Consider the following 115343-nt stretch of genomic DNA (forward strand, 5'->3'; position numbering starts at 1 on the left):
AAAGGTGTATAATATGCTGTACCTGGACGGAAAATCCGGGATTACGATGGCGAAGCGGTTTAGCGTAACCGCCGTCACCCGCGATCGGGAATACGACCTGACGATGGGCAATCCGAAATCGAAAGTTTTGTGGTTTACGGCTAACGACAACGGTGAAGCTGAGGTCGTTACAATTAATCTGACGGCGCAGAGCACGGCCAAAATCAAACAATTCGATTATAATTTTGCGGAAGTCGGCATTAAAAACCGGTCGGCCCAGGGCAACATTCTCACCAAATATCCGGTGCGGAAAGTGAGTCTGAAGTCGGGTGGCGTTTCGACCCTCGGCGGTGTGGACATCTGGTACGACGAACACCTCGGCCGGTTGAATCGCGACGAGCGAGGAAGATACTTGGGTAACTTCGACAATGGTGCGAGCATTCTGGTCGTATATAAAGATGGGCAGTATGAACTGACCAATTACAACCTGACCAATCGGTACGAGCCTTCCGAAATTGCCTCGCTGGAGAAGTTTAGCGGAGAGCAGATCGTGTCGGCGGTTTATTACGAAAACAACCAGAAGGCGCATTACATCAAGCGGTTTAAAGTTGAAACCACGACGCAGGACAAGAAATTTAGCTTCATCGGTGATACGAAAGGGTCAAAACTGCTGGCCGTTACGACCGACCGATTGCCCCGCTTCGAAATTGTTCACCAGATGAAAGACAAGGGTCCACTCGAAAAAATGGTGCTGGAACCCGAAGGTTTTATCGACGTACGCGGTTGGAAAGCGTTGGGTGCAAAATTGCCGTTTGCCAAAGTGAAAGAGGTCAAATTGTTACCACCCCGCCGGAATAATGAACGGGACATGGTGGGAAATATAACTTTAAACCCTAACTTAATCGTTGTAGAACCGGAAACCGACGAACAGCTGGATGAAACAACCGATTCGGAAGAGCAGGGAAACGAGCAACCGGCGAAACAACTAGGACTGTTTTCATGACATGAACCCGATGTCGTATACGACCCGCCAAGAATCTGGAAATTACAAAGGAACACGTGCCCCGGTTCGGGTGTCGCGAATGAAGCGTCTCATCAAAGGCATCATTGTCGCTGGGTTCGTGGGCGTTACGGTCGTGCTCCTTTGTAATTTCTGGGTGGTGTACAGCACCCGGAGTCAGGTGTATTTCGACATGGATTCACTGCCCTCCAACGAAGTTGGCCTGGTTCTGGGCACGAGTAAGTCGGTAAAAAGCGGCAACGAAAATCTGTTTTTCCGCTACCGGATGGAAGCCACAGCCCGGCTTTGGAAAGTCGGCAAAATCAAGCACATCATTCTGAGCGGCAATAACGACTCCGAATATTACAACGAACCTTCCGACATGAAGAAAGCCCTGCTCCGGCTGGGCATTCCCGAAGCCGATATGACGCTGGATTACGCCGGTTACCGGACGTTCGATTCGGTGGTTCGCTGCAAACAGGTTTTCAATCAGGATAAGATCACGATTATCTCCCAAAATTTTCACAACGCCCGCGCCCTCTACATTGGCAACCACCAGGGCATGTCGGCCATCGCCTTTGCTGCCCAGGACATTCCGGGCGGTTATTCCTTTCGGACGCTAATCCGCGAATACCTGGCCCGGCCGCTGGCGGTTCTGGATGTTTACATTGTGCATCCCCAGCCCGAAATGGAAAACAAGGAAATCAAGTAATCCGAGTCTGCCCTCATTTCTCTTAAAATCGTCCGAAATCGTGAGTTGTTCGTGGAATTGCACCGGTTATTTATTTCCGCTGTAAAAACCGCTCCTGCCTTTCTATTTTTGGCGTGTCGATCAGCTGTCGTTCGGTATTAAAAACAGCAAGCCATGAAATTCGTCTCGCTACTTCTTTCCATTTTTGGCTTGGGTGCCCTTTTTTCCTGCAAAAAAACCGGATATGAAACGAAGAACGGTTTGGTCTATTTCAAAGACACTGCGGTTCGGGAAGCTGATCCCAACTCATTCGAGACGCTGAATACCGTTTTTGGCAAAGACGCAAAGAATGCCTACTACCGGGGCGTCGTACTGGAAGCAGAGGCTGGTAGCTTTGTCGCACTGGATGAGCATTACGCCAAAGATAAATCAACGGTTTTCTATTGCGATAATGCGTTGAATGGACAGACTTATTTCACAACCCGCAACAACGTAATCCGAAAAATTGCCGGAGCCGATGCCGCTTCGTTCGAGCGATTGGAATACAATTATTCGAAGGATAAATCGCGTTGTTATTCCGACGGAATTGCATTTCCGGTGCAGGATGTGGCTACCTTCCAGCCCCTGAAAGGTGATTATGCAAAAGATAAACGAGTTGGTTATTTCCGATTAACCAGCATCCCGAATAGTGATGGAAACTCATTTGAACCGCTCTCCGGCACCTTTTCTAAAGATCGAAACCACGTTTTTTATTCGTGGGTAAATTAAGACGATTCGAGTAAAGTAAACCGTCCGGTTACGCAGGTAATTTCCGAAGCCGATCCCGTTTCGTTCAAGGTTATAGATGGCGACTATTCAAAAGACAATACTTTTATTACAAAACCGGTGTGGTGAAATCAGCCGACCCGAACACAGTTCATTTCGTAAAACCGTATTACTTCAATTACATTTCGGACACGACTAACCTATTTTATCAGGACAGGCAATTAATCGGCGCAGATCATGAAACCTTCGAAATTCTCAATGACGACTACGCACGGGATGAACGAACCGTTTACTTTAAGGATAAACCGCTTCCCACCGGAGATGCAGGGTCATTTGCCGTCCTGAGTGGAGGCTATGCAAAAGATCAGAACCAGGTTTATTATTTAGGAAATGTGCTAAAAAAAGCCGATCCGGCAACGTTTAAAATCGTTGAAAATGTGTACGAACAGGATGCAGCCGACGCCCACAACACTTTCTACAATGGGAAACACACATCCAAAATAAATAAAAATCAGTGACCTCCCTTGTCTTATTTCTTCTTTTCATGTCCAAATTTGACTTTATAAAGAATGGTGCAGCCAACCAGCACCGATTAAGTTTTCGTTAAATTGCTTTGGCGGTTCACTCCCCCGATTCGTCGGTTCACACGCATCCGTTTGTGGTTCGGTGCAATTGGAAGTAAATTGCATTCAGTACCGTCATCAAAGCCAGCGTTACGCTATGACATTTGTCTACCACAAGCGGGTAAAGGAGGCAATGACCCCTTACTACAACCTCACTTTTGCTCAGGAAAATCTTCGGCGCGAAAAACAACGGGCGGGCCTGCTGGCGAGTGTATTTCTGGTCGGGCTGGCGCTGGCACTTCTTTTTGCCGCTTACCTGCCCATTACGGTTTTTCCACAACTGGCCAAGCAGCAGGTCATGCGGATTGTGCTCATTTTTCTGGGCTTCATGGCCGTCTACGAACTGAACATCTGGAACATGCTGCGGATCTGGGCGCAGCGGGGAATGAAAATGCCGCAGGTGACTAAATACCTGAATGCGACCTTCGAAATCACTGCGCTGTCGCTGCTGATGTATCTGCTTTCGGACAAATTTGATCACCCGATCCTGGTGATGCTGTCGCCGTTTGCTACGATGTATTACTTTTTCATCATTCTTTCCACGCTGCGGCTTAACTTCTGGATTTCATTTTACACCGGTCTGATTGCCGGAGTCGAGTTTTTACTCCTGAGTCTGTACCTGGTCGAAGAACCCTCGTCCTTGGTCAATTCCATCAACCTATATCTGACGACATCCTTTGCCTACGCCGTCAAATCCGTCATATTTGTTCTCTGTGGGATTTGCGCCGGGTACGTTTCCCGACAAATTCAAAAAAGTATTCAAAGTTCCATAGAACGAAACGAGACTCAGAATCAGCTGATTACATTTTTCGGTCAGCAGGTTTCTCCCGAAATTGCCGATCTGATCATCAAGGAAAAAGGCATGCTCAAAAGCCAGCACATGAAAGTGAGCGTGCTGTTTCTGGACATTCGCAATTTTACCAAATACGCCGACAAACACACCGCCGACGATGTGGTGGCTTACCAGAATTCGTTTTTCCGCATCATTGTGGAAGTTGTCAACCGCCACGGTGGGATTGTCAACCAGTTTCTGGGCGACGGTTGCATGGTTACGTTTGGCGCGCCGGTTCCGCTGGAAAACCCGGCCGAAAATGCGGTAAAAGCCGGTTTGGAAATCATTACCGAAATCAAAAATGCCGTGCTGACAAACCAGATTATCCCGACCAGCGTGGGCATTGGCGTTCACGTGGGCGACGCCGTGATCGGAAACATTGGCACCGAAAGCCGCCAGCAGTTTTCCATTACCGGCAACGTTGTGATTCTGGCGGCCCGAATCGAGCAGCTCAACAAGGAGTATGGAACGAATATGTTGGTCTCGCAGGATGTAATTAACGAACTAACCGAATCGCCCGCCCTGTCGGAACTCCTGGGCGTAGTCGACGTTAAAGGCATGGAAGAAGGCGTTGAGCTGTACAAGCTCTCCTGAGTTCAGAACAGGAATCCAACCCGCAGCATCGGCAGTTTTTCTTCCTCCGAAATTGCGTACAAAAACGAGATCACGGCCTGTTTATATGGCGATAGCCAGACGCCCCCACCGTATCCGTGGTGCCAATGCGTCGAGTGCTCGCCCTTCTCCCAAACCCGCCCGACATCGTTGAAACCCAGCACGCCCAGATACGCCGGGAACAGGTAAGTTTTAATCGTCGCTACTTTCAGCCGAAGTTCGGTGTTGTTGTAGAGCATACTGCCTCCCGCAAACCGGGTCCGCCGAAAACCGCGCAGATTCGACAGTCCGCCCAGCGTATTGGCCTGAAAAAACTCATAATCCGAGAAATTAACGCCCCCACCGACGCGCGACGCAATCGTCAGCGTAGTCGGCAACCGAAGGCTGGCGTAGAAAGCCAGGTCCGATTGCAGACGGCTCAAATTCTTCGCGTAAGTTGAAATACCTTCGTAAAGCCGCAGCTCCGTTCGCCAGTAGGTGCCCCGCGTGGGAAGGATTTTGTCGTCGCGACTGTCGATCAGAAAACCGGCTTTCAGACCTGCGTACAACCGGCGGCTGAACAAGTTCTGGCCATCGGGCAGTTGGCTGGCAAAGTCGTTTACAAACCGCTTATCATTTTCTTCGATTTCGATGCTTTCCACCGCCGGGCCGTAATAAAGATTTAAATTGCCCACCTTATGCTGAATAAGGGCGCTGACAGAAATATTTTCAAACCGGGTCCGATAATAGGTAATGCCTTTTTTCTTGTCAAAAACCGTTGCATTGCCCAATCCGAAGAAGTTGGAAACAAAATTTGGTGCCTGCACATCGGCATCAATCCGCAGGTCTGCATTTCCAATCACATCTGTAAAAATGCCATCGTAATTGAAATTATAGGCTTGGGTTGCAAAGGCGTGGTTGACGACAAACCGATGTTGCTGGGCAAACGGTTCTTTCCGGAAACCGTGTTTGGTATACATAAAACCGCCCCCTAAAAACAGGCCGTCATCGGGATTATACTGAACCGAAATCTGCGGGAATAAAATATTGTATTTAAACGCTTTCCGGTCGTACGCATTGATTTTTGGATTTCCCGAAAGCCGCAAACGGGTTTCTGAATCGCCGTCCACCTTCGTTTTTTCCGAATCATAGACGACGTTTTTTTTGCGTAAACCCGAAACCGACGAACTGTCGATGATTCGGTCATGGCCTTTTCCCCCGATGATGCGCAGCAAAATACCTTTGTCCGAACTGCCACTGACGATAAATTCATCATCGCCCCCCATGCCGTACAGCCGCACTTCCTTGGTTTCATCGGGTTTAAAAATCCGCTGGTAGAGCCGCTCACCGGTTTCGCCTTCCTTTTTTAGTTTGGACACCGTCACCTTCATTTGCCCGTCCAATTCCCGGATGATCTCAAACCGTTCCCGTTTATCGCTGCCGGTCACGTCGACATCCAGTGCTAAAAACCGGTAGAGTGCGGCCGCGTATTGGGCCAGTTCGGCCCGGCGACTCTGTAGTTTGGCTTTGATCTCAGCCGCCGTCAGGTCATAAGCCGTATTCGGCAATTGTTTCAGTGCCTCGTCGATGACCGGATCGGTCAACTGTTTAGCAAGAGAATCGGCGGTTTTTATCCAATCCTCCAGCGACGGTTCCGTCAGAAAACTGCGATCAAAATACCGGGCGTTGAACGCCAGACCGGGTACGTCGCGAATCGAATTGCTAAATCCCTGAAACTTCGGCATCGCCCATTTGCGGCTAACAATTTTCGGAATAACGCCCCGGTTGACAAAAAAAGCCTGATCGCGGTCGCGCGGAATTGGCTTGAAAATCAACCCTTTATTGTTTTTAAAACTCGCCCAGCGCCACTGGTCATCGTGGCGATCCCAGTCGCCCAGCCAGATATCGAATAGACGCGCCCGTAAAACCGCCTGCTGATCGACCTGATTGTCGTTGTCATCCGCCAGTTTATCAAGCAATTTCAGGGTGCTGAAAATCTTTTTGGTACCGCCAAACTGCGAACTGTTTTCGTAATTGCCGTCGACCCGTTCTTCAAACAGCGCCAGGGAATGTGCAAAGGTCCGGCGATATGGCCCCAACAGCGAGTCGTCCGGCACAATCACCAGTTTCGGATTGGTGTGAAAAACACCGGCGGCTTCTGCCAGTGGCGGCACGACCAGTGCCGCAAACGGATGCGAAGCCGAAATCTGATCCTGCACCAGGTCGTTGACAAAACCGCTCCGTAACGCTTTCGGGATGGCATTTTCAGCGTATTTCTCGACCGAACGCAATACATATTCCTTTCCGTCTTTCCCGGCCATTCGCAGCGAAAACGTTTGCATACCACCCCCGCGCTGCAATGGCTTCAAACCACCGGCTTCCTGATTTAAATTCAAAATCGGCACCGAAACCGGACTCTGCCAGACATCCCGGTAGTTATCCCCCAACAACATCTTATGAAACGGTGAAGCCACATACTGCGCACTCGGGATTACATAAAGCGAGGTGGGCGGGGTTGCCGTTTCAGCCACCGGCGTTGGTTTAACCGGAAGCGTAAAACTGGTTTCAAACAGCAACTTACCCGATTCTGAACCGGTTTCAGGTGTAAAAAACCGGATGGTCGTTTTCCCGTCTTCGGTGAAATCCAATCTGGCAAATCCTTTGTTCGACGAGGCAAACAAGCTATTTCGCCCTTTTTTAACTGGAACGGACTTGGAACCGCTGCCGCTGGTTACATAATACGTTGAATCACGAAGGATCAATTGCTCATTGTGGTCGTGGCCGTTGACGTACACCACATTCCGGTATTTTTTGAGGAGCGAAACCATACCGTTTCGCATCAGCTTATATTTCGGATGCTGAATGTCCTGGATATTACCGATTAACGTTCGGTAAACCGGGTAAATAGAGCCGATAACCGGTAGTGGAATATACAACGAGGGGTTGATATCCGTCAGCGGAAAAAGGTGGTCTTTGAAGGTAAAATGACCGCCGTGTTCGCCGTGGCTGTACATGGGATGATGCCCGGCCAGCACCACTTTTTTATTCTGATTACGGGACAGAACGTCGTCGAGCAACAGTAAAAAAGAAGGTAAGTCTTTCGCTTCACAATCCGATTCTTCGCCCGGTTTGTCCCAGGGATGCAGCCACCACTGGGTATCGATTAAAACCAGCGTAATCTCCTCACTCAAAGCAATTTCGACAGGCCCCGGACAGCCATCTTTTGGAAAAAAAACATCATTCCTACCCAATTCAGCCGTTACAAAAGACGCCTGATTCCGGATGCGCTGCCAGCCTTCGCGCTTGCCCTGCTGCCAGTCGTGGTTCCCCGGAATCACAAAGGCTTTTCCCCGAAAACCGGCCAGAATCGACAGTTGCTCGCGCATCCGACGCTCGGCATCGGCGCGGTCGGCATGGGAGGAATCGGGCAAACCACGCGGGTAAATATTGTCGCCCAGGTAAATCAGGCTGCTGTTATTACCGGTTTTCAGCAACTGACTCTGAAGAGTTTTCAAAACGGCATCCCCCTGAGGCTGAGGTTCGCCGGCGTCGCCCAGCAGAAAAACCGTATACGGTTTTGACTGGCCGGTAACCAAATTGGGAAGTAGAAAAAGCAGAAATAAGGCCGTGTAGAGTAGCTTCATAAGCCTTATACAATTCAGCTTTACGGCTGGTTCGCAAACTCCAGAACATATCCCTCTTTTCCGGCCCCTTCGCTCGCAATGTATAGCGTTCCATCGGGTGAAAAACAGATGCCTTCGGGTTGGCGGAATAATTTCGGATCGAGCGGTTCGGTGGCAGCAATCTGGCCTTTGCGAGTGATGACGACGAGCATTTTCCCGACCGATGTCAGGAAATACAAGTCACCGGTTTTGGGGTGCACCGCTAGCCCGGATGGCTTGAATTTGTGAGCTTCAACCCCGGCAGCAGTCAGCACTTTATCCTTGATAACCATCCCTTTAAAGAGAACTTTGGTCTTGATATCGTACATGTAAACCACTTTCTCATCCTTCTTTCCGCCTTCCTTAACGGCCAGCATCAACCGGTTGGTCTGGGAATCATACGCCAGTCCTTCCAGCTCAATCTTGCCGGGGAAATCCATCGGAATCCGGGCGATTTCCTTGGAAAATGGCTTGAAATGGTACAGATCGCCGTTGCTTTTCAGGGTATAAATTTCGTCGTTCGCCCATTCGATTCCTTCGTAATCACCGAATCCGCCAAAAACCGAAGAATCGGCAATCTGTTCCTTTTTCAGGTCGTAGATATAAGCCACGGCTTTTTCGTCCTGCACGCATAGGAGCTGGTTTTCTTTGTAATACGACAAGCCCGATACTTCCTCCAGATCCGCTGGAAGCGTAAACCGGTGGGCGGGCGTTTTTAAATCGTACGGAAACGCAGTCGTTTCCGACTCCTGATTTCCTTTTTTGGAATTGCAGGCTCCTAAAAAACAGGCGATGATGAGGCTAGCAACTTGTATTCTTTTCATTCAATCCAATTTCTTTACTTCACTGGAAAATAGTACGCAGCAATGCCGAAAGCCAGAACGGAAGCCGCGAACCCAAACATAAATATTGTGTAAGAAAAGCGCAGCAGCTTGTATTTTTTACCAAGCACCTTACCCAAATAATAAATATCGCGGGTCATACTGCTGTATAAAAAATCGCTGTCGTTCATCATTTCCTTCATTCCCCACTCATAATCTTCGAGATCCATCTTGTGGAAATTCCCGAAGAACAACAGGTTGGCCTGTTTCTGGTGAATGTCTTCTTTCGAAAAACGACCTCCGCTGACATTGGGCCGGGTGGCTAAAATGGCGAAGATGGTTGCGGTTAAACAGCTGGCCGTTAGCATAACCGTCGGAATAACCAGTTGGGGCCACTCTTCCAGTTTTCGGATCAGAATACTGATAATCAGCGAAACGATGATGGTATTGACCGAAATCATGATGTTGGCCTTGTTATCGGCCATGGCACTGAGTTGAAAGTGGTTTTGGGAGGTCATCCGAAACATGGTTTCGATGCCCCGCTCCGGCCGCTTCGTTTTTTTTATTTCTTCTTCCGGCTTGTGGTTTTCCGGCGCTTTTCCGCTTTCTTCCTCCTCCAGTTCGGCCAGCTTACGGCGCGCTTTTTTCAGGTTTTTCTCCTTCAGGGGGGCCAAAACTTCTTTTCCGTACGCGGTAAAATAATGGTGTTTTTCCAGCAAGGCAATCGACCCCTGCATCCATTTTCGTTTGCCAATTTTTCCGAAGTTATTCTTCATTTCCTGCCGGAGAGATTCGCTCCGCTCGAAAAATGTATCGCTGCTTAAATGATACAGGTCGGCGTCGCACAATATTTCGGCGGTTTTGGTGTGCGGATTCTGCGGCATCTTCGTCGCCATGATGCAGTCAATAACCGCCTGGGTTCGTTCGGGGCCAATCGCAATTTCGTCCAAAAACGGTTTTGCCAATTCAACTCCAACAGCCTCATGTTCCTGGCAACTTTTTACATATCCGATATCGTGTAGCCAGGCAGCAATCAGCACATTTTCCAGTTCTTCGGAGTTAAGACCACCCTGTTTACCAAGCAATTCGGCGGCTTCAACAACTTCGCGAGTATGATGGATGTTATGATATTCCATACTGCTGGGCAACGTTCGAAGCAACGATTCGGCAAATTCCTGCGTACGGACAACAGACGAGATATCGGTGATCATGACAAAATTCAATTTTAACGGAAAAACGATGCAACCCTGCGTGACAAAAAATGGTATATATAGTCTAAGAGGTATTGCTATTCATTTCCAGAGCGACAAGTTATAGGATTATTTTGGTGATTCGTCTATACTTTTCGGCGATTCGTCGGCAAATGGCGGAATATCCTACTTTTTAGTAAACTCTGTTGACTACATTTGTGTTAACCCGGTACTATTCATACCACTGCATTAACGAATGAAGCACGTCTTACAAGAGCGGTTCAGTTTACTTTTTATTGTTCTGAATTTACTCTTTTTTCCGGTTTTTGCGCAAACCACTTACAAAATCAGTGGCCGCATCACCGACGCCGGAACGGGAGTAGGCATTCCATTCGCCAATGTGGCCATCAAAGGCAAAACCGTTGGAACTACTTCGGACGAAAACGGAATTTACAGCCTTACTTCAACGCAAACCGGCGACTCGCTTCTCGTTTCCAGTTTAGGTTACCAAACCCGCGCGTACCCGATTCAGGTGGTGGCTTCCCAAACCATCGACGTCGTTCTGACCTCAACGGCAACCAAGTTACAGGAAGTCAAAATATATGCCAAAGGGGGCGATCCTGCCTACCGAATCATCCGGGAAGCCATCCGCCGACGTGACCAGTTTGACCCCGACCAGCTTACCGCTTTTCAGTACGAAAGTTATTCAAAAGTAGAGGCTTACGTCAATAATTTTGCCAATCAGCGCAAGAAAGGTCGTGGGCCGGGTCCGGTCGGGCGGTTGTTGTCCAAGTTACCGGCAATTTACGACAGCCAGGGAAAACCGGCGGTTCCGGTGTTTGTTTCGGAAACCTTTTCGGAATATTACCAACGTGCCAACCCGCACAAAACCAAGGAAAAAATCCTGAAAAGCCGCGCTTCCGGCGTTGGTATTAGCGATGGGGGCGTTTCGGCCCAGCTAACCGGTTCCTCCTTTCAGCAATATAATTTTTACCGCAATTACATCAATCTATTACGCAAAGACCTGCCTTCGCCTTTGGGACAAGCCTGGCAAACGATCTATAAATTCCGCCTGATTGATACCGTTACCGTCGGTGGTGTGGTGTGTTTTCAGATCGATTTTGAGCCCAAACGGCCGACGGATCTGGCATTTTCCGGCACGACCTGGATCGATACGACCCGTTTCGGATTGTCGCAGATCGACGCTAAAATTGACCAGCGCGCCAATATCAATTTTGTGGATGAAATCCGGATCGAACAGGAATGGGAGAATGTGGGTGACAGTACGCAGACCACGGCGGCCGGTGTTCGTCTACCGGTTTTGACCCAGTTGCTAATCGACACGGATGAGCCAACTCCGAATGCTCCGGGGGCGCTGGTTCGGCTGTATGTTGCGGCCCGAAACGTCAAAGTAAACCAGCCCCAGGAAGCCAAATTTTACGAACCGCCCCTCGAACTGGCTGAAAATTACAGTGAAAAATCACCGGCTTTCTGGCAGAACATTCGCCCCGAAGGACTGAGCCAGGATGAGTTACGCGCATTCACGATCGTGGATTCGGTGCGGAATGTGCCATTTATGAAGTTTCTGGGTGAAGTGGTTAACCTGACGATGGTGGGCTATTATCCCATTGGAAACATTCACCTGGATGCAGGCCCGCTGCTGAACAGCTACGCCTTTAACAACGTAGAAGGGCATCGGCTGCATTTGGGATTGCGCACCAATGCGGGATTCAGTCGGCGCTGGATTCTCGGCGGATATGTTGCCTACGGGACGCTGGACAAACAGTTCAAATACGGAATGAACGTAGATTATGTGATCCGGAAAAAACCGTATACGATTGCCGGTATTCAGAAAACCTACGATCTGGAACGTCTGGGAACCTCTGCCGAAAATCTGGGAGGAAGTTCGCTCTTTGCCGCATATACCCGATTCGGCACGCTGCGTCGCCCGTATATGCAGGAGTTTCATAACACATACATTAAGAGCGAGTTAGGCAAAGGGTTTACGCAAACAATCGGGTTGCGAAACCGCACGTTTGAACCTTTATTTCCGTTTGCATATAACGTGAATGATGGCGATAAAAAAACGTCCAGCTATTACCGAACCACTGAGCTGATGTTCGAAACCCGGTTTGCTCCGGGCGCGCTGATGGTTCAGAGTGACAACGACCGGTTTTCGGTAGAAGGCAGCAACAATCCGGTAATTACGTTCCGGTATCAACTGGGTCTGAAAAACCTCTTATCCGGCGATTTTGCTTACCAGCGCTTCAGTATGAATCTCCGGCATTCGTTCCGGATGGGTGTGTTGGGTCGAACCCGTTATCAGGTCAATGCCGGTTATATTCCGTCGACCATTCCGTATCCGTTACTTTACATACCGCTGGGGAATGAGACAATTTTCCGCTACGAGACGTCTTACAACCTGATGAATTTCTTTGAATTTGTGGCCGACCGGTACGTGGGCGTGATGGCCGAGCACAATTTCGAAGGTCTGTTTTTCAACCGCATTCCGGCCATCCGCCGACTGAAATGGCGGTTTCTTGCAACGGGCTCTGTGCTGATGGGCGGGGTCAGCAAGGAAAATACCGCGCTGATTCCGGCAACCAATGAAAACGGACAGGCGGTTTTGGGGTTCCAGTCCCTGAGCCGGGCACCTTATGTTGAAGTGGGTTACGGCATCGACAACATTTTTAAAGTCCTTCGAGTGGATGCCATCCACCGCCTGACTTACCGGAATAACCCGAACATTTCGACGTTCGGTATCAAGATTTCTGCCTGGGTGAATTTATAAAACCAGATTTACCAACCACTTTTCATCCCGCGAAACCAATCGCAGTTTTTCGGGTCAGGTATTTGTCATACCTTGCACCCGGTAACCATTTCCTATTAATCTGACAATTTTATGGCAAAAGCACCCGAATCGGAAGTAGCGGTTTTAAAAGAATTTATTGAAGCGAGTGGCATTTCTGCCACGGCGGACGAGCGCGGTTTTTATTATTCCATCCAATCTCCGGGTTCAGGAGAAAAACCAACAGTACGCTCCAACGTCACCGTTAATTACGAAGGCTCGCTGACCAATGGCAAAATTTTTGACAGCAATAAAAACATCAGTTTTGGGTTATACCAGCTCATTCTGGGCTGGCAGGAGGGGATTCCTCTGATTGCCCCCGGCGGCAGCATTACCCTTTATTTACCCCCAAGTCTGGCGTATGGATCACGGGCTCAGGGAGGCATTCCCGCCAATTCAATTCTGATTTTTAAAATTGATCTGATTCGGATTAATTAACAGCCGAAACGCCTTTTTTTCATTCAAATCCGAAAGGCCGTTGTCACAAACCGGGCGATTAACGCAACAGTTTGTTCGACAACGGCCTTTCTATATTTTCCGGTTTGCCGGACGAGTTCTTATACGATCAGCTTAGAAGGATTGATTCCCACTAATTCAATATCAAATATCAATTCTTCGCCCGCCAGCGGATGATTGGCATCCAAGGTTACGGATGTAGCGGTTACGTTCCGAACCACAACCGGAACGGCCTGTGGATTGCCATCCTGATGCATATTGAGCGTCAGGCCAATTTCCAGTTCAATATCGTCCGGAATTAAGGAACGGTCAAACTCAAAAATCATATCCTGGCTCGACGGACCGTAGGCGTCTTCCACCGGAATCCGAACGGTTTTGGCCTCTCCTACTTCCATTCCTTTTACTCCCTCGTCGAACCCTCTGATGACCATACCGCTGCCGACCTGAAACTGTAATGGCGACCGGCCACTAGAGGAGTCAAACACGGTACCATCGTTTTTTCTGCCGGTATAGTGCACCTGCACCGTATCACCCGCCTTTGCTTGTGCCATATTAAAGAGTTGAATTGTGTTCGGACAAAGCTAGCCAAACCCGTCGAAAGTCAGCCACGATTTGTTGATTATTTGAGGCAACGCACTTTTGCAATGATGGATTATGAACGATGAATGAAGAATAAAATCCATCGTTCATAATCCATCATTCATCACTTTCGTTAGTAGGCCCTGGCAAATACGACGCGCTGCTTCGATGGTTTGCCGCTGTAGATACACGTACCTTCTTCCGGTTCCGCATTCAGGGGAATACAGCGAATTGTTGCTTTCGTTTCCTCTTTAATGGCTTCTTCGGTCTCGGAGGTTCCGTCCCAGTGAGCCATCAGAAAACCGCCTTTTTCGATTTGTTCCTTGAATGCCTCGTAGGTATCCACGTTGAAGGTGTTTTCCGCCCGAAACTGCACGGCTTTGGCGTAAATGTTCTTCTGAATATCCTCCAGCAATTGCTGGATATGCGTAACCAGCCCATCAAACGAAATAGTTTCTTTCGTTTTCAGATCCCGACGGGCGATTTCTACGGTGTTATTTTCAAAATCCCGCATGCCCATCGCCAGCCGGACCGGCACGCCCCGAAGCTCATATTCGGCAAATTTCCAGCCGGGTTTGTTGGCATCGCTCGAATCATATTTGACCGAAATACCAGCTTTGCGCAGTTCTTTGATCAGCGGATTGATCCGTTCAGACAGTTGTTCGAGTTGTTCGTCGTTTCGGTAAATCGGAATAATGACAACCTGAATCGGAGCCAGTTTAGGCGGTAAAACCAGGCCATCGTCGTCCGAGTGCGCCATGATGAGCGCGCCCATCAGTCGGGTGCTGACACCCCAGGAGGTTCCCCAGACGTAATCCTGCTGGTTGTCTTTGGTCAGGAATTTCACATCGAAAGCTTTCGCGAAATTCTGACCGAGGAAGTGCGAAGTTCCGGCCTGCAACGCCTTGCCATCCTGCATCATTGCTTCAATGCAAAGCGTATCGTCGGCACCGGCAAACCGCTCATTGGCGGTTTTTGTCCCCCGAATAACCGGCAAAGCCATCCATTCTTCCGCAAATGTGGCATATACGTCCAGCATCTGGGCTGTTTCTTCCCGCGCTTCTTTCGCGGTTGAATGGGCCGTATGACCTTCCTGCCACAGAAACTCGGAAGTCCGCAGGAAAATCCGGGTCCGCATTTCCCAGCGAACGACATTGGCCCACTGGTTAATCAGCAATGGCAGGTCGCGGTACGACTGAATCCAATTTTTATACGTGCTCCAGATAACCGTCTCCGAGGTGGGCCGTACGATCAGTTCTTCTTCCAGCTTGGCTTCCGGATCAACGATTACCCCGGAACCATCAGCCGCATTTTTCAGCCGGTAGTGGGTCACCACGGCGCACTCTTTCGCAAAGCCCTCCACATGAGAGGCTTCTTTACTGAGGAAGGATTTCGGAATGAACAGCGGGAAATAGGCATTGGTGTGACCGGTTTCCTTGAACATATCGTCCAGGGCACGCTGCATTTTTTCCCAGATTGAAAAACCGTACGGCTTGATGACCATACAGCCCCGAACCGCCGAATTTTCGGCCAGATCCGCTCGTTTAATTAATTCGTTATACCACTCGGAATAGTTTTCGGAACGCGATGGAATTGCTTTTGCCATGCTGACTGAAATAAATTTTTGTTACGATTAAACCTTCACCTATAAATGTGGGTCTAATAATATGAGAAGCTTGCAAAGATAGGTTTTTCTGCTATATTTGTAATCAAACCGTCCTTTTGTAATCATTTGGCCGACTTTTGCGTTTTAATAACATAATTGGTCCTTTGAACCTTTTATCACAACAACACCATGAAAGTGCTTCATACCTGGAAATACCTGACTTTACTGGCAGCGGTGGGCTTTTGGGGCTGTAGCTCCAGTCGGCAAACCGCGCAGAATGCGGGTGAATTTGATGACCTCTACGGTTCATCATCCGACGGTTCCGTCATTTCAGCTCCAGCCAAGGAGAAACGACTGGCCGACCGCTCAGCAACCCAACGTTTCGACCGGTTTGGCGCGAACTCCAATCCGGATTATAATGACCAATCCACGGGTCAGTATAACGACGATGAATACTACAGCGAAGTTACAGCCCGGAAAGTAACCCGGGGTATTTCGCCCGATCCGGGCTGGAACACCGATAATTCTTATGCGACCGGTTTTTCGAACGGGTATAATTCAGCGCTGTTCAATTCAAGCTGGAATCGCTGGGGTTGGAACAGTCCCTTTTACGGTGGCTTGAGTATGGGCATTGGTCTCGGCATGTCATCCTGGGGTTACGGCGGTTTCAACAGTCCGTTTTATAGCCCGTTCTACAGTCCATTCAGCTACTACGGTGGTGGGTATGCGTATAGCCCATTCGGTTACGGCGGATACTACGACTCGTTCTATTCACCATTTGGATACGGCTACAACAGTTTCTATAACCCGTATTATTACGGGGGCGGTTATGGCCGCTCGGTGGTTGTCGTAAATAACTACAACAATCTTGGAGCAAACCGGAACGCCACCTACGGCGCTCGTGGTGGCAGCAGCCGGGATCGGTACAATGGTGATTTTGTTAACTCACCACGCAGTTATAATAACAACAGCGGTGGTCGTCGCTCGGGCGAGTTGAATTCTTCGAACAACAATTCGTATTACAGCCGTCCGAACAATTCCAGCGGTAATGCAACGAACAACGGTTCATATGGTGCAAGCCGTCAGAACAGCCGGTCCAGTGCCAGCGATTATTACTACGGTGGACCTACCAATAGCGGTCGGGCCAGCGCTAATTCAACGTATTCAGCTCCGAGCCACAGCGCTCCCAGCAACGCTGACTATTACGCAGCCCCGCGTCAGAACAGCCGTGGCAGCTATACCGCACCGGCGGAAATCAGCGGATCACGCTACAGTGCTCCCCAATATTCGGCACCGCAGCAATCACGCTCGTATCAAGCCCCAAACCATTCGTACCAGGCTCCGACTCGTACGTACGAAGCCCCGGTACAACGGAGCTACAGTCCGCCTTCACAACCTAGCTACAGCGCTCCCTCCCATAGTGGCGGAGGAGGTGGTGGTGGCTACTCTGGTGGTGGCGGTGGTGGTTCACGGGGACCCCGGTAATTAGAAGCAATTTCCCGCACTTAGCGGTCCAGATAGAAAATAAAAAGCCCGTCGGTGTTACAATCGACGGGCTTTTTCGTTGTATAATCGGGCCGGAATTGTCGGAAAGTCGATATAAGGATGTTTTTGATAGCGCTTTTAAACCAAATGCCCTTTTCAAGCATCTATAGCTCATATTTTGACTGGCAGACTTCTCTGGTTCGTAGTTTCCATTTATAGCAAACAACATCTATGAAAAATAGTATTTACATCGTGGGGCTGCTTCTTTACGCAGGCACCGCGTTCGGCCAGGCCGATATTTATGCGGGCGACGCTTTCCGCTATTCGGAAATAACGCAAACCGGAACGGCCCGGATGAGAGGGCTGGGTGGTAACCACGCCAGTTTGGGCGGAGACATGAGTTCCACATTTGGAAATCCAGCCGGTTTAGGTTTCTACAATCGCTCCGAAATCAGTATCAGTCCGTCGTTTAATCTGCTCAATTCCCAGGCTACGTATATTGGAACCCAGCGAACCAACAACACAACTACGCCGTTTATCGGTCAATTTGGCTTGGTTTTAGCCGGAAATAAACAGAATGAAAACCGACGCTGGCGCCGAACCGCTTTAGGGATTACGTACAATCGGCAGGTAAATCTGGCAAACAATTTTATTTTTGAAGGTCGAAATAACCGGAGTTCAATTATCGATTCATACATCGTTGATGCCAATGGTCGGAATCTGTCGGGAAGTCAGATCGACCAAGCCTACAATCAAAATACGAACGAAGCGGATTTCCCGGCTGCGGCTGCGTACCAACTTTATCTGATCAACGGCACCCCCACGAGTAATACTGCCGTAACCGGCCCTCCCTACTTTCGATACGATGCTTCGAGACCCACTCAACAAGTCAATACGTATGAATCTTCAGGAGCACACTCGCAATGGACCATCGGTTATGCCGGAAACCTGGACGATAAATTTTACATTGGTGCCTCGCTGGCCATCAGCCGTCTACGGTTCAATTATGAAAATGTGTATCGGGAAACCGTTGTAGGCGGTGCGGTTTTTAATAATTACAGTCAGACGGATAATTTCTCGGTTACCGGTAATGGAATTAATATTTCATTGGGAATGATTTATAAACTCGACCGAAATTTGCAATTGGGGGCCTATTTATCCACACCAACCTTCAGCAGTGTGAAAGAATCTTTTGAGCAGTCTTTGAAAGTTGATGTCAAAGATCCTTCGGTAGCACCAGTAACCCAGAACGAGGTTTTTGTGGTCCCCAATAATTTTGACTATTCGCTGACCACGCCCTTCCGGGCGTCCGGTGGACTGACCTATTTTCTGGGCTCGGGTCGGCTTGGCTTTATCACCGCAACCGCTGATTACGTAGGTTATGCCGGTATGCGGGTTACCACCAACGTTTATGACGCCCAGGGAAACACTGACTTTAAAAACGATGTCAAACGGGCCGTGCAGGGAACGTATTTGAATGTAGTTAACTTACGGGCCGGTGCAGAAATACGCGCGGGGCTATTACGGTTCCGGGCTGGAGTCGCCTATTTGCCGGATGCCTATAAAGAAAAGCTGAATAATATTGACCGGGCTAAAGTTCTGATCTCCGGTGGTTTAGGTGTGCGAACGGATCGTTTCTTTGTTGATGGCAGTGTCTCTTATAATACACTGAAATCGGCTTACACCCCTTATTCGCTGCCCAATGCATCGGATTATGCTTCCTCCCAGATCAGTTCCAAGCTGACAAACATTACGTTAACAGCTGGCCTGTTTTTCTAAGCGGTTTCCTCATTACCTGTGGGGCTTCCTGACTTTCGGGAGGCCCTTTTTGTATCCGAAAGGTCCTGGATTTCTAAGTACTTTCTGCATCCATATTATTTTTTGCTACCGGTATAATTACTTTCAGAACAATTCAGGGTGGATTCGGTTAAGGTTTAAGATGAGTAGCTCAAACGCATTGATTGAAGGTAAAATCAGAGCTTCCCAACTAAGTAATTTTCACTTTTCACTGCTACTTTTTTGAAAAAGCCCTTTACCACCACTTGTGAAACAGCCTTAGTCGACGGTTTAAAAGCGCAAAGCCGCGTTGCCTTTAGCCACCTATATGACCGATATGCCGCCACTTTGCTGAGCGTTATCGCCAAAATTGTCAAAGACGAAATCGAAGCGGAAGACTTACTACAGGATACTTTCGTTAAAGTCTGGAAGAACATTCACCGGCACGATCCGGCAAAAGGCCGGTTATTTACGTGGTTACTTAATGTAGCCCGAAATACAGCTTTTGACCACTTACGCTCAAACAAAAAAACCACCCACGTCGAGTTGCCTGTGGATGGTTATTTGCCCGGCTTAAGTGCAACCTTTAACAGCGTCGGTTATATTGGATTTAGTGATGCAGTTAATACAACCCTCGATCCACGCCATTGGCAGATCATTGAACTCATTTATTTTCAGGGCTACACCCAGTCAGAAGCCGCCCATCGACTTGATTTGCCACTGGGAACCGTAAAAACCTGGACCCGCCTGGCCCTGATTCAGTTGAGGCAAACATTCAGATGTGACCAGTTTGCGTTTCAATAGCAATTACAAAGCTACACCATCATTTTCCTGAAGCTGCATCTCCGGTCGCTTAGCCTGTTCTTTCAATTCCGCGAGCTTCTTCTTGCCGTACGCAAACCGCGTAATCACCACGAATAAAACCGGTACGACGAAAATAGCCAGCGAAGTAGCGGCAAGCATCCCGCCAAAAACTGTCCAGCCAATCGTTTTCCGGGCTACGGCCCCCGCCCCACTCGCAAAAACCAGTGGCAAGACGCCCAGAATAAAGGCCAGCGACGTCATGATGATCGGGCGCAGCCGAAGCTTGACCGCATCAAGTGTCGATTCCAGCAGATCCATCCCTTTATCGACCCGTTCTTTTGCAAATTCCACAATCAGAATGGCGTTTTTAGCCGCCAGACCAATCAAGGTAATCAAACCGATTTGCGCATAGACGTTGTTGCTCAAATAGGGAATCAGCGTCAGGGTTAAAATAGCGCCAAAAGCACCGATCGGAACGGACAATAAAACCGCAAAGGGAACCGACCAGCTTTCGTAAAGGGCCGCCAGGAACAGGAACACGAACAGAATCGACAAACCAAAAATGTAAACCGTGCTGGAACCGGAACTGATTTCTTCGCGACTTAAACCCGAGAAATCGTAACCATAACCCGCCGGAAGGACTTTATCTGCGACTTCGCGCAGAGCCTCAATAGCCTGCCCGCTACTGTAACCCGGTTTCGGACTACCGTTAATTTCAACGGAACGGAACAGGTTGTAATGCGAAATCAACGGGGCGTTTTCAATGACCTGAGTTTTAATGACCGTGCTGAGCGGCACCATTCCACCCGCCTGGTTACGAACAAAATAGCGATTTAACTGCTGAATTTCGGCGCGATACGCCGTATCGGCCTGCGCTACTACCCGGAATTTCCGACCGTAAACGATGAAGTCGTTCACGTAAATACTCCCCAGGTAGGTTTGCATCGTCGTGTACACTTCGCTGACGTTAATGCCCAGTTTCTTACATTTTTCCCGATCGACGTCCACCCGGAAAGCCGGAGTTTTGGACGTAAAATAAGTAAACGCACGGGCGATTTCCGGCCGTTTGTTGGTTTCGGCCAGGAATGTTTGCACCACCTTATCAAATGCTTTGACGTCATCCGTGCTTTCCCGCTGCTCGATTTCAAAGGTAAAACCGGCCGTTTGGCCCAAACCTGGAATGGCCGGGGGCGGAATTACCACAACGCTGGCTTCCTTAATCGAGGACAAGGCACGCTGGAGTTTTACGACAACGGAGTCGATTTGAACCGCTTTATCTTTCCGTTCGCTCCACGGTTTTAGCTGGGTAAAAACCGTTCCGCTGTTTGATTTACTGGAAAATGTAACCGCATTCAAACCTCCCAACGCAGAAAAGTGAGCGACATAGGGCTGCTTTTTCAGAATATCCATTACCCGGTTCAGAACCGCCAAACTACGGTTGGTCGATGCCGCTTCCGGGATTTCATAGGTAATAATAACCCGGCCTTCATCTTCCGTCGGAATAAAACCGGTCGGTTTGCTTTTAAACAGGAAACCGGTTCCGACGAACAAACAGGCCAGCATTACCAACACCAGGGGCGATGCCTTGATGAGGCGGTTAACGCCACCGCCATAGGCATTAGCCGTGCGTTCGAACCACTTGTTGAACTTGAAGAAAAACCAGTTCAGACCTTTCGATTTCTCGTTCATCTCAGTCGGTTTCAGCATCAGGGCGCACAACGCCGGAGTCAGCGAAAGAGCGATAAAAGCCGAGATCAGCACCGAAACGGCAATCGTAATGGCGAACTGCTGGTAAAGCCGCCCGACAATTCCGGGAATAAATCCTACCGGCACAAACACAGCCGCCAGGATCAACGCGATGGCAACAACAGGCCCCGAAATATCGCGCATGGCTTTTCGGGTGGCTTCTTTCGCCGATATTCGCTCGGTATCGATGTAGTGCTGAACGGCTTCGACTACCACAATGGCGTCATCGACTACGATCCCGATGGCCAAAACGAAGCCGAACATGGTCAATGTATTGATTGTAAAGCCGAGCGGGATGAAAAAAGCAAACGTCCCGAGAATGGAAACCGGAATCGCCAGAACCGGAATCAGAGTCGCCCGCCAGCTTTGCAGGAACAAAAACACCACAATAATAACCAGGCCAAGGGCTTCCATCAGCGTTTTCACCACCTCATCGACGGATACCTGCACCACCGAAACCGACTCGAACGGCACTACATAATCGATATCGTTTGGAAACGACTCTTTCAGTTTATCCATGGCCGCATAAACGCCTTTGGCCGTGGAAAGGGCGTTACTGCCGGGTAACTGGTAAAGCAACAGGTACGCTGCCCGGTTTCCATCGACAAACGAGTTGCTGACATAACTGAATTTGCCCAACTGCACCCGGGCCACATCTTTCAGGTACACGATGGAACCGTTTTCGGGTTTACTCCGGACCACGATGTTCCGAAAGTCTTCTTCCTTGCTTAACCGGCTATTGGTAAAAACCGTGTATTCGAACGATTGCGAAGATTGCTGCGGAGGGGCGCCCACCGAGCCAGCTGCAACCTGGAGGTTTTGCTCCTGCAAAGCTGATACGACGTCGGCGGGAGTCATCCCTAACTGGGCAATTTTGTCGGGTTGTAACCAGATCCGCATACTGAAGTCATCCGCGCGCGAGAAAATATCCCCCACCCCTTCAACCCGCAGTAAGGCGTCCCGGATAAAAATATTGGCGTAGTTATCAAGAAATGAAACGCCGTGGGTTTTGTTGGGCGAATAAATGGCGACCAGCATAAACAGACTCGGGTTTCGTTTCCGAACAGTCAAGCCGAGACGCGTTACTTCGGAAGGCAACTGGGGTTGAGCAATCCCAACCCGGTTTTGCACATCGAGTGCGGCAATGTTTACATCCGTACCCACGTCGAAGGTTACGTTCATGGTCATCCGCCCATCGCTGGTGCTGTTGCTTTGCAGATACAGCATATTCGGCGTTCCGTTCACCTGCGTTTCGATGGGTGTTGCCACCGTTTGCTCCACCGTCTGGGCATCGGCACCGGTATAGGTTCCGGTAACCTGCACCACCGGGGGCGTAATGTCGGGGTATTGGCCAACTGGCAGCTCCAGAATAGCCAGAATCCCGAGCAAAACAATGACAATAGAAATGACAATGGCCGTTACTGGCCGGTTGATGAACGTATTGGCAAACATATGTTAAGCTAATTAGCGGGTTTGACCGGTTGTTGACTGAGCCGCGGTTGGCGCCTGCGCCACCGCAGTCGAATCACCAACGACTTTTACAACGGCCCCATCCCGCAGTTTCTGGATACCTTCTGTCACAATTTTATCTCCTTCACGAATACCGTCTTTCACCACGATATTGGGTCCTATGCGGTTTCCAAGCGAGATTTTCCGCTGAAATACCTTGCTGCTGTCGCCCAGCACATAAACAAAATATTCGCTCATCTGCTCGGTTACGGCTTTGTACGGAATCAGCAGACGCTGACCCGAATCGCTGTTCAGCACCCGAACGTTTCCATTCATACCGGATTTCAGCATATTTTGATTGTTAGCGAAAAACAACCGCACCTTGAGCGTTCCGGTTTGCGGATCGACGGCGCGATCGATGATGCCGATTTTTCCCGCAGCTTTGTAGGGTTTGCCATCGGGTAACATAAAGACAAAGGTTGAATCGGTAATTTTCCGGTTTTGAAACCGTACGAATCGGGGAATATCCGTCTCATCGACCGCAATATCGACTGCCACCGGGTTGTCCGACGAAATCGTGTTTAACAATGTCTGGCCCGGCGACACGGCAGCGCCGAGCTTAACCTGCGAAATTCCGATCGTTCCGGTCAAGGGTGCTTTAATGGTGGCGTATTGCAAACTGGTTGATACCCGCGACACGTTCGCTTTCGCAGCGGCAACCTGCATTTTGGCTGATTCCAGAGCGGCCTCAGCGTTATCGACCACCTGACGCGCAATGGCATCCTGCTTGGCGAGCGTTTCGTAGCGATCGGCGTCTTTCTGGGCCCGGTTTAAATTCGCCTGAGCCACGTTGACATTGGCGACAGCCTCGTCGTAATTGGCTTGATATTGCTGTTTATCAATCTCATACAACTTCTGGCCTTTCGAAACGATCTGGCCTTCCGTGAAGAAAATCCCAGTGATATAACCGGCCACCTGCGGGTAAATTTCCACCTGATTCAATGGAGTCACCGTAGCCGGATATTCATCGTAATACACGGCGGTCCCCTGACTGGCAACGGCTACTGCGACTGCCGTTGGCGGTGGAGGTCCTTGCTGAGCCTGTTTTTTATCTCCTCCGCACGACATCAGGCCGGACAACAGCACGAGTGGTATTAAAAAAGTATGCAGAAAACTCTTCATCCGAAAAATCAATTGATATGCTTAAATTTCCTTTTTAGTATTTCTCAACCGTGCCCAAAGCCCGTTGCACGTCCAGTTTGCTGACGAGCACCTGGTAAAGCGCGTTGAAGTAGGTCAGCTGGGTAGTGCGCAGATCGTTCTGGGCGATGATCACATCGAGGTAAGCCCTGACACCCGAGCGGTATTGCAATTGAATAACGCGATATACATCGGTTGCTAGTTCGAGATTTTCCTGCAGAGCCCGGTAATTCGCCAGATTGCCCTTGTAATTCGCCATCGCCTGACGGTATTCTGTTGTGACTGTATTCGACAAATTGGTTAAATCCCACTGCGAACGTTGCAATCTTAATTCCGCAATCCGGGTTTCCTGCACACGTTTTCCGCCCTGATAAATGGGCAAGGCCACCGTTAAACCGACGAGCGAGTTGGGGAAATTCCGGCTGTATAATTTGGCAAATTCACTATTCTGGAAGACGAAATTATAACTCGCCGACGCCGAAACGGTCGGTAAATACGCCCATTTATTGTAGGAAACGTTGGCTTTCAAAAGCTCCTGCTGCGTCCGAAGTAACTGAAATTCAATCCGGCTTTCCGGTTTTACCAGCTGCATCGTGTCGATGTAAACTTCATTGGCCAGTTGGAGCGTATCGTAGGCCACTTTCAATTCGGCATTGGCCGGATAGCCCATCAACTGCTTGAGTAACTGCGCTTTCCCGCCAATCTGCTCCTGCGCCTGTTTGCGCTGGGCCCGTGAATTGTTCAGCGCAATGGAAGCCCGTTTGTAGTCCGTCCGGTCAACCAAACCGCTCTTGTACTGATTGGTGGCATCCTGCAAACTCCGCTCCAGACGTACAATGTCGCCGTCCAGAATATCAACCTGTTTTTGGGTAAGAATCAGATCATAAAAAGCTTTGCTGACATTGACCGTTACGTCGATCTGGTTATTGACTAACGACTGGCGGGCCTGCTCCCGGTACGTATCGGCCGTTCGGCTGGCCAGCAGCACATCCCGGTTAAAAATATTTTGGCTAAGTGCAAATTGAAAATTCGACAGGTTGGCAACCCCGGTGGTCACGGCGACCCGCTCCGGAGAAGTTGGGTTGCTGAAATTCGGGAAGAGCGAAACGGGTAATTTCAGATATCGCTGGAGGTTGTATGCGCCGGAAATTTGGGGCAACCAGCTCGATAATGTACTGCGGATGGTACGTTCGGCGATCTGTTGGTCAATCTCAGCCTGTTTGATAACCGGCTGATGCTGAAGGGCATACTGTACACAACTTTGTAAAGTAGCCTGTTGTAACGTGGAATCAGTAGACTGTTGCGAATACGAAAGATAGGGCCCGAAGCTAATCAGGCAGGCAATCAGGTACTTTTTCGCTACTATCATATAAGTATACGGCGCAATTATCCTTTTTAAAACTGCACTTGGGGAATGCAAACTGTATTGAATACATATTGAAAGTTTTAAATGGTTCCGGAAAAGTGAAAAGTTTATTAAACAGCCATTTTTACAAATACATTTCAATTTGCTTACTTAGCTCTTCAACAGCGGTTTCTCCGGGTATTATTAAATCAGCCTGGGTATAAAAAAACCGGCGGTCGGTGTATTTCTGACGCAGATTTTCCAGCAAAGTGGGGTCCTGTCGGTTGAAAAGCGGCCGGTCGTCGAGATTGTGCCGCAGCATCCGGTCGAGCAATTGTTCCGGCGCGACATCCAGAAAAATACTGAACCCAGTCTCTTTGATGTACGCCATATTATTGTGGAAGCAGGGCATCCCCCCTCCCGTTGCCACTACCAGCCGACTTCCGGGCTTGATTGTGTGCAACACCCAGCTTTCGACTTCACGAAAATAAGCTTCCCCGTCCGTCTGGAAAATGTCGTTGATGCTCCGCCCGCCTTCTTTACGAATGATCAGTTTATCGGTATCAACAAACCGGTAGGCCAGATGCCGGGCCAGCCGTTTTCCGAGCGTGCTTTTCCCAGAAGACGGCATTCCGACCAGAAAAATATTCTTCATTTATAAAGACCTGTAGACCAAACTCTTAATTACTTTTTCAGCAAGGCGACAGCTTCTTCCGGGGTCGGCGTATCGCTGTGGTGCCATTTACCTTTCACCACGCCGTTGCTGATGAGCCACAAACCGGGGTTGGATCGAACGATGGTTTTCAAAACCGTCGCATCCGCTTTGTAAACCGGTATGGCGAGTTGGTATTCGTGCCGGAAATCATTGATTTCCTTATCGCTCACCGACGTCAGAATCATCGGCATCACCTGTTTATCCTCCACGCCCTGCATCAACTTTCGGATGTTGGGCATATCACCAATGCTCAGGTCTTCCAAATCACGAATAATGAGCATCAATTTATTTCCTTCAAAGGTAGCCTGGGTAAAATCGCCTTCGTCGTTCCAAACCCGGTAATCCGTAATTTTGGGCTTGGCCGATTCATTCAGCAGAATCATTTCTTTGAATTTATACGTCGTATCGGTCGGATACTTCTCAAATTCTTCTTCCTTTCCGTCTTTCACCATTTTATAGGAAAACCGCAAGGGTTCAGAGGGTTGCATCTGCGACGGAATGTTTTTACCGACCGCGTACGGCAATAAATCCAGGGGTGGCAGATGCTGGATGGCGTAGATGCCGATACCAATTGATAACACCGTCGCCAGCCCAACCAGAAAACCGGTGCGGGAATTGCGGAAAACCTTGCGTTGCCAGATAATAACCAGAATCAACACCAGCAGAAAAATGTCCTTGCTGAATGATGTCCACGGTTTTAGCTTGATCGCATCGCCGAAACAGCCGCAATCCGTCACTTTATTAAAATACGCCGAATAGAAGGTCAGGAAAGTAAAAAAGACGATCAAGGCCAGCAACACCCAGGAGGTGGTCCTGATCCGGTACGACAGCAGCAGGGCAACTCCCAAAACGACCTCGGATGCGCAGAAAAAAACCGATAAAATCAAGGTAAAGGGAATCAGGCCGTGAAAAAAACCGGCCATCGCGGGCACATCCAGCGCAAAAACTTCAAAATATTCGGTGAGCTTAATCTGAGTACCTACCGGATCATTGATCTTGATCAGGCCGGAAAAAATGAAAATGACGGCAACGATAAAGCGGGCCGATTGCGCCACAACGCGCTGCCAGGTGGCCGGTTTATGGGTCACCACGGCACGGGTTTTACTAGAATTCATTCAGGTACAGAGGTTTATACTACGCTCAATTTGATTAAACAGAACACGGCATAATTAATCATGTCCATGTAGTTTGCATCGACGCCTTCCGAAATCAGGGTTTTGCCCTCATTATCTTCAATCTGTTTCGTCCGAAGCAATTTCATCAGTATAATATCCGTCATTGAACTCACCCGCATCTCGCGCCAGGCTTCGCCGTAATCGTGGTTTTTGGCAAATAATAATGCCATAACGTGATCGATCTGGCGATCGTATAATTCGGTAATGGCTTCTACCGTTAATTCCAGTTCTTCGCTATCGGCCAGTTCCAGTTGAATGAGCGCCATCACGCAATAGTTGATGATACCCATAAACTCAGGCACAACACCCTCATCCACGCGCTGGGTTCCGAGTTGCTGTAAAGTACGAATCCTTTGAGCTTTGATGTAAATCTGGTCAGTAATCGAAGGCAGTCGCAAAATGCGCCAGGCCGTACCGTAGTCTTTATTCTTTTTCTGGAAAACCTCTTTGCAGAGTTGAATGACTTGCCGATATTGAGCTTCGGTTTGCAACATAAGTTGTAATCTACAGTATTGTGCCCGCTAATTTCATGCCGAAAGTTAAGAAAAAAACACTCAATCTGCGGGGAAATGTTCTGGATCTGACCACGCCGGTGGTGATGGGAATACTGAATGTGACGACGGATTCGTTCTATGCAAACAGCCGGGTCTTGTCTGTCGATCAGGCAGTTGAACAGGCCGGAATCATGATTTCGGAAGGTGCTGCATTGCTGGATATTGGTGGTTATTCCACCCGGCCGGGGGCGGCAGATATTGGTTCACAGGAAGAGTCTGAAAGGATATTGCCAATCATTGAAGCGCTACGGAAGGCTTTCAGCAACGTCTGGCTTTCGGTCGATACCTTCCGGGCAAGCGTGACCCGTCAGGCCGTTGAAGCTGGTGCGGTACTGGTGAACGATGTGTCGGGCGGAACACTCGATCCGCAGATGTTTGAAACCGTGGCCGACCTGAATGTTCCGTACGTATTAATGCACATGCGCGGCACTCCGCAGACTATGACGCAGCATACGGCTTATCAGAATCTTATACCGGATATTCTGTTCGAGACCCAGATGCAGTTGGCAAAGCTGCGGGCACTTGGCCAGAACGACGTGTTGATCGATCCCGGTTTTGGATTCGCCAAAACGCCCGCACAGAACTTTCAGGTTCTGAACCAACTCGAGGCATTTCAAACATTCGGCGCTCCACTGCTGGTGGGCCTTTCGCGCAAATCGACTATCTGGCGAACCCTGAACATTCAGCCCGCCGAAGCCCTGAACGGCACCACGGTTTTGAACACGATAGCCCTGACGAAAGGAGCGGATATTTTACGGGTGCACGATGTGCGGGAAGCGGTCGAAGTAATTCAATTAGTGAGTCATTGTCGGTCAGCCGCTTAAATCGGAAAACCGCCACCGAAACTTAAATCTCTATTATGAAAATTGGTTTTCTCGATATCGAATGGTTTGACGTACTGGATGTCCTGTTGCTGGCTTTTCTCCTCTACCAGATTTATTTTTTGGTAAAAGGCACCATCGCCAGCCGGATCTTTCTGGGGTATTTGCTGATCTACCTGCTTTATCTGGTTGCAAAAGCCATCGGTCTCGAGTTATTGACCACCATTTTAGGATACTTTATCAGCGTGGGTGCGCTGGCTCTGATCATCATTTTCCAGCAGGAAATTCGCCGGTTTTTGCTCATCATCGGGAAATCGACCAACATCGCCAACAGCCGTTTTGTTCTGCGGTGGTTTCGCCAGCCGTCGGTCGCCGAGCCAGCTACACCGCTGAAACCCATCGTGGATGCCTGTAAATCCATCTCTTCCGAATTCACCGGCGGTTTGATTGTGGTAGCCAAAAACGACGATCTCGAAAAATTCATTCTGACCGGCGACCGCCTGGATGCCCTGATCTCCAAACGATTGCTGTTATCCATTGCCGGCCAATACAGCCCGCTGCGCGATGGCGCCGTGATCATTTCTGAAGACCGGATTCGGGCCGCCCGCTGCATTCTGCCCATTTCCGAAAACGACGAAATTCTGACCTCCACCGGTTTTCGGCACCGGGCCGCCATCGGCATTAGCGAAGTCACGGATGCTGCTGCGATTGCCATTTCCGAGGAAACCGGTCGCATTTCAATGGCCATCGATGGCGAATTGTATCCCAACATTTCTTCCTCTGAACTCGAAGATAAGCTTCAGCAGTATTTAATTGAACGAAATCGGATTCCGAAACGGGAAGGAGGAAAAGACGCGCCGGTTGAATAAAACATGTTACCCATTTAGTTATTTAATTAACTAAAAATCAACTGAATTCCGGTTGCTTCAACTAAAAAAACCGCTAGCTAACTTTGGGAATTTAATTGGGCAGTCGCCTATGTATTTTTCACCCTGTCAGCGTAAACTGTGTCGGATTTGAACAAATGGCCCACTAAACTACGACGAAGGTTATGCTAACGCAATGTGAATACAATCAACTGCCTTTACCGGCGAAAACCGATCTGCTTTGGCGACATGGACAGCACCTCATGGATCGGCAGTCACCACCATTCAAGGTTAGCCTTTACCTGGTCAGCGATTTCTTTGTCGAAGCCTATTTTAGCGAAAGCAACTATTACGAAGGCAATCACGAACTTCTGCATTTGTTCTCCCTGCAACTGAAAAGCCGTCATAAATCGAAAAACCTGGACCCTTTTGAACCGTATCTGGATCAGATCGACCTCAGGCTGCTCGAACAGGTTTAGGCTTATCTCTCTCCAGCCCGGAATTCCATCACCAGTTTTTTCGAAGGCTCAGATAAAGCCCCGTACTGTTTTTATACAGCTTTCCCTGATCCGTTGCGACAGAAACCGCAGCCTGCATCCCGTTCCAGATTGAAACCGGTAAATGGACGGTTGCCAGTGACGAAAACTGTCGGACTCTTCCGTCAAAAGGGGCAAAATACGTTCCGTAATTATGGCTCAATGAGCACTTTAATTCAAAAACGTAGCGCTGCCGAAAACTTCCCGAAACTCCGAAGTGCATGACCCGGACCCGGTTGTTATTGGTAAATGCGAGTAACTGACTGCTGTAATAACGGGGCAATTCCGGGTCGGTATCAATGGCCGGGGTAATAAATGGCGTCCCGATGGTTCTCCCCTGATACGACCACCCATCGATATATTGACCATGATTAAAATAATTATCCGCCCCGCGATCTTTATCCCGATCACCAAACGATGATCCGCCCTGACTTTTTGTGAATAAAAATTCGGCAACTACCGTCTGAATTCGCCAGTTTCCTGACGCCGGTTTGGTGTTCTGGAAACGGATTCCGTTCAAACCGTCGGCAATGTTCGTCAAATAATAAAGTGAACCATCGTCGTAAATATTCTGCCGATAGAAAAGCAGGGTGTACGAACGCGCTTGGATGTCAAAACCGATGTCAATCGTTCCCAGGTGATTCCCGAGTCGGTTTCCCCGATCATTTTTACTGTATTCAGTCGTATCGATATTATCGCCTTTAGCCGCCAGTGAAATGCCCGTAACGGCATTGATGTAATTTTTAAAACCGCTCGGAAAACGCCCGTTTTTGATCAGTTTGTAGCCCACAATCTGGTCGCTGCGACCGGCCCATTGCACCTGGTGATTAAATCCGGCATACAATCTGACTTTCCAGTTCGGTTTGCCCAATCGAGCGTACAAAGCCTTCTGATGCAAATATGAATGCGTCACCGGGCCTTTATTGCCAAACCAGCCGTGCGCAAACATCCCGCGAAAGGAGATTACCCCTTTTGTGAATCCGACTGGCGTATAGTCGGCCAGAGAAATTTGAATTTTCGGCATGGGCAACGCATTCCCCGACCAGATATACGAGCCCGATCCCAGCGATGTGGAGTCGGCCAATCCGACGGTCTCCCGCCGTCGGCCTGCGACAAATTCAAGTCCCCAGATTTTGCCTTTGACATAAGCTTCCGGAACGAGAAAGGTGGATTTTGCAGCTACATTGCCCACCAACTCAAGCCCGTACCCCCAGGAAGCACTTTTAAATTTCCCCGAATCACTTTTTACCGGTGTCGCCGGACGGAAACCGTAGTTGGCACTAATCCCAGCCCTAGCCTGCAGAAATGGCGACGAATTTGGAAAAATTCCGTATTGATTGGATCGCAGCCAGAATGGCGTTCGGCTGGCAGTGCTGCCGCTGACACCCCATTCCATGAAGATTTTAACAGGTGATTTTTTAGTGGAATGTTCAATTCGGGTTGAATCCTGCCCGTAAACGTAAGACGATAAGAAGAGCAGGCTCAATCCGGCGAAAAAGGAACTATTCATACAGAATTACGTGAAGAAACCGGTTCGGTTTACTTTAGACGCCATTCGTAACGATAAGTAATCCCTTTCTGAGTAACAAACTTAAATAAAATACAAATAGCCCATTTGACTGCATCCGGGAGTGATTTCCAGTTGCATCCAAATGGGCTATTTCGGACGGTAAACTGCTTATTTCGCAGCTATTTTACCGGCGGCAACATCGGCGAGCGAATCCGCCCCGACCAACTTTTTGTATAAAGTCAGCGCCTGCGCCACCACCTGATCCATGTTGTAGTACCGGTACGTACCCAGTCGACCGACAAAATGGACATTTTCCTGCTGATCGGCCAGTTGCTTGTATTTCCGGTAGAGTTCCGCGTTTTCGGGCATCGGAACCGGGTAATAAGGATCACCCTCCGACTGCGGGTATTCAAACGTGATGCTGGTTTTGGTCGGGTGCTCCTGACCCGTCAAATGCTTGTATTCCGTGATCCGGGTGTAAGCATTATCGTTCGGGTAGTTGACCACGGCCACCGGCTGATGCCATTCTTCGTTGAGCGTTTTGTGCTCGAAATGCAGCGAACGGTACGGCAGTTTGCCAAAACAGTGGTCGAAATATTCGTCAACCGGGCCGGTGTAAATCAACTGGTCGTATGACAAATTGTCTTTCACGTCCTTAAAATCGGTGCTGAGCATGAGCGTAATGTTCGGATGATCGACCATTTTCTCGAACATCTTCGTAAAACCATGTAACGGCATTGACTGGAACTCATCCCCAAAATACCGGTCGTCCTGATTGGTCCGGGTCGGAATCCGCGACGTCACGGATTTGTCCAGTTCCGAGGGGTACACACCCCATTGTTTTTTGGTATAATTCTTAAAAAATTTCTCGTAAAGGTCACGACCAACCTGGCTAACTACTACATCCTCAGACGTTTTAATATCGTCGACCGGTTCGCCAACAGTTTTGAAGTATTCGGCCAGTTCTTCCGAGGTGAAGTTTTTTCCGTACAGTTTATTTACCGTATCCAGGTTAATCGGGATGGGTAACAACTGCCCTTCCACCGATGCCAGCACCCGGTGTTCGTAGGGCCGCCATTCCGTAAAATTGGACAGATAACCGAATACTTCCGGCGAATTGGTGTGAAAGATGTGCGGACCGTACAGGTGGATTAAAATACCGTCTTCGTTGTAATAATCGTAAGCGTTTCCGCCGATGTGGGGGCGTTTGTCAATTACCAGAACTTTCTTCCCGGACTGGCTGGCCAATCGCTCAGCCAACACACTACCGGCATATCCGGCTCCAACAATTGCAAAATCGTAATGCTGCATAAATTGAAAAAAGGTGGTTTTTTAGTATGCTTAAAAGTAATAATTTTTATTCATTCGACCGTTGAAATGCGCATTTCCTTATCTAACGTATCCGGTACTTACGACGAATCTCATTGATCAGAAATTTTTTCTGGGTCGTAAAACTCTCCGGATGTACTTGCAGAAATTCCGTTTTCCAGGCATCGTACCGACTGGGTTCGTGTTTTTTGAATTGATTTTCGTCAATATTTTTCCCGGATAAATACTCTTCAAAAGTCATTATTTCAGACGTTAAACCAACGATAAGCGAATAAGGAAGGAGATTTTGAGTAAAGCGATTTTTCGGTCCTGACAAATTGGCGGTTTTGCGCCCTTGATCCGGGCTGGTATACAATTTGAAAGTTGCATCTACAACTAAACAGATTCATGCTATGGAATTTCAATTTGTAACCGATACCGGATCGGACTCAATTCCCGGCGGAATCACCGATCAGGATGCGCCCCTGCTGGACGCGTATTCCAATACGGTGGTAAATGTAGCGAAAAAAGTAAGTCCGTCGATTGTTCAGATCAAAGTAAGCGGACGCGCCAAAGAGGGTTCGCAACCCACGCGCGGACGCGGGTCGCAGGATGGCGGCACCGGTTCCGGTTTTATTATTTCATCGGATGGCTACGTCATTACGAATAACCACGTAGTGGCCGGTGCATCCAAAATTGAGGTGGCGCTGCCCGACGGTCGGGATTTCGTGGCTACGCTGATTGGCCGCGATCCGGCAACCGACATTGCCGTCATTAAAATCTACGGAGAGGGCCTGAAAGCCATCCGGTTTGCCGATTCCAAACAGGTTCAGGTTGGGCAAATCGCCATCGCGGTCGGCAATCCATACGGTTTTCAGTATTCCGTTACGGCGGGCGTGGTCAGTGCCCTGGGCCGGACGCTTCGGTCGGAATCCGGTCGGCTGATCGACGATGTTATCCAGACGGATGCTGCCCTGAATCCGGGTAATTCGGGCGGGCCGCTGGTCAATTCGCAGGGCGATGTCATTGGCGTCAATACCGCCGTCATTCTGCCCGCTCAGGGCATATGTTTTGCAGTTTCGTCCAATTTGGCGGCTCTGGTGGCCGGAAAGCTGATTATGCATGGCCGCGTCCGTCGCGGTTATCTGGGAATTTCGGGACAACTCATTAACCTGACCGAACGCATCAAACAATACAATCACCTGAACGCCAAAACCGGTGTCATCGTGGTGAGTACGGAAGCCGATGGCGTTTCGTATAATTCGGAGCTTCAGCAGGGTGATATTATCGTTGAATTCAACCAGCAGGCCGTTACATCCGTTGATGATCTGCACAAATTACTGACGGAAGAAACCATCGGCCAACGCATTCCGATGGCGGTTTTACGGGAAAATTTCCGTCAGAACATTGTCGTGATTCCGGGTGAAGTTAAATAAATCACAGTAAAAACCGTGAACATTGAAACCGCTAATCCGGCCTTCCTTGTCCACGGTTTTTAACAATTTGAACTTTTCAGGATCGGTTTAAAACCGCCCTGATCTTGTTAATCTTCCCGACCTTCTTTCCGGTTGGCATCGGCCATTCGCACGATTTTCGGCGTAAACTTCGCCAAAACCGACACCAGATCATGTTGAGCACCGATCACCGTTTCGATGTTTTTATACACCATCGGTGCTTCGTCCAAATCACCGCCAATCAGCTCGATTCCAGCCTCCTGCAGAGCTTTGTTCAATTGCGAGCGCGTAATTGAATTGAATGCCTTCGTCCGCGACATTAACCGCCCCGCTCCGTGCGAAGCCGACTGAAGCGAATTCACCTCTCCCCGACCACGCACCACAAAACCGGGTTGCGTCATCGATCCCGGGATGATTCCCAGCACATTGGCTCCAGCGGGCGTTGCGCCTTTTCGATGCACCATCACCTCCCGACCATCGGGCAGTTGTTCTTTCCACGCAAAGTTGTGGTGGTTTTCGACCATCGCCAGCGGTTTTTGGCCTAGCGCTTTCGCCAGTTTCGCGTGAATCTCGTGGTGATTGGCCGAGGCATACTCGCCTGCCAGATTCATTGCAATCCAGTATTCCTGACCTTCCTCGGTATTCAGATCGAGCCAGGCCAAATGGGCGGCCGGTTTAGGCAATCGGGTTTTCTGCATCGCGAGTTTGGAGTAATAATTTGCAACCGACCCGCCGAATCCCCGTGAACCCGAATGCGAAAGCAAAGCCAGGTATTCGCCCGGCGGCAGGTTCAGTTGCTCGTCGGATTCGTATACCTCGACCAGGCCCCATTCCACAAAATGGTTTCCGGTTCCGGAGCTTCCCAATTGCCGGTAAGCTTTGTCTTTCAAATCCCGGATTACCTTCGTGGCCTGCCACTCCGGCAAATCCATCACGCTTTCGTCGAATTTCTCGCGGGTTTCGCCCCCAATGCCAAACTTGGTTTTCTCTACCAGCGATTTCTTCAGCAAATGCGGTTCACGTTTGAAAAAAGCGGCCGGCAAGTCAAACACCGACAGACACATCCGGCACGCAATGTCAACGCCAACGGCGTACGGAATGATTGTGTCCGCTTCCGTAGCCAGCACCCCACCGATCGGCAAACCGTACCCCTGATGCGCGTCGGGCATCAACGCTCCCGCTACTGAAATAGGCAGTCTGGCGGCCATTTCCATTTGCTTCAACGCCCCATCTTCGATGTATTCGCGACCGAAAACCGCATACGGCAAGGATTCGGATCGCAGGTCGAATGCCTGCTGCGACTGCGGACCGGACGATTCGAAAACGTATGGAGCAGGCTCGGCGGGTAAATACGTTTTGCCGGTTTCGCTCAAGGGTACCGCAATTCCCTGCTTGTTCAGGTCGTAAATCGCCCGCGCGAGGTTGGTTACCTTATTTTTCGAAAAAGCATATTTTTTAGGATTTTCCAGCATTTGGGCCAGCAACTCCAGTACTTTTTCTTTGGCGTAGTTACGATGTTGAACCAGCCCGTTGGCCACCCGCAAAAAACCGGTATGCAACGACTCCGGGATTGGGCCCAACACCAGAATATCTTCCAGTAAAATCAATGATTCCATAAATGTATTTGAATATGCTGCATTCAGAAACGAAAACACTGTCGAATGGAGATTGAGCTTTAAGAGCAATAAATACTGATTTTGTATGATTTTAAAGCAAATAACCGCTAAACATCCACGACCGGTTTGGCTACCTGCCTATCGACGGCAACAAAGGTTAGAGTCAACTGCGCAGTCTTTTTGCGCAGTTCTACTTTTTTTAAGTATTTTTCAAAAAATCTTCCCAAACCGGATGCCCGTCAACCGAAATGCCCTCGTTCGTTACAAAACGCTGGATGCCTGTCTGCGCAACCGGCAGCGTTTGTGGACGCTCGACGACCTGATCGAAACCGTGTCTGAAGCGCTATACGAATACGAAGGAATTGACAAAGGAATCAGCCGACGCACCATTCAGGCCGACCTGCAAATGATGCGTAGCGATAAACTCGGCTATTTTGCGCCAATCATCGTGGTCGATAAAAAATACTACACCTACGATGACCCGACTTATAGCATAACCAACATCCCGCTGTCCGACGGCGATCTGGTACGGATGAACGAAGCTGTTGAAATGTTAAAGCAGTTCAGGGGCTTTTCGCATTTTACATCGCTCAACGAAGTGGTTCAGAAACTCGAAGATCATGTGTATTCGACCGTTCGGAAATCGGCTCCGGTTATTGATTTTGAGAAAAATGAAGGTTTAAAAGGACTGCACTTTCTGGAAGAACTCTATCAGGCCGTCGTGCAGAAAAAGGCTTTGCAGATTCAATATCAATCCTTTTCGGCGCGCCAGCCGCAGTTTATTACCTTCCACGTTTGGTGGCTGAAGGAATTTAAAAACCGCTGGTTTGCGGCCGGCATTCGCGATGAGGATGAAAAACAGGTCATTATGCACCTGGCATTGGACCGAATGCTCACCGTTCAACCGGCACCGGAAACGGACTACAAGCCCAATCAAACGACGGATGCAGACCGGTATTACCGAGATGTCATCGGCGTATCGGTGAGTGAAAACCTGCGGCCGATTCGGATAAAACTCTTCGTGACCCGCCTGCACTCCCCCTATGTAGAAACCAAACCGCTTCATCATTCCCAGCGGACTTTGGAGCGAACGCCGGAAGGTATTGTGATTGAGCTTCTGGTGCAGCACAATTTTGAGCTGGAAAAAGAGATTCTGGGGTTCGGCGACGGAATGATTGTTCTCGCCCCCGAACGACTGCGGCTGGCGATCCGGCAGCGTTTACAGGCCGGTTTGAGTGCGTACGATACGCCGGAAAAACCGGTTCAAAAAATAGGGTGACCACTTTTGCCGACGGTTGGTCAACAAAGACGATCACCCCAATTCAGAATCCTCTGGCCAGTAAATTACTCCTTATTTCGACTTCTGCTGTTCAAAAACGTACACGCCCTTTTTGTTCCCGATCGTCACATCCGGCAGTTTATCGCCGTTGATATCTTCGACGGTTACGTGCAGGCCCACCCCGGAATTGTTGTCGATTTCGTGGGGAGTCCAGCTTGGATTTTTACCGGGCTTGAATTCATACCAGTACAAAACCGAAGGTTCGTCGCGACCCGGATCGTTATTCGTGTTGTTGTGCGCAAAATACCGCTTACCGGTTACCAGATCGGGCTTTTTGTCGCCATTCATATCGACAAAAGCCAGTCCGTGGGTTTGAGAAATTGACTTGTCAATCTCGTGCGTTGTCCAGGTCGGGTTGCCCTGGGCGTCTTTCCCCTGTTCATGCCACCAGATTCCGTACTTGTGCGCCGATGAACTGATTACGTCGTTCAAACCATCCCCATTGACATCATAAATATACATTTGGGCGCACTCCTCGCCCAGTTTTGCGGGGTGAAACGTCCAGTTGCTACGTTTCGCATCGGTTTGTCCTTCCCACCAGCCGGTGTGGATGACAACGTCCATTTTTCGGTCTCCGTTGATGTCGCCCAGACCTAAACCGTGGGTAAATTGGTGCGTCCCCATCGTTCCTTCGCCCTTGCTGATCACAAATTTTTCCCACTCATCGCTAAAATTATTATCCGGCGACCGCAGCCAGATGATTTCCTTCGCTGTCGGATCGTTGCAAAGCAGGTCTTTCCGGCCGTCACCGTCCATATCGATAAACAGCGGAGATTCATTGCCCACTGACGAATGAATGGGGTGGACCGGCCAGATGCCGGGTTGATTCTTCGGGTTTTCGTGCCAGACCGCCGATTTTCCGGGGAAGTCGATCCGGATCATGTCAATCCAACCGTCCTTGTTGACATCCATCGCAAAATTCAGGAAGGAATTGCTGTAGCCCGTCATGTACGAAAACTTTTCGGGTTTGGCCAGTTCGTGGGGTGTCCATGAGGGTGCTTCGAACCAGTAGGCTCCGGCCATCACGTCCTTCTTTCCGTCTTTATTCACATCCCCGACGGTGGCGCCTTCGGCAATAAAATCCTGCGTCAGCGCCGACTTTTTGAATTTGAGTTCAGCCGCTTTGTTTCCCTTATCTGGGCTGTTGCTCACCAGCACGCCCAGCGCCAGACTGCTGCCGAGAATCAGACCCAGTTTATTCAATGAATGCGTTTTTTTTGCGCTACGTGTCATCCTGATCATGTTGAAATGGTAATACCGTGTGTGGTTTATCAGTTTATGGTTTAAGGATTACCTACAGAAACTTCAACCATTAACGCTGAGCTATAAGAGACAGTCTAAAATTTATTTTCTCTTTCTTTGGTCTGCCCCCAACCCCCTAAAGGGGCTTTAATCAACATTTCAAAGCCCCCTTTAGGGGGTTGGGGGCAAAGTGGAAAGGGAAAATCTGAATTTTGGACTGCCTTTAAACTTTAAACTATAAATCCATTCACTATCCCTACGGTTTTGAAAGGGCAAAGTTGGAAAAAGCTACTTAACACTCAGCAAATAGGTCACCAGAGCATAGAAATCTTTTTCGGGAATCGTGTGTCTGAACTGGTCGGGCATCAGCGTAAACTTCGAGGCTTTGTATTCTTTCATATCCGCTTTGGCTACCGAAAACTCTTTCCCGTCGGGGCTGGCGAACACCATGACCTCACCCTCGGTCCGGCGGTATAAACCGGTTTGGGTTTGCCCATTTTTAAGCACGATATTATAGGTCCGGAACGCTTCGGAAATACTCCGGTTCGGGTCCAGAATTTTTTCGGTCAGCGCTTTTTGGCCCCAATTCCCAATGCCGTCGAGTTGAGGACCGACCAAACCGCCCGTTCCCTTGATCTGGTGGCACATGCTGCAATTCAACAGGAACACGTCCCGGCCGCCGGTCGGTGCATTCACCATATCAGTCAAACCGGCCAGACGAGCTTTGATCAGTTTCTCCCGTTCCTCCCGCTCACTGGCTCCGCTCGCCTGAATTTCCGTCAATAGTTTTTGCTGATCGGGGCGCGCTTTGGCCGTAATCCGCTCACTGACAGATACTTCGGATAACACATCCACGCCAAGCTGTTCATTTTTCAAAGCCGCAATCAAGTAATTGATTCCTTCCGGCGAATTGGCCAAAACGGATGCGATGACGACTTGCAGCGGTCGTGCGCTCCCCGACAAGCCTTTTTCAAGCGACTCGTAAACGGTCGCGGAAGAAATCTGTCCCAACGAAGTAGCCAGTTTCTGCCGTAAGCCCAGCGATTCCGAACGGTCCGCAAAAACCGTAGCCAGCAAAGCCGAATTTTCTTTCGGGTCCATGTTCACCAACGCTTCCGCCGACGCCATCCGGACGCGATCATCGATCCATCGGGATTGCACCAGCTTCTGCAAAGCCGGTTCCAGCGTCGTGATTTTGTATTTTCCGGCCATTTCGGCGGCCTGAGCGCGCTGGTCGGCCAGATCCGTTGGACTTCTGGTCACCTCAAAAACCGCCGGCTCCAATTTTCCAAAACCGATCGTGCTGGTTCGAGAACTATCGACCACTTCGAGGTAACCCCGCTGCCCTTTGTAGGCACTTAAATCCAGGTTTGCCCGTTTGATCTGGTCATTTTTCACGGCGGCTTTTTTCTGGTATGCCCGGTATTCCGCGACAATTTTATCTGAACCCGCCAGCCGAACCCGAATGGCATTTTTCGACGTACCGATTTTCGAATCACTACTCAGAATATCAATGTCGTACACATTTAGCTGCAGGGACGGCGGCAGATCGAACGGTTTGGAATAGAGTTTCGAAATGGGCGCCCGCTGACCCACCAGCATCGTGACGGCCGGAATGCCATCGGTAGCCAGATCGTTCACCACAACCCATTGCCCCGTTTCTCCCGACTTATCCAATGAGCGGATTTTCCAGGTATCGGTCGCTTCCGAAATACCGGAAAGGGTTCGTTTGGCGAGTTCAATCCCCCATTCTTTCATTTGCGGACTCGCAACTGCACCACTTTGGGCAATGCCTCCCAGGGCGGTTCGATGCAGGATAAACTGGCGATCAAAATCGTTGGCAAACTTTTTCTGAAGCACCGAAATCATTTCCTCCATGCGGGAAGCAGGCAAATACCGGCTAATATAAGCGACGTAGTCAGTCAGTTGTGCAGCGGGCAACCGATCGTTTCGAAGTTCATTCAATACGAAAGCAGCGCCTGCCGGAGTGGGCACATCCGTCATTGCCTTGGCCAGCAGCGCCCGTTGCGAGTCTGTCCAGTTCCGACCGGCTACTTCGGATAAAACGGATTTATTTCGCAGGGAATTGCGAATAGCGATGGTAGTGGTATACCGCAAATGCGAATCGTCCGAGCTGGTTTTCTCGTACAGATCACACAACAAGGGCAGATCGGCGATTTCTGGATACTTGCCCAGAACGGCCGCGGCTGTCCGCTGAATATCCGGATTTGAACTCGCCAGCGCCTGGGTTACCAATTTGCGATTCTGAGTATTCAGATCCTTTCGCTCCATCGAAACCCGCAGTGCGTGAATCTGGATCAGCGGGTCGGCGCTGGTCAATGCGGTTTTTAACGCATCGTCCGGTAAGGCGTTCAGGCGGTTCAGAATCCACAGGCCCTGCACGTAGGTTTTCGGATCAACCGCAGCAGTTTGCATCATCTGCCGCACCGGCTCAACGGCTTTCATTTGCCAGACATCCACCAGCCGGTCGGCAATTTTCATCCGAACGTTCAATTGCGGGTGATTCAATCCGGCAACCAGTTCCGGCAGGCTGGCCTTCGACCAGTCTTTGACGGGCAAATTTTCGTGCGGTTTTTTGCCGGTATACGTAATTTTCCAGATGCGGCCACTGATGCGGTCCCGGCCAGGGTGGCTGAGCGACACCTCGTAATGACCGATAATCCGGTTGTAAAAATCGGCGATATAGAGCGCGCCGTCCGGCCCCACTTTGATGTCGACCGGGCGGAACCAAGGATCGTCGCTCCGCAGAAAATCGGCTTCGCGTTTGGAAACCGGCGTCGAGCCTTTGAACGAAACCGTGTTCCGGTTGATCTGGCAGGTTACGACATCGCCGTTGAAAAAACTGTGGCGGTATTCTTCCGGGAATTGCAAACCCGTGTAATATACCAGCCCCGCAATGGCCGTCGAACCCAGATCGTAGCTCATCATTTCCGGCGCAAAACCGATGGCGGGAGCCTTTTTACCGAAATGCGGGTATTCGGCACCAAAGATGAGCTGGTAAATCGGTTTTGAGTGACAATCGACCGAGTACAAATAACCCGATTCATCGTAGGCGTATCCAAACGGATTGACGCGCCCGAACGTGGTTTGCTCCACCCGGCTCCCATCGGGTCGGAACCGGAACGTGTTGCCGGAAACCATCGTGATCGAATCGCCGTCCGTTCCAGCCACACTGGAAGTGTTTGTGAAACCGTGGCAGGCGTACACCCATCCGTCGAATCCGCGAATCAGGTTGTTGACCATGCCGTGCGTATCCTTGTGACCAAATTCACCTAAAACTGTCTTTTGCTGATCGGATTTATCGTCGCCGTTGGTGTCCTTAAAATGCGTCAGGTTCGGGATGCTAAAGGCAATGGCACCGTCGGTAACGGGCAATATACCGATGGGAATGTTGAGCTTATTGTTAAAAGGCGTAATCCGGTCGGCTTTGCCATCGCCGTTGGTATCTTCCAGAATCGTAATCCGGTCTTTGCCATCTCCCGGCGCAGCGGGCAGCGGATATTCCGATGACTGCGTCACCCACAACCGCCCCCGATCGTCGAATTCCATGTTCATGGGTTTCGTGATGTCCGGTTCGGAAGCAAATAAGGTCACTTCGAAACCTTCGGGCAGCGTAAAGCCCAGCCGCTCCTCTTCGGGCGTTCGGAATTCTGTCGTCCGGACGTTGTTGGCAAACTTGGCTTTCTCCTTCGCCTGCTCGCTTTCTTTTCGGGGCCGATTACAGCCTTGTGCGTAGAGCAACAACAATCCGGTACAGCAGACAATCAGCTTGTTGTTCAGCAATTGATTCATCGTAGACTTTTGATTTATAATGGGTATGAATGGAAGAAAGACTTCAATCACCAATAACTATTTCCACGAAAATAGTCCGATTTACCGGTTATTTGCTAGTACTATTATTCAATATTTTAATGTAATTATTCAATCAAATTTCCCTCAATTCCGTGCTATCCGGCAAGCGCGTTTATTCCTTCAATTCATTATAGATACTAAAACACAAGGAAAACCGACCCGGTTTTCCATTACTTATTATAAACAGTTTCGTACTGAAATCTACTATTCGTCAACTTATAGAATTTGCAAATCGGAGAAACGACATAAAATACGGAATGCCAAACGAATGGCATTCCCTTCGGGTCATCCATCCATTTGGCATTCGAATGTTAGTTCTGTTTCGTAAAACCGGTTTTTCGGTGATTACGAAGCGCCAGTTTTACTTCTCGTTGAAGAATATTTCCAGCCCATCTTTCCCGGCCACGATAATATCCGGCCGGCCGGTTCCGCGCAGATCGGCGAGAGCAAAATAGATTCCGGTGCCTTTGCCTTTACCCGGTTGCCCGTATGCAATGGTGTGTTTCACAAATTCTTTCCCATTCCAGGTGAAGTAATAAAGTCCCACATCGTCATACGCTCCGGCGTCGCCATCGTTATGCGCCCGGTAACGTTTGCCGGTGATGAGTTCGGGCTTTTTGTCGCCGTCGAGGTCGGCCCATTCCAGCACGTGGTATTGCGAGGCTTTTTCATCGATGCTGTGCTTTTTCCAGCCCCGTTTTCCGCTTTCCATCGTCTGTTCGTACCAGTGCAAACCGTAGCCGTGCCCCTGACCAACGATCAGGTCGTTGCGCTTGTCGCCGTTTACATCGACCACCAGAATCGGAACGCTGGCTGTTCCCAGCTCAAATTCCGGGTGAAGCGTCCACGGGCCTTTTTCACGGTCGACCGGCGCTTCGAGCCAGCCTTTACTGACGATAAAATCACTGCGTCCGTCCCCATTTACGTCGCCCAGGCCCAGGCCGTGGTCCTGCGTCGGAGCAACATCGACCTGCCTGAACGTTCCGCCTTTTTCGAGCTTGAAGTATTTGAGCGGATGTCTTGGATTATTCGGTACAATTTCGACCGTACCGTCACCGTCCACATCCCAGGCGCGGGTCGTTTCCACATTACCCACTTTCCCGATCTGGTGAACCGGCCACATGTCTTTTTTGCCGACACCCGGGTTTTCGAGCCACTTCAGGTCTTCGCCAAACCAGCCGCCCGTTACCACGTCGATATTTCCGTCGGCATTGACATCCAGCGGGATAGACGAGAAATCGTCGTAATACTGGTCGTAACGTTTCTGGTTACCAATCAAATACCGCTTGCGGAATAATGCCTTCGGATCGGCCGAATTTTCGTACCAGAAATCCCCGGAAACCAGATCCGGCCGACCGTCCTTGTTGACGTCCATGACGCCCACCGATTCGTAGCTTTCGGCTGCCACAAAATACCGGCTAAACTGAATGTCTTTGGAGTCGGTTGCCAGCGACACAAAACCGGCCAAACCGATGGCGAACATACTTATTTTCATATCCGCAAGTTTATAAATAATCCCGCTTAATTACTCTACCCAAAGTACCAGGCCCTTTAAATAACCGCCTTCCGGATGAAATAAATTGACCGGGTGATCGGCGGGCTGGCTCAAATGGTGCATAACCCTGACCTGCCGCCCGGCTTCGATGGCGGCTGCGACCACGGTATTGTAAAACAACTCGCGATCAATCACCTGCGAACATGAAAAGGTGAAAAGAATGCCCCCTTTGGCCACTCGACGCAATCCCTCGGCATTCAGCCGTTTGTATCCCTGAACCGCCCGGTGCCTCGCCGAAAGGCTCTTGGCATAAGCCGGGGGGTCCAACACCACGACGTCATAATACTCGTCGTGCGCATGGAGGTATTTCATCACGTCGTCAGCAAACGCTTCGTGGCGGTTTGCGAGCGCGGTTTCGCCAAAATTGAGAGCTACATTGCGATTGGTCAGGTCAATGGCTTTCTGGGAAGCATCCACGGAGTGAACCAGCGTCGCACCAGCATTTAGTGCATACACCGAAAAACCGCCCGAATAACAGAACGCATTCAGGACTTTTTTCCCGGCCGAATACTGCGCCAGCAGGTTCCGATTGTCGCGTTGATCGAGAAAAAAACCGGTTTTTTGCCCGCTGATCCAGTCAACCAAAAACCGGTGACCGTTTTCGGTGACTTCATGCGGCACGTCGGCTCTTCCGTAACGATACGCATTCTGGACAGTGGCTCCGTATTCGTCGGGGAGTGTTTCGGCGCTTTTGTCATAAACCGCAATCAGTTGATCCCCAAAGACATTCTTCAGGGCCTCCGTGATCAGGTTGCGTTCGCGGTGCATGCCAATGGAATGCGCCTGAAGAACCGCCACGCCGTTGTACATATCGATAATCAGCCCCGTACAACCGTCGCCTTCGCCATGAACCAGCCGGTAACAATTCGTATCGGGCGGTAAAATAGCGGTTCGGAAGTTTCGGATGGCGGTTAATTTTGTTGTCCAATATGCCACATCGGGAACAACCGGCGTGAACGAGAAAATCCGGACCAGAATGCTGCCGTTGTGAAAATGGCCGGTAGCCAGGTACTTCCCCTTTTTATCAACAACTTCCACCACATCACCATCGACCGGCTGACCTTCGGTCTGGGCCACGGCTCCGGAAAACACCCAGGGATGAAACCGTCGAATGGCTTCCTCGCGCCCGGAACGCAAAACTAATTTGGCTAAACTCATATACATTCGCTCGTTATTCGGGCGAAACTACGAAAATCATCGTCCCAAATGCAATTTGGAAGCCTACTCAGTCTTCGCTTCGCACGTTAAATAAGCGCTTTAGCCAGCTCTTTTTTTCCTCGGTTTCCTGCTTCTGATCGTCGTCGGAATCGTTGAAATCTGCCAGCTTATTCAAATCCGGTTGCCCCGCATCCACCCAACTGGTGTACCAGAAATCACCCACCATCTTCACCGACGCCCGCATTTGCCGCTCGACCTGACCACGCAGCCGATCGTGGTATTTCCGGGAAAACTCGTCGGAATACACCTTTGTCGTCACACCATTGCGCTCCTCAAAACCGTATTTCCGGGTTTCGCCCACCTGTCCGGTCAATTCCTGCTCCAGGTGCAACACCGAATCCAGCGCGGCATGGGCATCGAAAACCGCCCGCCAGGCGGTTTTCTGGGGCGAATTGAGGTAAGCCGCCGGACCGATAAAGAAATCATATTCCTGGCTGAATAACTCCGGCAACCGCGATTCCCAGAATCCGTGAATACCCTGTTGACCCGTCAGTTGCCCGTTGTAATTGCGGGTGGTATCCAACGGCACGTTCGCATCGGCAATGTAATGGCCCAAATCCGCCGAAATTTTCAGGATGCGTCGGGCATCGCGGGCTTTGAAGGCTTCGGTCAATTGAAATTTGGCCAACTGAATGTGCCACGGAACAATTCCGTGCAAAGCCAGGGTATCAGCTCCGTATTGTTCGGTTGCCTGCTTCCACGAACGCGGCAAGGTGTTTTTTAAGGTATCCGGGTAAGCATCCAGATCAATAAAGTGCCGGGGCGCTTCCCCAACCACTGCATACCGCCTTCGATCCGGATTCACGGCGTTTTCAGTCAGATAGTCAATGTGTTTTTTGTAAAAGCCCAGCATCTCCGGTGGTAAGGTAAACACCGCCAGTCGGTTAATCCGTTTGTGGGCAAAAAAGCCCCAGTGAGGACTACGAACTGGAAAAGCATTTAGTACCGTTGCAAAAAAAAATGAAACAAAAACTTGATTCAAAATATTTATAAGATACCTTTGTTCAAACATGGTACTTTATCAAGGAAAGATTAAACTTTATTTATAATACACTGTGTTGTTCAGAATAATATTTCGAATAACAGCAATTTGACAAAATCATGAAACGCAAATCACTTGGCTACAGCCTGATTCTTTTATTCTTTGGTATTTTTGGTCTCGTAATCTATGGTGCTTACTCACCTGCCAGAAAAGCTCAAAAACAACGAATTGTGTGCTTTAAATTTAAAGAAGGCACTAAAAATGAAGCTATTGAGCAACATATGCGTGAGTTTGCCGCTTTAAAGCATGAAATTCCACAGATCATTTCTTACACGTCCGGCAAGACTTTAAGCGGTGATGGAGGAGTTTCCTCCGAGTATGACGTCATGCACTACCTTACTTTCCAGAGTGAAGCTGACATTGAGACGTTCAACAAGAACGAAAAGCAACAACAGTTTCTAAAAAATAATCGTGGAAGCTGGGAGAAGGTGTTTATCATCAACTCGGATATCCGGCAATAATCCGCCTGAACCAGCGCGTCGAATCAAGAATAATTTGCATTGTTTCTCCCTAATTCCTACTTTTGCGGATATTTCAGAGAAACTGTATTCTGTACTAATAAGCAATGGCAAATCATAAGTCGGCATTGAAGCGGGTCCGGGCAAACGAAAAGAAACGTTTGTTGAACCGTTTCCAACACAAAACGACCCGTTCAATGATCAAGCGTTTGCGGCTGACAACCGACAAGGTGGCTGCAACTGAACTGTATCAAACGGTATCGTCGCTGCTGGATAAACTGGCAAAGCGTAATATTATTCACAAAAACAAAGCGTCTAACAATAAGTCGAAACTGGCGAAACTCGTCAATGGACTGACTGTAGCCGCTTAATCCTGTACCTGCGGACGCTTGTCCGTTGCTACAAATCATTAGTAAAAAACCTTACCTGAACAATACAGGTAAGGTTTTTTTATTGACTTTACCACACCCACCACCACGATGTACGAAAGCTCCCGCAAAATTCTGAGTTGGGCAGAAGAAGACCGCCCGCGTGAAAAACTCATGCTCAAAGGCCGGGCGGCCCTGTCCGATGCCGAACTGATCGCCATTCTCATTGGCTCCGGTACCCGGGAATTGACCGCCGTTGATTTATCGAAAATCATTTTGCAGAGCGTCGGTAACAACCTCAACGATCTGGCCAAATTGAGCGTCAAAGATTTATCGAAGTTCAAAGGAATCGGGGAAGCCAAAGCCATCAGCATTGTAGCCGCCCTCGAACTGGGCCGACGACGGAAAGAGGAAAACCGCCCCCTGCGGCTGCGGATTACGAGTTCGAGGGATGCGTATGAAGAAATAAAACCGCATTTGCTGGACAAACAGCACGAGGAGTTCTGGATTTTATTGCTCAACCGTGCCAACGAAGTGATCCGGCCGGTTCAGATCAGTTCGGGAGGGGTTTCGGGTACGGTGGCCGATCCAAAACTGGTTTTCAGGCACGCGCTGGAGCAACTGGCGAGTGCCATCATTCTGGTCCATAACCATCCGTCCGGCAATCTGGCAGCTTCTCAGGCGGATAAAGATCTAACCCGCAAACTGAAGGATGCCGGGCGATTGCTGGATATTCCGGTGCTCGATCACCTGATTTTTACGGATCAGTCCTACACAAGTTTCGCCGATCTGGGAATTTTGTAGTCAATTTTGGCAACGCAAAAAAAGACCCGAACGATATAGAAAACCGTCCGGGTCGACTCGCTACCTCATTCGAATAACTTAATTTTTCCGGTTCACCGTAACAACGGCTTCCTTCGGAGTTCCGTCGGGCTGGGTTCCCGGGAAAGGCTTCACTTCCGACAAAGCGACTTCGTAATTAACGCCCCCCAACTGAACCGTCACGGCATCCCGGTTTTTCAATTGCTGACCGCACTGCCCGAGACATAGTTCACCGGTCTGGACTTCTGAATCGTTTTTCAGGGAAAATTTCACTGTCGCATTACCCAACCAAACGCAGAGCGCATTGGCCGGGCAACGGCTGTCGTTAATGCTTTCGACGTTCAGGGTAACATTCTGATTTACCCGCGCCGACTGATTAATTTTAACAGTAACCGGTTTACTTTCTTCGGCTGGCGTTACACTCTTATCTTTCTCGCAGCCTACTGCCAGCAAACCAACCAGCAGCAATCCGTACAAACTTTTAAATGGTGTCATTTACGTTGTGTCATTTGTTGTTACCTGGAATGACCCACTTCCCTGAATGACGGTTGGAACTCTTTTTTATTTTTTCGACAATTCCGGCCTTTTCAGCAGCGTTCGGGTAAACGGTTCTAGTTAGGTCCATAAACGCAAAAAGAGCCAAAACCGGCTCTTTTGCATTCAAATAATATACAGTCCAGTATGCAGCTGGCGACAAATGCTACCAAGCAACTGGAAATCAACTTCTAATTAGTACTTCCGCTCGTTGTTTTCCAGCCAACGACCCGCAATGAAGGCCGCAGTCAACAGAACAATGTAGAAAATGATTGTAGCGATCGTCGAGAACATAGTAAAGCCCGTTTATTGGTTGTTGACGCAAAAATATAAAAAACTGAGTTGGCAGCGCATAAATTGCCGGATTTATCTGCAATAACAACTTACACCCGGTTTGCTTACAGGACGCCTTTCGTACTGGGTAAGGTATCCAGTTCCTTCAAATCGCGCTTCACGGCCATCTTGATCGACTTGGCGAAGGCTTTGAAAATGGCCTCAATTTTATGGTGCTCGTTCTCACCTTCCACCTTGATATTCAGGTTACAAAGCGCGGCATCCGAGAAGGATTTGAAGAAGTGAGAAAACATCTCCGTTGGCATTTCGCCGATTTTCTCCCGTCGGAACTCCGCGTCCCAAACCAGCCACGGGCGCCCCGAAAAATCAATACCGACCTGCGCCAGTGCTTCGTCCATCGGCAGCAAAAAACCGTACCGGCTGATGCCCCGCTTGTCGCCCAGCGCCCTGCGATAAGCCTCACCAAGCGCCAGGGCCGTATCCTCAATCGTATGGTGTTCGTCAATATGCAGATCGCCCTTCACCCGGATGGTCAGATCGGAGCCGGAATGCCGGGCAACCTGATCGAGCATGTGATCGAAAAAACCGATACCGGTTTCGATGTAAGCCCGGCCACGTCCATCCAGATTCAACTCGATGTGAATCTGCGTCTCGTTCGTATTGCGGTCGACTACCGCCGTGCGGGCCGGTAATTTCAGCAATTCGTATATTTTATCCCAATTGTCGGTCGTCAATACCAGAGCCTGATGCATAGCGTCGGTCATGCCTTCCGTCGGGTCATTGGGAGCGATCAGAATGGCTTTTGAACCCAGATTCACCGCCATCTGAATGTCGGTCAGCCGGTCGCCGATAACGTAGCTCCCCGGCAGGTCGTAGGCATCCGTCAGGTATTCCGTCAACATACCAATCCCCGGTTTTCGGGTGGCGGCCCCATCGTGCGGGTAGGTCCGGTCGATATGAACCGCCTGAAAATGAATATTTTCACCTTCCAGCGTTTTCATCATTTTGTCATGGGCAGGCCAGAACGTTTCTTCCGGAAAAGCCGCCGTACCCAAACCGTCCTGATTGGTTACCATCACCAATTCAAAATCGGTTTCTTCGGCAATCTTCCGCAGGTTGGAAAGGACTTTCGGAATGTATTCCAGCTTTTCGAGAGAATCGACCTGTTGGTCGGGCTGAGGCTCAAATATGATCGTACCATCCCGATCGATGAACAAAACTTTCTTCATAGTGGTTATTTATGGATCGCAAAGGTAGCGAATCCGCCAAACTGAGCGGCATTTCTATATTTTTTTACTACTATTGTATTAAAATTCCACTCCTTCCTATCTCTGGCAAAGTAAATAGAATTTAAAAAGATACGTAACTAACACACGTACAGGTAAGTAGACATAGATTAAGCCGCTCTTTCAGAAAACCGCACATTTACATCTTATAATACAAGTTTCTATTTTTCCTTTTATTTAATAAAATGCAAGCCCAAAAAAACACCAAATTAACTCGTATTGCAGTCATATATGATGGTAACTATTTTCTTCACGTAAGTAATTATTACAACTATTCTCACGAAAGACGAAGCCGCATCAGCATTTCGGGTTTACATGAATTCATTCGGGCGCAGGTTGCGCAGGAAGAAAACACCGATTTTCGCCTGTGTCAGATCGTTGATGCCCATTATTTTCGGGGCCGCCTGAATGCACACGAAGCCAGTCAGCGGGGAAATCAGTTGTTTTACGACCGTCTGTTCGATGATATTTTAATGTCGGAAGGCGTAGTTACCCATTATTTACCGGTAAAAACATTCCAGGGATCGCGTCAGGAAAAAGGCATTGACGTCTGGCTGGCTTTGGAAACGTTCGAGTTGACCCTGTCCAAACAGTTTGACGTTGTCGTACTCATCACGGCCGATGGCGACTATGTGCCCTTAATCCGTAAACTGAATACCCTCGGCACGCGATTGATGGTTCTGAGCTGGGATTTTGAGTATTACAACGACGAGGGCGAAAAAATGGTTACCCGCACCTCGCAGGACCTGCTTGCCGAAGTCTCTTATCCGGTTGCCATGCACGAAATGATCGACACCCGGCTGCGCAAAAACGATCCGCTGATCCAGAATCTGTTTGTCAAACAATCGGCACGGGTGCTGATTGGCAATGGGTTATCCATAGCGGGAAATGGTTTCGACAATTACTCCGAAAACCTGGACGAAAACTCCGATCCCTCGGAATATAAAATCAGTACCATTCGTAGCTTGAAAAATGGGTACGGTTTTATTAACTACCCTCCCAACAACCTGTTTTTTCATTATACGAGTTTGAATGATATCGATTTTAATGAGTTGCAGGTGGATGACGAGGTAAAATTTCGCATCGGTAAAAACGCCGAAAGCAAGGACATTGCCATTGACGTTCACCTGGAGAATAACTAATGGGCCTCACTGCCTGTACCATTCGTCAGACGCAAACTATCCAAATTGAGTCAACGGGCTTCCTCCAGCCCGTTGATCTCTGGCAAAAAAAGGCGATTACCTGGGCATTGAGCCAATTTGATCACGTCGCTTTTTTCAACAGCAATCGTTCCCAACTCCCTGATTTCGCTCTTCCCTACGGCGGTTTTCCAAATCGCCTGGCGGTCGGGGTCCATAAAGTCCTCGACTTTTCGGCACAGGACGATCCGTTTGTAACACTCTTTCAGCATCAACAGCAACACCCGGATTTTCTGGTGGGCTATTTGGGGTATGACCTCAAAAACCGCATCGAGCATTTGGTGAGTCGCCACCCGGACGTTTCAGGAGCGCCGGAGATTTACTTCTTCCAACCGCTTCACGTTATTGATTTTGAAGCTGCCACCATCACTGTCCATTCGTGGGACGACCCGGACGCGGTTCTTAATGCGATTCAGTCCGTTGAACTTCTTTCCCGCACGAATTCGAGCGATCGGAAAAAGAAGCACGCGTTCAAGAATCGGGTAACACCAGACGAGTACCGCCAGACCGTTCGCCGGATCAAGCAGGATATTGTGGATGGGACGGTTTATGAGCTTAATTACTGCATGGAGTTCTTTCTCGAAAATACCGTTATCGATCCTCTGGCGGTTTATTACGCACTGACGGAACGCTCACCCATGCCGTTTTCTCATTTTCAACGTATTGGTAATCACTACGTAATCGGTGCGTCACCCGAGCGGTTTTTAAAAAAGGAAGGAAACCGGATCATTTCACAACCCATCAAGGGAACGATTCGTCGCGGAAAAACCGCCGAAGAAGATCAGCGACTCCAGCAGCAACTCCGCAACAGCGAAAAAGAGCAGGCCGAAAACCTGATGATTGTCGATCTGGTGCGTAACGATCTGGCGCGCAGTGCCGAAACCGGTACGGTTCAGGTCGAAGAACTATTCGGAATTTACCCGTTTCGGCAATTGCATCAGATGGTTTCGACGGTTTCGGCGACGCTGCAAACCGGTTTGCCCTTTACCGAAGCCATTCGGAACGCCTTTCCGATGGGAAGCATGACGGGAGCGCCCAAAGCTCGGGCAATGGAACTCATCGATCAGTACGAAGCCAGTCGGCGGGGCCAGTATTCGGGAGCCGCCGGTTTTTTTACGCCCGAGGGCGATTTCGACTTCAACGTGATGATTCGGAGTATTTTCTACAATCACGAAAACCGTTCGGTTTCTTTTTCCGTCGGCAGCGCGATTACGTACGATGCTGATCCTGAGGAAGAGTATGAAGAATGTTTATTGAAAGCCAACGCCATTCTGTCGATTTTGTGAGGGCGATTTCGTAAAATAATACAATTAAAAACGGGGCTCGCTTGCAATTATCAAAAAAACTTCTTAATTTTGCAACAGTTTTCAAGCGGACATCCGTCCGATCTCTGTAAAAGATACTCTTCATGAGATTTTCTCTATTTCCACAGAGCTGCACGGATGTCAACCGGTTAGGGGTTTAACATTCGTTGGGCGCATCTGTTGGGGCAATTGCATTGGTGACATCATTCACTTTGGGCTAAGCTGGGCATTTTCGGGTATTCCTTCACGACTGTATCTCAAAATTATAACGTATCGTTCGCCGATTTTTCGCAATCGGCACTGCATGGCCGTGCAGAGCGAGCACTTCTGCCGATTAACGCTTGTATAAGTTTCATTTTTAAAAACTCTTACAAGTATGACTCCTGAAATCACTGAACAGGAAATTATTGTTGTCCCGGGTAATCACCAGCGGACATTTGCCGATCTGAACCTGCCGGATGAGCTTTTGCAGGCGGTTACTGAAATGGGCTTTGAGCATCCCTCGCCCATTCAGGCTGAAGCTATTCCTCCCATTTTTCAAGGCCGCGACGTTATTGGTCAGGCCCAAACCGGAACCGGAAAAACCGCTGCTTTTGGAATTCCGGCCGTCAATCTGGTTGATGTTACCGAACGTCATCCGCAGGTGTTGGTGCTGTGCCCGACCCGCGAACTGGCCGTTCAGGTGGCCGAGGAAGTTCGGAAATTATCGAAATTTAAACGTGGCATTCGGATTGAAGCCATCTACGGTGGTGATTCTATCGAACGCCAGATTAAGTCACTGAAAGCCGGTGTGCACATCGTTATCGGTACGCCGGGCCGCGTAATGGACCACATGGAGCGCCGGACGCTGAAGCTGGATAACGTCAGAATGATGATTCTGGACGAAGCCGACGAAATGCTCGATATGGGTTTCCGTGAGGATATCGAAAGCATTCTGGAAGACATGCCGGAAGACCGTCAGACGATTCTGTTTTCGGCCACGATGTCGAAACCGATCATGACGATCACCCAGCGTTTCCAGAAAGACCCCGTGCTGGTGAAAGTGGTTCGAAACGAACTGACCGCCCAGAACATCGAGCAGGTTTTCTTCGAAGTGAAACCGAAAGCCAAGGTAGAAGTCATGTGCCGTCTGATCGACATGCACAACCTGAACCTGCTGCTGGTTTTCTGTAACCAGAAAAAACGGGTTGACGAAATTGTGGAAGATCTGCAAATCCGTGGGTATCAGGCCGAAGGCTTACACGGCGATCTTCGCCAGGCGCAGCGGAATAACGTCATGTCGAAATTCCGTTCGGGTGTCACCAACATCCTGGTAGCCACCGACGTAGCCGCCCGTGGAATTGACGTTGATAATGTCGACGCGGTTATCAACTTTGATATTCCCCTCGACGAAGAATATTACGTTCACCGGATCGGTCGGACGGGCCGCGCCGGGAAATCCGGTAAAGCCTTCTCGCTGGTCGGAAAAGATGAAAAATACCGCCTGCGCGAAATCCAGAATTACACCAAAGTTCGGATCGAAAAAGGCGTTATTCCTTCCTTCGAGGATATCGTAGGTCTGCGCAAGGCCCGGTTTATCGAACAGGTTAAACAAACCATCGAAACCAGCGCCGATCTGAATCTGTACGATGATCTGCTGACCGCACTACACCACTCCGGTTTTACGACCGAACAAATTGTTTCGGCTCTGGTAAAACGTGGCATGGGTATCGAGAAAAACGAATTCTCTGACCAGAATCTGGGTCACGAAGATGACCGTCGGGAACGCCGGGATGGCAGCTCACGCTTCGGTGATCGCCGGGAAGGCAGCGGACGTTTCGGAGATCGGGATCGCGGTGGTCGCGAAAGCAGTGGTCGCTTCGGCGATCGCGGTGGCCGGGATGGCGGTTCCCGTTTTGGTGAGCGCGGAACCCGGGGCGAAAGCCGCTTCGGCGATCGGGACCGGACTTCCCGTTTCGGAAGCCGGGACGACAGCCGGGGCGAAGGCCGCCGGTTTGAGCGCGACGACAATCGCGCTCCCCGTGAACAGGAAGCGAACATGACCCGCCTGTTTGTCAGCGTCGGTCGCCGGGACTTCATCCGTCCGGGTGATATCGTGGGCGCCATCGCCGGAGAAGCAAACATTCCGGGCAACAGCATCGGTCACATCGACATCTTCGACAAACACACTTACGTTGATGTTCCCCGCGAGTTAGCCAACCGGGTTGTCGACGTGATGGAAGGCAATACCATCAAGGGCAAACGTGTTCAGATTGAAGTAGCGAGATAATTGTTTTAAAACGAAAAAAGCCACTCAGGAAACTGAGTGGCTTTTTTCGTTTTAAAACAGAGCAAAGAGTTGAGACAAGAGATAAAAGACTTTTATTCCGGATTGACATTTTTCTTTTGTCTCACCTCTCTTGTCTAATGTCTCACCTCTACTCCTCTAAATAATACCCAAAAATGATTCCCATTTCATCCTCGCTGGTTAAGCCAAAATTGACGGCTTTGGCCGTCGTATTGTTGTAGGTAATTTCGGAAACCAGAGCTTCTCCTTTGGCGAGTTGAATCGGCGTGGCGTACGTAATGATTTCGGGATGCTCCCAATTGGTTGAGGTATAAATCGCTTCGCCGTCTCTGGCACCGCCTTTAATCCGGATTACGAATTTCTCGCCCAATTTATGGGTGTGCGAAGTCAACACCAGTACCTTGACCGGTTTGGACATTGTAAACGTTTTCGTGAGCGTTACGCGGGTGTTGGCCGGGATGTTCAGATCGTTATTATTGAAATCCATCGTTTTAACCACATTCTTCACTTTCGATTTGTCCGTCGTGTATAAATTCACAAATACCTCACCGGTGATTGACGTAGCCGATTTATTGACGTAATGCGAATTGAAATCCATTGTGGCATTGGCAGGAATTGGTAAAGCCGTGCCTTCCGGAAAGACGTAATTGATGTAAGGCGCCTGTATGCCAATAAAATAAACGTGGTTCTGCATGGACAAGGCCGTCAGAAGGTTGATGGAATTGTCCGAATTTCGCAAATCCCGCACCTGATTCATAGCGGGCAGGTTCTGGTCATTGCGAAAATTATACATCACAAAATGGTGGCTGTTAGCCCGCATCTTGACCTCGAACCGATTCACGTAAATATCCTGCGAATTTCCGATCGATTTTCGGACGAACAGCTCCCGTTCGAAATTGGGAATAACCGTAAATGGATCCAGCTTCAACTGTAGCCCGGTCCCGGCCGACGGAACCGCCAGCCCTTCAAAAGCCTCCGCAACCGGCGTACTCGGGGTTTTATCATCCAGCAAAGTCGAATCGACCACCGACCCTTCCTTCGGCGCCCCGGCTTCAATCCAGCGCCGGACGAATTCGATCTGACCAACCGTCAACAACTCTTTTCCGAGCGGCATCGGGTTGCCGTAATTCGCCCCGCTGTGGTGGCTGGCTGCGGCATTCAGTTTATGATAAAGCAAACTTTCCAGGGCAGCAAATGGCTTGACGCGTAGCAACCCGTTGGCTTTTGCGGTCGCGTTGGTAGCCTCTACGCTGACCAGATTTTTGTAGGCGACATTGGCCGCGAGCACCAGTCGGTGCTGACCGAAAGTCGGATCACTTTCGGACGAATGGCAACCCGAAACGGCACAGGTTGGCGTCAGAATCCGCCGTTGCAACTGATCCAGACTGGAAGCGACCGGCTTTGGTTCCGCATCCGTTTTATCGTCCGATTTCTGGCAGGAAGCGATCAGCAAGCCAACCAGCCCAATAGCTCCCAACAAACTCAATTTAATTGGGTGTAAATGACGTTGCATAGAGCAAAGATTCAATAGTGAGTTACCTAAACTATACTGGAAAGAAAACGCCAAAAATACCGGCTTATTTCCACAACCAACAGTTTATCAAAACTTTAATACAAAGTCCTGTTTGGGTTGCTGATCGCGAAAAAAAACCAGCCCGACGTAAAACAGATCGATTGAAACCGTTACTGCCGGATGGGCTTTAATGGTTTCCCAGGCTTGTTCCATCTCATCGGACCAGTGAATATCGTCAAAAATAAAACAGGTATCGTTATGGGCTTTGCCTAGACAGGTTTGAAAATACCGCACGGTCGGTTCATACCGGTGATTGGCGTCGAAAAAGGCAAAGTCGATTGACGAAATTGTTTTGATCCGCTCCGGCAAGGTCTGGTCAATATTTCCCGTCACAATCTCCACATTCGTTCGTTTCAGTTGCTGAAAGTTACGACCGGCCACCGCTGCGGTTTGCGGACAACCCTCAAACGTCAGAATCCGGGCCGACGGTGCAGCTACGGATTCGTACAGGGTTGTGATCCCGAGCGAGGTACCCAAATCGATAATCGTCTGATAACCAAACCGCTGAATTAACCGGTACATTAACCGGCCAAACCGGGCCGGTTTCTGCGAATTTTTGGCAATGTCCCGAATGGCCCGTTCCCGCGACGAATTGATGCGCGAACCCGCCCCAAAATCCGTAATCTGGATTTTGTGATTATCCTTTAACAACTCCTGCTGTAACGCGCGTATGGGAGCAAATTGCGGCTCACCGGCATTATCGGGGCGGATGGTGGTGGTATAGAGATCAAAAACAAACGGCGAATGCAAAGAATGTGCGTCGCGCGCCTTGAGAAGATACTTTAGATACGAACGAATCAAGAAAGAAAACCGCCAAAACGGATTTTAACAAAACAAAAATTAATTCAACCGGTACGGAACCACCATCGTAAACTCCGGGATATTAACCCGAAATTGTTTGCCGTCAATGATCCGTTCCATCAAATAGGTACCGCCCATTTTACCGAGACTCGACCGCAGGTTACATCCCGATACGTATTCGTGCGTCTCACCGGGTTCCAGAATCGGTTGCTGACCAACTACGCCCTCTCCTTCCACTTCCCGCGCCATTCCGTTGCCGTCGTAAATTATCCAGTGACGACGCAGCAGTTGAATCGTTGACGTTCCTTTGTTCTCAATCGTAATCCGGTATGTAAAAACAAAATGGGCCTGGTATGGGCTGGAATATTCCGGTTGGTATTCGGTCATGACACTGACCTTGACGCCGTCGGTTACTGCCGATATCATTTACGTATCTGTTGATTAATAACCTCAAAACGAAAATTAATTTTAAGAGTTTATAATTCCAAAGAGGGTTCGCCAAATATTTTAGGTTTCCCCTACTTTTGTCGCTTTATCAAGGTAAACAAACCGGTTAAAACCGGGTCGCCATTGCGTATAACCTGTTCATTCAAAACCCAACTCCATGAAGGTTGTCATTGAACCGTCCTGGCAGCAACGTCTGCAAGCCGAATTTGAAAAACCGTACTTCCAGAATCTGACCGAATTTGTCCGGGTTGAGTACATCACCCAGCGTTGTTATCCACCCGGTAAGCTCATTTTCAATGCGTTCGATAAATGTCCGTTCGACCAGACCAAGGTCGTCATTCTGGGCCAGGATCCGTATCACGGTGAAGGTCAGGCCAATGGGCTGTCGTTTTCGGTGAATGACGGCATTACAAAACCGCCTTCGCTGGTCAATATCTTCAAAGAAATTGAGACCGACTTAGGAACGCCCATTCCCAAATCTGGCAATCTCGAACGCTGGGCGGTTCAGGGCGTTTTGCTACTCAACGCAACCCTGACGGTGCGGGCAAACCAGGCGGGGTCGCATCAGAATAAAGGCTGGGAAACCTTTACCGATTCCGTCATTCAACACCTTTCGAACGAAAAGGAAAACCTGGTTTTTCTGCTGTGGGGAGCTTACGCCCAAAAGAAAGGCGCGGTGATCGACGCCAGTAAACACCTGATTCTCAAAGCCAAGCATCCCTCGCCCATGGCGGCTCAATGGGGCGGCTGGTTTGGTACCCGGCATTTCAGCCAGACCAATGCGTACCTGAAAAGTAAGGGATTGAAGGAAATCGAGTGGTGACTACACTCGAAGAAGTGCCTGACGAAAAGTAAATCGGTTTTTCGCTAGGCACTTCTTCGTTTTTCTGATTAATCAATAATCCGGAACAAGCGGTTCCAGCGGATTTTCTTCAGAACGCTTTCGGGGTTCGGGTCGATGGACATCCAGATGAAAACCGCCTTGCCAACGATGTGATCGGCCGGAACAAACCCCCAATACCGCGAATCGGCGGAGTTGTGGCGGTTGTCGCCCATCATAAAGTAGTAATCCTGCTTGAACGTATAGGAAGTGATGGCTTTTCCGTCAATTTTGACTGATTTTCCATCCAGCTCCACTTTTTCGTTGTCTTCGTATTTCTGGATCACCGGCCCGTAAAGCGCAATATTTTTCTCATCCAGTTGAATCGTAGCGCCTTCTTTCGGAATGGTAATGGGTCCGTAATTGTCGACATTCCACGGAAAGAGGGGCGACTGCGGGTAAACCGGTTGAAACGGATTGACCGTCCCTTTGGGTGAAGTGATCGCTTCGATGCCCTGAACAAAATCCTGCTGTTTCAGCAAGGCAGCGGTTTCAGGGGTGGTGTGAATCCGGTAGCCGGATGCATCATTGGCCGCAATAGTATCATTGTATGTTTCCGTAGACTGCTCAAAATCAGTCACATCGTAACGCTTGAACACTTTTGCACTGATGACAGAATTGGTTTTTAAGAAATATTCCGTTTCGGATTTCACCGGATCAGGAAACTCTTTGCCATTGACGAACACTTTCCGCTCGCGCACTTCCAGCACATCGCCCGCAACACCGATACAACGCTTGATGTAGTTGGTTTTCAAATCCGTCGGGTACTCTTCGGGCGGATAATTGAACACGACGACGTCACCTTGTTTGACGGACGAGAAACCCGGCAGGCGGTATTGCGGCAATTGGATCCAGTCGAGGTACGACGGTATTTCGGTTCCCCAGATTTTCTGGTGCGTCAGCGGCACCTGCAGCGGAGTTTTCGGTGTCCGGGTTCCGTAATGAAGTTTGCTGACAAATAGAAAATCACCCACCAACAGACTTTTTTCCATCGATGGTGTCGGAATCGTAAACGCTTCCATAAACAACCAGCGAATCAGCGTAGCCGCAACAACCGCAAACACAATGGAGTCAATCCACTCGCGAAACGGCGATTTCTTCTTTTCACTACGCCTGGTGACGGTTTCCTGATTTTTAACTACTGACATAATTTGAAAAATAATGAATATTGAACATTGAATACTGAATAACGAACCGATCTGGAACAAACATTTCAATATTCGATATTCAGTATTCGATGTTCATTATTAGCAACTTAAATAATTAAATGCTTTCCCCCAACAGATCTTCCATTCCAAAAACGCCTTGTTTGCCAACCAGCCACTCACCGGCTGTTAGTGCTCCGAGCGCGAAGCCCTGGCGGCTGTAGGCGACGTGTTTGATCTCAATGGTATCAACGTCCGAATCGTACCGAACGAGGTGCGTTCCCGGCACTGTCCCTTCCCGCAGCGACTCAATTGAAACCGCATCGGACTGATCCTCTGCCTCATTAATCCAGCGTTTTTTGTCGGGCAACTGTTCAATGATTCCCTCGGCCAGTGTGATTGCCGTTCCACTCGGTGCGTCCTTCTTCTCGGTATGATGAATTTCGGTCATCGAAACGTGGTATGAAGGATACCCTTTCATAAACCGGGCCAGTATTTTGTTCAGCCGGAAAAAGAGATTGACTCCGATGCTGTAATTTGATGCGTAGAAAAAACCGCCCTGCGTCTGCCGGCACAATTCCTCAATTTCCGTCCGGTGTTCGAGCCAGCCGGTGGTACCGCAAACGACCGGCCAACCGCGTTTCAGGCAATCCCGGATGTTGTCAACGGCTGCTTCCGGCGAACTGAATTCGATGGCCACATCCACGTCGGATTTCCCCAGGGATTCCAGATCAGTGCGGTTGTTGATATCAATTCGACCCGCAATTTCGTGCCCCCGGTCAAGCGCAATCTGCTCAATGGTTTTACCCATCTTGCCGTATCCGAGCAGTAATATTTTCATTAACTAGCTATCAATCAATTGTTAATTCTTAAACTGAAAAGCAATCCGAACACCCGGAACCGGCAATGGGCCAGTAACGGGCATCAATAAACCGGGTTTTACCTGCATCGTCAAATCTTCCGAAATGTCGAACGTTTTGAGGTGGGCCGTTACATTAGCTTCAATGACGTTAACGCCCCACAACAGGCCACAGCCAAGCAAATTATAATCGCGATACCGGGCCACCGCCCGAGCCGCCCGTTCCAGTTGAGCCACCCCGATATCCGCCGTATATCCCGGCACCTGCGTTACCTGCGGGCTACTTTCGTAGGCCTTAATTCCGTATTCCTTGTAAAATTTGAACTGATCTCTATAGTGGAGAGAAAAATAAACCATCGTTCCAAAACCAGCATAGATAATCGGTACTTTCCACCAGTGGCCGTTGCTAATTTGGCCCCATCCCGGCACCAGCGCCGAGCGGATGGTGGATTTCCGGGGCACAATTTTTCGGATCTCCGCATTTTGTTTGGCCGTCAGCGGAACGGTGTCAGCCGCTATCACTTTACTTGTCGAATCCGTCGAAATCAATTCGGTTTGGCCGGTCGGAGTCGGTGATGACGGATTTTGTCCGAACGATTTCCCCGCTAACAACAAAAACGCACCGATCCACAGGTATTTTCTCCACTTTCTGCTTTTAATAACCCGGTATGCTTTTTTCATAACTCTGCTGGATGCAATACAAACGTTAGTTTAATAACGAACGGTTTGCCAGTGAAACAACAGAATTTCGGGTAATTAACATTTTTTATGCCTTGTAGTTCAGTACCTCCAGAATCCGGTTCATCTCGTCCTGCGACGTGAACGGAATCTTGATTTCCCCTTTGTGCTTGTCATCCGCTTTAATCGAAACCTTCGTGCCAAACATCGACGACAGCTTAAACTGAAGTCCCCGGATCTCCTGTTTATACGGCGTTGAACGACGTTCCGGTTCACTTTCCGGTGTGGTCGAGAGCGACCGGACGGCTTCTTCGACGCGCCGGACCGACCAGTCTTCGTCAATCAGTTTGTTGAACAGCCGGATCTGAATGTCCGGATTATCGACATTGATGATTGCGCGGGCGTGGCCCATTGAAATTTTGGTATCGCGCAAAGCCGCCTGAATTACCGGTGGCAGTTTCAGCAGACGAATGTAGTTATTAACTGTCGTGCGGTTTTTACCGACCCGGGCACCCAGTTCTTCCTGCTTCAGGCTACATTCGGTAATCAGCCGCTGGTAGCTCAGAGCAATTTCTATCGAGTTCAGGTTTTCCCGCTGAATGTTCTCGATGAGCGCCATTTCCAGCATCTGCTGGTCGTCGGCCTGCCGAACATATGCCGGAACGTGCGTCAAACCGATCAGTTTCGACGCCTGCAACCGCCGTTCCCCGGCAATCAGCTGGTACTGGTCGCGGCCCAGTTGCCGAACCGTAATGGGTTGAATGATGCCCTGTACGCGAATCGACTCCGCCAGTTCCATCAGAGCTTCTTCGTCGAATCGGGTACGGGGCTGAAACGGGTTGGTTTCAACGTGGTTCACGCTGATCTCCGTCATCGTCGAAATGGACTCATACGGCGACGGCTTGCTGGGTCGGTTGACCTGGTCGCTATCGTGCAATAAGGCTCCCAATCCCCGGCCCAAACCTATCATTTTCTTCGGATTACTTTTTGCGTTCGTATTATCCATGGCTGCTTGATTCGTGTTGGATATTATACGGTCTGATCCTGTGGCAAACGGCCATTTTTAATGAGAATTTCGCGGGCGAGATTCAAATAGCTGATGGCCCCTTTGCTGTCGGCGTCCTGCGCCAAAACCGGTAATCCGAAACTGGGTGATTCACTCAGACGAATGTTGCGCGGAATAATGGTGTTGAAAACCATCTGCTGGAAGTGGGCTGTTACCTCGCCGACCACCTGATTGGACAGGCGCACCCGCAAGTCGTACATGGTCAGCAAAATGCCTTCAATGGCCAGCGACGTATTCAACCGCGACTGGATGATCTTGATGGTATTCAGCAATTTACCGAGACCTTCGAGGGCGAAATATTCACACTGGACGGGAATAATGACGGAGTCGGCGGCAGTAAGGCTGTTGATGGTAATCAGGCCCAGCGAGGGAGAACAATCGATGATGACGAAATCGTATTCTTCTTTCACGTCATATAAAGCCTCTTTCATCTTCTCCTCCCGGTTTTTGAGATTGATCATCTCAATTTCGGCTCCCACCAGGTCAATGTGCGACGGCAGCAGGTCGAGGTTCGGAAAGTCGGTCTGGATAATGGCATCCCGTGTGCGGATGTCTTCGATCATGCACTCGTAAATGCTGTTCTCAATTTCTTTCGGATTATAACCTAGACCCGATGTAGAATTGGCCTGGGGGTCGGCATCGACAATCAGGGTTCGAAACTCGAGAGCCGCCAGGCTAGCCGCCAGATTGATTGTTGTGGTGGTTTTGCCGACGCCCCCCTTTTGGTTGGCAATTGCAATAACTTTACCCATGGGTTTGTTTGTTACAGACCCAAATATCAGGAGATGGTTATTCTAAAGCAAGGAACGTTTCACGGTTTTTTTGAAAATGTTTCACGGATGAAAAAATGAGGAACCAAATTAGTGAGCTAACCGTCTGACGATCTATTACGTTACCTATTTAGGCTTCCCCGCATATTATTTATTTGTTATTACGCCCAGACCTGCGTTCCCTCCGTGCAATTTTTACACATTTCAATTCCCGAGCGCGACTGGATGAGCGTTTGCCGAAATTGCTGATACGGGCCACTGTCCCACAACTGCGCAAACGTCTGTTCTTTCAGATCACCCAGCCGATAGTGCGCATCTTTATCGAAACAGCAGGGTACTACAAGTCCATCCCAGGTAATCACGCAGGAATGCCACATTTTCCAGCAATGGCCGTCCAGCGCATTTTTGATCGCGTAAGTTCCGTCGTTGGTCTTTTCGTACCGGGAGTATTTATCGATGGTCGGCATCAGGTCCGAACCGTGTTCAAAATCGTAAATCTGGGCGGTTTTCAAACCAACCTCGTCAACACCCAGTTCTTCGGCCAGTTTATACACGTCCGCAATCTGGTGTTCATTCGGTTTGACAACCAGAAACTGAAAAATAACGTGGGGCGTTTTCGACTTCAGCGCCTTTTTCCATTTGATGATATTCTTCGTTCCTTCGATCACTTTGTGGAGCTTCCCCCCCACCCGGTATTGCTGGTACGTTTCCTGCGTCGTTCCGTCGATGGAGATGATCAGCCGGTCCAGCCCGGATTCAACAGTTTTTTTAGCGTTGGCATCCGTCAGGTAATGCGCATTTGTAGAAGTGCCGGTATAGATTCCTTTTTTGGCCGCGTAGCCAACCAGGTTCAGAAAGTCAGGATGCAGATACGGTTCTCCCTGAAAATAAAACGTCAGGTACAACAGAGTGTCGGCAATCTGGTCAATCGTCTCTTTGAAAAGATCGGCCGGCAGCATGCCCGTCGGGCGGGTAAACGACCGCAAACCGCTTGGACATTCGGGGCAGCGGAGGTTACAGGAAGTCGTTGGCTCAAACGAAATGGCAATCGGCGAACCCCGGTGAACCGCCTTGCCTGTCCACTTCGATTCATAATAACTCGACAGTACTTTCAGCGCATTCCAGGCCCGTTTCGGCGTTACTTTCGAAAAGAAATTCAGACCATCTACTAGATTACGATTCATGCGGATTCATCAAGATGTGGAACAAAGGTAGACGAAACGTCTCCGGTATGAAAAAACTCTTTCCTGAAATGTACAGAAAAAACCGCCTGCCGGTTACACTTCACTGGCGCTCAGACACAATTCAGTCTACGTAATACGTTATTCACATAAATTAATTTAGAATAGTTTCAAACAAACTTGACACGTCTGTATTCCAATTGTACTTTTACGGAGTCAAACGCGAATAAGCGGTCGTTCACCCATTCTTTTTTGTATCATCCGTGTCGAATACCCATCAATTAACTGAATTGTTTGCCAACACCAAAGGCACAACCTACCAATGCGATACAACCAATCGGATTATCATTCAGTTCGGGGAAACGCGTGTTTCGCTCCGAATTACTGATTTTCTGACGTTCAAGAAGCGGGTCGATTCAGTGGATATTCACACGATGATTTTCAATACCGACGACGCCTACGACGTTGAGGTGATCGACGCTCCCCGCACGGGCCACCTTTTTGTACTGAGTCTGTGTGACCTCATCGCCCTCCGCGACCTGCTGGCCGGGACCCGGTTTGTGCTCGACCTGAATACGCTTCTGAACGAACGGATTTACAGCACGCTCGTTTTCTAGTCGAAATACTTCTTTTAACGCTGCCCCAAAACCGGTTTGGATTCGTCTGAACATTTCCGATACCGTTAAATCACTGCAATTAGACTGTTTCCAAATATCCTGAACCCAAAACTTTTTTCGTTTGAATTCAGTATTCTTGTAACAGAAAAGGAAATAATCCGCCCATCTGGTCAAGAACCAAAAACTGATAAAACGATGAAAGACTTGGTTAGAATGAGAACTTCGCTTAAGGAAGAAATCGAGCGTATTCTCAACGAACAAATAAAAATGGAAGCCCATTCATCCGCTATTTATCTGGCAATGGCTGCCTGGTGTGATCGTAATGGTTTTGACTTTAGCGCCGGTTATTTTTATAAACAATCGAACGAAGAACGGAACCACATGCTGAAACTTTTCAATTACGTTTCGGATATGGGTGGCCACGCAATCTCTCCCGAAATCACCAATGTCCCGCAGGAATTTAACGGTTTCCGGGATGTGTTCGAACTGGCTTTGCAACAGGAAATTGCCGTCAGTAATTCGATCAACCGTATTGTAGGAACCGCCCGTCAGCTGAACGACTTCGCAACGGATCAGTTCATGCAATGGTTTGTGAAAGAGCAGATTGAAGAAGAATATGTAGCACGCCGGGCCATTGAATTATTCGATGTAATTGGCGAAGAAGGCGTCGGCCGTTATATGATTGACAAGGCCATTCCGAAAATTTCGTACGGCGATGTTGAAGCCCAATAAGTAAGAAACTCACTACTCATTATAGCTTATTTTATTAATTGGAGAAACCCGGATTTAAACCATCCGGGTTTCTTTTTTATAGACCAAACCGAATTCATAAAACCGGTATTTTAAAAGTAGAATTTGCTTACTTTTTACCATTGCTGAATAATGACACCAAGCTGCTTATCCATTAAAGCGAATTCTCGCGCGCCCCAGGGCCGGAGGGTAACTTTGTTTAGATTGGGATGAAGAAATTCCGGGAAGGATGAAGCGATCTTTTTGTAAACCGCTTCGATATCATCGGTTACTAATCTAAACTCAGGATTATGTTCCTGCGCCAACGCTTTGTTTTCAAAAAGATTGATACGAAGACCATCTTTTTCAAGGACGCAAAATGGATGGTCCGTGTTCAACTCGTTATGCCCGATCGTAAATTCGAGGCAATCGACAAATAATTTTAAAGCCTCATTGATATCCGCGTAAAACACGTTCGGCACCAGTTTGGTAAAGTTCATCGCGATAAAATTTTAAACGATTTTATAAATCCGGCAAGCCCCGGGATTTAGCCGGGGTAAGCCGCTGGTTCCCGAACTGACCGTTCCCAGGTGAGTTTCATTCTCCACGGTTGTATCCAAAATCAAGGTCAGGCGTTCCGCAATGACGGAGTGTAAAGGCAAAAAAATGGGGTCTGCGGATTGCACCTGGTTCAAATTGACCAAAAATACATAGCTCGGATTAGCTTGCTGCGTCCAGGCTATAACGGATTGAAAGCCAATGGATTCAGGCGGAGTTAGCCAATGGGCAGGTTGTTCAGAAACCGCCGGATCCATTTGATCGGCCAGCAGCCGGAGTTGCAGAATGGTCTGAAACTGTTCGGCGTTTTGCCCCCACCGAAATGGCCCGTGCGTCACTTTATCGGTTTCGGAATCATCCTGAATGCTGAATACGTATAGTTTGCTGTATTCTTCGTTGGCACCCCGCTGCCCATGAAGGTTTCTGACTTCAAAGCCCAACCCAACGTAGCTCGGTAAGTCATTTAAAAACAAAGCTATAAAGTAGCGGGCTATGTTGCCGGTTCGGTAAAAACCGTCGAATCGGGGGTCGTCTTTGTCCGCCGTCATTACGGTAAAGTTCGGTTTAAACCGGCGGTTTTCGGCAAGATGCAGGTATTCCCGGAAACGAGTCAGAAACTCGGACGAGTTGAAAACCGTAGACTGTAAATCCCCCAGGGTCGTCTCGGCTTCAATGGCTTCCAGATGGGCAACTTCATCGCCGTAGCCCATCGTATCGGGAGGAGCCAGAAACGTCTCGGCAAAAAAGCCAAAATACAGAACGCCCTGCGTCTGAATATACCGCTTGATCGTCCTTAGCGGATCATAAAAATCGACAACCTGAGCCGGAACTCCACCGGGCCGCATTTGAACGTGCGCCATATCGCCCCGCATGAAATCGAAATGATACTGCTGCTGGCAGTCGAAATAGTGGTGGCAAACATATGCCCAAGCTTCCGAATTGGGTTCATCGAAATCCAGCTCGCCGTTATGATCGTCATGCTTGGAATGAAAAAATTTATACCGCGCCAACGGCCCGAAAACCCGCGACATGGGCTGCGGCTCCCGAAAACCGTATTCGTACCATTTCTGGCCATACTCATCGACCACAAACCCATCCGGTTTGCTGTACAAACCCCTATAAGGCGGTGCCATAGTCATCGGTACGGTTTCAAAACCGCGTTCCACCAGGTACTTGATAAGCGACAAGCGTCGTTCCAACCGACCGTGGTAATCACGAACTTCGCCGAAAAGCGCTTCCGGGGTAAACGGGACATCGCCGGTAAAATACCAGTGTTTGGTCCCCCACTCTTTGATCGCCAGTTTTACCTGCTGGCAAACCGATTCGGACGTGTCGATCAGAACCGGGCCGTCCCGCCGGACCCATTCAAAAAGCTCGGGTTCACAGAGCACCATTTCCGAAAACCGGTCGGTATGCGGAATCACGTCCATGCCCACCGTCCGGCCCATCAGATGCAGCAGATTAACTACCACTTTCAACTGCTTTTCCGGCGAATCCAGGTGATTGAAAATCTGAAACAGATCGTCGCTGAAGAACTCCGGGTTCAGGTTCCAGCTAATCATGCCGTACAAGCTCCCCACCACGCCCGGCTCCCAAATCGGCAGAAAATGAATGCTGTCGTGACGGGCCGGCAACGTCAGAGTGTAGTTAACGACATTCCAGAAGGTTCCGATGGTTCGAACATTTACGCCCACCATCTTACTGGATTTCAACCAGTTCGCATCAATCTCTTTTCCAACCGGACTCGGGACGGTGTACTCCGGATTCAGTGCCAGTTGAATAGCGGCAAACCCAAACCGCTTCGCCAGAATGTCCAGCGTCTGATACACCGGAAACTGAACGGCATCTTCCGGCAATAAATGAGGTATGAATGACTGCCGACCGGTTTGGTAAGCGTCGATGTAGGCGGCAAAATTTTGCAGCCAGTCGCTTCGGAAGTTTTGAAACGTCGTCGACATACCGCAAATGTAGGACGGTTTTTCAAACTCTCCACCGTTAAATGGATTTAGTTTAACAGGCTATTTTGTTTATATATATTTACCAAATCCAATTAAAAATAAGCGACTTACAAATTGAACGGCGGCATGGGGGTGATCATTATTGGGGGAGGTTTGGCGGGTTTGGTCAGCGGCCTGGAGCTGGCCCGGGCTGGTCATCCGGTGACGATCATTGAGCGAAAAACCTACCCGTTTCACAAGGTCTGTGGAGAGTACGTTTCGAACGAAGTCCGGCCTTACATCGAATCGCTGGGCGTTGATTTACGCAATCTCGGGGCCACGCACATCGACCGGTTTCAGTTCACCTCGCCATCGGGCCGTCTGTTAGAAACTCCGTTGGATATGGGTGGTTTTGGCCTCAGTCGCTACCGCTTCGATTACACCCTTTATCAGTTAGCCCAATCGGCAGGAGTGCGGTTTTTATTGGGTAAACAGGCTGAAAACGTGACCTTCCAGTCGGATCAATTTTCGGTAGAACTAAATGACGGCCAGGCTCTTACCAGTTGTCTGGTCATCGGAGCATTTGGCAAACGATCGAAAATCGACAAACAGCTAAACCGAACGTTCATGCAAAAACCGTCGCCGTACCTCGGCGTTAAGTACCACATCCGAATCAACGCGCCCGCTGACACGATTGCGCTGCACAATTTCCGGAATGGCTATTGTGGCTTGTCTTCCATTGAAGACGGGAAATTTTGCCTGTGCTATTTAACTACACGTGAAAATCTCCGTCCATATGGTAACATTCCGGCGATGGAACAGGCCGTTTTGTTCCAGAATCCGCATTTGAAGCACATTTACGAAAACGCGGAGTTCCTCTACGAAAAACCGGAAGTGATCAACGAGTTTTCCTTTGCTCCCAAACGTGCCGTCGAGCAGCATGTGCTGATGGCCGGGGATTCGGCGGGATTGATTACGCCCCTTTGTGGCAACGGCATGGCGCTGGCAATTCACAGCGGAAAACTGGTTAGCGAACTGGCTTCGAGCTTTTTAACCGGAAAAATAACCCGCGAGCAATTAGAAACCCGTTATGAAAAAGAATGGAAAAACCGGTTTGCCCGGCGGCTTTGGGTGGGCCGAACCGTACAACGGCTTTTTGGCGACAAGTGGCTGTCCGAAATAACGGTCTCAGCTTTTGGTGCTTTCAAACCGTTGTTGCGTGGAGTAATCCGGCAGACACACGGCGAGATAGTGGACGTTCACTAAGGGAGATTGGATTAGACCGGAATCACGGTTGTGTTCTTGACTTCCGACATTACAAAAAAGCTACTGATATTCAGAATTCCCGGAATAACCGAAAGTCGTTCCTGATAAAACCGGTTGTAGTTCTCCATGTCGTTTACGATAATCTTGAGTAAATAATCGAACGAGCCCGACACTAGATTACACTCCATAATTTCCGGCAGTTGAGCAATGGCTTTGTCGAATTCCACGAACGTATCGCGCGTCTGTTTATCGAGCGTAACGTGACAGAAAACCACCAGCAGATTACCCAGTTTTTTCTTGTTCAGCAAGGTCACGTACTTCTCAATAATGCCTTCACGTTCAAGGCGCTTGATCCGTTCGTGAATGGGTGATTTGGAGAGGTGAATGCGCTGGCCGATCTCCTGAATCGTGAGCTGCGCATCGTCCTGAAGCAGGGACAAAATCTGCCGGTCAATCTTGTCAACCAAAGTCATAACGGAATTTTTTCTTTACAAAGCCATTCGGAAGGCATGTTACCAAAATATTTCCTTCTATCCTACGATAATTAAACAGTATTTCCCAAAACGAGTTATAGAATCAGAAATATATTTGGCTATTTGTACCTTTGTGCGCTCTATTCGCTGCCATTCATAACCACACAAAACCATGGTAATCGGGGTTCCAAAAGAAATTAAAAATAACGAAAACCGGGTCGCGTTAACGCCTGCGGGTGTTGCCGAGTTTCGCCGGTTTGGCCATACGGTTTATGTCCAGGTCAATGCGGGTTTGGAAAGTGGATTTGAGGACGAGGAATACATTGACGCGGGCGCCGTTATGCTGCCAACCATCGAGGACATCTACGGAATTGCCGAGATGATCATGAAGGTAAAAGAACCGATTGCTTCTGAATATGAGCTAATTAAGGAAGATCAACTGCTCTTTACCTATTTCCACTTTGCATCGTCCGAGGCTCTGACCCACGCGATGATCGACCGGAAAGCCGTTTGCCTGGCGTACGAAACGGTGGAAAAAGCCGATCGGAGTCTGCCTCTGCTCATTCCAATGTCGGAAGTAGCGGGTCGGATGGCCATTCAGGAAGGCGCGAAATACCTGGAAAAACCGCAGAAGGGTCGCGGTATTTTGTTGGGCGGAGTACCGGGCGTTAAACCGGCAAACGTACTTATTCTGGGCGGTGGCATTGTGGGAACGCAGGCCGCTAAAATGGCCGCCGGTTTGGGGGCACACGTCACGATTATGGACATCAGCCTGAATCGTTTGCGGTATTTGTCGGACATTATGCCGCCCAATGTCGACACCATTATGTCGAACGAGTACGCGATTCGGGAAGCCGTGAAAACATCCGATCTGATTGTTGGAGCGGTTTTGATTCCCGGCGCCAAAGCTCCTCACCTGATCACCCGCGATATGCTGGCGCTGATGCGGGAGGGAACGGTTTTGGTGGATGTTGCCGTGGATCAGGGTGGCTGTATCGAAACCTGTACGCCGACTACCCACGAAAATCCAACGTATATTATCGACGACGTTGTGCATTACTGCGTGGCCAACATGCCCGGAGCCGTTCCGTACACCTCGACTGTCGCGCTGACGAACGCAACTCTCTCATACGCATTGCAATTGGCTAATAAAGGCTGGCAGAAAGCGTGTCGGGAAAATGATGAACTGAAGCGCGGCTTGAATGTCGTCAACGGAAAAATCGTTTACAAAGGCGTTGCGGATGCGTTTGGCCTGCCCTTGGACGATGTGACGGAGTTACTCCAGCGGGAAGAGGAAGAAGAAGTCAATTTTTAAATTAAAACCATTATATTCCGGTTTCGTTAAGATTACACTTCATCAATTTTAAAGAATTACTACTTCATCAACACAATTTTAATTAAGGGTTTAGGAATAGTAACAACAAAGACACGGCCGGTTGAGTCGTGTCTTTTTTTTGGTTGAATTTTTATGGCAAAAGCTGAAGATCGGGCAGTCGCAAAAAAACAAAACCCGGCAAATCTTGCCGGGACTGTATTTACTTTCTCGATTATTAAAAAGATGGTAAAAGCCTATCGAAAAGCTTGTCAATTTTCGTTTGACGGAGTAACGTTTCGTCAATACTAACAAGCTCAAACAACATCCAGACCCCGTTTTGAGGCCAATTTTTGCGTTGTTTTCAATTAAAATTGAGAAGAATTGCCAAGCCTGCCAACCTGAAACGGCTGAAAGCGGGTTTTGATCGGCTGAATGTCAAATTTTGAAGGTCGAATGTGTACGCGTTGGCAAGCATTCGTTGTTTATTTTCCCAGCCAGGTTTTAAAATCGCTCAGCCGATCGGGGCTGACGAATACCTCCTGGCGGGAAGCAGGTTGAAGATCCAGCTTAAATTTACTTCCTGAATACATGTGGATCGACTCGATTGCGGCCAACGAAACCAGGTGGGCGCGGTTCACCCGGAAGAACTCGCGGGGATTCAATAAGCTGGCAATCTTATCCAGACTGTATTCAATAACCAGATTCTGGCCGTCTTTTGTGGTGAGGTAGGTGGTTTTGTCTTCGTAGAAAAAGTAGGAAATCTGGGCCACTTCGATACTTTTTACCTTCGGCCCGATTGTAACCATAAACCGGTCTTTAATCTGCGCTTTAGCAGCTCCCTCCCGCCAGTTCAGCAAAGCAGACCATTTCGATGGTTCGACGGTGACCGGCTCCGGTTTTTGCTGCGTCCATTTATACTTTTCAATGGCGGCTGCTAATTCTTCTTCATCGACAGGTTTAAGCAAATAGTCAATGCTGTTGGCCTTGAAGGCCTGAATGGCGTAGGAATTATAAGCTGTCGTGAAAATGATCGGAATTCGGAGATTGACTTTTTCAATGATGCGAAACGCACTGCCATCCTCCAAATGAATGTCCATAAATACCAAATCCGGCAATTGAGTCGGCGGTTGCTCCTGAAACCACTGGATTGCTCCGGCTACGGAAGGAATCAGGGCAGTTATCTGAATGGAAGGATCATATTCAATTAAAAGTTTTTTGAGCCGTTGGACCGAGAGAGATTCGTCTTCAACGATAACTACGTTCATGATAATAAGGGTATGCTAACGACAAAGCTATGATCCGATTGATCGATCTGGACCTTTCGGTCCGTGAGCAATCGGTAGCGGTTGATAATATTTTCCAGCCCAACGCCGGTAGACGGTTCGGTAAACACTTCATCCGCCAGGCGCAGCTTGATCGGGTTGCTGACCAGCAGGTAATCGTCCTGGATGGAAAGCGAAACCACCAGCGGTCGCTCGCCCGACATCTGATTGTGTTTTACCGCGTTTTCCACCAGCAACTGGAGGGTTAACGGAGCAATGTTGAACTGAGTCGTTTCTTCCTTTAAAAGCGTGTTGACAATCTGCAGTTTGCCGTCGAACCGGATATTCAGCAGAAAGCAGTAGGCTTCCAGAAATTCCAGTTCCGTTTTCAGATTGACCTGTTCGTGATCGCGCTGGTCCAGAATGTACCGGTATGCTTTCGAAAGATAATTGATAAACCGAATGGATAATTTCGGATTTACCTCCACCAGAGCCGTCAGGATGCTCAGGCTGTTGAACAGAAAGTGGGGATTCACCTGGTTTTTTAAGGCGGCAAACTGCGCCTGCGACGCTTCCGATTTCAACTGCTCGGCATTTACCCGTAATTCGGCAACTACCTGATCACCACGGCGGTTGGCGGCTAAATAGAACGCCATAAGCAAGGCTATAACCGTCAACGCGGTCGTTGCCTTTCGCCTTCGCTGTCGTTCATAGATCGTTCGGTTAACAGGCTCTCCATTGGTTCGGTCAAAACCGGGATGCACAGTTGTCACCCGGTTTTCTGTTTTGTCGAAGCGGCCCCGCACCTGACGCAACACTCCGAAAAAAGCCCAGTCAAATCCGAATGACAACGTACCGGCAATCAGCAGGGTGACCAGTTGAACGGGAAGTTTGCTATCCAGTCGAAAAAGCCGCCCCGGATGATTGTATATTCGGTTTTCTAACCACTCGGTGATGCTCAGCCAGAAAGTAAAAAGCCCAATCGTAATCGGAATTTCCATTAACCAGATAAACCACATAATCCGGAGGAGTTCCCAGGTTGGGTTGTATAAATTAATATAAAAGCGAAGAGGCCAGTAAATGGCAAACACACTGGCCGCCAATCGGACTTTCTGAGGAAGGGTGAGATTTACGTTTTCGGTTGCCTCCATAAAACATGCTCACGGGTAAACGTCAAATGGCCGGGTTATCCAGAGCAAAGACTCAAGATACGTATTAAACCGAATTAAACGAAGTCAACGGTTGAGGATCTTGCTTATCGCGGATTTATTCGATCAGGCGTTACCCGACTTTCCTGCACCGATTGCTCGAATTCCGCAGGAGACAATTCAGAAAGTTCAGTTACGAATAAGATGGGAACCTGCCCTTTTTCGCCGTATTCGGTGCCCATGCGGAGCCACAGATTATAAATCGGAGCCTGTAAATGCGATTTGTTACCGACCACATCGAGGTGTTCGGGTCGTTGGGGATATAACCAGGAATAATGGGCAACCAGCCCCGGTAATTGCCCGGTAAAAGCATTCTGCACCTCCTGCGGAAGCCGGTCGAAGGTTTGGCGGGCTTCCTCGGCCCAATGAATTTCAAACGGTGGGTTCATGTTTCCGGATACTCAATAAATTCTTACTAAAATGAGTTCGCTCATTTGTTTTCACTTCGCCAGAAAAGTCCGGATTAGCTCGCTCCACTCCTCTTCCAGCGATCCGGCAAAAACCGCTGCTCCGGCCCGGCGATACCAGTAGCCCGCGTTCCATTCGTCGCCCTCCCTGCGGTGTAAATACGCGTGCAAACGGTCGTAATCGCGGGTGCCTTCCCGGCTTTGCGCAATGTTGTGAGCCTGTTCCCAATTGCCTTTGGCGTCGTACCAGAGCGCTTCGGCAACCGGGTGCAAACCGGCGGCTGGTTTGTCGTTTTTCAGCGTAGCATTAAATTCAGTCAGCGTCATTTCGTCTATTGCTCAAAAAACTGTGGCATAAAATTCATCAGAAACGCTTCGTCGGTCGCGCGCGTGATGGCCGTATACAACCAGCGGACAAAATCCTGATTGACCTGCCCATCCGGCAAATACCCCTGATCGACAAAAACCGCCGGCCACTGCCCGCCCTGCGCCTTGTGGCAGGTCAGGGCGTAGGCAAATTTCACCTGAAGCGCACTCAGATACGGATCGCGCCGGATGGCCTCCGAACGTTCTTTTTTCGACTTGATGTAGAAATAATCCTGCTGCACGCTCTCGTACAGGTGCTTATTTTCCTCCCGACCGAGCGACGGCTGGGGCGAATAAAGCGTGTCGAGAATAATTTTGCTCTCAAATTCAGGTTGCTCCTCCAGATCGACCAGCCGCAAGGTAACGGTCGCAAATTTCAGTCCGTGCTGCTCTTCACGCTTGCGGATTTTCATAACCTCCACAAAATCACCATTGGCCAGAAAACCGGCCGGTGAATCGTCGTCCAGAACCGTGTAATTATTTTTGACGATCATCAGCATGTCGCCCGTATCCAGCTCTTCCTCACACTGATTAATGGCCCGCCGGATGTACTGGTTATACTGCACAGCCATTTTGTTCGAGCGGGTAATGATAATGGTATTTTCCCGGCCGTATTTATCGTAACAATACCGGATGCCGTCTTCCAGCTTTTCACCAGTCATTTTATAAATATCGCGGTACTTCCTGACGTTCAGGCTAATACGCGGATTTGGCTCGTTCAGGACGTCCCGTAAAGTGGTTGCATTCAGCAGAATACCCGAATTTTCGTCCTGCCGCATGACTTCCATCAGCTCCTGCTCGACCACCACCATATCGAAATGCCGCTCGAGATATCCTTTGTCCAGCGCCGGGCTCAGTTCCTTGCCAACGGGCGGCAACTGCGCCACATCGCCCACCAGCATCAGGCGGTTTCCGGGATTTTCGAAAATGAAATCGACCAGATCGGCCAGCAAACCGTTCATGCCGATTTCGGAATCGTCGCTGATCATCGAGGCTTCGTCGACGATGAAAACCGTATCTTCGTGGTAATTTTTCTGCCGCTGAAAAACCAGGTTTCCGGAATGGGCATCGGCCACCTGGCGGTAAATTTTCCGGTGAATGGTCTGGGCCATGCGCTTCGAATAATTCGACATGACCTTGGCAGCCCGACCTGTCGGCGCCAGCAAAACCGATTTAAATCCGAATTTGGGAAGCACTTTAATCAGCGTGCTGATCAAGGTCGTTTTGCCCGTACCCGCGTAGCCTTTCAGTAGAAAACAGTCCCGGTAATTCTCGTGTTCAGTCCGAATCATGAACGGGTTCATCTGCTCAAAGAACTGCTGTTGTCCGGACGTGGGCTTAAAAGGGAAGCGTTTCGCCAGCAATTGGGCGGGCGTCAGAGTTTCATTCATTGGACGAATATACGGAAAACCGGTCGGTTTTTCAACGCTCGGCCCTACATCCGGCGATACGGAAAAACACAACCCTGATCGTCCTCAAACGTAACAATTTCCTTACTGATAACAAACCGATACGCTTTCGTGATATCTTTCGCATTGGAAATTTTCACGATCAGCCGATCCACTTCGAACGTCCCCGAATCCCAGACCTGCAACACGGCGGTCGCTTCCGATTGCGTTTGGTAAATACCGTTCGCGGAAAACTCGATCACATCCGGATAAATATTGCTGCACTCCGCCGGATTGATTTTCTCCCAGGTCCCGATTAATTCCGGTTTGCTGCCCTCAGCTTCCTGAACCGGTTGCCGGCGACAGGCAACCTCAACCGGAATCACCAAGGTCAGACCGATTGCCAATCTGATTACGACCCGTTTAATCATTTGCATACCACTTTTTCTCAAACGTAGATAAACCGTATCTCAAACGCAACGGCAATTGAAAAGTGAGCCGATGCAACCATTCGTTCTGTCCTAAACCATCATCAGATCAATCAGAGGCAAAAGGGTCTTGCCGTACGCGGTGAGCGAATGGTTGACCCGGAACTAACCTGATTAACAACGTATTGAATCCGGGGAGAAATTCCATACGCTGTTTATTGGTGAACGGGCGGTGGTCGTTTTGCCGAAAGCCCGACTTGTAAAATATTCTTTCACTATTTAAAGAAATTACGCCAGTTCGAATACGTGAATACAATTATGAATTGCTTTTATTATACGGATTTTGTATTTTGAACCCAACCCAACTACCAAAACCTCTCAAAACTCATGAAAATCCGTCATATTCTCCAAGGCAAAACCATCAACACCATCTATTCCGTCACCTCCGATTCAACGGTGTACGAAGCATTGGAAGCGATGGCGAACAAAAACATCGGTGCCGTGCTGGTAATCGACGAAGGACACCTGTCCGGAATCTTCTCGGAACGCGATTACGCCCGCAAGGGGATTCTGAAAGGCCGGACGTCGAAAGATACCCTGATTAAAGAGGTAATGACCGCCAACCTGATCACAATTAGCTCCGATCAACGGCTGGAGGATGCCATGGTAATCATGTCCGACAAACACATCCGCCACCTGCCCGTTGTCGATCAGGGCAAACTGATCGGAATTATCTCCATCAACGACGTCGTTTCGGCCATCATCCACGACCAGAAAGCCCGGATCGATTCCCTGGAAAGCTACATCTCCGGAAGCCCTTATTAAATTAAAATGAACAATGAATAATGAACAATGAAGGGCGCAACAACTGGCGCTTCGTGTATTCATTGTCAATTGTTCATTGTTCATTTTTTATTAATCTTTACCTTTGCGCTGCCAAAAACTATTGAAACCATTGGATATTGCACGCGAAGAAGTAATGCGGCTGTACGGCAATCGCCTGCGATTGCGGGTATGCGGTTTGTGCCTGATCGACGAAAAATTGCTGATGGTTCGGCACCGGGGTATCGGTCCGACCGACACATTCTGGTGCCCGCCGGGTGGAGGGCCTCAATACGGAGAAACCGCCTACGAGGCCCTCGTTCGGGAATTTCACGAAGAAACCGGCCTTTCTATTGAAGTTGGCGAGTTGCAGTTCGTCAACGAATTCATGCAGACTCCCCTGCATGCCATGGAACTGTTTTTCGATGTTCAGATCGTGGGCGGTCAACTCCGGCAGGGTTTCGATCCGGAAATGAGTGCCGACCGGCAGATTATTACTGAAGTTCGGCTAATGACCTTTGACGAAATCAAAAGTTTCCCCGAAAATGAAGTTCACCAGTTATTTCGGAAGTGTCGATCCATGGACGATGTTTTCCATTTAAAAGGTTATTTGAAACAATAGCGACGGTCTGTCGGGTATTTTTGTACTTTTAATCCATGATATGTTACCGAATCTGGTAAACGTGTCACTTCCCACTGTACACAATCCTTAATTAACTTTTTGTGCGTATCGACACCATTGCTACCGTGACCCCAACCGTTGCCATTCGGGAAGATTCGTTTGATGTTTCGATGACCGACGCCCACCAGCTTTGTCTGGAAATGGGTAAAGAACGTTTTCGGTTTTGCATCGTGGAACCCGTGAAGCGGCAATGTGTCTGGCTCGAGGACTACACATTTCCTACCCTGCTGACCGAAAGCCCGTTATTGCCTTCGTTACGGACCATTTACCAAAACCACCCGATCCTTCAGTCTTCTTACTGGAAGAATATTCATGTGTCGGTTAATTCGCCGTCGTTTACACTCATACCTTCCGGTCTGTTTCGGAAAGAATACGCGGCTCAATACCTTCAGTTGATGCGGGGCAATCCGCTTTCGCTGTCGGAACACGCGCTGGCTTACGCGCACAAAAAAGAAGAATTTCACGCGGTTTTCAGCATCGAAAACGCATTGACCGATTGGTTATCAGCCACGTATCCCCTTCAGCAAATAACCCTCGTTCACCAGTCCAGCGCCCTGATTCAGGCAACATCAGCGACGGATTCGGTTCTGAGTTCCGCCCAGAAATTATCCCTGAATTTCGAGGATGACTCGGTAACGATCATTTTCCGAAAAGGGGGTGAATTCCGGTTCTGCAACCGGTTTTCGTACAAAAACGCCACCGATCTGCTCTATTATATTCTGTACGTCATTAATGAACTAAAAACCGAACCGAAAGAATTGCAGGTGGTTTTGTTCGGGGAAATCACGCCGTTTGCCGAAATTTATGCGTCCCTGGAATCGTTTTTGCCCCACATTCACTTTGGTTCGACACCAGCCGAATTACAACTAATTTCCGCATTTGACGATTTACCCGAGCATCGGTATTTTAGTTTGTACGGAAACACCCTCATCGATTGATGAAGCGAAACCTTCCTTTCCTTCTTCCCTAACTTTATGAAACGAATTGCGCTTTTTCCCGGCTCCTTCGACCCGTTTACGAAGGGACACGAAGACATTGTTTTGCGGGGCCTGAAACTGTTCGACGAAATTTTTATCGGCATAGGCCGAAACACTTCGAAACAGCGGTATTTTCCACTGGAAGTGATGTCCACCCTGATTGAAAAGACGTTTGAAGCTTACTCATCGGTGAAAGTGGTTACGTACGACGACCTGACGGCCAATGTCGCCCGGGATTTGGGCGCCCGGTTTTTACTGCGGGGTTTGCGCAATACGACGGATTTTGAATACGAAAACAGCATTTCGCAAGTTAACCGGTACGTGTACGAAGACGTTGAAACCGTCTTCCTGATCACCTCACCCCACCTCGCTCCCATTAGTTCCAGCATCATCCGCGAGCTCCACCGCTATTCCAAAAACATCGACGAGTTTTTGCCTTATCAGTTAATTAACAATGAAAAATGAACAATTAATAATGAAAAGACAATTGCAAGGTTCATTATTAATTGTTCATTTTTCATTGTTAATTAATTATTTACATTCTCCTTCACCGTATCAATTACGTACCGGATGGAGCTGAAGGAGTTGGTGAGGGCCAGGGCGGTTTTCTTTTGATCCATCCATTCGAGCCGCTCGATGTCTTCGTCAACTTGAGGTTGCATCCGGGAGTCGTCAATGCAGCTCATCTGGTACCATTTCGTCCGTTTCAGGATGCGGTTTCCGTTCAGCGTATAGGTGTGCCAGGTCGTGCAGATGCGGTTTTCGAGAGCGGCTATTACTCCGGTTTCTTCCTCTACCTCGCGCAGGGCCGCCACCCGAGAAGATTCGTCGCCATCCAGCTTTCCTTTTGGCAAATCCCATTTGCCCCGGCGAAACATCAGCAGCATTTTATCTTCCTTGAACACAACGCCCCCGGCAGCTTTCACAATCCGGAACAGGCTTTTGAATTTCTCTTCAACGGCTTTTTTCTCGGCCGCCACCAGTGTAACGGAGCTCAGGTCGCCCATTTCGTAATTGTTGAGCAGATTGACCAGCTTTTCGATCGTCATCGGGGTTGTGTTGAGCACCAGCAAATGCCCTTTCAGCATGCCCAGCTTCAGGCCATCGAGTCGGGCGTCGATGATCCGGTCATAATCCACATGATTCGCCAGCGAGGTATCCTGTAGTTTTTCGGCCTTTTTCGCACTCTTCAAATGAATAGGCCGGTCGTCAATAAAAATGGTCATGTGCGTAGTTGTACTGCTGGGTGAATGAACCGCCGAATCGTCGACGTACCGAATACCGTGAACCAGAAAACAAATTTAGATAAACCATTCATCTTTGAAGAGAAACTAAAACCACTATTTTTGCAAAACGCCAACTTTCCCCCGTGTGGAACTTGCAATAATTCTCTTTTTAGTCATTCTGAACGGTGTTTTCTCCCTCTCGGAGATCGCGCTCGTGTCCTCCCGCAAAGCCCGACTCGAAACCGACGCCCGAAACGGCGACCGCCGGGCCGAAGAAGCTCTCAAACTGGCCGAATCGCCCAACCGGTTTCTGGCGACCGTTCAAATCGGAATCACCCTGATCGGCATCCTGACCGGTATTTTCAGTGGCGACAGCCTCACCGATCAGATTTCGGCCTTTGTTTCCCGGTTTCCGTTGCTACAACCCTACGCCAACAGCATCGCCGTTACGCTGACCGTTATCCTGATTACCTACCTGTCGCTGGTGCTGGGGGAGCTGGTTCCGAAACGAATCGGTCTGTCGAACCCCGAAGGCATTGCCAAATTTATGGCGGGGCCGATGAATATGCTGTCTAAAATTACGGCTCCATTCATCAGCCTGCTTGCTTTTTCCAGTGATTTGATCATCAAAATCCTGAACATCAAACCCAACGCCAGTGCGGTTACGGAAGAGGAAATCAAGAGCCTGATTCAGGAAGGTACGTCGGGCGGGGTTATTGAAGAGATCGAGCAGGAGATTGTCCAGAACGTTTTTCAGCTTGGCGACCGCCGGATTACGTCCCTAATGACGAACCGGCAGGAAATGGTTTTTTTGGATCTGGAGGCCACCGTCGAGGAAAACCGCCAATACATTATTGAACATCGGCATTCGCACTATCCGTTGTGCAAAGGGGGAGTGGACGAAATGATTGGGCTTATTCACAGCAAGGATTTTCTGGGAAAAGACCTGGACGACCAACTGACCCGCCTGGAAGAACTCAAGCGCGATATTCTGTATATTCCAGAAAGCAACATGGCTTACCAGGTGCTGGAACGATTTCGGGAGCGTCGGCAATACGTCGGCATCATCGTCGATGAATACGGCGGTGTCTTGGGCATGGTCACGCTCAACGACATTGTGGACGCGCTGGTGGGTGACATTTCCGACACCAATGAATTTGAATTTGAAATTGTGGACCGGCAGGACGGCAGTTACCTCGTCGACGCCCAGATTCCGTTCGACGATTTTCTGGATTACTTTAACATCGTTATCCAGAACCGGCGCGACCTGACCGGTTTTGATACCTTAGGCGGCTTTGCGTTGCAGATTATTAAAGACATTCCCAAAACCGGCGAAACCTTTACCTGGCAGGATTACCAGTTCGAAATCATCGACATGGACAAAAGCCGCATCGACAAAATTCTGGTGACGAAGCGGGCGGAAGAGTAGTTTTTTAAATGACCATTGACCATGGACAACCGACCATCGTCGGATGCCTTCCAACAGCGATGGTCAATGGTCAATCGACAATGGTCAATTCCCAATCATCTATGAGTGCAACAAACATTGCCCGATTGCTACTGGAAGTGAAAGCGGTCCGGTTACGGCCGGAAGAGCCCTTTACCTGGAGTTCAGGCTGGAAATCACCGATTTATTGCGACAACCGGATTGCCCTGTCGTACCCGGATGCCCGGACGTATATTCGGAATGAGTTAGCCGCGGCCATTCAGCGTGAATTTCCGGATGTTCAGGCCATCGCGGGTGTGGCTACCGCCGGAATCGCCCAGGGCGCACTCGTCGCGGATGCCTTGAATCTTCCCTTTCTTTACGTTCGGCCCGAACCCAAAAAGCACGGCATGGGCAACCAGATCGAAGGGCGTCTGGAAGCCGGACAGCGAATCGTGGTCATTGAAGATTTGATTTCGACCGGTGGCAGCTCGCTCAAGGTGGTCGATGTATTGCGCCAGACCGGGGCCGAAGTGCTCGGCATGGCGGCCATATTCACGTACGGTTTTCCGATTGCAGACCAGAATTTTACGGATAAAAACGTAAAACTCGTCTGTTTGAGCAATTACGAAGTCCTGGTAAAGGAAGCCGAAGCGCTGAATTATATTGCCGCCGATGCCACCGATTCATTAGCCGCCTGGCGACAAAATCCGGCGGAATGGAACAACTAGCCTGAGGGCCGATGAGATGGCTATCCATTTGGGCGGTAAGCGGACTGCTGACGACCTCCGTTTGGGCCCAGACAAACCGGGCTTCCAATCCGATTCATTCCGAACTAGAGCTCGGGGGACTGGGTGGTTCTGCGAGCCAGCCGCCCTTCTGGTTGCGAACCAATCAATACGGTATTGTACCCCTGCAAAGCCCGTTCGGCACCTTGCGGGGAAGTATAAAACGTGACTACCGAACGGTTTCCGACTCCGTCAAACAGAGTCGGTTCGATTGGGGATTCGGGGGGTACGGCGTTGTCAATGTAGGCAAAACCAACCAGTTTCTTTTGCCGGAACTGTACGCAAAAGTGCGATTCGGGCAGTTGGAACTCTGGGGCGGTCGTCGCCGGGAAGTTTACGGCATTGGCGACACGACCCTGACCTCCGGTTTTGTGGCCTGGTCGGGGAATGCAATGCCGATCCCGAAAATTCAACTGCATACGCCGGATTACGTTCCGCTCAACTTTCTCAAAAAAATTCTGGCTTTTCGACTGGGGTACGCCCACGGCTGGTTCAACGCGCCTTACATCAAAGGAGCCTTTCTGCACCAGAAATACCTCTACGGACGTTTCGGAAAACCGCACTGGAAAGTAAAGGTCTATGCCGGAATGAACCACCAGGTGCAGTGGGGCGGACACGCCGACTACCTGATTGGCAGTTCGGTGGCCGTCAATGGCCATCTGCCTTCCAGCTTTCAGGATTATCTGTCGTTAATTTTTGGTCTTTATCCGAAGGCGAGTAACCAGCAAACCGGTTTCGACGGTGAAAACCGCATTGGCAACCACATTGGCTCCATCGATTACGGGGTTGAATGGACCACTTCCAGCCTGAATACGTTACTCTATTACCAGCATTTTTACGAAGACGTCAGCGGAATCGTCCACCTCAATTTCCCCGACGGTTTGTGGGGCCTGCGGATTCGCAACCGATCGGCCAGCACCAATGCCCGGTTTCGCTGGAATGGGGCGGTGGTGGAGTGGTTGCCGATGACCAACCAGAGCGGACCAATTTTCGACCAAACCGCTCAGTATCAGGGCGCAGACAATTACTTTAACCACGGGCAATACCGGGAAGGCTGGTCGTATTTTGGCCGAACCATCGGTACGCCGTTCATCGCGCCCCGCGCCGACTATTCCGCCAAAGTCCAGGAATCGATCGGTGGTGGTTTTTTCCCGAACAACCGGGTCAATGTCTGGTATCTGGGGCTGGAAGGAATTCTGTATCGGGTCCAACTCACTGCCCGGGCGTCCTACAGTCGCAATTACGGTACGTATATCCAACCTTATCATCCCCGTTTTGAGCAGTTTTCTGCCTCTCTGGCGGCTCAGATCTCAATACCTCGTCTGGCTCATACGATTTTATCAGCGAATCTGGCGCTCGACAAAGGCGGTTTATACGCCAACCAAACCGGCGCGTTCGTGTCTGTTAAAAAAAGCTGGTAATTTTTCTCTTCGGTTTTTTCCCTCTATTATCTTTTCTCTTCCAGTTTCCTCATAACTAATTCACAATCAATTAGTAAACCACTCAGGATTGTACCATACCCTAATATTCCCAATTGCTGCCAATCCAAAAGCTACTCATCATTCGTAAGACTGTCAATTATCCTATCTACAGTTAACCATTCTAAAACAATTTGAAAGATGAGTACTTTTCAACTCCGCCTAACCGCGCGTGCCGGACTGATCGCACTCCTGGTCGGCCTGAACGCATGTACGGACTCCGAAAAACCGCTGAATCCGGACATCAGTAAACACAGCAGCGGTCGCGAGGCCGCTTCCGACCTCCAGTTTTTCGTCCTGACCGACGACAACCGGCTTCAAAAGAGAAGTCTTGCCATGCCGGAGTCGGTCCTGGCCGACAGCCCCATTTCGGGTTTGAAAGACGATGAGAAAATTCTGGCGATTGACTTCCGGCCCGCAACGGGTCAGTTGTATGGTTTGGGTAGTAGCAGTCGCATTTACGTAATCAATCAGGAAAGCGGTGCGGCTCGGGCCGTAAGTGTAGACTCCTTTTCTCCTGCCCTGAGTGGAGACGTGGCCGGTTTTGATTTTAATCCCACCGTTGACCTGATTCGGGTAGTGACCAGCAACGGTCAGAACCTGCGTCTGAATCCCAATACCGGATTGCTGCAAACCGGGGGTCAGGACGGAAACATCAACGGCGGAACAAGCCCGGCGATTTCGGCGGTTGCTTACACCAACAGTCGGGGCGTTGCCAGCAGTACGACGCTGTATGACATTGACCCGGCATCGGACCGGCTTTACATTCAAAACCCGCCAAACAACGGTACGCTGGTCGATGTTGGCCCTCTGGGAAAAGACATTTCGGGCAGTGCCGGATTCGATATTTCTTCCGACAACAGTCAGGCTTTGCTGGCGTACTGGGTCGGTGGCAAATCGGAATTAGGCCAGATTGACCTGGCCACCGGAAGCATTCAGAAACTGGGCAATCTGGGAGCCAAAACCATCATTGGGCTTGCCATTCCAACCGATCCCGTAGCGTATGCTGTGAGTGGCAATAACCTGTTGATTTTCAATCCCTGGGATATTGCTCCGAACCTGCGAACCATTACGGGTCTACAGCCCGGGGAAACGATTCGGGGTATCGACATGCGCCCGGCTACGGGTCAATTGTATGCGCTGGGTTCCTCGAGCCGCATGTACGCCATTACCTATCCGGCTGGCACGACGAATGCGCAGGCCAACCTGATCGGTTCCGGTGCGTTCACACCCGCATTGACCGGCAGTGACTACGGTTTTGATTTCAACCCCACCGTCGACCGGATTCGGGTGGTCAGTAATTCGGGGCAGAATCTGCGCATCAATCCGGTGACCGGGGAAGTAGCGGTAGATGGCCCGCTTAATTTTGGTCCGGCAGCCACCGACAAACCATCGGTTCGCGCAGTTGCTTACTCGAATAATTTTCAAGGAGCGACTTCAACCGTCTTGTACGATCTCGATGACCTCAACAATCGGCTGTACCGCCAGATACCGCCCAATGACGGAACGGTCGTTGGCGGCAGTCCGCTAGGCCTCGATATTACGGCCACCAACGGATTTGATATTGGCGGTCGCAGTAATAAAGCGTACGCCCTGCTGACGTCCGGAAGTTCTACCAATCTCTACAACATCGATTTATCCACGGGTGCGCTGACCAATTTAGGTGCATTCCCGACCACGGTTCGCGGTTTTGCAATTGGATTAGGATTTTAAACGTGCCTGCGGTTTTAGTCCGTGAAATTCAGGTGATTATCCGGATTTCACGGACTAGACCGTAGGTGCATTAATGCAACTGGTATTTTTTTCCCGGCAACGTCCGCACCAGCCCCTTAAATTCCAGATTCAGCATCAGTGACGCCAGCTTACCCATGTGAATCTGCGTTCGCCAGCTGAGTTCGTCGATGTGCCATTCCGATTGTTGCCGAAACAGGGACAGAATCTGGCTTTCCTCTTCCGTAAACTCCAGCGCCAGCGCGGTTTTATCAATCAGAGCGGTTTTTCCAACGGGCTGATCCCAATTCAGACATTCGATCAAATCTTCGGGTCTGGTATAAATCTGCGCTTTATTGTCGCGAATCAGTTTGTTACAACCCTGCGAAAACGTCTGGTTCAGGTGCCCTGGCACGGCAAAAACCTCCCGGTGGTAATTGTTCGCGTATTCCGCCGTAATCAGCGCCCCGCCCTTGGCGGCCGCTTCCACCACCACAATGGCGTCGCTCAACCCAGCAATGATGCGGTTTCGGGCCGGAAACAGCCGGGCATCCGGTTTGACGCCGGGGCGGTTTTCGGTCAGTAAGCCTCCGAGCAGCAACATTTCCTGCGCGGTTTTCCTGTGAACGTACGGATAGATAATATCCACTCCGCTGGCCATTACGGCAATGGTCGGCAGGCCACACGCCAGACTGGCCCGATGGGCTGCGATATCGATTCCGTAGGCCAATCCACTGATTATCAAAGGGCGAAACGGCTGTAAAGCATGAATAATTTCTTCGGTGATCCGGCGGCCGTAATCGGTTGCCTGCCGGGTCCCGACAATGCCGATCGTGCGAACCGCGTTAAGATCCGCCCCGCCCTGAAAGTAAAGCATCGCAGGCGCGTCATAAAACGATTTGAGACGGGCCGGGTAGTTTTTTTCCGTATAAAACAGTTGCTGAACGCCGAGTTTCTCGCATTGCTGCTGGGTTACCTCGGCGGCCCGCAGCACGTCGGGATGCAGGATGGCGCGAGCCGTCACCTCTCCTACACCCGGCGTTTTTCGTAATTTTGACAGTGTCGATCGAAAGACCTCGGAAGCGGAGCCGCAATAACTGATCAATTGACGAATTAGAACGTCGCCAACGCCTGGCACGGAAGTTAAGGCCGATTGATAAAATAATTCGGATGGGGTCACACGATGCTGGATGAGGTTTCTATCATGACGTACGCAGAACGCCGGAGTAACGGTGATGGTCAAAATAAAAATTAATTACCTTTGCCAAATACCCTGTTCCCGATGTCAAAATTGTCCAGCTATTCCGGTTTCCGTCCCAAATTCCTGTTTTTCGCAGCACTGGCTCTGGCAGGCTGTCATAAGGAAGAAAAAGGAGGTTCGGCTCCCACACAAACCGATGTGGTTCTGAAAACCCATTCGATCACGCCCCCGCTGGTAAAAAAACTGCCCGGTTTTGAAAGCCTGGAAATTTTTCCGCTGGTCAGCAGTGAAGACAAGCTGGAACAGTCTCCGAATTTTGTGTTGGGCGGGCAACCCGACGGAGCTGGTATCCTGAAAAATCCGACAGGCGATGGGTATGTCCTCATTACGAATCACGAAATGATCCGGTCAGTTTCAAGGGTTTACCTGGATAAAACCTTTAAGCCCGTCAAAGGCGAATACATTCTCGACGCCGAAGGCGGTATCTGGCGATTGTGTTCCGCGACGCTGGCCACGACCGCCGAACACGGTTTCGGACCGCTTTACCTGACGGCGGGCGAAAGCGATGCCGAGGGACGGGTTCACGGGATTGACCCGCTTGGTGCTGCTGACAAAAAGAACGGAAACCGCACGCTTCCGGCTCTGGGGAAAGCGTCGTTCGAAAATGCGGTTCCGCTGCCCAAAGACTCCTACCCCAACAAAACCGTCATTTTGTTGACCGAAGATGAAGGCAATGGACAGGTAACCATGTACGTTTCCAACACCGTCGGCGACCTGCAAAACGGCAAACTTTACACCCTGCGCCGAACCAACAGTGACCCGGTCGAACTGAACATGAAAGCCGACCAGAGCTACGACGTGGAATTTGTGGAGATCGAGAATGCCAAAACTGCTACGGGTGCGCAGATTGCCGCGCAGCAACTGGAGAAAAATGCGATTCAGTTTGCCCGCGTCGAAGACATCGATTACCGCAAAGGCAGCGCGGCCAACGGGCGGGAATTGTATTTTGCCGTGACCGGTTCGTTCGCCAGCGACCGGGTGCAATGGGGCCGCGTGTACCGGCTGGAACTCGACTCGGCCAATCCGTTGAAAGGCAAACTGTCGTTTGTGGCTGAGGGGTACAGCAATCCCGGCAAGAGCCTCGTCAATCCGGATAACATCTGCGTGACCGAGAATTACGTGTACATCGGAGAAGATGGCGACGCACCCATTTCGGTGCCGGACCACGACGGCCGCATCTGGCAGTATGGCATCACAACCAAGCAACTGAAACCGTTCTTGGAAATGGACCACCACCGCAGCGATCCCGAATTCCAGAAGAAATACAACCTCATTGGCCATCAAGGAATTAGCACCTGGGAATACGGCGCAATGACCGATATCTCGGACATCATCGGTGTGCCGAATACGTTTCTGATCAATCTGCAATCGCACACTTGGCGCGACACGAAGTTCATTAATGCCGACGGCAGCGCGATCACGAAGGACGTCAATATCTACGACAGTGCCATTGGGAATATGGGAGAAGGTGGTCAGATTGTCATCGTGCGAGGTGTTCCGAAATAACTTGAAACTCCTGCCTTCCCTGTTTTTTTTTCTGGGAACAACCGCCTTTTTCGTGATTGTTTTCGGCTTACTGGAACCCAAATCTGCGGGAGAAAAAAACGCCGTCCGGCGCGTAAAACAAACATTTTCCCGGAATTTGGCCGCCTATCAATCGTTGATTCACGACCGGTTTTTACCCCTGGCCGAAAAGAGCAACTCGCCCGATTCGCTAAAAACCGTATTTCTGGCGGCCCGACGGGAATATAAACAACTGGAACCATTCACGGCATATTACTTTCCGGCCAGCACCCGTTTGGTGAATGGCCCGCCCCTGCCCGAAGTGGAATCCGAAGACGGGGCGGTTTTTGAACCGGGTGGTTTGCAGGTTATCGAAGAACTGATCTACCCGAAATTCGATCCGAAACGACGACCGGATCTGGTCCGCGAACTCAAAAAACTCCGGCGGGAACTGATCCGTTACGCGGATTTCTGGCGGGATACCGAATTGACCGACGCGCACGTTTTTGACGCGCTCCGCTTGCAGATTTTCCGTATGATCACGCTCGGAATCAGCGGCTTCGATACCCCGCTTTGCCAAACCGCCATTCCCGAAGCAGCGGTTTCGCTGGAAACCATTCGAACGTATCTTTCCTTTTACGAAAATCCGGAAACCGGCGGTTTTGAATCCCTGAACCGGATGCTGCAGCAATCCGAAAATTACCTGCACACGCATACCGGTTTTGACTCCTTCGACCGGGCGCATTTTATCACCACCTTTGGCAATCCGTTATCGGCGAACCTGCTGGCTTATCAGCAACAAATTAACATTCAGCCGTTTAACGAAGTCCGGGCGCTCCGAGCAGATGCCAAAACCCTGTTCGACCGCAACGCCTTCAATCCGGATTTCTATGCGCCGAACGTGAGCCTGCGATCGAACCCGGCAAAGGTGATCCTGGGTAAAAAACTGTTTTCCGACCCCATTTTATCCGCCAGCGATGATCCGGCCGGGGGCAAGCGTTCGTGCGCCAGTTGCCACCAGCCCGATAAAGCCTTTACCGACGGTTTGCCCAAAAACGCCACTCTGAATGGCCGCAATTTCGTCCGACGCAACACGCCGACGCTGTGGAATGTAGGCCTTCAAAGTGGTCAATTTTACGATTTGCGATCGAAAACGCTCGAAAACCAGTCGTCCGACGTGATTCACAACAAGGAAGAAATGCACGGTTCGCTCGAGCGGGTGGCTTTGTTGTTGCCGAAAAATAACGAATACCGGGAGGCATTTAAAAAGGCGTTTCCGAATCTGACCGATCGGATTGAACCCATTCACATTCAGAATGCGCTGGCGGCCTACGAACGCTCGCTGACCAGCCTGAACTCCCGGTTCGACCGGTACATGCGGAATGAGCGAAATTCGTCGGGAAAACCGGTTTTAACGGCTGAGGAACTAGCCGGTTTTAATCTGTTCATGGGAAAAGCCAGGTGCGGCACCTGCCACTTTCTACCCTTGTTCAACGGAACGGTTCCGCCGGTTTTTACCCAAACCGAGTCGGAGGTCATCGGCGTTCCCGTTCGGCCCGGTCAGAAAACGATCGATCCCGACCGGGGTCGCTACGACCGTTTCGCGCTCGAACCCTTGAAGTACGCTTTCAAGACGCCAACCGTTCGGAACATTGCAATGACCGCTCCGTATATGCACAACGGCTCGTTTCGAACGCTGGAAGAAGTCGTTGAATTTTACAACGAAGGGGGTGGCAAAGGATTAGGGATCGTTCTCAACAATCAAACTTTATCCGCTGAGAAATTAAATTTATCTCCCCAGGAAAAAACCGCCCTGATCGCTTTCCTGAAATCTTTGTCGGAATCCGGGCCATCAGCCTCTATCTCTTCATTTGGCAACTAGCCGAATCATTCCCATTCAAATGAGCGTATATGCCCTCCGTTTGTGACAGGTAAGTTTTACTCAATTTTTAAATTCAGCGGGATTTTAATTGAAAACTCAACTATTTATAAGCTTTACAAATAGCTCTCATACTCTCTTAGTTAAGCCTAATTACAAGACAACTTTTCAGACCGGCAAAAATAATTTCATATTATATTACATCTAGACTGCTTATAAATTACTCAATTTTAGGCACTTAACTAAACATATTTTATAACCGAAAGTTAAGAATAGGAAACTTAATAGAAGCAGCCAAAGTGAGGTTGTTGTTGCTCTTTTCCAACCATTTTCTGGAAAGGGTAGCCAGCTAAATTTTCGCCGTTCTGTTTCGCCCCACAATACACACGTCCAGGTAGACCATCGATCGTTTTTTGATGTTCAATCTTTCTTAACCAAAGTTATGATGCCCAAGTCAAGTTTTGAAAACCGCCCTTTAAGTTATTGGTGTGCGTTAATTGTTCTGGTACTGGTTAGCGGCTTTATGGCCCTGGCCAGCGGTTTTATGGCGTATGAAGTTACCCGCGAAAGCTCCATTACCGTCGGATCGGCGGGTATCGGTTTTTATGTGATGTTTTATTTAGGCAGCTCATTTTTTCTAATCCGGACCAAATGAGAAAACTTTTACTGCTACTTTTCCTGTGTCCTGCCATTGGACTTTGCCAGAGCCAGATCGAAATAAAGTCCGTCCAGCTCTTTACGGAAGTCGGCGGTTTTTACGGAACTGCCAAACAAACGCCATTCTGGCTACGATCGAACCAGTACGGCATTGTGCCGACCACTTTGCCTTTAGCGACCATCCGCGCCGGACTTTACCGGGATTTCCGTTTCAGCCCCGTCGACGATCGCGTTGCCAGCAAACGGCACGATCGATTCGGATTTGGCTACGGCGCCGAATTCGTGGGCAACACCGGCTCGGGCGGAAAAACCGCACTGATTATACCGGAACTCTACGCCAAGGTTCGGGCGGGGGCTTTCGAGTTGGTCGCCGGGCGTCGGCGGGAAGTTCACGGACTGGTGGATTCGACCCTCAGTTCGGGTTCATACAGTTGGTCGGGCAATGCACTGCCCATTCCCAAAATCCAGATCGGCCTGTCCCGCTTCACACCTATCCCGTTTACCCACGGTCTGATTTCCGTGAACGGTTTTTATGCGCACGGATGGTTTAACAATCAGGGAATCATTCACCATTCTTACCTGCATCAGAAGGCGCTTTACGTTCGAATTGGCAAATCAAACTGGCCAGTTAAAGTCTGCGGCGGTTTCAATCATCAGGTGCAATGGGGTGGTACGAGCAATGAGCTTTCCGACGGACTGATTAAAAATAATCGATTACCGGCCAGTTTTCAGGCCTATTCGTATCTGGTAACCGGTAGCAGCCTGGGGTATAATCCCAACGTCGATACGACGTATTACAGCCGGTTTGACCGCGAAAACCGGGTTGGCAACCATCTGGGCAGCATTGACATTGGGTTGGAAATCAGCACTAAAAAGCTGTCCATTCTTTTGTATCGCCAGAGCATTTATGAAGACGGCTCACTCTATTACGGCACAAATATCGAAGATGGTCTGCATGGAATTCGGTTCCGAAACTTAAATCCGGCTACTTCCGGCTTCCGAATCACGGGTGCCGTAGCGGAGTTTCTGTATACGAAAAGTCAGGGGGGAGTTCAATTTGAACCTGATGACAAGCTGCGGGGCCGGGACAATTATTTTAACCACACGCAATACCGGAACGGCTGGTCGTATTTCGGGAATTCCATCGGCACGCCGTTTATCACGCCCATGGATGATACACGGCCGGAACTGCCGCGCTACGGTTTTTTTGCCAACAACCGGGTTCGGGCGTTCCACACCGGTTTGCAGGGCGGTTTCGCCCGGAATTGCACCTTTCAGTTGAAGGTATCGTACAGCCAGAATTACGGCACCTACGAAATGCCGTTTCCCAATACTGTCGAGCAGTTTTCATCGATGCTGCAACTGGGCTTGCCGTTGAACCAAACTGGTTTGCTCCTGACCGTTGCGGCCGCATCGGATCAGGGCGGTTTATTCTCCAACAGCAACGGCGTCTATGCCGGTGTCCGAAAAACGTGGGATTATTACAAGTACCGCGCCCGGAAAATCTAGCGTATTGATTGCCTAACTCTCCTAAACTTCATTATTCGTTATTCAATATTCGCTATTCGATATTAATGGTCTAAATATCGAATAATGAATATTGAATAGCGAATAACGAAATAATTGGTTGTCAACATATTATGCTTCGAGTTGATCCCTTGTCGCCACCAAAAACTTCCGGATTTCCTGGAGCCGACTGATCATCTGCTTGATTTCATTTTGCCGCGATGTGCTGCCTTTCAGGTGCTGTCTTGCCCCTTCCAGCGTCAGTTTCTTTTCTTCGACCAATTCCAGGATTCCCCGCAGGTGACTGATATCATCTTTGGTATAAATCCGGTCGCCCGCGCGGTTTTTGCGGGGTTTTAGCGTCGGAAATTCTTTTTCGTAAAACCGCAGTTTCGAAATATTCACCCCCAGCATATCGGCTACTTCCCGAATGCCATAATAGCGTTTGGTTAACTCCTCCATGTCTTATTCCTCGCGAATGAGCGAATTAGTACCTGCGTGAATAGAATGTAACCGGCGAAAATAGCTTAAATTTGCAAAAAAATTGGACGTTTGCGATCGGGCAACAGTTAACGAACACAAACGTCAAACGGAAAGCAACATGACTTCAAGTGAAATTCGCCAGCATTTTCTAGACTTTTTTCGCAGTAAAAACCACCTGATTGTTCAATCAGCGCCCCTGGTTGCCAAAAACGACCCTACCCTGATGTTCAACAATTCGGGGATGGCTCAATTTAAAGATTTTTTTCTGGGCAACGGAACGCCACCGGCCAAACGGGTCGCGGATACGCAAAAATGTCTGCGGGTTTCGGGAAAACACAACGACCTGGAAGATGTGGGTTTCGACACCTACCACCACACCATGTTCGAGATGCTCGGCAACTGGTCGTTCGGTGATTACTTCAAGAAAGAAGCCATCACCTGGGCCTGGGAACTGCTGACGGACATCTATAAACTTCCGAAAGATCGGCTGTATGTATCTGTATTTGAAGGTGATACTAAAGACAATGTCCCTTTCGATCAGGAAGCCTGGGATTTGTGGAAACCGATCGTCGGCGAAGACCGCATCATTCTCGGCAACAAAAAAGACAATTTCTGGGAAATGGGCGATACGGGTCCCTGCGGTCCCTGCTCCGAAATCCACGTCGATTTGCGGCCCCAGTCGGAGGTTAATCTGAAACCGGGCAAGGAACTGGTGAACGCCGATCACCCGCAGGTGGTCGAAATCTGGAACCTGGTTTTCATGCAGTTCAACCGCAAGGCCGACGGTTCGCTCGACCCGCTGCCTGCCCGGCACGTCGATACCGGAATGGGTTTTGAGCGGCTTTGTATGGCAATTCAGGGCAAAATGTCGAACTACGACACCGACGTTTTCACCCATACCATCAAGGTCATTGAAGAATTATCGGGAATCACTTACACCGGTTCGCAGCGCGAATACCCCGACGTGGCCATGCGCGTCATTGCCGACCACATCCGGGCGGTTTCGTTCGCCATTGCCGACGGCCTAGTTCCGTCAAACGCGCGGGCGGGCTACGTCATTCGCCGGATTCTGCGCCGGGCGGTTCGCTACGGCTATTCGTACCTCGGTTTTACTGAACCGTTCCTGACTAAGCTTGTGCCAACGCTGGCGCTGCAATTTGCCGACGTTTTCCCGGAACTGAACGCCCAGCGCGACTTTGTGGCGACGGTGATTCGGGAGGAAGAAGCGGCTTTTCTGCGGACGCTGGAAAACGGCCTGAAACTACTGGATAAAATTACCGTCGATCTGGAAAAAACCGGCAAAACCGTTATCGATGGCGAAACCGTTTTCGAACTGAACGACACCTTTGGTTTCCCGGTCGATTTAACAGCGTTAATTGCCCGGGAAAAGGGCTTTTCAATTGATGAAAGCGGTTTTCAGAAATCCCTACAACTCCAGAAAGAACGCTCGAGAAAAGATGCTTCTTCGGCCACCGGCGACTGGACCGAACTGCACGACATCGATGGCGTTGAGTTTTTAGGATACGACCAGACGGAAGCCGAAGCTCGGATTGCCAAATACCGGAAGGTTCAGAACAAACAGGGAACGCAATACCAGATCGTTCTGGATCGGACACCTTTCTATGCCGAATCCGGTGGTCAGATTGGCGATACGGGGGTGCTGGAATTACAGTCGGGCGACCAAATCGCCGTGATTCACATTGCCGATACTAAAAAAGAAAACGACCTGATTATTCATATTTCCAACGATAAGAATCTGGAAGAACTATTGGATGGTCACGCCCCGGTTCTGGCAAAAATCGATAGCGCGCGCCGGATAGCGATTGAAGACAACCACTCGGCTACCCACCTGTTGCACGCTGCGTTGCGCGAGGTTTTAGGGAAACATGTTGGCCAGAAAGGTTCGTATGTCGGGCCGGATGCGCTGCGGTTCGACTTCTCACACTTTACTAAAGTTACCGACGCTGAACTTGCTGAAGTTGAGCGCATTGTCAATGAAAAAATCCGCGAAAATATTCCATTAAACGAACGCCGGAACGTGCCGATCGACGAAGCCCGGAAACTGGGTGCGATGGCGTTGTTCGGTGAAAAATACGGCGATTTTGTCCGGGTCATTACCTTCGATCCGAACTATTCCGTCGAGCTTTGCGGAGGGACCCACGTTCCGGCCACCGGCCAGATCGGGTTATTCAAATTCACTTCGGAAGGCTCCGTTTCAACGGGCGTCCGCCGGATTGAAGCCGTTACCGCCGAGAAAGCCCTAGCGCTTCTGAACGAACAGCAGGCAACGCTGGATCAGTTGAAAGAACTGCTGAAAGCACCAAAAGATGTTGTGAAAGCGGTTCAAAGTCTGCTTGACGAACGCAGTCAGTTGCAGAAAAAAATCGATGCGCTGGAGTCGGAAAAATTACAGCAGGTCAAAACCGGTTTGCTGACCAAAGTGCAGTCGAGCAATGGGCACTCGGTGATTGTTGAGCGTGTGGAGGTACCTTCGGCGGATGCGTTGAAACAACTGGCGTACGATCTGAAAGCGAAAATCGATAACTTGGCGCTGGTGTTGGGTTCGGATATCAACGGAAAACCGCAACTGGCGGTGATGCTGCCGGACAATCTGATCAAGGATAAAAACTTGCACGCCGGAAATCTGGTGAAAGAACTCGCGAAAGAAATCCGTGGGGGCGGTGGTGGTCAGCCGTTCTTTGCCACGGCGGGCGGCACCGACGCCAATGGCCTCGATCGGGCGCTGGAAAAAGGTCGGGAAATCTTGGGGTAAAAGGGAAATGAAAAATATCAAATGATGAATGTCGAATGTAAACTGGCTAAGCGCTCTCAAGAACTTTTACATTCGACATTCATCATTTGATATTTTTCATTCATAATTTTATTCATCGCGTTTTTCCTCCGGTTCATTCACCTGGTGTTCCGAACCGAAAACCGAACCGAGGTAGGAATGCTGCCAGTCTTCGACCTGACCGGGCGTTTTTAATTCTTCTATTTCGATCACCCGGTGTTTCAGGTGCGGGTATTGCGCGTCCAAATCCTGTTCAATAATTTCAACTTCTGGTTTTTCGGCCAGTTTCATTGGAATTGTGGTGGGGGTTTCAACTCCGAGTTCATCGACCCCTACGGCCCGAACTACAAACATCTTTTCCATACAAGTTTTGGTTTTTTCTATATTAACTCGCGGCAGTTCTAAAAGTTGCTGAATTGATCTCCTTTGTTTCGCAAATCCCCATTTAGCGAACGGTTAACCGTTTAGCCCGGAAATTTCTATATTTACGTAACTACGGCCGGCCAATGCCGCCCCGTTTAGTCCGCAGGTAGATGCTATGAAACGACTCTATACATACTCGCTCCTTCCCGTACTGCTGGCTGCCTTGCTGGTTAGTGAACTCTGGTCTGGAAAAACACAAACCGCACCGGCTGAAATCGTGACCATCAACGAAATACCGCAAGCGCCCATATGCGGGATGGCCCACATCGGCGGCATACCGTATTCGCTGCTTCAACAATCCGTGGCGCTGCGCCCCAATGTGGGGCAATACCCGACGCCGACTTCCACCAAAAATCCGAAAGCACAGGCTTATTTTGAACAGGGCATGGCCTACCTGCACGGGTATGCGCTGGTGGAAGCCGCCCGGTCGTTTCACGAAGCCATCAAACTGGACTCTACTTTTGTCATGGCGTATGTGGGTCTGAGCCGCCTGTATATTCAACTGGAAGACAACAAAGCCGCTTTAAAAGCCGCCGAAACCGCGAAGTCGTTTTCGAAATACGCTTCAGAGCGCGAAAAGGGGCACATCGAATTGCGGTTTGCGCAATTGAAGGCCGTCGATTCATTGAGTAACCAAAAACTGCTGAATGACTACCGGACGAAAGTCAACGGGATTGTCAAGAAATTCCCGACGGATCCGGAATTGTGGTTACTGTCCGGTAACTCCTACGAAAAATTTGCCACCGGCCGCGGCCAGGGCTCATCGACGGGCAGCATCGCCATTTACGAAAAAATACTCCAGTTTGCCCCCGACCATCCGGCGGCTCACCATTACCTGATTCATGCGTACGAGGGCATGGGCGATTATACTGAAGCCTTGAAACACGGCAAAGACTACGCCAGATTGGCACCGAATCTGGCCCACGCGCTGCACATGTACGCCCACGACCTGATGAAAACCGGTGACGTAGACAACGCCATTGCGGAAATGAAGCAGACGGACGCCATTGAACGCGGTTTGTATACGAGTGAAAAATACGATCCGATGTACGACTGGCACCACATCCACAACATTTCGCTGCTGGCGCTTTGCTACCAGTATCAAGGGCGGATTCAGGAAGCGGAAAAACTGGTGAAAGAACGGTTTGAAATCAAACGGCCGATCAATCTGGAGCGGACATTCTATAACAAAATGGGCTATCCGACTTTGCTGATTACCCAAAACCGGGATGAAGAAGCCCGGCCCATTGCCGAAGAAATGACGAAGGGCAAAACGCCGGGTGAGCGTGTGATCGGGCACTACCTGCTCGGGATGATTGCCCTGAAAAAGAATCAGCTCGAGCAGGCGAAGGCTTCGCTGAAAACCGCCCAAACCGAACTGGTGGAAGCCAAGAAGGAAGCTCAAACCGACTGGCTGAATGCCTGGCTCGATCCGCATCCGAAATTTTTAGCCAGCCTGATTGCCCTGCACGATCCCGCAGCCCGCGAAAAAGGTTTGGCCGACATTCGGAAGTTTCAGGCCAGCGCCCGGGACCAAACCGGTCCGGACCCGTGGATTGAAGCCCTGTTCCAACTGGAGATGATTGCGCAGGTGGCTACGCAGCTGAAGCTGACCGATTTCGCCGAAGAATCCACGAAGGTGCTGGCCGAACATGATCCGTATTATCCCGGAACACATTTCGTTCTCGCCCGGATTGCCGACCTGAAAGGCGATAAAGCAACGGCCGAAAAAGAGTGTCAACTGGCTCGGAAAGGCTGGTCGAAAGCCGATGCTGTATTTTTAGCTCAAAATTTCCCTAAAAATAAATAACGAAATCCTATCTTGCGGGCCATGACATCCTACCGCCCCGGCCTGCACATTCTGTCAACTTTCGAAGCTCCGGCATCTGCCCTGACGGATGTGGAAAGCTGCCGCGCGGGTTTCAACCGGCTTATTCAGGAACTGGGATTGTCGAAGGTTGGGGAAGTGTATCATTCCTTTCCGAATGGCGGTTTTACGGCGGTGATTTGCCTCACCGAATCCCATGTTTCCGTGCACACCTGGCCTGAAAGCGGTTTGGCTACATTCGATGTCTTCCTATCTAATTTTCAACACGATAACACCCTGAAAGTCCGACAGTTTTATGCAGAAGCACTGCGACTGTTTGAGGTAACATCGGTCATTCATGAACAGGAAATAACCCGCTGATTGTACCGACATTATGCCTTTCAACGAGTCTTCCGCACCCACCTCATTCGACTGCCCGGTTTGCAGCACGTCCATTCCGATCTTCGACCCATCGGAAAGTTGCTATTTCGGCTGCGCCCATTGCCAGAACTATTTTTATTACGGAGAAACCGGTCCCATTGATCGGAAAACGACGTTTTCAACGCGAATGGAGCCAACTCCCCTATCCGTTGGTTCGGAAGGATACCTCGATGGAAAATGGGTTCGGGTGACGGGAATTAGCAGGAAACGGGAAGAAAGATACGATGATCCCTGGCTGGAATATGTTTTGGAGACAAAAGAAAGCGGTTATCAAATGTTGTCCGAATTCAACGGCCACTGGATGCTGATTCGCCCGGCAGAGGGGAAATACACCGAAGAAAAAGGCAAGAACGTTACGGACGAAGATCGTGAATACAAGCTGTTTAACCGGTATAACTGCCGGGTGCTGAACGCCGTTGGGGAATTTTATTGGGACCTCCTGGAGGACTCCAAACTGCAAATCTCCGAATACATTCATCCGCCTTATTTGCTGAGTCGGGAAGTTGGTCTGAAGGGAACCGAATGGTACAAAGCGGTTTACAAAACTCCTCAGGAAATCGCAACCGCCTTCGGATTGACCAATCAACTGCCAAAACCGCTGGGTATCGGAGCCATTCAACCGTCGCCCGCGGGTCAGAAACGGCCGACAGTGGCGTGGCTGGCTACTCGCCTGGCGTTGCTGATCGTGGTACTTCAAGTGTTTTTTTATATTTTAAAACCGCAAAAAACACTTTTCGATCAATCTTATTCCTGGAATTCGGATTCAACGCGGCCGGGCTGGAACCAGCCCATCGTGACGTCTTCGTTTGCCTTTGACGGGCCGTCGGCAATGGCCATTCGGTTGAGTGCCAACGTCGATAACAATTGGGTGGAGTTGCCGATCAGCCTGATCAATGAGACCTCCGGCAAGTCGTATGAATTCACGCGAACGGTGGAGTATTACCACGGCGTAGATGGCGGAGAGAGCTGGGAAGAGGGCGCTCAGAAGGACGAAGCCATACTGTCACGCATTCCGTCCGGGCAGTATCACCTCAATTTGTATCCGAATTCCGAAGGCAAAAACCGGTTTTACGTGCACGTCACCGTCGTCCAGAACCCGATTCTGTATTCCAATCTGTTTCTGATGCTGATTCTCATTGCCATTTACCCAATCGTCCTGTTCATTCAGCAAAACGTATTCGAGCAAAAACGCTGGGCCGATAGTGATTTTGGACCGTAAACCATAAACCCTAAATGTAATCATGCTTGAGAAGTTGTTCAAAATCAAATACATCGTTTTAGCGGGTGGTTTGTTAACAGCGGGATTTGTCTGGGCGGGGATGTACGGAAGCCGATTGCTGGGCGATGACCTGGAAAGCGTCGAAAAAATGGATAACAATTCCTTTCAACACGGTTCGGGTCGACGTTCGGGCCACCGGACCGGTTTTTACCACAAATAAACCCTCTTCCCATGGACTTGTCTACCTTGAAGTACATCGTTCCGTCCGTCGTTTATTCGCTGGTCGGCATCCTGATTCTGGTCATCAGCTTCGTGATCATCGAAAAAATCGCCCCCGAAAATCTCTGGAAAAAAATCGTCGATGAGGAAAACGTCGCACTTTCCATTCTGGCGGCTGCTTTCATGATTGCGGTGGCCATCATCATCAGTTCGGCCATCCATGAGTGATGGGGTAAATCGGCACCGGCATCTGCTTTTATTGCTGTCGGTTTTTGTCATTGCTACCTGCGGACTCATCTACGAGCTGGTCGCCGGAACGCTGGCGAGTTACCTGCTGGGCGATTCGGTAACGCAGTTTTCCACTATCATCGGGGTGTATTTGTTCTCGATGGGCATCGGTTCGTGGCTGTCCAAATACCTCGACGGAAATCTGTTGAAGTGGTTTATCCGCATTGAAATTCTGGTCGGAATTGTGGGCGGCTGCAGCGCTCCCCTCCTATTCGCGCTGTTCGAATACGCAGCTTCTTTCCGGCTCATTCTCTATACCTTGGTGAGTTTGACCGGAATGCTGGTCGGGCTCGAAATCCCGCTGCTAATGCGGATTCTCGAAAATCAGCTCACCTTCAAAGATTTGGTTTCCAGGGTCTTCACCTTCGATTACATCGGTGCCCTGCTGGCGTCGCTGATCTTTCCGCTGGTGCTGGTTCCGTATCTGGGCCTCATCCGGACGGCCTTATTTTTTGGACTGATGAACATCGGCGTCGCCGGTTTTCTGCTCCACCAATTTCGCGAAACAAAACCGTATCGACCTTCGCTCATCACCGCTATCGCCTTATCGTCCCTTGCCCTGCTGAGCGGTTTTGTTTACGCGGAACAGATCATGACCTACACCGAAAACCTGACGTTTCAGGACAAGGTAATCTACAGCAAAAGTACCTCCTACCAGCGCATTGTCCTGACCGCCAGCAACCGTGAGTTTCGGCTGTTTCTGAACGGCAACCTCCAGTTTAGTTCTGCCGACGAATACCGCTACCACGAAGCCCTCGTCCACCCCGCCCTGCAGGCAATCCCCAACGCAAACCGGGTGCTGGTTTTGGGCGGAGGAGATGGCCTGGCGGTTCGGGAGATTTTGAAGTACAAGTCGATTCAGTCGGTAACGCTGGTCGATCTGGACCCGGGTATGACCAATCTTTTCCGGGAAAACGAGCTGCTGCTGAAGCTCAACAATCGCTCTTTACTTTCGCCTAAAGTGCAGATTATCAATACCGACGCCTACAATTTTATTCGGCAGGACACGACGCAATATGATTTGATTGTTGTTGATTTTCCCGATCCATCGAATTATTCCATTGGGAAACTGTACAGCCTGTCGTTCTATCAGGAATTAAACCGCCTGCTTCGTCCCGGCGGGTTGGCGGTGGTGCAATCGACTTCGCCCTACATCGCCCGGCAATCGTTTTGGTGCATCCAACACACGATCGCGGCTGCCGGTTTTCAAACGATTCCGTATCATGCCTATATTCCCTCGTTTGGCGAGTGGGGTTATGTGCTGCTTTCGCGCAACAGCCACTGGCGGGGCAATGGGCCGCTACCGTCCGGGCTCCGGTTTGTGACGACGAAAACCATCCACGACATGCTGAATTTTCCGCCCGACATGGCCGAGGTTCCGACGGAAGTCAACAAGCTCAACAACCAGGTTCTGGTGCATTATTTCGAAGATGACTGGATGCCCTACGCCCACTGATTCGCCCGAAAACCCGGGCCGTCGGCAGTTTCTCGAACAGGCTGCCGGTTTGGGCTTGTCAGCCTTGCTGGCAGGTTCGGCCGGTCTACAGGCTTGCGAATCAACGACTTCCCATTCACACATTACAGGTGGGATGATCGGCGCCAATCACCAGATCGGTCATTTGCTGCGAAACCCGGGAAAACTCCCGCCACCTACCCAAACGCAGGAAACGGAGGTGCTGATTGTGGGCGGGGGAATCACCGGATTGTCGGCCCGGCGATGGTTGTGGCAACACGGAATGAAGGATGTGTTGCTGGTTGAAATGGATCAACGGCCCGGCGGAAATTCCAGTAGCGGTCAAAACGCGGTTTCGGCTTATCCCTGGGGGGCGCATTACCTTCCCATTCCCGACCTGCGGAACCGCGAACTGCTTGATTTTCTGACTGAATGCAAGGCCATTACCGGTTTTGGCCCGAGCGGTTTGCCCAACTATAACGAGTATTTTCTTTGCCACGATCCCGAGGAACGACTTTTCATCAACGGTCACTGGCAGGCCGGACTGGTGCCGGAGGTGGGCGTTCCGGAAGACGACAAACAGCAAATCGGGCGGTTTTTCAAACTCATTGACGAGCTAAAGCAATCCAAAGGGAGTGACGGAAAAGATGCGTTTGCGATCCCGCTCGACCAATCTTCGGCTGACGAGGCATTTCGAAAATGGGATTCGGTTTCGTTTGAAGATTTTCTGAACGGGCAACATTTTACTTCGCCGTATCTGCGCTGGTACGTGGAGTACGGCTGCAAGGATGATTACGGTAGCACACTGAAGAACACTTCGGCCTGGGCCGGGCTGCATTATTTTGCGGCCCGAAAAGGCGTTGCGGCCAATGCCGAACCGAACGCGGTGTTGACCTGGCCGGAAGGGAATACCTTTCTGGTTAGGCAGTTGGAAGGGCAAGCTCAATCGCCGATCCGATCCAATATGCTAACGTTTTCGGTTCAGGAAAACGAGCGTGGTGTTCAGGCTCTCTGTTATGACTCAGCAAAAAAGGAAACCATCGCTATTCAGGCGCGGAAGGTTTTGCTGGCCACTCCGCAGTTTGTTACCCAAAATCTGCTCAAAAACCGGGTTTCAACTGATTTTCAATATGCGCCCTGGCTCGTGGCTAACCTGACCGTCAGCGGTTTACCGCAGGGACGCGGTTTGCCGCTGTGCTGGGACAATGTCATCTACGGAAGTTCATCAGTTGGTTATGTGACGGCAACGCATCAGCACCTGAACGTCGATGAGCCGCAGAAAGTGATTACGGTTTACTGGCCACTGGTGCAGGAACCGCCTGCAACTGCCCGGCGGAAAGCCTACGAGACTTCGTATGAAACCTGGGTTCAGCAGCTACTGGCCGAGCTGGAAACTGCCCATCCGGGAGTGACGCCATCCATTCACAACGTGGATTGCTGGATTTGGGGGCACGGCATGATTGTGCCCACACCCGGTTTTATCTGGGGAAAAAACTGCTCCAAAGCCGCTGAACCGGTTAACGGCAAACTCTTTTTTGCCCATTCGGACCTGAGCGGTATTTCGATTTTTGAGGAAGCCTTTTACCAGGGTATTCGGGCAGCCAAAGAAATTATTGGACAAAACCGCTCTGCCTAACAATGTATTTTTACGACTCTTCGTTGCTCCAAAAGTAGCGTTCACCGTCATTCTTCATGAAGCAAACCGTACTTGTTCTGATTTTTTTCCTTGGATTTCTGATTGGTTCCAACGCTCAACTGAACAACCGAAAACCGATCAACCGGGCGGAATTTATCCACCTCATGCAGACCGTGGCGGCCGGTTTGAACGAAAATAATGGCCGCAAAGCCGCCGATTGTTTTGCGCTGGACGCCATTTATTCCGAACCGCCGAACAAGCAGATTTACCGGGGTCGCGACCGGATTTTTGAGTTTTTTGGTGGCTGGAAAGGTCGCCCGAAAGTGGTGCAAATGGTTTGGCATCACCTCACCTTCGACGAACAAACGCAGGTGGGTTCCGGCGAATTTTCGATGACCTACGGAACCACCACGCACGGCATGGTCAGCGTCAAAATCCGGGAAGGGCTCATTGGCAACTGGCGGGAATATTTCTACCAGTCTGCCCTCGATTGGAACGGTTTTATTCTCCAGAATCCGTTTTGAGTGGTTTTGCCGAAGTTAGCCATAGACGTTTATCGATCAACAGCCATTTTCCTGGGCCCTAAATTAAGCAACCAGCAGCCGAAAGTCATCCGTTTAAAAAAGAAAAATCTATTTCGGCTTCCTCCAATTACTTCTCAATCCTCCCCGCCGGACGCACATTTTTTCCGGTTCGCTTCTGCAAATCATCGCCCAGATCGGCGCGGGCGTCTTCGGCTAATTTTTCCAAAACCGCAACGATTTCGGGATTTTGTTCGCGAACGTCATACCGCTCGCCCGGATCACGACGGAGATCGTACAAAGCCTGCGTAAAATCGTGGCTTTCGGTAGTCGGTCCCGGTTTTCCGTCGACCCCCGGAGCAAAGCCTTCGTAGGTGCGCCCCGGATGCGCAAACACCAGTTTCCAGTCGCCCTTCCGAACCGCTTCCAGGCTGTTTTGCCGGTAGTAATAATAGAAATGATCGCGGGGATTTAAGGTATCGTCGCCTTTCAGCAACGCCAGCATATCAACACCGTCGATCGATTTTTTCGGCAAACGGGCGCCGGTGAGCTTCGATAAGGTCGGCAAAATGTCCATCGTCGTCAGCAGTTTGTTACACACCCGACCCGCCGGAACCACGCCCGGCCAGCGAATGATGCAGGGAACCCGGTGACCGCCCTCGAACGACGTACCTTTTCCTTCCCGAAAACCGCCCGCCGAACCGGCATGATTGCCGTAATTCAGCCAGGGTCCATTGTCGCTCGTGAAAATAACGATCGTGTTTTTGTCCAATCCCTGCTGCTTCAGCTCCTGCAAAATCTGCCCGACCGACCAGTCCAGTTCCAGCATGACATCGCCCAACAGACCGGCCCCGCTTTTACCCCGAAACCGGCTCGAAGCCGCCAGCGGAACGTGCGGCAGCGGGTGCGGCACGTATAGGAAAAAAGGCTCTTTTTTGTGTTTGCGAATAAAACCGACGGCCCGTTCGGTAATGGCGGGTGTCAACTGGCTCGCGTCGTCCAGCGTTTTCACTTCTTTCGTGGGCATATTGCCTTCGATTAAATACAAAGGCGGATAATTCGCTTTGGCCTGATTGGGGTGCAGCGGCCACATGTCGTGCGAATACGGAACGCCAAAATAGTCGTCAAACCCCTGCTGCTGAGGCAAAAACGCTTTCTGACTCCCCAAATGCCACTTCCCAAAAATGCCGGTAGCGTATCCTTTTTCTTTCAGTAATTCCGCAATGGTTTCTTCATCGGGATTCAGACCGATCGGCGAATTGGGGCCGAAAGCGCCGGAAATTCCGAGCCGGTTGGGATAGCAACCCGTCAGCAAAGCCGCCCGCGAAGCACTGCAAACTGCCTGAGCCGCCAGAAAACTCGTAAACCGGGTGCCTTCGGCGGCCATGCGGTCGAGGTTGGCCGTTGTATAGCCGGAAGCGCCGTTGCAGGACAAATCACCGTAGCCCATGTCATCAATAAAAAACAATACAACATTGGGGGGCGAAGCCGCCGGTTTACTTATCCAGCCGCTGAGTGCAAACCCGATCCCGACAAAAAATGCAATTGAAAAGATAATTTCTGAGAACGTGCGCGTTCGAAACAAGGTCATTCCAGTCTGAATTAGGTCAATTGATTAAGATCGACCAATTTAGACTTTCTGGTTAACAAATGAATAAGGGTCCAGACAAATAAATACGTAAAACCGCAAATGGTGAACAGCAGATTATAGCCCCCCGCCAGGTTTCCGGCGGCTTTATAGGTATCCAGTAAATAGCCTACCAGCATCGGAAAAAAAATACCACCAACCGCACCCGCCATGCCACCAATGCCCACCACCGAGCTAACGGCCTGTTTGGGAAACAAATCGGAAGCAATCGTAAACACATTCGTGGCCCAGGCCTGGTGCACGGCAACCGCCAGACTCATCAGCGCAACGACCATCCAGACATTGGAAGCAAACTGCACCAGAATGATGGAGACCTCAACTATGGCGAAAGCAAACAGGACGGTTTTTCGTGCTTTTAAAGTTGGCCAGCCGCTTTTAATCAAAAATGAGGACAGATAACCTCCTCCAATACTTCCCAGCGTAGTGGCAGTATAAATGATCAATAACTCCGGGCTCATTTTTTTTAAATCCAGGTGATAAGTTGAAGAAAAATAAGACGGTAGCCAAAATAAAAAGAACCAGAAAATTGGATCAATGAACGCTTTTCCGGAAATAAAAGCCCAGGTTTGAGGCAAGGCAAGCAATTTAAACCAGTTGATGGACACGCTGCTATCGGCTTCATTTTCAGTTTTTTCCTGGCCGCTGGTGATCAGTTCAAATTCTTCCGCCGTAAGCCTCTTTTGTTTCGACGGAACATCGTAAAAAATCAGCCAGAATATTAGCCAGACAAAACCAAAACCGCCCGTGATCCAGAACACTTCCTGCCATCCGTAATTCCGTAAAATCCAGGGAACGATCATCAACGCCACGACGACTCCCACGCTGGTACCGGAATTAAAAATACCGGTTGCCAGCCCGCGTTCTTTTTTTGGAAACCATTCGGCAACGGTTTTAACGGCGGCCGGGAAATTGCCCGCTTCGCCCAATCCCAGGCCAAGGCGTGCTAAGCTAAAACCCGTTGCGCTGCGGGCAACCGCGTGCAGCATTCCGGCCACGCTCCAGAATACAATAGTAATGGTATAACCTGCTTTCGTTCCCACCCGATCAATAACCCAGCCGGACAGAATTAAACCAAGGGCGTATGCGGCCGTAAATGCCATTACAATCCGGGCGTAATCGGTTTCAGTCCAGTTAAATTCGAGTTCGAGAATGGGCTTTAACAAACCGATAATCTGGCGATCGAGGTAATTAATGGTCGTCGCAATAAAAACGAGTGCGACAACAATCCAGCGGTAATTTCTAATTTTAATGGCAGACACAAGGGTTGGGTTCTTCAGTGAATACTGTCAATCAACTTAATTCATCCAGCGGTTTTTAACTGGCTTATAAACTTCTCGAAATGCGATTTAAGACTATCGTCATCTTTTTTCTTAATTAGTTTTGAATCAAACAGTTGTCCGCCAATTCCCAGGCCATCGGCACCGGCTTTTAAAAAGTCGGCCATGTTGGCAAGACCAACTCCGCCCGTCGGCACCAGTTTCACCTGATTCAGAGGTCCTTTGACCTCCTTAATGTAATTAACACCCAGCGAAGCCGCCGGAAAAACCTTCACCATCGGGGCGCCGAGCGACCAGGCTCTGTAAATTTCGGAGGGACTAAAAGCACCCGGAAAAATGGGAATTCCGTGTTCGACGCAGGTTTTGATGACGTTTTCGTTAATGATTGGGGTCACAATAAATTGCGCACCAGCCGCCAGGGCCCGTTCCAGGTCCTGTTCCGTACAAACGGTTCCGGCACCGATATTAAGCCCGGTTTTTTCCTGTTTTAAACCGAAACGAATTAGCTCTTCAGCACCGGGTGTGTTCAGGGTTATTTCAATGGTTGTCAGCCCGGCATTCCGATAAATGGGGAAGATTCGCATGACATCTTCGGCACTCAGGTTTCTGACAATTCCAATAATGGGTGTTTTCTTAAATAACTCCCACGAAAAATGGTTTGGTGACATTCGCTGAAAACTTAAACTTTTAAATTCTGATTCTGAAAAAGAATTACCTGACCAACTATGGCGGCTTTATCAATCAATTCAGCCGGAATGACAGTCGTCCGCTCCGACAGATTCAGGTCTTGAATCGCTTGCTGGTAAAAGGGAAATAAATTGGTTCCACTGCATAAAACCAGCTGCCATTCTTCCTTTTCCTGAAGTGGTTTTAATTCTGAACCGATCAGTAAGCCGCTTAAGAAAAAAGCATTTTGCTGTTTCGTTAAATTACCAAACAACTGATTGGTCCGAACTGTAAATAGCCGGTTTAAAAGCGGGTCATTCGCTTCTTTCAACCCCAGATTAAACGCTTTTAAATTATCTTCCGAAAAATCATTAAACGCACTGATATCCACCGAATCCTTTAAAATACTGGCCGAAGCCATGAGGTTAAAGACTTCGCCCGTCATGTACGTTTCAAAATTCTGCAGAATCTGATCCCGAACATACATGTGTTTGGAGTGGGTGCCCGGAAAAATAAAAATGGCTTCCTTCGGGCGGTTTCCAAACGAATCGAGGAGGGCGCTCAACCCTATCAACTGCGTTTCCTCTCCGCGCATCACATCCTCCTGACTTTTCACCCCGGAGATTAAAATCAACTCGTGGGGAAACGTCTCCCGGGCCTCAAAATGGCGGATACTGGCCTGACTACCGTCCATTGCAAACGGCAAAGAGGCATACGGAATTTCTTCCATGCCGATCGACGACGACGCCATGCCGGAAACCGCAACAGGAACCTGATCCAGGTTACTCCCGGATTTGTGGGCGATAGCCGCAATCTGTTTGGTAAGCTCGTCCCGAAAGAACTGCTCCCGGGCAATCCCGGCCCGTTCGCCGGTCGCTTTCCAGGAATTAAAAATACTCGCGATGCCCTGGTGCGAAGTAACTTCTTCAATCAATCGATAATCGGAACTATTGATTAAACGCAATCGAAAAAAGGAAGTACCCCAGTCACAGCATAATAGATAGTTACTCATTCACCAATGTGTTTAAGTTTAGGTGTATAGTATACGGTTTTTGGTATACCGTCACTCAGTTACCAATCAACAACTGAGCCATCCAGCGCGTTGTAGGACTCCGGATTTTTCCAGTCGTGGCCGATTTTATCCTTCATCTGGGCTTCATCCAGCTCGATGCCAAGTCCGGGCCCGGTCGGAATCAAAACCGTGCCGTCTTTTTCGAGTTTGAATGGTTTTTTGAGGTAGCCTTCGCCCAGCGAAACCTGTTCCTGCACCAGAAAATTAGGAACGCTGGCGGCCAGGTGCAAGCCCACCGCGAGCGAAATCGGACCCATCGGATTGTGCGGGGCAATCGGCACGTAATAAGCTTCGGCCATGCCCGCGATGAGTCGCCCTTCCGTGATCCCACCCGCGTGGCACAAATCCGGCTGAATGATGCTGGCGGCCCTTTTTTCGAGGATTTCGCGGAAACCCCATTTCGTAAAAATCCGCTCACCGGTAGCAATGGGCAAATGGGTTCCCCGCGCGATGTCAACCAGGACGTCCACGTTCTGCGCCTGCACCGGTTCTTCCACAAACATGGGTTTATACGGTTCCAACTCCTTGATCAGCAGCTTGGAGGTTTGCGGAGCAATGGCGCCGTGAAAGTCAATGGCAATGTCCATATCGGGACCACCGGCTTCCCGGAGCGAGGCAAAATTGTCGATGGCGTAATGGATAAACTTCGGATTTTCGACAATGTTGGCCGGGTTCTTTTTGGCAACCCCGGTTTTGATTACCGTGTAGCCTTCCGCCTTCCGTTTCTTCATATCCTCGGCGTTGCTGGCCCGCCCGTAAATCCGCACGCGGTCGCGGGTTGGCCCACCGAGCAGTTCATAAACCGGCACGTTCAGCAGCTTGCCTTTGATGTCCCACAACGCGTGATCGATGCCGCTGAGCGCACTCGTTAAAATCGGGCCACCACGATAAAAAGCGTGCCGGTAAATGGCCTGCCAGTGGTGTACAACCGCGCGGGGGTCTTTGCCAATGAGGTACGGTTCGACTTCCTTAATGGCGGTTTGGATCGTTAATGCCCGGCCTTCGAGCAGCGGTTCGCCCAGGCCGACCACACCGACGTCGGTGTGTATTTTCAGGAAAATCCAGCGCGGTTTCACCAGAAAGGTTTCCAGTTTGGTGATTTTTACTTTGCTGTAATCCCGGAACTGGCCGGGCTTGCTGGCATACGACGATTGCGGGAGAAGGAGCCCGGCACCAGCCATTCCTAAAACCGACTGGATGACATTGCGTCGGGAAATTTTCGATGATTTCATATGGATTGGTAATGAGTTTAAGAGGGTTATTTCGCGGAGTTAAGCGGAGTAAAATTGAGTTACGCAGAGTTTTTTTTATTAATTCTCCGCTTAACTCTTTTTACCTCCGCTAATCTCCGCGAAACTTTTTATTACTTCTTATCCCACCAAACCCGCGTGCTCAACGTATTGGGGCCTTGCCGGGCGATGGCTTCGTTGACGTTTTGCAGGTTGACGACCTTTTCACTGTCCGGGTACGGCATCCGGCGAATAAAGTCTTCCGTGATTTCGGAGGCCGGGTATGGGTTTTTGGCTAAGGTCGGAAAACCGCTTCGGCGGAAATTGGCAAATAATTCAGGGCCGTTCAGGAACGACGAAACCCAATATTGGGTATTGATCAGATCCAGTTCTTTCCCGGCCGTGAGCGGGTGAGCCGCCAGGTAAGCCGCAATGGCATCTTCCTTGATCGCAGCTGCGGGGTCATAAGCGGCCATTTGTTCCAGATTGGCCCGAACGCCTTTGGTAAAATAATCTGCGGCATTGCCCGTCACCCAGCCCCGAAAAGCCGCTTCGGCCAGCAGCAGTTGCGTCTGCGAATACGTGACGTGAAATTCCGGTGCATCAAGTTTCAAAACCGTATTGAGGTTAACCTGCGTAAAATCCCAGAGGCTGGCGACGCCATTTTGAGCCAAAACCGCTGGCGTCGAAACCGTTACGTTATCGTAGCCCATTGGCATCCCGATCTGCACCTTTGGGTCGGTCGACGCGCGGGAAGCCACCTGCTCCGGTCCGCCTTTGGCACCAACGTACCTCACCGCAATCGAACCCAAACGCGGGTCATTATTTGATTTAAGGTAGTTGACAAACGGAGCGGTCAGGTAGAAGTTCGTCTTTTCGCGAGCCTGTAAGTGGTTAGCAATCCAGTTGTTATACAAAGCCGTATGACGCATCACCGAATTATCGTCGTTGGATTGCATGACGCCACCGGCAACGGCTTTCGTGACGTAATTCTTCGCCGTCGTGGGGTCCACTTTGGTTAACCGCATGGCCGCCCGCAACATCAGCGAATAGCCCAGCCGTTTCCATTTGGGGATGTTACCGCCGTATAAAATATCGGTGGTTTCGATGGCTTTCGTTGCGTCCAGGGCCGCCGAAGCTTCGTCCAGTTCCTTCAGCAAGTCCTTGTAAATCACCTCCTGCGAATCGTATTTCGGCGAGGTGATTTCGCTGATGTACCCTTTAGCCGCTTCGCTATACGGAATGTCGCCGTAGGTATCCGTCAGGATCATGAATGAATACGCTTTCCAGATGCGGGCCGAGTGGTAGAGATTGGTCCGGTTGGCGTCGCTTTTCGTTTTTTCAACTACATCGACAATCTGTTTCAGGACGTTCCGGTAGAAGTTTTGCCAGACCAGGGGCGTGTTGGCTACGTTATTCTGGTTGTAATTGGCTCCGGCGAGTGAGCTTCCGTACGGCGTAATGATCTGCTGCACAATGCCGAACTCGTAACACAGCATTTCGAGGGTCCCAAAACCGTCGAGGTAAGTTGCGTCGATGATCGCTTTGTTCATCACAAACGAAGGCGCCAGCGAAGTGGGATCCACTTTGTTGGTATTGATTTCGTCAAATTTATCGTCGCAACTGGTTAACAGACTGAAGGTTGTCAGCAAACCGAGGATATATTTCAGTTTTGTTTTCATGGCTGATCGTTGTCTTTTATGGAAAGTTCAACAGACTAAAACTTGATGTTCAGGTTGAAACCGATGCTGCGGGTGGGCGGCAAACTCGGCCAGAAATCCAGACCGGCGGAATTATCCGACGCATTGTTCACCATTTCCGGGTCCATGTTTTCGGTCCATTTTTTCAAAACCGCCACGTTGTTGGCAACGGCACTCAGGCGAATGCCCTTGATGAAAAACTTCTGGGGCAACAGCTTCGTAAAATCGTACCCGAGCGTAATCTGGCGCAGTTTCCAGAAACCGGCATTATAGATAAAGTCCTCGTAAATACCGAGCACGTTAGGCGTTTCATAGAAGGGCTGAACCGCCGAGCGCGTGGTGTTCACCTCTCCGTCGGGGTTCACACCTTTGCCGATAACGTATCCTTCAGCCCGGCCGTCCAGCGTCTTTTTGTGCAAACCGTGGCGCAGGTAGTTCATGTTCTGACCGCCGATCATCTTGAAACCCAGTTTGAAATCGATCAGGGCTGACAACGTAATTCCCCGGTAATTGAAGGTGTTGGTAATACCGCCAAAGTATTTCGGCAGCGCATTGCCAACATTAACCGGTGTGTCGTTGCGTAGTGGCCGTCCGCTCCCTTTGTCGAATACCTGCCGACCCTGGGCGTCACGTAAGTAATTGAAGGTGAACAACTGCCCGATCGGCTTTCCGACCACTTGCCGCAGCGTGCTTCCGCCCGAACCGCCGACGGTGATCATCGTATCGGCCACACCCAGACCCAACGTCAACACTTCGGAGGTATTGTAGGCGAAATTGGCGCTGACATCCCAGCGGAAATTCGCCGTATTCACCGGGGAACCGGTCAGCAACAACTCGATCCCTTTGTTCATGCTCTTGCCGACATTGATCAGTTTGTTGGTGTACGCCGAAGCATCAGAAACCTGCGTGGCCAGAATCTGGTCTTCCGTGATTTTCCGGTAATACGTAAAATCCAGCCCCAGGCGGTTATTGAAGAATTTCAGCTCGACGCCCGCTTCGGCTTCCGAAACCCGCAACGGCCGCAGATTGCGGTTAGGCACCGACGACGCATTGATCCCGCCCACCGGAACCAACTGGCCCGAAGGCGTCGGGAAGTTGTTGTTATTGACGGCATAAAACAACGCGTTTGAATACGGACTCACGTTGTCGTCGCCCACCTGGGCATAAGCCGCGCGGAGCTTGCCGAATGTCAGCCAGGTTGGCAGGTTGCTGAAGGCCTGCGAGAACACGAAACTACCCGTAACGGAGGGATAGAGAATACTACGGTTTTCGGGTGAAAGCGTTGAAAACCAGTCATTCCGGGCCGTCGCGTTCAGGTATAAATATTCTTTGTAGGAGATGGTAGCCGCTGCATACAACGAATTGATTTTGCGTTCCGACAGGCTGTACAACGGGTTTTTCACCCGGCCGTTCATGACCGTGTACAGGCCTGGCTGCACGAAATCCTGCACCGTCACGCTGTTGTAATCCATGCGCACAAACCGCTGGTTTCCACCCAATGTTACATCGACGCCAAAGTTGCCGAAGGTGTGATTTCCGCCCAGAATAAAGTCATAATTCCGTTCGACAAACTTCCGAACGTCCTGCGTATACGACCCGTTTACGTAACCCGCCGGAGCTTTGGCAATCGGCGCGTAGCCGTTCGGAATGTTGTAATCCTGATTCCGGGTGTACAGATCCTGCGCCAGTCGGCCCTGCAGATAGAGCCATTTCGTAAACTGGTATTTCAGCGCCACGTTGCCAAATAACCGGTCGCGTTTGATGTTCTCGAAGTGGTAATTCACAGAATAATACGGGTTGTTCCGCACAAGAAACCGGGAAAACACAAACTCGTCGCCGTTTGGCAGCACCTGATTTTTTTCCAGCGCTTCAAACGGCATCGAGTTGGCCAGCGTCATCACTACCGTCGGCGTTGCAAAATCCTGGGTGTTCAGCTGCGTGGGATTGCGGTTATACTCGTTGGAGTAATTGACGTTCCCCGATGCCACCAGATTTTTGTTGATGTTCTGCGTAAAACCGATGTTGATCGTTTTGCGGTTAAAGTCCGAATTGGGCGTAATGGCTTTGTTGTCGGTGTTCGAAAACGACAAACTGAACCCGCCGTTGTCGCCGTTGTTGGAAACCGTCAGTGTATTTGTGAAGTTGGTACCGATTTTGTAAAACTTGCGAACGCGGTTCCGAACCGGCTCGTACGGATAGGTTTCACCGCCGAACAAAACCTGCGTCATGCCCGGCTGGAATTTCTCCCCGAAGCTCCAGACCCCCGACGTCGGATTCGGAGCTGTTGGCCGGATACCGCCTTCGCCCTGTCCGTATTCATACTGAAAATCCGTAAAATCCAGGGGCGTGTCGGTCGTGTAGTTGGTGTTGTATTCCACGCCGAACCCTTTGCCCGCGCCCCGGTTTTTGGTCGTGATCATCACCACACCGTCCTTAGCGCGTGAACCGTATAAGGCGGCTGCCGTTGCGCCTTTCAAAACCGTCATGGTTTCGATATCGTCGGGGTTGATGCTGGAAAGGCCGTCGCCCCCGTCGGAGTTGTTGGCCGACCGGTTTCCGTAATTCCCGCCGATGGCGTAGTTGGAGTTGTCGACCGGCACGCCGTTGATCACGATCAGCGGATTGTTCTGCCCGCTGAACGACGACTGTCCGCGAATCCGGATTTTGGAGCTTCCGCCCGGCCCGGTCGACATGGTGGAAATGTTGACCCCGGCCATTTTTCCCTGCAAACCGGTCATCAGGTTCGGACTGCGGTTGGTCGAAATCTGGTCGGCATTGACCGTCGCCGTGGCATACCCCAGTGTTTTGGATTCGCGTTTGATCCCAAGCGCCGTCACGACCACTTCGTTCAGGTTCTTCGTATCTTCCACCAACTGGACGTTGATCACGGAACGGCCATTGACTGCGACCGTCTGGCTGAGGTAGCTGATGTAGGAAAACACCAGCGAGGCATTGGCGGGGGCATTGATGGCGTAGTTTCCGTCGGCATCTGCCACCGTGCCCAGCGTCGTACCGCTTACCAGTACGTTGACACCGGGCAGGGCTTTGTTGTCGGAACCCGTTACTTTACCAGTAATCCGGCTGCTTTGGGCAAAACCGTAGCTTTGGCACAAAAACAGCAGCCATACTAAGACTCTTACAGGTTTTTTCATGTTCGGGAATAGGATGATTGAGGGTGAGATGGATAATAAAAGGCAGCACTAACCTGAATTACCAGTTATGGATCGAGCCATCCGGCGCTTTCAGTATCGGGTGCGGAAACTTGGTTTTTTCCGCGACTTCCATGACAAATGTGGCTTTCTTCGGGTCAAATTTGACGCCCAGACCCGGTTCCGGATTGAGATATAATTTGCCGTTTTTGAAATTGATATAATCTTCGTTGAAATAAGGAGGCCGCTCAGGCTCTCCCCCACCCAGTTCCATCAAACAGCGCATCGGGCTGCTCGAACCGAGCACGTGAACCAACGTCGCCGTAGCCAGCGGGCCGGTAAAATGCGGAATCATGCCCACGTAATGCGTTTCGCACATCGACGCCAGTTTCCTGAACTCCGAAATACCGCCGGTATTCGGAATCGTAAAGCGGGTGTAGTCGATCAGGTGCTGCTCGATGAAGGTATTACTGTCCCAGCGGTCCCCAAACTGCTCGCCCACCGCAATCGGAACGTTGGTCATCTGGCGAACGGTTTTGTAGACGTCCGGGTTTTCGGAACGAACAATATCTTCCACGAAATACGGTTCCAGCGATTCGAGTGCCTTGCAGATTTTGATGCCCTCCGTCGTGTCAAACCGGGTGTGCAGATCGATCGCCCACTTGCCACCACCGCCCACCGCAGCATCGATACGCTTGCACAACTCAATGGTTTTCTTGGCATTATCGTAAAAATCGAACGGTTCGGGGCCATTGCCGCCGGTGGGTCCGATCCGGTAGGCCCGCAAACCCGCCTTGATGCAATCCTGGGCGCGACCCTCTTCCGTGGTTGCTTTCGACGCCCGAAAACCGGTGGCATAACACTCGACGTAATCGCGGGTGGCTCCCCCCAGCAATTCGTATACCGGTACGCCCATCGCCTTTCCTTTCAAATCCCAGAGCGCCATATCCAATGCGCCCTGCGCGTGCAGTTTCTCGCGACCGGGCGGGTAGAACATGCCACGGTACAGATTCTGCCAGATGTGCTCGATCCGGAACGGATTTTCGCCAATCATCATCTGGGCGCACTGCTCGATCATGTCTTTCGAGCCACCCTCACCAACGCCGATAATGCCGCCGTCGGTTTCAATTTCAACAATACCCCGGGCCTGATTGAACAGCGGTTTGTTGTAACCGGGAGCCGCGTAGTACCGGATTTTGGTAATTTTCAGTTTAGGAATAGCCGCTTC

The 115343-nt window shown here is 49.9% G+C and carries 98 protein-coding genes and 1 pseudogene (2 of these 99 cut by a window edge); 48 read left to right on the forward strand and 51 right to left on the reverse strand.

Going from position 1 to position 115343, the window contains the following annotated elements:
- The 5 genes and pseudogenes from GJJ30_RS20740 to GJJ30_RS20760 form a co-directional block, all read left to right on the forward strand.
- On the forward strand, nucleotides 1-982 hold the 3' portion of the coding sequence (locus tag GJJ30_RS20740; protein ID WP_154177106.1) for a DNA gyrase/topoisomerase IV subunit A. It extends 1679 nt beyond the left edge of the window; 982 of the gene's 2661 nt are visible here — the last part of the coding sequence; its start codon lies beyond the left edge, outside the window; it ends in the stop codon at nucleotides 980-982.
- A 79-nt stretch (nucleotides 983-1061) separates the two neighbouring features.
- Nucleotides 1062-1691, forward strand: coding sequence for a SanA/YdcF family protein (locus tag GJJ30_RS20745; RefSeq protein ID WP_229313297.1), 630 nt, complete (start codon nucleotides 1062-1064; stop codon nucleotides 1689-1691).
- Nucleotides 1692-1844: 153 nt separating this feature from the next.
- The gene (locus tag GJJ30_RS20750) at nucleotides 1845-2438 is read left to right on the forward strand and encodes a DKNYY domain-containing protein (RefSeq protein WP_154177108.1); all 594 of its coding nucleotides are present in this window, start codon (nucleotides 1845-1847) and stop codon (nucleotides 2436-2438) included.
- 104 nt (nucleotides 2439-2542) lie between these two features.
- Nucleotides 2543-2953: pseudogene (locus GJJ30_RS20755) on the forward strand (DKNYY domain-containing protein); the annotation flags it as partial.
- A gap of 202 nt (nucleotides 2954-3155) precedes the next feature.
- Complete coding sequence (locus tag GJJ30_RS20760) at nucleotides 3156-4484, forward strand: adenylate/guanylate cyclase domain-containing protein (protein ID WP_154177110.1); 1329 nt, start codon at nucleotides 3156-3158, stop codon at nucleotides 4482-4484.
- A 2-nt stretch (nucleotides 4485-4486) separates the two neighbouring features.
- On the opposite strand, the gene GJJ30_RS20765 is transcribed toward GJJ30_RS20760, so the two are convergent.
- From GJJ30_RS20765 to GJJ30_RS20775, 3 genes are read right to left on the reverse strand one after another with little or no spacing between them, the layout of a single operon-like run.
- Nucleotides 4487-8125, reverse strand: a complete 3639-nt coding sequence (locus tag GJJ30_RS20765) for a BamA/TamA family outer membrane protein (RefSeq protein ID WP_154177111.1) — start codon at nucleotides 8123-8125, stop codon at nucleotides 4487-4489.
- A gap of 20 nt (nucleotides 8126-8145) precedes the next feature.
- A complete protein-coding gene (locus GJJ30_RS20770; RefSeq protein WP_154177112.1) occupies nucleotides 8146-8967 on the reverse strand; it encodes an SdiA-regulated domain-containing protein in 822 nt (273 codons plus the stop codon).
- Nucleotides 8968-8981: 14 nt separating this feature from the next.
- Nucleotides 8982-10175 carry a Pycsar system effector family protein gene (locus tag GJJ30_RS20775; RefSeq protein WP_154177113.1) on the reverse strand — a complete coding sequence of 398 codons (1194 nt, stop codon included), beginning with the start codon at nucleotides 10173-10175 and terminating at the stop codon, nucleotides 8982-8984.
- A gap of 235 nt (nucleotides 10176-10410) precedes the next feature.
- On the opposite strand from GJJ30_RS20775, the gene GJJ30_RS20780 reads away from it, so the two are divergent.
- Complete coding sequence (locus GJJ30_RS20780; protein ID WP_154177114.1) at nucleotides 10411-12945, forward strand: DUF5686 and carboxypeptidase-like regulatory domain-containing protein; 2535 nt, start codon at nucleotides 10411-10413, stop codon at nucleotides 12943-12945.
- A gap of 111 nt (nucleotides 12946-13056) precedes the next feature.
- A complete protein-coding gene (locus tag GJJ30_RS20785; protein WP_154177115.1) occupies nucleotides 13057-13440 on the forward strand; it encodes an FKBP-type peptidyl-prolyl cis-trans isomerase in 384 nt (127 codons plus the stop codon).
- Between the two features lie 119 nt (nucleotides 13441-13559).
- Here GJJ30_RS20785 and GJJ30_RS20790 read toward each other — a convergent pair whose 3' ends face one another.
- Nucleotides 13560-14009, reverse strand: coding sequence for an FKBP-type peptidyl-prolyl cis-trans isomerase (locus GJJ30_RS20790; RefSeq protein ID WP_154177116.1), 450 nt, complete (start codon nucleotides 14007-14009; stop codon nucleotides 13560-13562).
- A gap of 161 nt (nucleotides 14010-14170) precedes the next feature.
- A complete protein-coding gene (gene proS / locus GJJ30_RS20795) occupies nucleotides 14171-15643 on the reverse strand; it encodes a proline--tRNA ligase (RefSeq protein ID WP_154177117.1) in 1473 nt (490 codons plus the stop codon).
- Between the two features lie 189 nt (nucleotides 15644-15832).
- Here proS and GJJ30_RS20800 point away from each other — a divergent pair, with 189 nt between their 5' ends.
- From GJJ30_RS20800 to GJJ30_RS20810, 3 genes are all read left to right on the forward strand, one after another.
- On the forward strand, nucleotides 15833-17128 hold the full coding sequence (locus tag GJJ30_RS20800; protein WP_154177118.1) for a hypothetical protein: 1296 nt from the start codon (nucleotides 15833-15835) through the stop codon (nucleotides 17126-17128).
- Nucleotides 17129-17359: 231 nt separating this feature from the next.
- Entirely contained in the window at nucleotides 17360-18907 is a 1548-nt protein-coding gene (locus tag GJJ30_RS20805; RefSeq protein WP_154177119.1) for a hypothetical protein, read from the forward strand.
- 240 nt (nucleotides 18908-19147) lie between these two features.
- Nucleotides 19148-19708 carry an RNA polymerase sigma factor gene (locus GJJ30_RS20810; RefSeq protein ID WP_154177120.1) on the forward strand — a complete coding sequence of 187 codons (561 nt, stop codon included), beginning with the start codon at nucleotides 19148-19150 and terminating at the stop codon, nucleotides 19706-19708.
- Nucleotides 19709-19711: 3 nt separating this feature from the next.
- Here the strand turns inward: GJJ30_RS20810 and GJJ30_RS20815 are convergent, their stop codons facing one another.
- The 6 genes from GJJ30_RS20815 to GJJ30_RS20840 form a co-directional block, all read right to left on the reverse strand.
- Entirely contained in the window at nucleotides 19712-22906 is a 3195-nt protein-coding gene (locus GJJ30_RS20815) for an efflux RND transporter permease subunit (protein WP_154177121.1), read from the reverse strand.
- Nucleotides 22907-22918: 12 nt separating this feature from the next.
- Nucleotides 22919-24085, reverse strand: a complete 1167-nt coding sequence (locus GJJ30_RS20820; protein WP_154177122.1) for an efflux RND transporter periplasmic adaptor subunit — start codon at nucleotides 24083-24085, stop codon at nucleotides 22919-22921.
- A gap of 34 nt (nucleotides 24086-24119) precedes the next feature.
- Nucleotides 24120-25472: a TolC family protein gene (locus GJJ30_RS20825; protein WP_154177123.1), complete on the reverse strand. Its 1353-nt coding sequence runs from the start codon at nucleotides 25470-25472 to the stop codon at nucleotides 24120-24122.
- Between the two features lie 121 nt (nucleotides 25473-25593).
- Nucleotides 25594-26103 (reverse strand): shikimate kinase, encoded by a 510-nt coding sequence (locus GJJ30_RS20830; protein WP_154177124.1) that lies wholly within the window; start codon nucleotides 26101-26103, stop codon nucleotides 25594-25596.
- A gap of 29 nt (nucleotides 26104-26132) precedes the next feature.
- Complete coding sequence (locus GJJ30_RS20835; protein ID WP_154177125.1) at nucleotides 26133-27278, reverse strand: BT_3928 family protein; 1146 nt, start codon at nucleotides 27276-27278, stop codon at nucleotides 26133-26135.
- 14 nt (nucleotides 27279-27292) lie between these two features.
- Nucleotides 27293-27832, reverse strand: coding sequence for a DUF1599 domain-containing protein (locus GJJ30_RS20840; RefSeq protein WP_154177126.1), 540 nt, complete (start codon nucleotides 27830-27832; stop codon nucleotides 27293-27295).
- 35 nt (nucleotides 27833-27867) lie between these two features.
- Here GJJ30_RS20840 and folP point away from each other — a divergent pair, with 35 nt between their 5' ends.
- The 3 genes from folP to GJJ30_RS20855 all read left to right on the forward strand — a co-directional run bounded on the left by folP (nucleotide 27868) and on the right by GJJ30_RS20855 (nucleotide 30058).
- Nucleotides 27868-28716, forward strand: a complete 849-nt coding sequence (folP, locus tag GJJ30_RS20845) for a dihydropteroate synthase (protein ID WP_154177127.1) — start codon at nucleotides 27868-27870, stop codon at nucleotides 28714-28716.
- Nucleotides 28717-28751: 35 nt separating this feature from the next.
- Complete coding sequence (gene cdaA / locus GJJ30_RS20850) at nucleotides 28752-29582, forward strand: diadenylate cyclase CdaA (RefSeq protein ID WP_154177128.1); 831 nt, start codon at nucleotides 28752-28754, stop codon at nucleotides 29580-29582.
- A 182-nt stretch (nucleotides 29583-29764) separates the two neighbouring features.
- Nucleotides 29765-30058: a hypothetical protein gene (locus GJJ30_RS20855; protein WP_154177129.1), complete on the forward strand. Its 294-nt coding sequence runs from the start codon at nucleotides 29765-29767 to the stop codon at nucleotides 30056-30058.
- 28 nt (nucleotides 30059-30086) lie between these two features.
- On the opposite strand, the gene GJJ30_RS20860 is transcribed toward GJJ30_RS20855, so the two are convergent.
- On the reverse strand, nucleotides 30087-31625 hold the full coding sequence (locus tag GJJ30_RS20860; RefSeq protein WP_154177130.1) for a capsule assembly Wzi family protein: 1539 nt from the start codon (nucleotides 31623-31625) through the stop codon (nucleotides 30087-30089).
- A gap of 168 nt (nucleotides 31626-31793) precedes the next feature.
- A complete protein-coding gene (gene glf, locus GJJ30_RS20865) occupies nucleotides 31794-32936 on the reverse strand; it encodes a UDP-galactopyranose mutase (RefSeq protein ID WP_154177131.1) in 1143 nt (380 codons plus the stop codon).
- Nucleotides 32937-33346: 410 nt separating this feature from the next.
- Between glf and GJJ30_RS20870 the strand changes: the two genes are divergently transcribed.
- Nucleotides 33347-34369, forward strand: coding sequence for a S1C family serine protease (locus GJJ30_RS20870; RefSeq protein ID WP_154177132.1), 1023 nt, complete (start codon nucleotides 33347-33349; stop codon nucleotides 34367-34369).
- Nucleotides 34370-34476: 107 nt separating this feature from the next.
- On the opposite strand, the gene GJJ30_RS20875 is transcribed toward GJJ30_RS20870, so the two are convergent.
- Complete coding sequence (locus tag GJJ30_RS20875) at nucleotides 34477-36003, reverse strand: RtcB family protein (protein WP_154177133.1); 1527 nt, start codon at nucleotides 36001-36003, stop codon at nucleotides 34477-34479.
- A 232-nt stretch (nucleotides 36004-36235) separates the two neighbouring features.
- Between GJJ30_RS20875 and GJJ30_RS20880 the strand changes: the two genes are divergently transcribed.
- Nucleotides 36236-37282 (forward strand): helix-turn-helix transcriptional regulator, encoded by a 1047-nt coding sequence (locus GJJ30_RS20880; RefSeq protein WP_154177134.1) that lies wholly within the window; start codon nucleotides 36236-36238, stop codon nucleotides 37280-37282.
- Between the two features lie 72 nt (nucleotides 37283-37354).
- On the opposite strand, the gene GJJ30_RS20885 is transcribed toward GJJ30_RS20880, so the two are convergent.
- From GJJ30_RS20885 to GJJ30_RS20905, 5 genes are all read right to left on the reverse strand, one after another.
- Entirely contained in the window at nucleotides 37355-38575 is a 1221-nt protein-coding gene (locus GJJ30_RS20885) for an FG-GAP repeat domain-containing protein (protein WP_154177135.1), read from the reverse strand.
- 297 nt (nucleotides 38576-38872) lie between these two features.
- Nucleotides 38873-42397 (reverse strand): PVC-type heme-binding CxxCH protein, encoded by a 3525-nt coding sequence (locus GJJ30_RS20890; protein WP_154177136.1) that lies wholly within the window; start codon nucleotides 42395-42397, stop codon nucleotides 38873-38875.
- 421 nt (nucleotides 42398-42818) lie between these two features.
- On the reverse strand, nucleotides 42819-43952 hold the full coding sequence (locus GJJ30_RS20895; RefSeq protein WP_154177137.1) for an FG-GAP repeat domain-containing protein: 1134 nt from the start codon (nucleotides 43950-43952) through the stop codon (nucleotides 42819-42821).
- A gap of 30 nt (nucleotides 43953-43982) precedes the next feature.
- Entirely contained in the window at nucleotides 43983-45170 is a 1188-nt protein-coding gene (locus GJJ30_RS20900) for a class I SAM-dependent rRNA methyltransferase (RefSeq protein WP_154177138.1), read from the reverse strand.
- A gap of 67 nt (nucleotides 45171-45237) precedes the next feature.
- Nucleotides 45238-46242, reverse strand: coding sequence for a zinc dependent phospholipase C family protein (locus GJJ30_RS20905; protein WP_154177139.1), 1005 nt, complete (start codon nucleotides 46240-46242; stop codon nucleotides 45238-45240).
- 89 nt (nucleotides 46243-46331) lie between these two features.
- Here GJJ30_RS20905 and GJJ30_RS20910 point away from each other — a divergent pair, with 89 nt between their 5' ends.
- The 3 genes from GJJ30_RS20910 (at nucleotide 46332) to radC (ending at nucleotide 47902) form a co-directional block, all read left to right on the forward strand.
- On the forward strand, nucleotides 46332-46733 hold the full coding sequence (locus tag GJJ30_RS20910) for a Dabb family protein (RefSeq protein ID WP_154177140.1): 402 nt from the start codon (nucleotides 46332-46334) through the stop codon (nucleotides 46731-46733).
- A 104-nt stretch (nucleotides 46734-46837) separates the two neighbouring features.
- Nucleotides 46838-47101, forward strand: coding sequence for a 30S ribosomal protein S20 (rpsT, locus tag GJJ30_RS20915; RefSeq protein WP_154177141.1), 264 nt, complete (start codon nucleotides 46838-46840; stop codon nucleotides 47099-47101).
- A gap of 108 nt (nucleotides 47102-47209) precedes the next feature.
- On the forward strand, nucleotides 47210-47902 hold the full coding sequence (gene radC, locus GJJ30_RS20920; protein ID WP_154177142.1) for a RadC family protein: 693 nt from the start codon (nucleotides 47210-47212) through the stop codon (nucleotides 47900-47902).
- Nucleotides 47903-47980: 78 nt separating this feature from the next.
- Here radC and GJJ30_RS20925 read toward each other — a convergent pair whose 3' ends face one another.
- Entirely contained in the window at nucleotides 47981-48415 is a 435-nt protein-coding gene (locus GJJ30_RS20925) for a hypothetical protein (protein ID WP_154177143.1), read from the reverse strand.
- A gap of 437 nt (nucleotides 48416-48852) precedes the next feature.
- Entirely contained in the window at nucleotides 48853-49977 is a 1125-nt protein-coding gene (gene hisB, locus GJJ30_RS20930) for a bifunctional histidinol-phosphatase/imidazoleglycerol-phosphate dehydratase HisB (protein WP_154177144.1), read from the reverse strand.
- Between the two features lie 242 nt (nucleotides 49978-50219).
- On the opposite strand from hisB, the gene GJJ30_RS20935 reads away from it, so the two are divergent.
- The 3 genes from GJJ30_RS20935 to GJJ30_RS20945 all read left to right on the forward strand — a co-directional run bounded on the left by GJJ30_RS20935 (nucleotide 50220) and on the right by GJJ30_RS20945 (nucleotide 54806).
- The gene (locus GJJ30_RS20935; protein ID WP_154177145.1) at nucleotides 50220-51176 is read left to right on the forward strand and encodes an NYN domain-containing protein; all 957 of its coding nucleotides are present in this window, start codon (nucleotides 50220-50222) and stop codon (nucleotides 51174-51176) included.
- Complete coding sequence (locus GJJ30_RS20940) at nucleotides 51176-52519, forward strand: anthranilate synthase component I family protein (protein WP_154177146.1); 1344 nt, start codon at nucleotides 51176-51178, stop codon at nucleotides 52517-52519. Before GJJ30_RS20935 ends, GJJ30_RS20940 begins: the two co-directional genes overlap by 1 nt.
- Before the next feature lie 394 nt (nucleotides 52520-52913).
- Nucleotides 52914-54806, forward strand: coding sequence for a DEAD/DEAH box helicase (locus tag GJJ30_RS20945; protein WP_154177147.1), 1893 nt, complete (start codon nucleotides 52914-52916; stop codon nucleotides 54804-54806).
- Nucleotides 54807-54954: 148 nt separating this feature from the next.
- Here the strand turns inward: GJJ30_RS20945 and GJJ30_RS20950 are convergent, their stop codons facing one another.
- The 3 genes from GJJ30_RS20950 to apaG form a co-directional block, all read right to left on the reverse strand.
- Nucleotides 54955-56337: a monooxygenase gene (locus GJJ30_RS20950; protein WP_154177148.1), complete on the reverse strand. Its 1383-nt coding sequence runs from the start codon at nucleotides 56335-56337 to the stop codon at nucleotides 54955-54957.
- 87 nt (nucleotides 56338-56424) lie between these two features.
- Nucleotides 56425-57147, reverse strand: a complete 723-nt coding sequence (locus GJJ30_RS20955; RefSeq protein ID WP_310588351.1) for an O-methyltransferase — start codon at nucleotides 57145-57147, stop codon at nucleotides 56425-56427.
- A 90-nt stretch (nucleotides 57148-57237) separates the two neighbouring features.
- Nucleotides 57238-57624: a Co2+/Mg2+ efflux facilitator ApaG/CorD gene (gene apaG / locus GJJ30_RS20960; RefSeq protein ID WP_154177150.1), complete on the reverse strand. Its 387-nt coding sequence runs from the start codon at nucleotides 57622-57624 to the stop codon at nucleotides 57238-57240.
- Nucleotides 57625-57802: 178 nt separating this feature from the next.
- Between apaG and ung the strand changes: the two genes are divergently transcribed.
- Nucleotides 57803-58468, forward strand: coding sequence for a uracil-DNA glycosylase (gene ung, locus GJJ30_RS20965; protein WP_154177151.1), 666 nt, complete (start codon nucleotides 57803-57805; stop codon nucleotides 58466-58468).
- A gap of 68 nt (nucleotides 58469-58536) precedes the next feature.
- On the opposite strand, the gene lepB is transcribed toward ung, so the two are convergent.
- The 6 genes from lepB to GJJ30_RS20995 all read right to left on the reverse strand — a co-directional run bounded on the left by lepB (nucleotide 58537) and on the right by GJJ30_RS20995 (nucleotide 64227).
- On the reverse strand, nucleotides 58537-59673 hold the full coding sequence (gene lepB, locus GJJ30_RS20970) for a signal peptidase I (protein WP_154177152.1): 1137 nt from the start codon (nucleotides 59671-59673) through the stop codon (nucleotides 58537-58539).
- A gap of 115 nt (nucleotides 59674-59788) precedes the next feature.
- Nucleotides 59789-60511, reverse strand: a complete 723-nt coding sequence (gene dapB, locus GJJ30_RS20975) for a 4-hydroxy-tetrahydrodipicolinate reductase (protein WP_154177153.1) — start codon at nucleotides 60509-60511, stop codon at nucleotides 59789-59791.
- Between the two features lie 21 nt (nucleotides 60512-60532).
- A complete protein-coding gene (locus GJJ30_RS20980) occupies nucleotides 60533-61210 on the reverse strand; it encodes a DUF5683 domain-containing protein (protein WP_154177154.1) in 678 nt (225 codons plus the stop codon).
- An 85-nt stretch (nucleotides 61211-61295) separates the two neighbouring features.
- Nucleotides 61296-62213, reverse strand: coding sequence for a ParB/RepB/Spo0J family partition protein (locus GJJ30_RS20985; protein ID WP_154177155.1), 918 nt, complete (start codon nucleotides 62211-62213; stop codon nucleotides 61296-61298).
- A 23-nt stretch (nucleotides 62214-62236) separates the two neighbouring features.
- Complete coding sequence (locus tag GJJ30_RS20990; protein WP_154177156.1) at nucleotides 62237-63025, reverse strand: ParA family protein; 789 nt, start codon at nucleotides 63023-63025, stop codon at nucleotides 62237-62239.
- Between the two features lie 179 nt (nucleotides 63026-63204).
- Nucleotides 63205-64227 carry an SPASM domain-containing protein gene (locus GJJ30_RS20995; RefSeq protein WP_154177157.1) on the reverse strand — a complete coding sequence of 341 codons (1023 nt, stop codon included), beginning with the start codon at nucleotides 64225-64227 and terminating at the stop codon, nucleotides 63205-63207.
- 260 nt (nucleotides 64228-64487) lie between these two features.
- Here GJJ30_RS20995 and GJJ30_RS21000 point away from each other — a divergent pair, with 260 nt between their 5' ends.
- On the forward strand, nucleotides 64488-64841 hold the full coding sequence (locus tag GJJ30_RS21000) for a hypothetical protein (protein WP_310588352.1): 354 nt from the start codon (nucleotides 64488-64490) through the stop codon (nucleotides 64839-64841).
- Between the two features lie 195 nt (nucleotides 64842-65036).
- The gene (locus GJJ30_RS21005) at nucleotides 65037-65573 is read left to right on the forward strand and encodes a ferritin (protein ID WP_154177158.1); all 537 of its coding nucleotides are present in this window, start codon (nucleotides 65037-65039) and stop codon (nucleotides 65571-65573) included.
- A 134-nt stretch (nucleotides 65574-65707) separates the two neighbouring features.
- On the opposite strand, the gene GJJ30_RS21010 is transcribed toward GJJ30_RS21005, so the two are convergent.
- Together GJJ30_RS21010 and GJJ30_RS21015 are read right to left on the reverse strand one after the other, a co-directional pair.
- Complete coding sequence (locus GJJ30_RS21010; RefSeq protein ID WP_154177159.1) at nucleotides 65708-66070, reverse strand: VOC family protein; 363 nt, start codon at nucleotides 66068-66070, stop codon at nucleotides 65708-65710.
- Between the two features lie 12 nt (nucleotides 66071-66082).
- Entirely contained in the window at nucleotides 66083-68086 is a 2004-nt protein-coding gene (locus GJJ30_RS21015) for a hypothetical protein (protein ID WP_154177160.1), read from the reverse strand.
- A gap of 126 nt (nucleotides 68087-68212) precedes the next feature.
- On the opposite strand from GJJ30_RS21015, the gene GJJ30_RS21020 reads away from it, so the two are divergent.
- A complete protein-coding gene (locus GJJ30_RS21020; RefSeq protein ID WP_154177161.1) occupies nucleotides 68213-69331 on the forward strand; it encodes an NAD(P)/FAD-dependent oxidoreductase in 1119 nt (372 codons plus the stop codon).
- 11 nt (nucleotides 69332-69342) lie between these two features.
- Here the strand turns inward: GJJ30_RS21020 and GJJ30_RS21025 are convergent, their stop codons facing one another.
- A complete protein-coding gene (locus GJJ30_RS21025; RefSeq protein WP_154177162.1) occupies nucleotides 69343-69804 on the reverse strand; it encodes an Lrp/AsnC family transcriptional regulator in 462 nt (153 codons plus the stop codon).
- Between the two features lie 172 nt (nucleotides 69805-69976).
- Between GJJ30_RS21025 and ald the strand changes: the two genes are divergently transcribed.
- Together ald and GJJ30_RS21035 are read left to right on the forward strand one after the other, a co-directional pair.
- Nucleotides 69977-71119, forward strand: a complete 1143-nt coding sequence (ald, locus tag GJJ30_RS21030; RefSeq protein ID WP_154177163.1) for an alanine dehydrogenase — start codon at nucleotides 69977-69979, stop codon at nucleotides 71117-71119.
- 153 nt (nucleotides 71120-71272) lie between these two features.
- On the forward strand, nucleotides 71273-71428 hold the full coding sequence (locus GJJ30_RS21035; RefSeq protein ID WP_154177164.1) for a hypothetical protein: 156 nt from the start codon (nucleotides 71273-71275) through the stop codon (nucleotides 71426-71428).
- Between the two features lie 173 nt (nucleotides 71429-71601).
- On the opposite strand, the gene GJJ30_RS21040 is transcribed toward GJJ30_RS21035, so the two are convergent.
- The 6 genes from GJJ30_RS21040 to GJJ30_RS21065 all read right to left on the reverse strand — a co-directional run bounded on the left by GJJ30_RS21040 (nucleotide 71602) and on the right by GJJ30_RS21065 (nucleotide 76181).
- The gene (locus GJJ30_RS21040; RefSeq protein ID WP_154177165.1) at nucleotides 71602-72384 is read right to left on the reverse strand and encodes a LytR/AlgR family response regulator transcription factor; all 783 of its coding nucleotides are present in this window, start codon (nucleotides 72382-72384) and stop codon (nucleotides 71602-71604) included.
- Nucleotides 72381-73532 (reverse strand): sensor histidine kinase, encoded by a 1152-nt coding sequence (locus GJJ30_RS21045; RefSeq protein WP_154177166.1) that lies wholly within the window; start codon nucleotides 73530-73532, stop codon nucleotides 72381-72383. The genes GJJ30_RS21040 and GJJ30_RS21045 overlap by 4 nt, the downstream gene beginning before the upstream one ends.
- A 104-nt stretch (nucleotides 73533-73636) precedes the next feature.
- Entirely contained in the window at nucleotides 73637-73978 is a 342-nt protein-coding gene (locus GJJ30_RS21050) for a hypothetical protein (RefSeq protein WP_154177167.1), read from the reverse strand.
- 51 nt (nucleotides 73979-74029) lie between these two features.
- Nucleotides 74030-74323: a hypothetical protein gene (locus GJJ30_RS21055; RefSeq protein ID WP_154177168.1), complete on the reverse strand. Its 294-nt coding sequence runs from the start codon at nucleotides 74321-74323 to the stop codon at nucleotides 74030-74032.
- 5 nt (nucleotides 74324-74328) lie between these two features.
- Complete coding sequence (locus tag GJJ30_RS21060; RefSeq protein ID WP_154177169.1) at nucleotides 74329-75753, reverse strand: ATP-dependent DNA helicase; 1425 nt, start codon at nucleotides 75751-75753, stop codon at nucleotides 74329-74331.
- A gap of 44 nt (nucleotides 75754-75797) precedes the next feature.
- A complete protein-coding gene (locus GJJ30_RS21065; protein WP_170299240.1) occupies nucleotides 75798-76181 on the reverse strand; it encodes a hypothetical protein in 384 nt (127 codons plus the stop codon).
- A 384-nt stretch (nucleotides 76182-76565) separates the two neighbouring features.
- Here GJJ30_RS21065 and GJJ30_RS21070 point away from each other — a divergent pair, with 384 nt between their 5' ends.
- From GJJ30_RS21070 to coaD, 4 genes are all read left to right on the forward strand, one after another.
- Nucleotides 76566-77003: a CBS domain-containing protein gene (locus GJJ30_RS21070; RefSeq protein WP_154177171.1), complete on the forward strand. Its 438-nt coding sequence runs from the start codon at nucleotides 76566-76568 to the stop codon at nucleotides 77001-77003.
- A 130-nt stretch (nucleotides 77004-77133) separates the two neighbouring features.
- On the forward strand, nucleotides 77134-77622 hold the full coding sequence (locus GJJ30_RS21075) for an NUDIX domain-containing protein (protein WP_229313299.1): 489 nt from the start codon (nucleotides 77134-77136) through the stop codon (nucleotides 77620-77622).
- 125 nt (nucleotides 77623-77747) lie between these two features.
- The gene (locus GJJ30_RS21080; protein ID WP_310588353.1) at nucleotides 77748-78620 is read left to right on the forward strand and encodes a DUF3822 family protein; all 873 of its coding nucleotides are present in this window, start codon (nucleotides 77748-77750) and stop codon (nucleotides 78618-78620) included.
- A 36-nt stretch (nucleotides 78621-78656) separates the two neighbouring features.
- Nucleotides 78657-79124, forward strand: coding sequence for a pantetheine-phosphate adenylyltransferase (gene coaD / locus GJJ30_RS21085; RefSeq protein ID WP_154177172.1), 468 nt, complete (start codon nucleotides 78657-78659; stop codon nucleotides 79122-79124).
- Nucleotides 79125-79186: 62 nt separating this feature from the next.
- On the opposite strand, the gene GJJ30_RS21090 is transcribed toward coaD, so the two are convergent.
- Complete coding sequence (locus tag GJJ30_RS21090) at nucleotides 79187-79885, reverse strand: NUDIX hydrolase (RefSeq protein WP_154177173.1); 699 nt, start codon at nucleotides 79883-79885, stop codon at nucleotides 79187-79189.
- A gap of 145 nt (nucleotides 79886-80030) precedes the next feature.
- Between GJJ30_RS21090 and GJJ30_RS21095 the strand changes: the two genes are divergently transcribed.
- From GJJ30_RS21095 to GJJ30_RS21110, 4 genes are all read left to right on the forward strand, one after another.
- Nucleotides 80031-81314, forward strand: a complete 1284-nt coding sequence (locus GJJ30_RS21095; RefSeq protein WP_310588354.1) for a hemolysin family protein — start codon at nucleotides 80031-80033, stop codon at nucleotides 81312-81314.
- A gap of 101 nt (nucleotides 81315-81415) precedes the next feature.
- On the forward strand, nucleotides 81416-82042 hold the full coding sequence (gene pyrE / locus GJJ30_RS21100; RefSeq protein ID WP_154177174.1) for an orotate phosphoribosyltransferase: 627 nt from the start codon (nucleotides 81416-81418) through the stop codon (nucleotides 82040-82042).
- An 11-nt stretch (nucleotides 82043-82053) separates the two neighbouring features.
- A complete protein-coding gene (locus tag GJJ30_RS21105) occupies nucleotides 82054-83520 on the forward strand; it encodes a capsule assembly Wzi family protein (protein WP_154177175.1) in 1467 nt (488 codons plus the stop codon).
- Between the two features lie 198 nt (nucleotides 83521-83718).
- Complete coding sequence (locus GJJ30_RS21110; RefSeq protein WP_154177176.1) at nucleotides 83719-85290, forward strand: DUF4394 domain-containing protein; 1572 nt, start codon at nucleotides 83719-83721, stop codon at nucleotides 85288-85290.
- Between the two features lie 70 nt (nucleotides 85291-85360).
- Here GJJ30_RS21110 and dprA read toward each other — a convergent pair whose 3' ends face one another.
- Nucleotides 85361-86467: a DNA-processing protein DprA gene (gene dprA, locus GJJ30_RS21115; protein WP_310588355.1), complete on the reverse strand. Its 1107-nt coding sequence runs from the start codon at nucleotides 86465-86467 to the stop codon at nucleotides 85361-85363.
- 102 nt (nucleotides 86468-86569) lie between these two features.
- On the opposite strand from dprA, the gene GJJ30_RS21120 reads away from it, so the two are divergent.
- From GJJ30_RS21120 to GJJ30_RS21135, 4 genes are all read left to right on the forward strand, one after another.
- Nucleotides 86570-88054 (forward strand): PhoX family protein, encoded by a 1485-nt coding sequence (locus GJJ30_RS21120; protein WP_154177178.1) that lies wholly within the window; start codon nucleotides 86570-86572, stop codon nucleotides 88052-88054.
- 1 nt (nucleotide 88055) lies between these two features.
- On the forward strand, nucleotides 88056-89933 hold the full coding sequence (locus GJJ30_RS21125; protein ID WP_229313301.1) for a cytochrome-c peroxidase: 1878 nt from the start codon (nucleotides 88056-88058) through the stop codon (nucleotides 89931-89933).
- A 439-nt stretch (nucleotides 89934-90372) separates the two neighbouring features.
- Nucleotides 90373-90585 carry a hypothetical protein gene (locus GJJ30_RS21130; protein ID WP_154177180.1) on the forward strand — a complete coding sequence of 71 codons (213 nt, stop codon included), beginning with the start codon at nucleotides 90373-90375 and terminating at the stop codon, nucleotides 90583-90585.
- Nucleotides 90582-92096, forward strand: a complete 1515-nt coding sequence (locus GJJ30_RS21135; RefSeq protein WP_154177181.1) for a capsule assembly Wzi family protein — start codon at nucleotides 90582-90584, stop codon at nucleotides 92094-92096. The genes GJJ30_RS21130 and GJJ30_RS21135 overlap by 4 nt, the downstream gene beginning before the upstream one ends.
- Nucleotides 92097-92225: 129 nt before the next feature.
- Here GJJ30_RS21135 and GJJ30_RS21140 read toward each other — a convergent pair whose 3' ends face one another.
- Nucleotides 92226-92555: a MerR family transcriptional regulator gene (locus GJJ30_RS21140; RefSeq protein WP_154177182.1), complete on the reverse strand. Its 330-nt coding sequence runs from the start codon at nucleotides 92553-92555 to the stop codon at nucleotides 92226-92228.
- Nucleotides 92556-92694: 139 nt separating this feature from the next.
- Here GJJ30_RS21140 and alaS point away from each other — a divergent pair, with 139 nt between their 5' ends.
- On the forward strand, nucleotides 92695-95349 hold the full coding sequence (gene alaS / locus GJJ30_RS21145; protein ID WP_154177183.1) for an alanine--tRNA ligase: 2655 nt from the start codon (nucleotides 92695-92697) through the stop codon (nucleotides 95347-95349).
- Nucleotides 95350-95457: 108 nt separating this feature from the next.
- Here alaS and GJJ30_RS21150 read toward each other — a convergent pair whose 3' ends face one another.
- Complete coding sequence (locus tag GJJ30_RS21150; RefSeq protein WP_154177184.1) at nucleotides 95458-95730, reverse strand: hypothetical protein; 273 nt, start codon at nucleotides 95728-95730, stop codon at nucleotides 95458-95460.
- Nucleotides 95731-95905: 175 nt separating this feature from the next.
- On the opposite strand from GJJ30_RS21150, the gene GJJ30_RS21155 reads away from it, so the two are divergent.
- From GJJ30_RS21155 to GJJ30_RS21190, 8 genes are read left to right on the forward strand one after another with little or no spacing between them, the layout of a single operon-like run.
- Nucleotides 95906-97600, forward strand: a complete 1695-nt coding sequence (locus GJJ30_RS21155) for a tetratricopeptide repeat protein (protein WP_154177185.1) — start codon at nucleotides 95906-95908, stop codon at nucleotides 97598-97600.
- A gap of 21 nt (nucleotides 97601-97621) precedes the next feature.
- Entirely contained in the window at nucleotides 97622-97978 is a 357-nt protein-coding gene (locus GJJ30_RS21160) for an S-adenosylmethionine decarboxylase family protein (protein WP_154177186.1), read from the forward strand.
- Between the two features lie 13 nt (nucleotides 97979-97991).
- The gene (locus tag GJJ30_RS21165) at nucleotides 97992-99257 is read left to right on the forward strand and encodes a DUF4178 domain-containing protein (protein WP_154177187.1); all 1266 of its coding nucleotides are present in this window, start codon (nucleotides 97992-97994) and stop codon (nucleotides 99255-99257) included.
- 22 nt (nucleotides 99258-99279) lie between these two features.
- The gene (locus GJJ30_RS21170; RefSeq protein ID WP_154177188.1) at nucleotides 99280-99477 is read left to right on the forward strand and encodes a hypothetical protein; all 198 of its coding nucleotides are present in this window, start codon (nucleotides 99280-99282) and stop codon (nucleotides 99475-99477) included.
- Between the two features lie 11 nt (nucleotides 99478-99488).
- Nucleotides 99489-99704, forward strand: coding sequence for a DUF350 domain-containing protein (locus GJJ30_RS21175; RefSeq protein WP_138990337.1), 216 nt, complete (start codon nucleotides 99489-99491; stop codon nucleotides 99702-99704).
- Complete coding sequence (locus GJJ30_RS21180) at nucleotides 99697-101220, forward strand: polyamine aminopropyltransferase (RefSeq protein ID WP_154177189.1); 1524 nt, start codon at nucleotides 99697-99699, stop codon at nucleotides 101218-101220. The genes GJJ30_RS21175 and GJJ30_RS21180 overlap by 8 nt, the downstream gene beginning before the upstream one ends.
- Nucleotides 101195-102853: an FAD-dependent oxidoreductase gene (locus GJJ30_RS21185; protein WP_154177190.1), complete on the forward strand. Its 1659-nt coding sequence runs from the start codon at nucleotides 101195-101197 to the stop codon at nucleotides 102851-102853. The genes GJJ30_RS21180 and GJJ30_RS21185 overlap by 26 nt, the downstream gene beginning before the upstream one ends.
- Nucleotides 102854-102909: 56 nt before the next feature.
- Entirely contained in the window at nucleotides 102910-103377 is a 468-nt protein-coding gene (locus tag GJJ30_RS21190; protein WP_154177191.1) for a nuclear transport factor 2 family protein, read from the forward strand.
- 127 nt (nucleotides 103378-103504) lie between these two features.
- On the opposite strand, the gene GJJ30_RS21195 is transcribed toward GJJ30_RS21190, so the two are convergent.
- The 8 genes from GJJ30_RS21195 to GJJ30_RS21230 all read right to left on the reverse strand — a co-directional run.
- Nucleotides 103505-104965 carry a sulfatase family protein gene (locus GJJ30_RS21195; protein WP_154177192.1) on the reverse strand — a complete coding sequence of 487 codons (1461 nt, stop codon included), beginning with the start codon at nucleotides 104963-104965 and terminating at the stop codon, nucleotides 103505-103507.
- Nucleotides 104966-104976: 11 nt separating this feature from the next.
- The gene (locus tag GJJ30_RS21200; protein ID WP_310588356.1) at nucleotides 104977-106281 is read right to left on the reverse strand and encodes an MFS transporter; all 1305 of its coding nucleotides are present in this window, start codon (nucleotides 106279-106281) and stop codon (nucleotides 104977-104979) included.
- A 41-nt stretch (nucleotides 106282-106322) separates the two neighbouring features.
- Nucleotides 106323-106967, reverse strand: a complete 645-nt coding sequence (locus GJJ30_RS21205) for a bifunctional 4-hydroxy-2-oxoglutarate aldolase/2-dehydro-3-deoxy-phosphogluconate aldolase (protein ID WP_154177194.1) — start codon at nucleotides 106965-106967, stop codon at nucleotides 106323-106325.
- A gap of 11 nt (nucleotides 106968-106978) precedes the next feature.
- Nucleotides 106979-107977, reverse strand: coding sequence for a 2-dehydro-3-deoxygalactonokinase (locus GJJ30_RS21210; RefSeq protein WP_154177195.1), 999 nt, complete (start codon nucleotides 107975-107977; stop codon nucleotides 106979-106981).
- A 59-nt stretch (nucleotides 107978-108036) separates the two neighbouring features.
- On the reverse strand, nucleotides 108037-109269 hold the full coding sequence (gene dgoD / locus GJJ30_RS21215) for a galactonate dehydratase (protein WP_154177196.1): 1233 nt from the start codon (nucleotides 109267-109269) through the stop codon (nucleotides 108037-108039).
- A gap of 131 nt (nucleotides 109270-109400) precedes the next feature.
- A complete protein-coding gene (locus tag GJJ30_RS21220; RefSeq protein WP_154177197.1) occupies nucleotides 109401-110948 on the reverse strand; it encodes a SusD/RagB family nutrient-binding outer membrane lipoprotein in 1548 nt (515 codons plus the stop codon).
- A gap of 35 nt (nucleotides 110949-110983) precedes the next feature.
- Nucleotides 110984-114118, reverse strand: a complete 3135-nt coding sequence (locus GJJ30_RS21225) for a SusC/RagA family TonB-linked outer membrane protein (protein ID WP_154177198.1) — start codon at nucleotides 114116-114118, stop codon at nucleotides 110984-110986.
- A 58-nt stretch (nucleotides 114119-114176) separates the two neighbouring features.
- Nucleotides 114177-115343: the 3' portion of a mandelate racemase/muconate lactonizing enzyme family protein gene (locus GJJ30_RS21230; protein ID WP_154177199.1), read on the reverse strand. 75 nt of this gene lie beyond the right edge of the window; the window shows 1167 of its 1242 coding nt (coding positions 76-1242); the start codon falls outside the window, past its right edge; its stop codon occupies nucleotides 114177-114179.

This window comes from Larkinella terrae, from assembly GCF_009668025.1.
Taxonomy (GTDB): Bacteria; Bacteroidota; Bacteroidia; order Cytophagales; family Spirosomataceae; genus Larkinella; species Larkinella terrae.

Bases quoted from the DNA above. Each gene is read 5' to 3' on its own strand.
- GJJ30_RS20745 (WP_229313297.1), top strand. From the start codon at position 1,062: ATGAAGCGTCTCATCAAAGGCATCATTGTCGCTGGGTTCGTGGGCGTT.
- GJJ30_RS20750 (WP_154177108.1), top strand. From the start codon at position 1,845: ATGAAATTCGTCTCGCTACTTCTTTCCATTTTTGGCTTGGGTGCCCTT.
- GJJ30_RS20760 (WP_154177110.1), top strand. From the start codon at position 3,156: ATGACATTTGTCTACCACAAGCGGGTAAAGGAGGCAATGACCCCTTAC.
- GJJ30_RS20765 (WP_154177111.1), bottom strand. From the start codon at position 8,125: ATGAAGCTACTCTACACGGCCTTATTTCTGCTTTTTCTACTTCCCAAT.
- GJJ30_RS20770 (WP_154177112.1), bottom strand. From the start codon at position 8,967: ATGAAAAGAATACAAGTTGCTAGCCTCATCATCGCCTGTTTTTTAGGA.
- GJJ30_RS20775 (WP_154177113.1), bottom strand. From the start codon at position 10,175: ATGATCACCGATATCTCGTCTGTTGTCCGTACGCAGGAATTTGCCGAA.
- GJJ30_RS20780 (WP_154177114.1), top strand. From the start codon at position 10,411: ATGAAGCACGTCTTACAAGAGCGGTTCAGTTTACTTTTTATTGTTCTG.
- GJJ30_RS20785 (WP_154177115.1), top strand. From the start codon at position 13,057: ATGGCAAAAGCACCCGAATCGGAAGTAGCGGTTTTAAAAGAATTTATT.
- GJJ30_RS20790 (WP_154177116.1), bottom strand. From the start codon at position 14,009: ATGGCACAAGCAAAGGCGGGTGATACGGTGCAGGTGCACTATACCGGC.
- proS (WP_154177117.1), bottom strand. From the start codon at position 15,643: ATGGCAAAAGCAATTCCATCGCGTTCCGAAAACTATTCCGAGTGGTAT.
- GJJ30_RS20800 (WP_154177118.1), top strand. From the start codon at position 15,833: ATGAAAGTGCTTCATACCTGGAAATACCTGACTTTACTGGCAGCGGTG.
- GJJ30_RS20805 (WP_154177119.1), top strand. From the start codon at position 17,360: ATGAAAAATAGTATTTACATCGTGGGGCTGCTTCTTTACGCAGGCACC.
- GJJ30_RS20815 (WP_154177121.1), bottom strand. From the start codon at position 22,906: ATGTTTGCCAATACGTTCATCAACCGGCCAGTAACGGCCATTGTCATT.
- GJJ30_RS20820 (WP_154177122.1), bottom strand. From the start codon at position 24,085: ATGAAGAGTTTTCTGCATACTTTTTTAATACCACTCGTGCTGTTGTCC.
- GJJ30_RS20825 (WP_154177123.1), bottom strand. From the start codon at position 25,472: ATGATAGTAGCGAAAAAGTACCTGATTGCCTGCCTGATTAGCTTCGGG.
- GJJ30_RS20830 (WP_154177124.1), bottom strand. From the start codon at position 26,103: ATGAAGAATATTTTTCTGGTCGGAATGCCGTCTTCTGGGAAAAGCACG.
- GJJ30_RS20835 (WP_154177125.1), bottom strand. From the start codon at position 27,278: ATGAATTCTAGTAAAACCCGTGCCGTGGTGACCCATAAACCGGCCACC.
- GJJ30_RS20840 (WP_154177126.1), bottom strand. From the start codon at position 27,832: ATGTTGCAAACCGAAGCTCAATATCGGCAAGTCATTCAACTCTGCAAA.
- folP (WP_154177127.1), top strand. From the start codon at position 27,868: ATGCCGAAAGTTAAGAAAAAAACACTCAATCTGCGGGGAAATGTTCTG.
- cdaA (WP_154177128.1), top strand. From the start codon at position 28,752: ATGAAAATTGGTTTTCTCGATATCGAATGGTTTGACGTACTGGATGTC.
- GJJ30_RS20855 (WP_154177129.1), top strand. From the start codon at position 29,765: ATGCTAACGCAATGTGAATACAATCAACTGCCTTTACCGGCGAAAACC.
- GJJ30_RS20860 (WP_154177130.1), bottom strand. From the start codon at position 31,625: ATGAATAGTTCCTTTTTCGCCGGATTGAGCCTGCTCTTCTTATCGTCT.
- glf (WP_154177131.1), bottom strand. From the start codon at position 32,936: ATGCAGCATTACGATTTTGCAATTGTTGGAGCCGGATATGCCGGTAGT.
- GJJ30_RS20870 (WP_154177132.1), top strand. From the start codon at position 33,347: ATGGAATTTCAATTTGTAACCGATACCGGATCGGACTCAATTCCCGGC.
- GJJ30_RS20875 (WP_154177133.1), bottom strand. From the start codon at position 36,003: ATGGAATCATTGATTTTACTGGAAGATATTCTGGTGTTGGGCCCAATC.
- GJJ30_RS20880 (WP_154177134.1), top strand. From the start codon at position 36,236: ATGCCCGTCAACCGAAATGCCCTCGTTCGTTACAAAACGCTGGATGCC.
- GJJ30_RS20885 (WP_154177135.1), bottom strand. From the start codon at position 38,575: ATGACACGTAGCGCAAAAAAAACGCATTCATTGAATAAACTGGGTCTG.
- GJJ30_RS20890 (WP_154177136.1), bottom strand. From the start codon at position 42,397: ATGAATCAATTGCTGAACAACAAGCTGATTGTCTGCTGTACCGGATTG.
- GJJ30_RS20895 (WP_154177137.1), bottom strand. From the start codon at position 43,952: ATGAAAATAAGTATGTTCGCCATCGGTTTGGCCGGTTTTGTGTCGCTG.
- GJJ30_RS20900 (WP_154177138.1), bottom strand. From the start codon at position 45,170: ATGAGTTTAGCCAAATTAGTTTTGCGTTCCGGGCGCGAGGAAGCCATT.
- GJJ30_RS20905 (WP_154177139.1), bottom strand. From the start codon at position 46,242: ATGTTTGAACAAAGGTATCTTATAAATATTTTGAATCAAGTTTTTGTT.
- GJJ30_RS20910 (WP_154177140.1), top strand. From the start codon at position 46,332: ATGAAACGCAAATCACTTGGCTACAGCCTGATTCTTTTATTCTTTGGT.
- rpsT (WP_154177141.1), top strand. From the start codon at position 46,838: ATGGCAAATCATAAGTCGGCATTGAAGCGGGTCCGGGCAAACGAAAAG.
- radC (WP_154177142.1), top strand. From the start codon at position 47,210: ATGTACGAAAGCTCCCGCAAAATTCTGAGTTGGGCAGAAGAAGACCGC.
- GJJ30_RS20925 (WP_154177143.1), bottom strand. From the start codon at position 48,415: ATGACACCATTTAAAAGTTTGTACGGATTGCTGCTGGTTGGTTTGCTG.
- hisB (WP_154177144.1), bottom strand. From the start codon at position 49,977: ATGAAGAAAGTTTTGTTCATCGATCGGGATGGTACGATCATATTTGAG.
- GJJ30_RS20935 (WP_154177145.1), top strand. From the start codon at position 50,220: ATGCAAGCCCAAAAAAACACCAAATTAACTCGTATTGCAGTCATATAT.
- GJJ30_RS20940 (WP_154177146.1), top strand. From the start codon at position 51,176: ATGGGCCTCACTGCCTGTACCATTCGTCAGACGCAAACTATCCAAATT.
- GJJ30_RS20945 (WP_154177147.1), top strand. From the start codon at position 52,914: ATGACTCCTGAAATCACTGAACAGGAAATTATTGTTGTCCCGGGTAAT.
- GJJ30_RS20950 (WP_154177148.1), bottom strand. From the start codon at position 56,337: ATGCAACGTCATTTACACCCAATTAAATTGAGTTTGTTGGGAGCTATT.
- apaG (WP_154177150.1), bottom strand. From the start codon at position 57,624: ATGATATCGGCAGTAACCGACGGCGTCAAGGTCAGTGTCATGACCGAA.
- ung (WP_154177151.1), top strand. From the start codon at position 57,803: ATGAAGGTTGTCATTGAACCGTCCTGGCAGCAACGTCTGCAAGCCGAA.
- lepB (WP_154177152.1), bottom strand. From the start codon at position 59,673: ATGTCAGTAGTTAAAAATCAGGAAACCGTCACCAGGCGTAGTGAAAAG.
- dapB (WP_154177153.1), bottom strand. From the start codon at position 60,511: ATGAAAATATTACTGCTCGGATACGGCAAGATGGGTAAAACCATTGAG.
- GJJ30_RS20980 (WP_154177154.1), bottom strand. From the start codon at position 61,210: ATGAAAAAAGCATACCGGGTTATTAAAAGCAGAAAGTGGAGAAAATAC.
- GJJ30_RS20985 (WP_154177155.1), bottom strand. From the start codon at position 62,213: ATGGATAATACGAACGCAAAAAGTAATCCGAAGAAAATGATAGGTTTG.
- GJJ30_RS20990 (WP_154177156.1), bottom strand. From the start codon at position 63,025: ATGGGTAAAGTTATTGCAATTGCCAACCAAAAGGGGGGCGTCGGCAAA.
- GJJ30_RS20995 (WP_154177157.1), bottom strand. From the start codon at position 64,227: ATGAATCGTAATCTAGTAGATGGTCTGAATTTCTTTTCGAAAGTAACG.
- GJJ30_RS21005 (WP_154177158.1), top strand. From the start codon at position 65,037: ATGAAAGACTTGGTTAGAATGAGAACTTCGCTTAAGGAAGAAATCGAG.
- GJJ30_RS21010 (WP_154177159.1), bottom strand. From the start codon at position 66,070: ATGAACTTTACCAAACTGGTGCCGAACGTGTTTTACGCGGATATCAAT.
- GJJ30_RS21015 (WP_154177160.1), bottom strand. From the start codon at position 68,086: ATGTCGACGACGTTTCAAAACTTCCGAAGCGACTGGCTGCAAAATTTT.
- GJJ30_RS21020 (WP_154177161.1), top strand. From the start codon at position 68,213: ATGGGGGTGATCATTATTGGGGGAGGTTTGGCGGGTTTGGTCAGCGGC.
- GJJ30_RS21025 (WP_154177162.1), bottom strand. From the start codon at position 69,804: ATGACTTTGGTTGACAAGATTGACCGGCAGATTTTGTCCCTGCTTCAG.
- ald (WP_154177163.1), top strand. From the start codon at position 69,977: ATGGTAATCGGGGTTCCAAAAGAAATTAAAAATAACGAAAACCGGGTC.
- GJJ30_RS21035 (WP_154177164.1), top strand. From the start codon at position 71,273: ATGGCAAAAGCTGAAGATCGGGCAGTCGCAAAAAAACAAAACCCGGCA.
- GJJ30_RS21040 (WP_154177165.1), bottom strand. From the start codon at position 72,384: ATGAACGTAGTTATCGTTGAAGACGAATCTCTCTCGGTCCAACGGCTC.
- GJJ30_RS21045 (WP_154177166.1), bottom strand. From the start codon at position 73,532: ATGGAGGCAACCGAAAACGTAAATCTCACCCTTCCTCAGAAAGTCCGA.
- GJJ30_RS21050 (WP_154177167.1), bottom strand. From the start codon at position 73,978: ATGAACCCACCGTTTGAAATTCATTGGGCCGAGGAAGCCCGCCAAACC.
- GJJ30_RS21055 (WP_154177168.1), bottom strand. From the start codon at position 74,323: ATGACGCTGACTGAATTTAATGCTACGCTGAAAAACGACAAACCAGCC.
- GJJ30_RS21060 (WP_154177169.1), bottom strand. From the start codon at position 75,753: ATGAATGAAACTCTGACGCCCGCCCAATTGCTGGCGAAACGCTTCCCT.
- GJJ30_RS21065 (WP_170299240.1), bottom strand. From the start codon at position 76,181: ATGATTAAACGGGTCGTAATCAGATTGGCAATCGGTCTGACCTTGGTG.
- GJJ30_RS21070 (WP_154177171.1), top strand. From the start codon at position 76,566: ATGAAAATCCGTCATATTCTCCAAGGCAAAACCATCAACACCATCTAT.
- coaD (WP_154177172.1), top strand. From the start codon at position 78,657: ATGAAACGAATTGCGCTTTTTCCCGGCTCCTTCGACCCGTTTACGAAG.
- GJJ30_RS21090 (WP_154177173.1), bottom strand. From the start codon at position 79,885: ATGACCATTTTTATTGACGACCGGCCTATTCATTTGAAGAGTGCGAAA.
- pyrE (WP_154177174.1), top strand. From the start codon at position 81,416: ATGAGTGCAACAAACATTGCCCGATTGCTACTGGAAGTGAAAGCGGTC.
- GJJ30_RS21105 (WP_154177175.1), top strand. From the start codon at position 82,054: ATGAGATGGCTATCCATTTGGGCGGTAAGCGGACTGCTGACGACCTCC.
- GJJ30_RS21110 (WP_154177176.1), top strand. From the start codon at position 83,719: ATGAGTACTTTTCAACTCCGCCTAACCGCGCGTGCCGGACTGATCGCA.
- GJJ30_RS21120 (WP_154177178.1), top strand. From the start codon at position 86,570: ATGTCAAAATTGTCCAGCTATTCCGGTTTCCGTCCCAAATTCCTGTTT.
- GJJ30_RS21130 (WP_154177180.1), top strand. From the start codon at position 90,373: ATGATGCCCAAGTCAAGTTTTGAAAACCGCCCTTTAAGTTATTGGTGT.
- GJJ30_RS21135 (WP_154177181.1), top strand. From the start codon at position 90,582: ATGAGAAAACTTTTACTGCTACTTTTCCTGTGTCCTGCCATTGGACTT.
- GJJ30_RS21140 (WP_154177182.1), bottom strand. From the start codon at position 92,555: ATGGAGGAGTTAACCAAACGCTATTATGGCATTCGGGAAGTAGCCGAT.
- alaS (WP_154177183.1), top strand. From the start codon at position 92,695: ATGACTTCAAGTGAAATTCGCCAGCATTTTCTAGACTTTTTTCGCAGT.
- GJJ30_RS21150 (WP_154177184.1), bottom strand. From the start codon at position 95,730: ATGGAAAAGATGTTTGTAGTTCGGGCCGTAGGGGTCGATGAACTCGGA.
- GJJ30_RS21155 (WP_154177185.1), top strand. From the start codon at position 95,906: ATGAAACGACTCTATACATACTCGCTCCTTCCCGTACTGCTGGCTGCC.
- GJJ30_RS21160 (WP_154177186.1), top strand. From the start codon at position 97,622: ATGACATCCTACCGCCCCGGCCTGCACATTCTGTCAACTTTCGAAGCT.
- GJJ30_RS21165 (WP_154177187.1), top strand. From the start codon at position 97,992: ATGCCTTTCAACGAGTCTTCCGCACCCACCTCATTCGACTGCCCGGTT.
- GJJ30_RS21170 (WP_154177188.1), top strand. From the start codon at position 99,280: ATGCTTGAGAAGTTGTTCAAAATCAAATACATCGTTTTAGCGGGTGGT.
- GJJ30_RS21175 (WP_138990337.1), top strand. From the start codon at position 99,489: ATGGACTTGTCTACCTTGAAGTACATCGTTCCGTCCGTCGTTTATTCG.
- GJJ30_RS21180 (WP_154177189.1), top strand. From the start codon at position 99,697: ATGAGTGATGGGGTAAATCGGCACCGGCATCTGCTTTTATTGCTGTCG.
- GJJ30_RS21185 (WP_154177190.1), top strand. From the start codon at position 101,195: ATGACTGGATGCCCTACGCCCACTGATTCGCCCGAAAACCCGGGCCGT.
- GJJ30_RS21190 (WP_154177191.1), top strand. From the start codon at position 102,910: ATGAAGCAAACCGTACTTGTTCTGATTTTTTTCCTTGGATTTCTGATT.
- GJJ30_RS21195 (WP_154177192.1), bottom strand. From the start codon at position 104,965: ATGACCTTGTTTCGAACGCGCACGTTCTCAGAAATTATCTTTTCAATT.
- GJJ30_RS21205 (WP_154177194.1), bottom strand. From the start codon at position 106,967: ATGTCACCAAACCATTTTTCGTGGGAGTTATTTAAGAAAACACCCATT.
- GJJ30_RS21210 (WP_154177195.1), bottom strand. From the start codon at position 107,977: ATGAGTAACTATCTATTATGCTGTGACTGGGGTACTTCCTTTTTTCGA.
- dgoD (WP_154177196.1), bottom strand. From the start codon at position 109,269: ATGAAATCATCGAAAATTTCCCGACGCAATGTCATCCAGTCGGTTTTA.
- GJJ30_RS21220 (WP_154177197.1), bottom strand. From the start codon at position 110,948: ATGAAAACAAAACTGAAATATATCCTCGGTTTGCTGACAACCTTCAGT.
- GJJ30_RS21225 (WP_154177198.1), bottom strand. From the start codon at position 114,118: ATGAAAAAACCTGTAAGAGTCTTAGTATGGCTGCTGTTTTTGTGCCAA.